Origin of the sequence: Vibrio sp. HI00D65, assembly GCF_001635455.1 — a bacterium.
Classification (GTDB): domain Bacteria; phylum Pseudomonadota; class Gammaproteobacteria; order Enterobacterales; family Vibrionaceae; genus Vibrio.
The window spans coordinates 115,343-230,685 of sequence record NZ_LWEH01000005.1 but is presented as its reverse complement, the minus strand read 5'-3'; the positions used below and the strand labels follow the sequence as shown (position 1 = coordinate 230,685).

Annotated in this window: 104 protein-coding genes, 4 tRNA genes and 6 pseudogenes (2 of these 114 running past the window's edge); 72 read left to right on the top strand and 42 right to left on the bottom strand. The window is 42.9% G+C overall.

All coding sequences use genetic code 11. The features are described 5' to 3' along the window. Window positions 1-273, bottom strand: partial view of a lipase family protein gene (locus A3712_RS02050; protein WP_063522067.1) — the beginning only. It extends 516 nt beyond the left edge of the window; only the first 273 of its 789 coding nucleotides appear in the window; it begins with the start codon at window positions 271-273; its stop codon lies beyond the left edge, outside the window. 414 nt (window positions 274-687) lie between these two features. Between A3712_RS02050 and A3712_RS02045 the strand changes: the two genes are divergently transcribed. The 9 genes from A3712_RS02045 (at window position 688) to cobA (ending at window position 8,978) form a co-directional block, all read left to right on the top strand. Continuing rightward, entirely contained in the window at window positions 688-2,400 is a 1,713-nt protein-coding gene (locus A3712_RS02045) for a citrate lyase ligase (RefSeq protein WP_231891753.1), read from the top strand. Window positions 2,401-2,714: 314 nt separating this feature from the next. Beyond that, a tRNA-Leu gene (locus A3712_RS02040) sits at window positions 2,715-2,801 on the top strand. 67 nt (window positions 2,802-2,868) lie between these two features. After that, window positions 2,869-2,942, top strand: a tRNA-Cys gene (locus tag A3712_RS02035). 201 nt (window positions 2,943-3,143) lie between these two features. Next, window positions 3,144-3,230: transfer RNA gene (locus A3712_RS02030), tRNA-Leu, on the top strand. A gap of 64 nt (window positions 3,231-3,294) precedes the next feature. Continuing rightward, window positions 3,295-3,368, top strand: a tRNA-Cys gene (locus A3712_RS02025). A 675-nt stretch (window positions 3,369-4,043) separates the two neighbouring features. Continuing rightward, window positions 4,044-6,602: a nitrite reductase large subunit NirB gene (gene nirB / locus A3712_RS02020; protein ID WP_063522065.1), complete on the top strand. Its 2,559-nt coding sequence runs from the start codon at window positions 4,044-4,046 to the stop codon at window positions 6,600-6,602. Between the two features lie 15 nt (window positions 6,603-6,617). Next, window positions 6,618-6,941, top strand: coding sequence for a nitrite reductase small subunit NirD (gene nirD / locus A3712_RS02015; RefSeq protein WP_063522064.1), 324 nt, complete (start codon window positions 6,618-6,620; stop codon window positions 6,939-6,941). A 122-nt stretch (window positions 6,942-7,063) separates the two neighbouring features. Then, on the top strand, window positions 7,064-7,879 hold the full coding sequence (locus A3712_RS02010) for a formate/nitrite transporter family protein (RefSeq protein ID WP_063522063.1): 816 nt from the start codon (window positions 7,064-7,066) through the stop codon (window positions 7,877-7,879). A 328-nt stretch (window positions 7,880-8,207) separates the two neighbouring features. After that, window positions 8,208-8,978: a uroporphyrinogen-III C-methyltransferase gene (cobA, locus tag A3712_RS02005; RefSeq protein ID WP_063522062.1), complete on the top strand. Its 771-nt coding sequence runs from the start codon at window positions 8,208-8,210 to the stop codon at window positions 8,976-8,978. A 30-nt stretch (window positions 8,979-9,008) separates the two neighbouring features. Here cobA and A3712_RS02000 read toward each other — a convergent pair whose 3' ends face one another. After that, window positions 9,009-9,548 (bottom strand): DUF4174 domain-containing protein, encoded by a 540-nt coding sequence (locus A3712_RS02000; RefSeq protein ID WP_063522061.1) that lies wholly within the window; start codon window positions 9,546-9,548, stop codon window positions 9,009-9,011. 249 nt (window positions 9,549-9,797) lie between these two features. Here A3712_RS02000 and A3712_RS01995 point away from each other — a divergent pair, with 249 nt between their 5' ends. The 3 genes from A3712_RS01995 to A3712_RS01985 all read left to right on the top strand — a co-directional run bounded on the left by A3712_RS01995 (window position 9,798) and on the right by A3712_RS01985 (window position 12,407). Then, window positions 9,798-10,271: a LabA-like NYN domain-containing protein gene (locus A3712_RS01995; RefSeq protein WP_008219741.1), complete on the top strand. Its 474-nt coding sequence runs from the start codon at window positions 9,798-9,800 to the stop codon at window positions 10,269-10,271. 79 nt (window positions 10,272-10,350) lie between these two features. Beyond that, window positions 10,351-11,016, top strand: coding sequence for a response regulator transcription factor (locus A3712_RS01990; RefSeq protein WP_063522060.1), 666 nt, complete (start codon window positions 10,351-10,353; stop codon window positions 11,014-11,016). Beyond that, window positions 11,013-12,407, top strand: coding sequence for a sensor histidine kinase (locus tag A3712_RS01985; protein ID WP_063522059.1), 1,395 nt, complete (start codon window positions 11,013-11,015; stop codon window positions 12,405-12,407). The genes A3712_RS01990 and A3712_RS01985 overlap by 4 nt, the downstream gene beginning before the upstream one ends. Window positions 12,408-12,565: 158 nt before the next feature. Here A3712_RS01985 and A3712_RS01980 read toward each other — a convergent pair whose 3' ends face one another. Next, window positions 12,566-13,870, bottom strand: a complete 1,305-nt coding sequence (locus tag A3712_RS01980; protein WP_063522058.1) for a dicarboxylate/amino acid:cation symporter — start codon at window positions 13,868-13,870, stop codon at window positions 12,566-12,568. A 560-nt stretch (window positions 13,871-14,430) separates the two neighbouring features. Between A3712_RS01980 and A3712_RS01975 the strand changes: the two genes are divergently transcribed. From A3712_RS01975 to A3712_RS01945, 7 genes are all read left to right on the top strand, one after another. Beyond that, a complete protein-coding gene (locus A3712_RS01975) occupies window positions 14,431-16,548 on the top strand; it encodes a TonB-dependent siderophore receptor (protein WP_063522057.1) in 2,118 nt (705 codons plus the stop codon). A gap of 178 nt (window positions 16,549-16,726) precedes the next feature. Continuing rightward, window positions 16,727-17,494, top strand: a complete 768-nt coding sequence (locus A3712_RS01970) for a DUF3450 domain-containing protein (RefSeq protein WP_063522056.1) — start codon at window positions 16,727-16,729, stop codon at window positions 17,492-17,494. After that, window positions 17,494-18,870: a MotA/TolQ/ExbB proton channel family protein gene (locus A3712_RS01965; RefSeq protein ID WP_063522055.1), complete on the top strand. Its 1,377-nt coding sequence runs from the start codon at window positions 17,494-17,496 to the stop codon at window positions 18,868-18,870. Before A3712_RS01970 ends, A3712_RS01965 begins: the two co-directional genes overlap by 1 nt. Beyond that, entirely contained in the window at window positions 18,870-19,430 is a 561-nt protein-coding gene (locus A3712_RS01960; RefSeq protein WP_063522054.1) for a MotA/TolQ/ExbB proton channel family protein, read from the top strand. Before A3712_RS01965 ends, A3712_RS01960 begins: the two co-directional genes overlap by 1 nt. Beyond that, window positions 19,427-19,831, top strand: a complete 405-nt coding sequence (locus tag A3712_RS01955) for an ExbD/TolR family protein (protein WP_004739212.1) — start codon at window positions 19,427-19,429, stop codon at window positions 19,829-19,831. Before A3712_RS01960 ends, A3712_RS01955 begins: the two co-directional genes overlap by 4 nt. A gap of 19 nt (window positions 19,832-19,850) precedes the next feature. Beyond that, complete coding sequence (locus A3712_RS01950) at window positions 19,851-20,471, top strand: energy transducer TonB (protein WP_063522053.1); 621 nt, start codon at window positions 19,851-19,853, stop codon at window positions 20,469-20,471. Further along, window positions 20,468-21,646, top strand: coding sequence for a tetratricopeptide repeat protein (locus tag A3712_RS01945; protein ID WP_063522052.1), 1,179 nt, complete (start codon window positions 20,468-20,470; stop codon window positions 21,644-21,646). Before A3712_RS01950 ends, A3712_RS01945 begins: the two co-directional genes overlap by 4 nt. 113 nt (window positions 21,647-21,759) lie before the next feature. Here A3712_RS01945 and A3712_RS01940 read toward each other — a convergent pair whose 3' ends face one another. Continuing rightward, the gene (locus tag A3712_RS01940) at window positions 21,760-22,080 is read right to left on the bottom strand and encodes a hypothetical protein (protein ID WP_063522051.1); all 321 of its coding nucleotides are present in this window, start codon (window positions 22,078-22,080) and stop codon (window positions 21,760-21,762) included. 318 nt (window positions 22,081-22,398) lie between these two features. Between A3712_RS01940 and A3712_RS01935 the strand changes: the two genes are divergently transcribed. From A3712_RS01935 to A3712_RS01895, 9 genes are all read left to right on the top strand, one after another. After that, window positions 22,399-23,028 carry a PepSY-associated TM helix domain-containing protein gene (locus A3712_RS01935; RefSeq protein WP_063522050.1) on the top strand — a complete coding sequence of 210 codons (630 nt, stop codon included), beginning with the start codon at window positions 22,399-22,401 and terminating at the stop codon, window positions 23,026-23,028. Between the two features lie 71 nt (window positions 23,029-23,099). Then, window positions 23,100-23,618 (top strand): DUF2271 domain-containing protein, encoded by a 519-nt coding sequence (locus A3712_RS01930; protein WP_063522049.1) that lies wholly within the window; start codon window positions 23,100-23,102, stop codon window positions 23,616-23,618. A 100-nt stretch (window positions 23,619-23,718) separates the two neighbouring features. Next, window positions 23,719-24,555 carry a DUF4198 domain-containing protein gene (locus A3712_RS01925; protein WP_063522048.1) on the top strand — a complete coding sequence of 279 codons (837 nt, stop codon included), beginning with the start codon at window positions 23,719-23,721 and terminating at the stop codon, window positions 24,553-24,555. Window positions 24,556-24,672: 117 nt separating this feature from the next. After that, a complete protein-coding gene (locus tag A3712_RS01920; RefSeq protein WP_063522047.1) occupies window positions 24,673-25,008 on the top strand; it encodes a hypothetical protein in 336 nt (111 codons plus the stop codon). Beyond that, window positions 25,005-25,565, top strand: a complete 561-nt coding sequence (locus A3712_RS01915) for a DUF6162 family protein (protein ID WP_063522046.1) — start codon at window positions 25,005-25,007, stop codon at window positions 25,563-25,565. The genes A3712_RS01920 and A3712_RS01915 overlap by 4 nt, the downstream gene beginning before the upstream one ends. Window positions 25,566-25,581: 16 nt before the next feature. Beyond that, the gene (locus tag A3712_RS01910) at window positions 25,582-26,517 is read left to right on the top strand and encodes a metal ABC transporter solute-binding protein, Zn/Mn family (RefSeq protein ID WP_063522045.1); all 936 of its coding nucleotides are present in this window, start codon (window positions 25,582-25,584) and stop codon (window positions 26,515-26,517) included. Continuing rightward, the gene (locus A3712_RS01905) at window positions 26,517-27,251 is read left to right on the top strand and encodes a metal ABC transporter ATP-binding protein (protein WP_063522044.1); all 735 of its coding nucleotides are present in this window, start codon (window positions 26,517-26,519) and stop codon (window positions 27,249-27,251) included. The genes A3712_RS01910 and A3712_RS01905 overlap by 1 nt, the downstream gene beginning before the upstream one ends. Continuing rightward, window positions 27,251-28,126: a metal ABC transporter permease gene (locus A3712_RS01900; protein WP_063522043.1), complete on the top strand. Its 876-nt coding sequence runs from the start codon at window positions 27,251-27,253 to the stop codon at window positions 28,124-28,126. Before A3712_RS01905 ends, A3712_RS01900 begins: the two co-directional genes overlap by 1 nt. Before the next feature lie 2 nt (window positions 28,127-28,128). Continuing rightward, window positions 28,129-29,052, top strand: a complete 924-nt coding sequence (locus A3712_RS01895) for a hypothetical protein (protein WP_063522042.1) — start codon at window positions 28,129-28,131, stop codon at window positions 29,050-29,052. 112 nt (window positions 29,053-29,164) lie between these two features. Here A3712_RS01895 and A3712_RS01890 read toward each other — a convergent pair whose 3' ends face one another. Continuing rightward, a complete protein-coding gene (locus tag A3712_RS01890) occupies window positions 29,165-29,368 on the bottom strand; it encodes a DUF2986 domain-containing protein (protein WP_063522041.1) in 204 nt (67 codons plus the stop codon). A gap of 132 nt (window positions 29,369-29,500) precedes the next feature. Here A3712_RS01890 and A3712_RS01885 point away from each other — a divergent pair. The 4 genes and pseudogenes from A3712_RS01885 to A3712_RS01875 all read left to right on the top strand — a co-directional run. After that, window positions 29,501-29,728, top strand: a pseudogene (locus A3712_RS01885) (GNAT family N-acetyltransferase); the annotation flags it as partial. After that, window positions 29,720-29,869 (top strand): annotated as a pseudogene (locus tag A3712_RS27655) (helix-turn-helix domain-containing protein); the annotation flags it as partial. The pseudogenes A3712_RS01885 and A3712_RS27655, both read left to right, overlap by 9 nt. Window positions 29,870-30,100: 231 nt before the next feature. Beyond that, the gene (locus A3712_RS28130) at window positions 30,101-30,445 is read left to right on the top strand and encodes a winged helix-turn-helix domain-containing protein (RefSeq protein WP_063522040.1); all 345 of its coding nucleotides are present in this window, start codon (window positions 30,101-30,103) and stop codon (window positions 30,443-30,445) included. Window positions 30,446-30,599: 154 nt separating this feature from the next. Then, window positions 30,600-30,941 carry a helix-turn-helix domain-containing protein gene (locus A3712_RS01875; RefSeq protein WP_063522039.1) on the top strand — a complete coding sequence of 114 codons (342 nt, stop codon included), beginning with the start codon at window positions 30,600-30,602 and terminating at the stop codon, window positions 30,939-30,941. A 101-nt stretch (window positions 30,942-31,042) separates the two neighbouring features. On the opposite strand, the pseudogene A3712_RS01870 reads toward A3712_RS01875, so the two are convergent. Next, window positions 31,043-32,194 (bottom strand): annotated as a pseudogene (locus A3712_RS01870) (MFS transporter). 262 nt (window positions 32,195-32,456) lie between these two features. Further along, window positions 32,457-33,488, bottom strand: coding sequence for an AraC family transcriptional regulator (locus tag A3712_RS01865; protein WP_063522038.1), 1,032 nt, complete (start codon window positions 33,486-33,488; stop codon window positions 32,457-32,459). Between the two features lie 368 nt (window positions 33,489-33,856). Between A3712_RS01865 and A3712_RS01860 the strand changes: the two genes are divergently transcribed. Together A3712_RS01860 and A3712_RS01855 are read left to right on the top strand one after the other, a co-directional pair. Further along, on the top strand, window positions 33,857-35,464 hold the full coding sequence (locus tag A3712_RS01860; RefSeq protein ID WP_063522037.1) for a long-chain-fatty-acid--CoA ligase: 1,608 nt from the start codon (window positions 33,857-33,859) through the stop codon (window positions 35,462-35,464). Further along, entirely contained in the window at window positions 35,457-37,133 is a 1,677-nt protein-coding gene (locus tag A3712_RS01855) for a GMC family oxidoreductase (RefSeq protein ID WP_063522036.1), read from the top strand. Before A3712_RS01860 ends, A3712_RS01855 begins: the two co-directional genes overlap by 8 nt. 115 nt (window positions 37,134-37,248) lie before the next feature. Here the strand turns inward: A3712_RS01855 and trxC are convergent, their stop codons facing one another. Beyond that, window positions 37,249-37,683: a thioredoxin TrxC gene (gene trxC / locus A3712_RS01850; protein WP_063522035.1), complete on the bottom strand. Its 435-nt coding sequence runs from the start codon at window positions 37,681-37,683 to the stop codon at window positions 37,249-37,251. A gap of 123 nt (window positions 37,684-37,806) precedes the next feature. Here trxC and A3712_RS01845 point away from each other — a divergent pair, with 123 nt between their 5' ends. The 3 genes and pseudogenes from A3712_RS01845 to A3712_RS01835 all read left to right on the top strand — a co-directional run bounded on the left by A3712_RS01845 (window position 37,807) and on the right by A3712_RS01835 (window position 40,708). Beyond that, complete coding sequence (locus A3712_RS01845; RefSeq protein ID WP_063522034.1) at window positions 37,807-38,904, top strand: ketoacyl-ACP synthase III; 1,098 nt, start codon at window positions 37,807-37,809, stop codon at window positions 38,902-38,904. Window positions 38,905-38,927: 23 nt separating this feature from the next. Continuing rightward, window positions 38,928-39,445: pseudogene (locus A3712_RS01840) on the top strand (GNAT family N-acetyltransferase). A gap of 30 nt (window positions 39,446-39,475) precedes the next feature. Then, on the top strand, window positions 39,476-40,708 hold the full coding sequence (locus A3712_RS01835) for a glycosyltransferase (protein WP_063522033.1): 1,233 nt from the start codon (window positions 39,476-39,478) through the stop codon (window positions 40,706-40,708). 72 nt (window positions 40,709-40,780) lie between these two features. On the opposite strand, the gene A3712_RS01830 is transcribed toward A3712_RS01835, so the two are convergent. Beyond that, entirely contained in the window at window positions 40,781-41,656 is an 876-nt protein-coding gene (locus A3712_RS01830; RefSeq protein WP_063522032.1) for an endonuclease/exonuclease/phosphatase family protein, read from the bottom strand. Window positions 41,657-41,959: 303 nt separating this feature from the next. Between A3712_RS01830 and nrdD the strand changes: the two genes are divergently transcribed. From nrdD to A3712_RS01805, 5 genes are all read left to right on the top strand, one after another. Beyond that, complete coding sequence (nrdD, locus tag A3712_RS01825) at window positions 41,960-44,080, top strand: anaerobic ribonucleoside-triphosphate reductase (protein WP_063522031.1); 2,121 nt, start codon at window positions 41,960-41,962, stop codon at window positions 44,078-44,080. 154 nt (window positions 44,081-44,234) lie between these two features. Further along, the gene (gene nrdG, locus A3712_RS01820) at window positions 44,235-44,705 is read left to right on the top strand and encodes an anaerobic ribonucleoside-triphosphate reductase-activating protein (RefSeq protein WP_063522030.1); all 471 of its coding nucleotides are present in this window, start codon (window positions 44,235-44,237) and stop codon (window positions 44,703-44,705) included. Window positions 44,706-45,085: 380 nt separating this feature from the next. Continuing rightward, window positions 45,086-46,270, top strand: coding sequence for an amino acid aminotransferase (locus A3712_RS01815; RefSeq protein WP_063522029.1), 1,185 nt, complete (start codon window positions 45,086-45,088; stop codon window positions 46,268-46,270). Between the two features lie 14 nt (window positions 46,271-46,284). Continuing rightward, the gene (locus A3712_RS01810; RefSeq protein ID WP_063522028.1) at window positions 46,285-46,971 is read left to right on the top strand and encodes a putative ATP-dependent zinc protease; all 687 of its coding nucleotides are present in this window, start codon (window positions 46,285-46,287) and stop codon (window positions 46,969-46,971) included. Window positions 46,972-47,243: 272 nt separating this feature from the next. Further along, window positions 47,244-48,851, top strand: a complete 1,608-nt coding sequence (locus A3712_RS01805; RefSeq protein WP_082856154.1) for an ABC-F family ATPase — start codon at window positions 47,244-47,246, stop codon at window positions 48,849-48,851. Window positions 48,852-49,101: 250 nt separating this feature from the next. Here A3712_RS01805 and A3712_RS01800 read toward each other — a convergent pair whose 3' ends face one another. Continuing rightward, window positions 49,102-49,626, bottom strand: coding sequence for a hypothetical protein (locus tag A3712_RS01800; RefSeq protein WP_063522026.1), 525 nt, complete (start codon window positions 49,624-49,626; stop codon window positions 49,102-49,104). A gap of 97 nt (window positions 49,627-49,723) precedes the next feature. After that, the gene (locus A3712_RS01795) at window positions 49,724-50,101 is read right to left on the bottom strand and encodes a YgiW/YdeI family stress tolerance OB fold protein (protein WP_063522025.1); all 378 of its coding nucleotides are present in this window, start codon (window positions 50,099-50,101) and stop codon (window positions 49,724-49,726) included. Between the two features lie 195 nt (window positions 50,102-50,296). Between A3712_RS01795 and A3712_RS01790 the strand changes: the two genes are divergently transcribed. Genes A3712_RS01790 through modC form a run of 4 tightly spaced genes read left to right on the top strand, consistent with a single transcriptional unit; the run spans window position 50,297 to window position 54,362 of the window. Continuing rightward, entirely contained in the window at window positions 50,297-51,796 is a 1,500-nt protein-coding gene (locus A3712_RS01790) for a cobyric acid synthase (RefSeq protein ID WP_063522024.1), read from the top strand. Window positions 51,797-51,801: 5 nt separating this feature from the next. Further along, a complete protein-coding gene (gene modA / locus A3712_RS01785; RefSeq protein WP_063522023.1) occupies window positions 51,802-52,560 on the top strand; it encodes a molybdate ABC transporter substrate-binding protein in 759 nt (252 codons plus the stop codon). Continuing rightward, on the top strand, window positions 52,561-53,259 hold the full coding sequence (modB, locus tag A3712_RS01780; RefSeq protein ID WP_063522022.1) for a molybdate ABC transporter permease subunit: 699 nt from the start codon (window positions 52,561-52,563) through the stop codon (window positions 53,257-53,259). Beyond that, window positions 53,256-54,362 (top strand): molybdenum ABC transporter ATP-binding protein ModC, encoded by a 1,107-nt coding sequence (modC, locus tag A3712_RS01775; protein WP_063522021.1) that lies wholly within the window; start codon window positions 53,256-53,258, stop codon window positions 54,360-54,362. Before modB ends, modC begins: the two co-directional genes overlap by 4 nt. A gap of 279 nt (window positions 54,363-54,641) precedes the next feature. On the opposite strand, the gene A3712_RS01770 is transcribed toward modC, so the two are convergent. Then, window positions 54,642-55,079, bottom strand: coding sequence for a DUF3069 domain-containing protein (locus A3712_RS01770; RefSeq protein ID WP_063522020.1), 438 nt, complete (start codon window positions 55,077-55,079; stop codon window positions 54,642-54,644). 151 nt (window positions 55,080-55,230) lie between these two features. Here A3712_RS01770 and A3712_RS01765 point away from each other — a divergent pair, with 151 nt between their 5' ends. Then, the gene (locus tag A3712_RS01765; protein WP_063522105.1) at window positions 55,231-56,181 is read left to right on the top strand and encodes a diguanylate cyclase; all 951 of its coding nucleotides are present in this window, start codon (window positions 55,231-55,233) and stop codon (window positions 56,179-56,181) included. 77 nt (window positions 56,182-56,258) lie between these two features. Continuing rightward, a pseudogene (locus A3712_RS01760) lies at window positions 56,259-57,272 on the top strand (Solitary outer membrane autotransporter beta-barrel domain). A gap of 92 nt (window positions 57,273-57,364) precedes the next feature. Here the strand turns inward: A3712_RS01760 and A3712_RS01755 are convergent. Next, entirely contained in the window at window positions 57,365-58,606 is a 1,242-nt protein-coding gene (locus A3712_RS01755) for a GGDEF domain-containing protein (protein ID WP_063522019.1), read from the bottom strand. Between the two features lie 392 nt (window positions 58,607-58,998). On the opposite strand from A3712_RS01755, the gene A3712_RS01750 reads away from it, so the two are divergent. The 9 genes from A3712_RS01750 to A3712_RS26430 all read left to right on the top strand — a co-directional run bounded on the left by A3712_RS01750 (window position 58,999) and on the right by A3712_RS26430 (window position 67,683). Further along, window positions 58,999-59,367, top strand: a complete 369-nt coding sequence (locus A3712_RS01750) for a late competence development ComFB family protein (RefSeq protein ID WP_063522018.1) — start codon at window positions 58,999-59,001, stop codon at window positions 59,365-59,367. 40 nt (window positions 59,368-59,407) lie between these two features. Then, a complete protein-coding gene (locus tag A3712_RS01745) occupies window positions 59,408-59,689 on the top strand; it encodes an HlyU family transcriptional regulator (RefSeq protein WP_004739144.1) in 282 nt (93 codons plus the stop codon). A 387-nt stretch (window positions 59,690-60,076) separates the two neighbouring features. Further along, window positions 60,077-61,624 (top strand): Re/Si-specific NAD(P)(+) transhydrogenase subunit alpha, encoded by a 1,548-nt coding sequence (locus tag A3712_RS01740; protein WP_063522017.1) that lies wholly within the window; start codon window positions 60,077-60,079, stop codon window positions 61,622-61,624. Between the two features lie 10 nt (window positions 61,625-61,634). Then, the gene (pntB, locus tag A3712_RS01735) at window positions 61,635-63,032 is read left to right on the top strand and encodes a Re/Si-specific NAD(P)(+) transhydrogenase subunit beta (RefSeq protein WP_063522016.1); all 1,398 of its coding nucleotides are present in this window, start codon (window positions 61,635-61,637) and stop codon (window positions 63,030-63,032) included. 282 nt (window positions 63,033-63,314) lie between these two features. Next, entirely contained in the window at window positions 63,315-64,787 is a 1,473-nt protein-coding gene (vxrA, locus tag A3712_RS01730) for a sensor histidine kinase VxrA (protein ID WP_063522104.1), read from the top strand. Next, complete coding sequence (gene vxrB, locus A3712_RS01725; protein WP_017632827.1) at window positions 64,762-65,421, top strand: response regulator transcription factor VxrB; 660 nt, start codon at window positions 64,762-64,764, stop codon at window positions 65,419-65,421. Before vxrA ends, vxrB begins: the two co-directional genes overlap by 26 nt. After that, complete coding sequence (locus A3712_RS01720) at window positions 65,421-66,308, top strand: DUF2861 family protein (protein WP_063522015.1); 888 nt, start codon at window positions 65,421-65,423, stop codon at window positions 66,306-66,308. Before vxrB ends, A3712_RS01720 begins: the two co-directional genes overlap by 1 nt. A 50-nt stretch (window positions 66,309-66,358) precedes the next feature. Next, on the top strand, window positions 66,359-67,489 hold the full coding sequence (locus A3712_RS01715) for a conjugal transfer protein TraF (RefSeq protein WP_063522014.1): 1,131 nt from the start codon (window positions 66,359-66,361) through the stop codon (window positions 67,487-67,489). A 41-nt stretch (window positions 67,490-67,530) separates the two neighbouring features. After that, a complete protein-coding gene (locus A3712_RS26430; protein WP_082856153.1) occupies window positions 67,531-67,683 on the top strand; it encodes a YoaH family protein in 153 nt (50 codons plus the stop codon). A 596-nt stretch (window positions 67,684-68,279) separates the two neighbouring features. Here the strand turns inward: A3712_RS26430 and A3712_RS01710 are convergent. Continuing rightward, window positions 68,280-68,797, bottom strand: a pseudogene (locus tag A3712_RS01710) (GGDEF domain-containing protein); the annotation flags it as partial. Between the two features lie 1,105 nt (window positions 68,798-69,902). Between A3712_RS01710 and A3712_RS01705 the strand changes: the two are divergent. After that, window positions 69,903-70,271 carry a phage protein gene (locus A3712_RS01705; RefSeq protein WP_063522013.1) on the top strand — a complete coding sequence of 123 codons (369 nt, stop codon included), beginning with the start codon at window positions 69,903-69,905 and terminating at the stop codon, window positions 70,269-70,271. Between the two features lie 232 nt (window positions 70,272-70,503). Here A3712_RS01705 and A3712_RS01700 read toward each other — a convergent pair whose 3' ends face one another. The 11 genes from A3712_RS01700 to A3712_RS01645 all read right to left on the bottom strand — a co-directional run bounded on the left by A3712_RS01700 (window position 70,504) and on the right by A3712_RS01645 (window position 79,830). Next, a complete protein-coding gene (locus A3712_RS01700; protein WP_063522012.1) occupies window positions 70,504-71,523 on the bottom strand; it encodes a hypothetical protein in 1,020 nt (339 codons plus the stop codon). 449 nt (window positions 71,524-71,972) lie between these two features. Further along, window positions 71,973-72,785: a hypothetical protein gene (locus A3712_RS01695; RefSeq protein WP_063522011.1), complete on the bottom strand. Its 813-nt coding sequence runs from the start codon at window positions 72,783-72,785 to the stop codon at window positions 71,973-71,975. Between the two features lie 22 nt (window positions 72,786-72,807). Next, window positions 72,808-73,677: a DUF2971 domain-containing protein gene (locus A3712_RS01690; protein ID WP_231891752.1), complete on the bottom strand. Its 870-nt coding sequence runs from the start codon at window positions 73,675-73,677 to the stop codon at window positions 72,808-72,810. 474 nt (window positions 73,678-74,151) lie between these two features. Next, window positions 74,152-75,561: a zonular occludens toxin domain-containing protein gene (locus A3712_RS01685; RefSeq protein ID WP_063522010.1), complete on the bottom strand. Its 1,410-nt coding sequence runs from the start codon at window positions 75,559-75,561 to the stop codon at window positions 74,152-74,154. Between the two features lies 1 nt (window position 75,562). After that, window positions 75,563-75,967, bottom strand: a complete 405-nt coding sequence (locus A3712_RS01680; protein ID WP_004739118.1) for a DUF2523 family protein — start codon at window positions 75,965-75,967, stop codon at window positions 75,563-75,565. A 2-nt stretch (window positions 75,968-75,969) separates the two neighbouring features. Continuing rightward, on the bottom strand, window positions 75,970-77,076 hold the full coding sequence (locus A3712_RS01675) for a hypothetical protein (protein ID WP_063522009.1): 1,107 nt from the start codon (window positions 77,074-77,076) through the stop codon (window positions 75,970-75,972). Between the two features lie 333 nt (window positions 77,077-77,409). Next, window positions 77,410-77,643, bottom strand: a complete 234-nt coding sequence (locus tag A3712_RS01670; RefSeq protein ID WP_063522008.1) for a hypothetical protein — start codon at window positions 77,641-77,643, stop codon at window positions 77,410-77,412. A 248-nt stretch (window positions 77,644-77,891) separates the two neighbouring features. Further along, a complete protein-coding gene (locus tag A3712_RS01660; RefSeq protein WP_004739113.1) occupies window positions 77,892-78,233 on the bottom strand; it encodes a DUF1293 family protein in 342 nt (113 codons plus the stop codon). After that, window positions 78,221-79,333 (bottom strand): replication initiation factor domain-containing protein, encoded by a 1,113-nt coding sequence (locus A3712_RS01655; RefSeq protein ID WP_063522006.1) that lies wholly within the window; start codon window positions 79,331-79,333, stop codon window positions 78,221-78,223. The genes A3712_RS01660 and A3712_RS01655 overlap by 13 nt, the downstream gene beginning before the upstream one ends. Then, window positions 79,323-79,523, bottom strand: coding sequence for a hypothetical protein (locus tag A3712_RS01650; protein WP_004739109.1), 201 nt, complete (start codon window positions 79,521-79,523; stop codon window positions 79,323-79,325). The genes A3712_RS01655 and A3712_RS01650 overlap by 11 nt, the downstream gene beginning before the upstream one ends. Before the next feature lie 10 nt (window positions 79,524-79,533). Next, window positions 79,534-79,830 carry a hypothetical protein gene (locus A3712_RS01645; protein WP_063522005.1) on the bottom strand — a complete coding sequence of 99 codons (297 nt, stop codon included), beginning with the start codon at window positions 79,828-79,830 and terminating at the stop codon, window positions 79,534-79,536. A 205-nt stretch (window positions 79,831-80,035) separates the two neighbouring features. Between A3712_RS01645 and A3712_RS01640 the strand changes: the two genes are divergently transcribed. Next, window positions 80,036-80,404, top strand: a complete 369-nt coding sequence (locus A3712_RS01640) for a DUF3693 domain-containing protein (protein WP_063522004.1) — start codon at window positions 80,036-80,038, stop codon at window positions 80,402-80,404. A gap of 170 nt (window positions 80,405-80,574) precedes the next feature. On the opposite strand, the gene yciH is transcribed toward A3712_RS01640, so the two are convergent. Together yciH and A3712_RS01630 are read right to left on the bottom strand one after the other, a co-directional pair. Continuing rightward, window positions 80,575-80,886, bottom strand: coding sequence for a stress response translation initiation inhibitor YciH (yciH, locus tag A3712_RS01635; RefSeq protein ID WP_004738001.1), 312 nt, complete (start codon window positions 80,884-80,886; stop codon window positions 80,575-80,577). A 3-nt stretch (window positions 80,887-80,889) separates the two neighbouring features. Then, window positions 80,890-81,258: a DUF3319 domain-containing protein gene (locus A3712_RS01630; protein WP_063522003.1), complete on the bottom strand. Its 369-nt coding sequence runs from the start codon at window positions 81,256-81,258 to the stop codon at window positions 80,890-80,892. A gap of 100 nt (window positions 81,259-81,358) precedes the next feature. Between A3712_RS01630 and A3712_RS01625 the strand changes: the two genes are divergently transcribed. Next, window positions 81,359-82,327 carry a tyrosine-type recombinase/integrase gene (locus tag A3712_RS01625; RefSeq protein WP_063522002.1) on the top strand — a complete coding sequence of 323 codons (969 nt, stop codon included), beginning with the start codon at window positions 81,359-81,361 and terminating at the stop codon, window positions 82,325-82,327. 110 nt (window positions 82,328-82,437) lie between these two features. Here the strand turns inward: A3712_RS01625 and A3712_RS01620 are convergent, their stop codons facing one another. Next, window positions 82,438-83,433, bottom strand: a complete 996-nt coding sequence (locus A3712_RS01620) for a D-alanine--D-alanine ligase (protein WP_063522001.1) — start codon at window positions 83,431-83,433, stop codon at window positions 82,438-82,440. Between the two features lie 179 nt (window positions 83,434-83,612). Then, window positions 83,613-84,176, bottom strand: a complete 564-nt coding sequence (locus tag A3712_RS01615) for an SPOR domain-containing protein (RefSeq protein WP_063522000.1) — start codon at window positions 84,174-84,176, stop codon at window positions 83,613-83,615. A 216-nt stretch (window positions 84,177-84,392) separates the two neighbouring features. On the opposite strand from A3712_RS01615, the gene A3712_RS01610 reads away from it, so the two are divergent. Then, window positions 84,393-87,077, top strand: coding sequence for a bifunctional acetate--CoA ligase family protein/GNAT family N-acetyltransferase (locus A3712_RS01610; RefSeq protein WP_063521999.1), 2,685 nt, complete (start codon window positions 84,393-84,395; stop codon window positions 87,075-87,077). Here the strand turns inward: A3712_RS01610 and A3712_RS01605 are convergent. Beyond that, the gene (locus A3712_RS01605; protein WP_063521998.1) at window positions 87,066-87,953 is read right to left on the bottom strand and encodes a LysR family transcriptional regulator; all 888 of its coding nucleotides are present in this window, start codon (window positions 87,951-87,953) and stop codon (window positions 87,066-87,068) included. The two genes, A3712_RS01610 and A3712_RS01605, sit on opposite strands and share 12 nt — an antisense overlap. A gap of 227 nt (window positions 87,954-88,180) precedes the next feature. Here A3712_RS01605 and A3712_RS01600 point away from each other — a divergent pair, with 227 nt between their 5' ends. Next, a complete protein-coding gene (locus A3712_RS01600; RefSeq protein WP_063521997.1) occupies window positions 88,181-90,319 on the top strand; it encodes a TonB-dependent hemoglobin/transferrin/lactoferrin family receptor in 2,139 nt (712 codons plus the stop codon). 339 nt (window positions 90,320-90,658) lie between these two features. On the opposite strand, the gene galE is transcribed toward A3712_RS01600, so the two are convergent. Continuing rightward, window positions 90,659-91,672 carry a UDP-glucose 4-epimerase GalE gene (gene galE / locus A3712_RS01595; RefSeq protein ID WP_063521996.1) on the bottom strand — a complete coding sequence of 338 codons (1,014 nt, stop codon included), beginning with the start codon at window positions 91,670-91,672 and terminating at the stop codon, window positions 90,659-90,661. Between the two features lie 564 nt (window positions 91,673-92,236). On the opposite strand from galE, the gene A3712_RS01590 reads away from it, so the two are divergent. The 3 genes from A3712_RS01590 to A3712_RS01580 all read left to right on the top strand — a co-directional run bounded on the left by A3712_RS01590 (window position 92,237) and on the right by A3712_RS01580 (window position 94,768). After that, window positions 92,237-92,980: a 5-oxoprolinase subunit PxpA gene (locus A3712_RS01590; RefSeq protein ID WP_063521995.1), complete on the top strand. Its 744-nt coding sequence runs from the start codon at window positions 92,237-92,239 to the stop codon at window positions 92,978-92,980. Window positions 92,981-93,078: 98 nt separating this feature from the next. After that, window positions 93,079-93,825, top strand: a complete 747-nt coding sequence (locus A3712_RS01585) for a 5-oxoprolinase subunit B family protein (RefSeq protein ID WP_063521994.1) — start codon at window positions 93,079-93,081, stop codon at window positions 93,823-93,825. Further along, the gene (locus tag A3712_RS01580; protein ID WP_063521993.1) at window positions 93,818-94,768 is read left to right on the top strand and encodes a biotin-dependent carboxyltransferase family protein; all 951 of its coding nucleotides are present in this window, start codon (window positions 93,818-93,820) and stop codon (window positions 94,766-94,768) included. Before A3712_RS01585 ends, A3712_RS01580 begins: the two co-directional genes overlap by 8 nt. An 80-nt stretch (window positions 94,769-94,848) precedes the next feature. Here the strand turns inward: A3712_RS01580 and A3712_RS01575 are convergent, their stop codons facing one another. The 3 genes from A3712_RS01575 to A3712_RS01565 all read right to left on the bottom strand — a co-directional run bounded on the left by A3712_RS01575 (window position 94,849) and on the right by A3712_RS01565 (window position 99,950). Continuing rightward, on the bottom strand, window positions 94,849-96,303 hold the full coding sequence (locus tag A3712_RS01575; protein ID WP_063521992.1) for an FAD-dependent oxidoreductase: 1,455 nt from the start codon (window positions 96,301-96,303) through the stop codon (window positions 94,849-94,851). Between the two features lie 532 nt (window positions 96,304-96,835). Then, window positions 96,836-99,274, bottom strand: coding sequence for an ABC transporter permease (locus A3712_RS01570; protein ID WP_063521991.1), 2,439 nt, complete (start codon window positions 99,272-99,274; stop codon window positions 96,836-96,838). A 1-nt stretch (window position 99,275) separates the two neighbouring features. Continuing rightward, entirely contained in the window at window positions 99,276-99,950 is a 675-nt protein-coding gene (locus tag A3712_RS01565) for an ABC transporter ATP-binding protein (RefSeq protein WP_004738017.1), read from the bottom strand. On the opposite strand from A3712_RS01565, the gene A3712_RS01560 reads away from it, so the two are divergent. The 5 genes from A3712_RS01560 to mrdA all read left to right on the top strand — a co-directional run bounded on the left by A3712_RS01560 (window position 99,949) and on the right by mrdA (window position 107,863). Continuing rightward, window positions 99,949-100,572 (top strand): arylesterase, encoded by a 624-nt coding sequence (locus A3712_RS01560; protein WP_063521990.1) that lies wholly within the window; start codon window positions 99,949-99,951, stop codon window positions 100,570-100,572. The two genes, A3712_RS01565 and A3712_RS01560, sit on opposite strands and share 2 nt — an antisense overlap. Window positions 100,573-100,653: 81 nt before the next feature. Next, the gene (gene fabV / locus A3712_RS01555; protein WP_063521989.1) at window positions 100,654-101,853 is read left to right on the top strand and encodes an enoyl-ACP reductase FabV; all 1,200 of its coding nucleotides are present in this window, start codon (window positions 100,654-100,656) and stop codon (window positions 101,851-101,853) included. 179 nt (window positions 101,854-102,032) lie between these two features. Beyond that, window positions 102,033-103,940, top strand: coding sequence for a bifunctional diguanylate cyclase/phosphodiesterase (locus A3712_RS01550; RefSeq protein WP_063521988.1), 1,908 nt, complete (start codon window positions 102,033-102,035; stop codon window positions 103,938-103,940). Window positions 103,941-104,060: 120 nt separating this feature from the next. Further along, window positions 104,061-105,716, top strand: coding sequence for an ABC-ATPase domain-containing protein (locus A3712_RS01545; RefSeq protein ID WP_063521987.1), 1,656 nt, complete (start codon window positions 104,061-104,063; stop codon window positions 105,714-105,716). 248 nt (window positions 105,717-105,964) lie between these two features. Further along, window positions 105,965-107,863 (top strand): penicillin-binding protein 2, encoded by a 1,899-nt coding sequence (gene mrdA, locus A3712_RS01540; RefSeq protein ID WP_063521986.1) that lies wholly within the window; start codon window positions 105,965-105,967, stop codon window positions 107,861-107,863. A 79-nt stretch (window positions 107,864-107,942) separates the two neighbouring features. Here mrdA and A3712_RS01535 read toward each other — a convergent pair whose 3' ends face one another. Continuing rightward, window positions 107,943-108,542, bottom strand: a complete 600-nt coding sequence (locus A3712_RS01535; protein WP_443083539.1) for a DNA-J related domain-containing protein — start codon at window positions 108,540-108,542, stop codon at window positions 107,943-107,945. A 199-nt stretch (window positions 108,543-108,741) separates the two neighbouring features. Then, window positions 108,742-109,581, bottom strand: a complete 840-nt coding sequence (locus A3712_RS01530; protein ID WP_004738026.1) for an isopenicillin N synthase family dioxygenase — start codon at window positions 109,579-109,581, stop codon at window positions 108,742-108,744. A 198-nt stretch (window positions 109,582-109,779) separates the two neighbouring features. Here A3712_RS01530 and A3712_RS01525 point away from each other — a divergent pair, with 198 nt between their 5' ends. Continuing rightward, on the top strand, window positions 109,780-110,385 hold the full coding sequence (locus A3712_RS01525) for a DUF2238 domain-containing protein (RefSeq protein WP_063522102.1): 606 nt from the start codon (window positions 109,780-109,782) through the stop codon (window positions 110,383-110,385). A gap of 93 nt (window positions 110,386-110,478) precedes the next feature. Here A3712_RS01525 and A3712_RS01520 read toward each other — a convergent pair whose 3' ends face one another. From A3712_RS01520 to A3712_RS01505, 5 genes are all read right to left on the bottom strand, one after another. After that, window positions 110,479-110,730 carry a hypothetical protein gene (locus tag A3712_RS01520; protein ID WP_063521984.1) on the bottom strand — a complete coding sequence of 84 codons (252 nt, stop codon included), beginning with the start codon at window positions 110,728-110,730 and terminating at the stop codon, window positions 110,479-110,481. Between the two features lie 233 nt (window positions 110,731-110,963). Continuing rightward, complete coding sequence (locus tag A3712_RS28600; protein ID WP_269451406.1) at window positions 110,964-111,098, bottom strand: hypothetical protein; 135 nt, start codon at window positions 111,096-111,098, stop codon at window positions 110,964-110,966. A 36-nt stretch (window positions 111,099-111,134) separates the two neighbouring features. Continuing rightward, complete coding sequence (locus A3712_RS01515; protein ID WP_063521983.1) at window positions 111,135-112,826, bottom strand: SgrR family transcriptional regulator; 1,692 nt, start codon at window positions 112,824-112,826, stop codon at window positions 111,135-111,137. Between the two features lie 162 nt (window positions 112,827-112,988). Then, entirely contained in the window at window positions 112,989-113,222 is a 234-nt protein-coding gene (locus tag A3712_RS01510) for a DUF3389 domain-containing protein (protein ID WP_063521982.1), read from the bottom strand. Between the two features lie 77 nt (window positions 113,223-113,299). Then, window positions 113,300-113,725 (bottom strand): hotdog fold thioesterase, encoded by a 426-nt coding sequence (locus A3712_RS01505; protein WP_063521981.1) that lies wholly within the window; start codon window positions 113,723-113,725, stop codon window positions 113,300-113,302. Between the two features lie 155 nt (window positions 113,726-113,880). Here A3712_RS01505 and A3712_RS01500 point away from each other — a divergent pair, with 155 nt between their 5' ends. Next, window positions 113,881-114,669, top strand: coding sequence for a M48 family metallopeptidase (locus tag A3712_RS01500; RefSeq protein ID WP_063521980.1), 789 nt, complete (start codon window positions 113,881-113,883; stop codon window positions 114,667-114,669). A gap of 129 nt (window positions 114,670-114,798) precedes the next feature. Here A3712_RS01500 and A3712_RS01495 read toward each other — a convergent pair whose 3' ends face one another. Beyond that, on the bottom strand, window positions 114,799-115,343 hold the 3' portion of the coding sequence (locus tag A3712_RS01495) for a site-2 protease family protein (RefSeq protein WP_063521979.1). The gene runs 538 nt beyond the window's last position; the window shows 545 of its 1,083 coding nt (coding positions 539-1,083); its start codon lies beyond the right edge, outside the window; its stop codon occupies window positions 114,799-114,801.

The window sequence follows — 115,343 nt, the reverse complement described above, 5'->3', positions numbered from 1 at the left end:
TCGATAGTTGAGTCCAATTCTTTTGCAGCTTCTCGTCCATAAAGCAAAGTTAAACAGCCAATCTGAAACACTGTGTGACCCTTTAATAACCACGACCACTTCATCTTTGTCTTTACTCCACAGCACGCGAATCATGGTTTTACCAAACTCACTTTTGATGACTCTCTGACCGTTTGGAGCAAACCCATAACGAGTTTGTTTGAACCCACGAGAGTAGGCGAGGTTACAGAGAACGGCATAGCGCTCATACTGGTATCGTTTTAGTGGTTTCACGGGCTCTCATCGTTTTAACTGTATCTTAACTAATATAGCCCTAGATTGTGAAACAGAGATGAAGGGGGTTAATAAAGGCTGGAATGGCGTTCGGTCCGTAGTAAAGCTATTCTAAATAACCCATGTGATATTAATTTGTAACATTGGGTAATAATTATTAATAACAACTTGTGGTTTGTTTACTAAGTAAGCTTTTTCATGCAATGAAGTTTGTAACTCAGATGAATACAATGGGTTACGTAACCTTACATTATAAGAAATTTAATATGATAGTATCTTCGAAATTTCGAAGATCTCAAGATAATGTAAAAGGTTCTATTCATGCTATCAAAAAGTCAATCGTATAAGTTAACGTTTTACGGGGTATTAAAAAGCTTATATAGATTACTTCCTGTACTACCTTCAAAAACTAAGATGTCTAAGAACCTTAGGCTTGCAGAGTTATATGTACAAAAAAAAGACTATAAAAATGCTATTAGAATGATAGAAGAGTTAGTCTACAAATTCGAAAAAAGCGAATACTGTTTCATGTTATTGAATTTATATCTAATGATTGGTGATTTAGAAAAATCTAAAGCGCTTGAAGTGTCATTAGATTCGACCAGTGAAAGTACTAACCTTGTAAAGAGCTTGGATATCTTAAACTCAAGTGTGAACGACTCTGATAAAGTGGCTTTTATCAAATCATACATTGCGAGCAAAGGAGCTTCTTCAGTACTTATTGATGTTAAAAGTGGAGGACAGCATTTAACTAAACTGTCTAAAGAGGAAAGGGATCTTGTTAAAAACACCAAGCTCTACCTAAAGCAGCGAAGAGATTGGAGTCGTAGGAATAGTCCACCGACTTACATCAAATCGCTCTATAACAAAGATGAGCAAAACAAAATTGATGAGTTGTTTAGTGATGTATTGCCTATTGTAAGAGCGACCAAAGTATCTTTATCTGATCATGATAGCTCAGTTATATCTGTACAAAATGGGTTTAGAGCGACCACAGGTCAACCAGAAGCGGCAGATCGCCGAGTGCTTTTCTTCGGAGCATCAACAACTTTCTCGTATGGTATGAGCGACAAAAATACGATTGTAAGTCAGGTTCAGAAAAATATTAATAAAGTAACCGATAATGTAAGAGTTGAAAATCATGGTGTACTAGGGATGAATTTGCTTCTAGCAATGAATAATTTGGTACAAACTGAGATCAAGGAGGGTGATGTAATTGTTTTTTTCAACTTTGATGAATTCAAAAATGTTGAAGATCCGTCTGTACTATCGATTGATCTTAACGATGTTGACCGAGGAAGTGACTTTTTCATTGATTTAAATGCCCGTCATTGTCATTACTCTCCTAAGGGGAATAAGGTAATGGCAGAGATCGTGACAAATAAGTTAATACCTGTGTTGAAAAGTGAACCTTTACCGTCTCAATTCGACTTAGATAATAGAATGTTGTGTGTTCTAGAAAAGTTCAAGTACTTCCTATTCAGACATACTGCGCAGGCGCTTGAATCTTGTGAAATGAAATCTTACTTAGAGTTATTGGATCAACACGCTACAGAAGATGAAGGTGTCATAGGTAGCGTAGCGGTTAATTGTAACCCTATTACTAAGGGGCATTTGCACTTAATCGAGCACGCGGCAAGAAGTGTCGATAAGTTGTTCATTTTCGTTATCGAAGAAGACAAATCTTTCTTTAAATTTGAAGACCGATTTAAGTTAGTCTTTGAGAGTACCAAGCATATTAGCAACGTAACCGTTATTCGAGGCGGAAAGTTTATTTGTACTGAATTGACTTATCCTGATTACTTCGATAAAGAAACTTCTGAAGCTAAAGCTGATGCATCAATGGAAGCCTGGTTTTTCTGCGAGTACATAGCTAAGAAGCTGAATATTAGCAAGATATTCCTTGGGAATGAGCCAAAATGTCAAATTACCCAACAATACAACGAAAAAATGCAAGAGCTGCTCCCTGCATACGATATTGAAGTTGAAATCATTGAGCGTATTTCAACAAACGGTGTTGTGATCAGTGCTTCTAAAGTAAGAGAGTTCCTAGCTAATAGAGATTTTACTAGTATTGAAGCAATAGTACCTAAACCAACCTACTTATTTTTAAAAGAAAATTACTAGGTAAGATTTATAGGCCTTTAATTTACTCGCTAAGCCAGTTTTCCGACTGGCTTTTTATTTGAACTTTCGGGTGATCCATTATTTTACCAGAGATTTAGATTTGTCTTCAGACGAATGCTCTTGGTTTTGTGTTTGCCATTTGCGCAATCTGTAGTAATTTCAACCTCCAAAGTTCGATAATTAATCACTTGAATTAAAAGATAAAAATTATTGTTGACGAAATTTTTCCATCCGTTAAAGTACACCTCGTTCTCACGGCTTAGGTCGCTGAGAGATGGCGTTCTATTTCAGTAATAGGCACACATAATTGTGTTGCCCTGGTGGTGGAATTGGTAGACACAAGGGATTTAAAATCCCTCGGCGTTCGCGCTGTGCCGGTTCAAGTCCGGCCTGGGGCACCATCTATCTTGTTTCTACTTCTTAAGTAGAGTGATAAACAAAGAGTTGTTCTCTTAAATCACTATTAAAGGCGCCTTGGCAGAGTGGCTATGCAGCGGATTGCAAATCCGTGGACCTCGGTTCGACTCCGGGAGGCGCCTCCATTCTTTCTCTTAGTTTGATAAGTTAAGATAGATTCGAATGAAATTGCGATACTAGCTCAGTTGGTAGAGCGCAACCTTGCCAAGGTTGAGGTCATCGGTTCGAACCCGATGTATCGCTCCAAATTTTGTAGTGTTGATTGATGTTGACATTAAGATGGTGTTTTACTTTTCAGTAATCGGCATCGCAATAAAGAATTGCGTGCCCTGGTGGTGGAATTGGTAGACACAAGGGATTTAAAATCCCTCGACGTTCGCGTTGTGCCGGTTCAAGTCCGGCCCGGGGCACCATCTATTTGGTTGTTACTTCTCTAGGTAGCATCCAAAAGAGTAGTTCTCTTAAAACACTATTGAAGGCGCCTTGGCAGAGTGGCTATGCAGCGGATTGCAAATCCGTGGACCTCGGTTCGACTCCGGGAGGCGCCTCCATAATTCAAGTCGAAAGGCCAGCAGAAATGCTGGCCTTTTTGCTATATGGCATTCTTATCTATTGACTTTTCTATATTCCGTTGCCTACCTTTTTATCAAAAGGGCACTTCAATCTAATAGTTCAGACTTTTGTATCTCGTACTACTGATTTGTCACTTTATGTAGGCGTATGTTGAGCGATTCGAGCAGGCGACATCGTCGTGTGCAAGAAAACACTGCTGAATATTATTTATTGGCTAAGTCAGTAAACGGTTCTGAGCAATGATTACGTGTGTAAGCTTTGATAGGGGATTTAAGTAGTGTAAGAGAAGTATTTCATCACTCAGGTTTTCATATTTATACACACTTGGTCATGAAGGCATCGTGTTTTAGTCGCTTATTATCGTAATCATGACCATAAATAAAAATGATTGTCATTTACTTGCGTGTTGCCAGTCTGTTGTGAAATATTACAACAATCTTAACGGTGTGTTTGGTTGCTTGCTTATTAAATTGCTCTAAACCTTATCTAATCTACAGTTGTTCGTTTGCTATGGCTTAAATTCAGCCACTTCTACCTCTTTTGTTCTACCCCTTTGGGGTAGTTCGATTTCGTAATTGATTTACATCATATTTTCATTTTCTTTCATAATTCATTATTCGCTCAGTTAAGAAATATAACCTTCAGGAATTCTTATGAGCAAGATGAAGCTAGTCGTGATCGGTAACGGGATGGTAGGCCATCGCTATATCGAAGATTTGGTTGAAAAGACAGACGTTGCTAACATTGACATCACAGTCTTCTGTGAAGAGCCTCGCGTAGCCTATGATCGTGTACACCTTTCTTCTTATTTTTCACACCATACTGCGGACGAACTTTCTTTAGTTAAAGAAGGCTTCTACGAGAAACACGGCATCAACATGCTGATCGGTGAGCGCGCTATTAACGTTAACCGTGAAAAGAAAACAGTTTACTCAAGCACAGGTCGTGAAATTCAATACGACAAGCTAATCCTTGCTACTGGTTCATACCCATTCGTTCCGCCAATCAAAGGTAACGAAGGTAAAGATTGTTTCGTTTACCGCACAATTGAAGATTTGAAAGCTATTGAAGCAACCGCTAAGAATTCTAAATCTGGTGTGGTTGTTGGTGGTGGTTTACTTGGTCTTGAAGCGGCGGGCGCACTAAAAGCTCTTGGCGTAACTACGCACGTTGTTGAGTTTGCTCCAAAGCTAATGGCTGAGCAGCTTGATCAAGCAGGTGGCAACCAACTTCGTCAAAAAATCAAACGTATGGGCGTAAACGTACATACAAGCAAAAACACGCTTCAGATTGCTCCTGAAGGCACTGAAGCTCGTAACGTGATGCGTTTTGCAGACGGTACTGAGTTAGAAACAGATTTCATTGTATTCTCTGCAGGTATCCGCCCTCAAGACAAACTTGCTCGTCAAATGGGTCTGGGTATCGCGCCTCGTGGTGGTATAGAGATTAACGATCACTGTCAAACAACAGATAAAGACATCTACGCGATCGGTGAGTGTGCGTCATGGAACCAAACGTTCTACGGCCTAGTTGCTCCTGGTTACAAGATGGCGACAGTTGCAGTTGACCACATTGTTGGTAACGAAAGCACGTTCGAAGGTGCTGATATGTCTGCGAAGCTTAAGCTTTTAGGTGTGAAAGTAGGTTCTATCGGTGACGCAAACGGTCGTACTCCTGGTTGTAAGAGCTACGTTTATCAAAACGAAGAGCAAGAAGTTTACAAGCGTCTAATTGTTTCTGAAGACAATAAGAAGCTGCTTGGTGCAGTAATGGTTGGAGACACGTCTGACTACGGTGATCTTCTACAGCTTATGCTGAATGAAATCGACCTTCCTGAACATCCAGATGCGTTGATTCTTCCTGCACACGCCGGTGCTGAAAAACCAACACTTGGCGCAGACTCTCTTCCTGAATCTGCAGTTATCTGTTCTTGTTTTGATGTAACGAAAGGCAAGATCGCTCAAGCGGTTGCTGAAGGTCACCACACAATCGGTGATATCAAAGCAGTAACGGGCGCGGGTACTGGCTGTGGTGGTTGTATTCCACTTGTAACTTCAGTACTTAATGCTGAACTTGCTAAAGCTGGTGTAGAAGTTAAGAACGATGTGTGTGAGCACTTTGCTTACTCTCGCCAAGAGCTTTTCCACCTAATTCGCATTGAAGAAATCAAAACATTCGATGAGCTACTAGAGAAGTACGGTAAAGGCTACGGCTGTGAAGTATGTAAACCTCTAGCAGGTTCTATCCTTGCTTCTTGCTGGGGTGAACACATCCTTAAGCCTGAACTAGTGAAACTGCACGATACCAACGATAACTTTCTAGGTAACATGCAAAAAGACGGTACTTACTCTGTTATCCCTCGTATGGCGGGTGGTGAAGTAACGCCTCAAGCGCTAAGCGTTCTGGCTGATGTTGCGGCTGAATACAACCTTTACACTAAGATCACTGGTGCACAACGTATTGGTCTGTTCGGTGCTCAAAAAGATGACTTACCAGCAATCTGGAAGAAGTTAATCGCAGCAGGCTACGAAACGGGTCAAGCCTACGCAAAAGCACTTCGTATGGCTAAGACATGTGTTGGTTCTACTTGGTGTCGTTACGGCGTCCAAGATTCAGTTGGTCTTGGCGTGATGATCGAGAACCGTTACAAAGGCATCCGTACTCCTCATAAGATGAAGTTTGGTGTGTCTGGTTGTACTCGTGAGTGTGCTGAAGCTCAAGGTAAAGATTTAGGTATTATCGCGACTGATGCAGGTTGGAACATGTACGTATGTGGTAACGGTGGTATGAAGCCTCGTCACGCAGACCTACTAGCAAGCGACCTAGACCAAGAAATGTTAATCAAGTACATCGACCGCTTCATGATGTTCTATATCCGAACTGCTGCTCCGCTGCAACGTACTTCGGTATGGATGGATAACCTAGATGGTGGTGTGGATTACCTACGTGAAGTTATCATCGATAACAAGCTTGGTATCAACGACCAACTTGAAGCTGACATTGCTGGCCTTGTAGACAACTTTGCTTGTGAGTGGACAGACACTATCAACGATGAAGCTCAACTTAAGCGCTTCGCTCACTTCATCAACGCGGATGACCGTGATGATAACGTTGTGTTTGTTGATGACGGCCGTGAACAACACCGTCCAGCGACATTCATAGAGAAACATCCTGAAGCGAAGGGCGATATCCTTCACGTTGAACTGGTTTAATTGGGAGACGACATCATGGCATTTACCAAAGTTTGTAAGATCGTAGACATTATCCCAGGTACAGGTGTTTGTGCATTGGTTGCTGGTGAGCAAGTGGCTATCTTCCGCCCAACAAAAGCTGAAGAAGTGCAAGCGATTAGCAATACAGACCCTTACTTTCAATCTAACGTGTTATCTCGTGGTTTGATTGTAGAGCACCAAGACGAGCTTTGGGTGGCGAGCCCACTTAAGAAGCAACGCTTTAACCTGATAACAGGTGTTTGCATGGAAGACGAGAACTTCAACGTGAAAGCGTACAAAGCTCGTGTTACTAAAGGCGCTGTAGAAATCTCTGCTTAATCTTTTGATGAGTAAGATTTGATAGTTCAAGGGTTTTAGTTATCGATATTGCCTTAACTCGGCAACTAGAACCTTTTCCTATCCAATTTTAACTTTTAAATTTAACTTTTAAGGACAACCTTATGTCTACTGATTTTAAACCGGCAGAATTCGTTCAAACAATGATCGATGTAGGTGAAGCTAAAACCAAGACAGGTACTCGCGATCTTCTGATCCGAAGCACTATGGCTGGTATTATTCTTTCTCTTGCGGTTGTAGTAGCTATCACGACTATCGTTCAAACGGGTATCGGTATTGTTGGCGCGCTCGTGTTCCCTGTTGGTTTCGTAATTCTTAGTGTAATGGGTTACGACTTAGTAACGGGTGTGTTTGGTTTTGCGCCTTTAGCGAAATTCGACAACCGTCCGGGTATCACTTGGGGTCGTATTCTACGCTGTTGGGGGCTTGTTGGTTTGGGTAACCTTATCGGTTCTCTGATTGTTGCTTTCCTAGTTGCGGTTTCACTAACAGGTAACTTCTCTCTAGAGCCAAACGCTGTTGCTCAGAAGTTCATTGCAGTTTCTACTAGCCGTAGCCTAGGTTTTGAAAACATGGGTATGGACGGATGGATCACGTGTTTTGTTCGCGGTATCTTCTGTAACCTAATGGTTTGTCTTGGCGTAATTGGCAACATGACAGCACGTACTGTATCTGGCCGTGTAGCGATGATGTGGTTCCCAATCTTCATCTTTTTCGCACTAGTATTTGAGCACACAGTAGTAAACATGTTCCTATTTCCACTGGGTATGATTCTTGGCGCTGATTTCGGTATTGCGACGTGGTTGAACTTCAACCTTGTCCCAACAATCCTAGGTAACATCGTTGGTGGTTTGTTCCTAGCATGTGTTCCACTATTCCTAACTCACGCTAGAACAGCTCCTTCTCTAGGCGCTAAGTAATTCGAATACTCTAGGTTAAAGAGTAATTGATAAAGTGTGTTAAGCCCCAAACTGTTGATTTGGAGCTTTTTGGATCTCAACACTCTTTACTTAGATAGCAGTGCACCTAAGTTGGGCTACATGTGTTCGAGAATGGTGCAAATATCAGTGTTTACCAACGTAATAGATTGTTTTGTTATATAAACTTCTATCTTGATTAGAATTAATCGTGAAGTTTTACGGCAACAACTGATAGTCTAAGAAGTAAGGATATTGCTGATTCATTGAATGATGGATCATCAAACAGAATTAAGCTTGAAATATAACAAGCTAACTTTCGGAGCAAAGTATGTCAGAAGTATCGCCATCGAATGTTAATAAAGAAAGCAATGGATTTGTATCACTGGTTGGTGCTGGGCCGGGTGACCCAGACTTGTTAACGTTAAAAGCAGCACGCGTCATCCAAAAAGCGGATATACTGGTTTACGATCGTTTAGTATCAAAAGATATCTTGGCGATGGCAAACCCAGAAGCAGAGATGTTGTATGTAGGTAAAAAGCTCGACCACCACTGTGTTCCACAAGACCAAATTAATCAATTACTGGTCACTAAAGCTCACGAAAACAAGCATGTAGTCCGCTTAAAAGGTGGGGATTCGTTTATCTTCGGCCGTGGTGGGGAAGAGTGTGAAGCGCTTGCAGAGAACAATGTTAAATTTGAAGTCATTCCTGGTATTACTGCCGCTTCGGGTGCTACGGCTTATGCGGGTATTCCACTGACGCATCGCGACCACGCTCAAAGTGTTCAGTTTATAACTGGTCACCTTAAAAAAGACGGCGAAGATATTGATTGGCAATCTCTGGCACAACACAATCACACTATCGTATTCTACATGGGATTAAAAGAAAGCCCGAATATTCAGAAGAACCTACTTGATAACGGCATGCGCGCAGATATGCCAGTGGCTATCATTGAAAATGGGACGCGCCGAGAGCAGAAGGTGTTTCGAGGTGGATTGACTGACCTAGCAAACCTCGCCAGCGTCGCGATGAGCCCCGCACTGATTGTGGTTGGAAGTGTGGCCCAACTCCATGACAAACTTGATTGGTTTTATAAGTAATTGATTCAAAATTAACTTTCGTCTTGTGAGTCAGATTCTGCAGCGGCTGCTTTGTCGCTGCATTTCTTGTTGACGCATTGGCATTTCATCAATAATGTCGGTGATGACGTTCCAATCCGTTTTACCATTCCAACGATGCTTTTCTTTGCCGTCTTTGCCAATTAATACTGCAGTGTGAGAGCCCTTTGGAATCTCATAAATGCTAGTCACTGCTTCTAAGTTAAACTCTTCCTCAAGCCAAGTGGGGACGGTGTATCCGCTCTCTGCTATCACCATTATGACAACATCTCTTTCGTTCAGCTGGCAGTTATTTATCAGCACTTCATTAAGAAACTCTTTTACCACCGAGTCTTCCTCTGGTGCGAAATAAATGACGCTGCGATGAGGCAGTGGCTGAGAATGGGAATAGGCTGGATAGGCAAACACCGAATGAGTGGAGAGGCTCGAAATCAACACGATGCTGAAAGTTATCAGCTTGATCAAAGTTAACAAACTATTGGAAGGAGCTAGAGCGGCCCTTGTGGTGTTGTCGAAGCTTATGTGAGATTTGTGTTTTTGTCGGTGTAGCATAGACAACCTCCCTTAAATAGCCTGTTAGCTTTACTTGTATCTCTAATCGCTAGCACTTGTATAGTGGATACCAAGGTCAAAAACGATTGTCCAGTTTGATAAACATCTGTTAAGCATAGTTAGGATTACGTTAAACATGCTTAGATTTACGTTAACCATAACCAACAGGTTCATTTTTATTGGATAAAGCGACTCGCATTTTAGGGTTGAATAGAATAGGGTATACCGAAAATCTAAAGGTATGAATTTATGGAAAACATAGCTATTTTGGTCGATGTTCAAAACGTTTACTACACAACACGAGACAAATACCGTTCTAATTTTGACTACAACCAATTTTGGTATGTAGCGACAGAAGGTCGAAATGTTGTTGCGGCTCATGCGTATGCGATTTCTAGTCAAGATCCTAAGCAGCGTCAATTCCATCATATTCTGCGTGGTGTGGGTTTTGATGTGAAATTGAAGCCATTTATTCAGCGTCGTGATGGCAGTGCGAAAGGTGACTGGGATGTTGGTATTGCCTTAGATGCCATCGAACTAGCAGAGAATGTGGATACAATCGTTTTAGTCTCTGGAGATGGGGACTTTGAGATCCTCGTGGAAAGAATTAAACAGCGCTTTGGCAAAAAAGTGGAAGTGTACGGTGTACCCGGGCTTACTGCTCAAAATCTTATCGATTCTGCGTCAAAGTTCGTTCCGATTGAAAAAGATTTCCTACTATAGAGTAAATCTCTCATTTACAATTGAAATTAACAATAACGATAATTAGAATGCAAACTATTATTATTTATTGGTTTGTATGATGTCGCGCGTTTTAGTTGTTGATGATGATATTCAGTTGTGTGAATTATTGGGTGAAGTTCTAGAGAATGAGGGGTATCACGTTGATACCGTTCATTGTGGTGAGGCTGCACTAGAGTTTATCCAATCCAATCTTGTTGATTTAGTGTTACTTGATGTGATGCTGCCTAACCTCAGCGGTATGCAAGTAGCAAGGCGAATCTGTCAGCGATTTGCTACGCCTATCTTGATGCTAACGGCACTCAATGACGATGCATCGATGCTTGATGGTTATCAAGCTGGAGCCGATCAATACATCGCTAAACCTTTCAATGTTCCTGAGCTACTGACTCGTATCAAGGTTATCTTACGTCGAGTTGGATTTGAGCGTCAGAGACAGTCTCTAGCTTCATCTAACCATGGTTTGTGTGAACGGATTTCTCGTTTACCGCTAACTGGTACAGAAAAAGATCTGCTTGATTATTTGATTAAGAATGACGGCATTGTTGTATCTAAGTCTGACTTACAAATACATGTCTTAAAGAAAGAGCTGTGTCCCTTTGATCGCAATCTAGACATGCACATCAGTAATATCCGTCGGAAGCTAGTACAGGCAGGGTTGTCTAAACAGCATATTAAAACGGTTCGTGGTAAAGGATATAGTTACCTAGTGTCGGTTGGAACATGAGTGCCAAACTAATACGTTGCCCCGACTTCATTGCCAAACGTAAAGATGGATTAACGTTCCAACTTTTCTCATATCTGACGATCATCCTTGTCAGTATCTTTATTTTTCAAGCTGTTGCCGAAAAGGCGTTGATGAAGGCACTACTTAAGGTGCCTGATTCTGTTAAGCAAGAAATGTTGGATCTCGCCTATCAAGCCGATGTGTTAATTGAACATGGGGATATGGATGAGCTGGCTGATTGGGCCAATGCTCAACAGTACTATTTGTTTGTTTTAGACAAAAATAATCATCCTCTGACACATCGGCACATGCACCCTCATTTTGAGTTCAAGTTACGTTTCTTGAGAACGTTAGATCATCAATTGGATGCCGTTGTTAATCGGCCAATTTTTGGTCTACCCCTAGAAAGCGGTAATAGCTTAGTTATCCAATTGCCACACCGATTCCATCCCGCAAATTCGTTTGGCTTGTATTCGTCATTGATGAAGGTATTCATCGCTTTCATGATCCTTTCTTTGTTCTCTTTAATCATGGCAAGAAGACTACAACAACCTTTGGATCGTCTAAGAGAAGCGAGTCGACGTTTGGCGCAGGGTGACTTCTCTGTACAAGTCGTATCTGAATTAAAATCAAACACACGAGAGTTTAATGAACTGGCTGTAGATTTTGATCATATGACGTTTGAGATTAAATCCTTGGCAGAAAAACAACGCCGCTTGATACGAGATGTCTCTCATGAGCTCAGAACCCCGTTAGCAAGGCAAAACCTCGCTCTGCATCTGTTACGTAATAAGGTGGATGAGAAGAGTACTGGGCTGCTTGACCGTATGGAAAGTGAAACTGAAGAGATGAACAAACTAGTGGGCGAAATCCTCGAGTTTAGTCGCTTAGAAACCTCTCGTTACGATTCCAAGCTCAGCTTGATGCAGCTTGAGCAATATTGTTCGATGCTTATCGCGCAAATGCAAAATGACTTAAAACCCAATCAAACGCTAGTGGGTGATTTAGATATTCCAACCTCGATGGTGAACATTGATGAACGATTGCTTTTAAGAATCATAGGCAATTTGGTTGGTAATGCGATTAAGTATGCGGGTGAGCATGCACATATTTCGGTCACGACGTATGAAAAGACTGTTGATCAGCGTTACAGTGTCATTTCTGTAGAAGATGATGGAGAAGGAATTCCTGATACCCAAATTGCAGGTATCTTTGATCCGTTTACTCGTATTGAAACCGCTAGAGACAAGCAGTCTGGTGGCTACGGCCTGGGCCTTGCCATCGTGAAAGAGGCAATGGTTGTTATGAATGGTCATGTGACGGCGGAGAATAGAGAAAATGGGGGACTCAGAGTGAATCTAATGTTCCCAATTTGTGAGCCCGTTAATTGACCTTGCCGTTCTGGTTATATTAAGGCTGGAGTATTGATATTAATGGTTGATACCCAAACCCCATAAAAAACGCCACAGCAAATACTGTGGCGTTTTTTGTGTTTCTAGCTAAAGCGTTAGCCATTATTTGCGCTTTAGCTTGAAGCTGGGCTGTTAGATTACGCTTCTTGGCGTGATAGCTTAACTTCTTCTTCTTTCTCACCTGCTGCAGGGTTGTTGAAGCGCGACTCATCAAGAGCGCCTTCAGACTTGGCAACGATGATAGATACGGCACTATCACCGGTGATGTTTACAGCGGTACGGATCATGTCTAGAAGACGGTCAACACCCATAATTAGAGCGATACCTTCTAGTGGTAGGCCAACTTGGTTCAATACCATCGCTAGCATAACCAGACCAACACCAGGGACACCTGCAGTACCTACAGAAGCCAAAGTCGCAGTTAGGATAACCATTAGGTAATCGCCCATAGTAAGGTCGATGTTGTATGCTTGTGCGATAAACGCAGTCGCAACACCTTGCATGATTGCAGTACCGTCCATGTTCACTGTCGCACCTAATGGAACAGTGAATGAAGCAACTTTGTTGTCTACACCCATGCGGTTCTTAGCGGTTTCCATTGTTACAGGAATCGTTGCGTTTGAAGAGGCTGTTGAGAACGCAAACATGATCGCATCTTCCATCTTACGCAGGAACGTAATAGGGTTAAGGCCAGTGAACCCTTTAAGCATTGCACTGTAAGTCACTAAACCGTGCAATAGGAGAGTGCCTGCAAGTACAAGGAAGTATTCTGCTAAGCTCCAAATTGCGTCCAAACCTAAACCAGAGAAAAGTCTTGCCATTAAGAAGAATACGCCAAAAGGAGCAAGGTTCATCAGCAGAGCAACAAGCTTCATGATCACTTCGTTTAGGTCTGCAAATACAGCAGCAATACGTTCGCCTGGTTTACCAGCAGCACTAATTGCGACACCGAATAGCACAGCAAATACGATCACTTGTAGTGTTTTGCCCTCAGCCATCGCCTGAATAGGGTTGGTTGGGAACATATTAATGATGACTTGGCCCAAAGAGGGGGCATCCGCTGACTTAAACGAGCTCGCAGCAGTCAGATCCGCACCAGCACCAGGTTGGAATAGGTTACCGATCGTCAATGCTAGAGTGATAGCAACGGCTGTAGTACCGATATAAAGTGCAAGCGTTTTGCCACCCATACGGCCGAGAGTTGATAAGTCTTTAAGGGAACTTGTACCACACACTAGCGACACGAAGACTAGAGGGACAACAAGCATTTTTAAACTTGCGACAAAAATTTGACCGCCTACTTCAAAGAGTCCGTTAACGATGTAGTTGTTAACAAATCCACTTTCTGCAAAAAGGGATTGAATGGCAAATCCCGTTAATATACCCACGACCATACCAAGAATTACTCGGCCAGTCAGAGACATAGGTTTTTTGGTATTCATTTAGAACACTCCTTATTATTTATAACTTTGATACCTTTTCAAAGTGAGCAGGAGATTAGCAGTCGGATAATCAAATCGAAAAACAAAAAATGAATTTGGAATTATAGATGTGATCAAAATCACTGATAAATGTGTAAATTAAACAAATTTAAATAAAATAATTCACTAATAATTAACATTTATCGAGGCTTTTATACATAAAAACGCGAAATCAAAGCTAATAATTAAGATAAGATAAAATTTTTATCGTTTTTTGATTGTTAGATTGAGTGAATAAATAACGCTGTTTCAAAATTTTTAACGGTGGTGGTGGGGACCCGAACAAAAACACTTCTAAGTATCTGTATTGAATCAGGTTCTGTTACATCTAATGAATAACGCTTACCAAGACCTCAACAAAACTTTACGAATGCAAAGAATGTAAATTCAATGCAAATGGTAATAGTTATCACTTATATTCTCTCGCGAAAAGATTCAGTGGTACCGGTAACGGTTCTGAGAGCACATTAAATAATTAATCCAAGTGCTCGTACAAAAAGAATAAAAGCGGAGTAAAGGACATGTTTTCAAAGAGCCCATTGGCTTTAGTGATCGGCGCAGTATTAGCTTCACCAGCAGTATTGGCAGAAACAGCAAAAACAGACGAGCACATGGTTGTTGAAGGTCGTGACTACGGTTACAAAGCCGACACGAATACAACAGCAATGCGCATGGAGGCGACTCAATTAGAGACTCCGGGGCAAGTTTCAGTAATCGATGAGCAAATTATCGATGAACAGCGTGCATCAACTCTTGGTGAAGTTCTAAAGAACGATGCATCTATTTCCGCAGGTTCAAAATCTACAAACCGTGAACGTTTCAATCTACGTGGTTTCGAACTAGATAGTGGTTCAAGCTACCTGCGTGACGGTGTTCAACATTGGTCTCATTATCGTCAACCTATCGAGCTTTTAGAGCGTGTAGAAGTGTTGAAAGGACCTGCTGGCCTCCTTTATGGTGAATCAACACCGGGTGGCTTAGTAAACATGGTTTCTAAAAAGCCAACTTACGAGACACAAGTGTCTGTTAGCCAAGATATTGGTTCAGATAACTACACTCGTACAGTCGCAGATGTGAGCGGCTCTTTAAACGAAGCTCAAACGTTGAGAGCGCGAGCTATCGTCTCTCAAGAAAATCAAGATTCATACCGCACGCGCTTTGATGGTATAGACGCAGAAACTGACCGTTTTGTTGGTGGCCTATTTGTCGATTACGATATTAATGATGACGTAATGCTATCTCTGCACTATGACCGTACTCAAGAGTTAGGTGATCTAGACAATGGCTCAGAGATTGACACTGCAACTGGTAAAGTAATTGATCCAAATACAGTAACTGATCAACGTTTTGCACAAACAGACAATGACGTAGCGAACTACGGTGCTGCTATTGCAGCTAATCTGAATGAAACATGGTCTGTTAAAACAGGTATTAGCCGTCAGTTCTACGAGCGTCAGCGTACTGAATCGAACAATACAGTATACAGCGATAAAAACGGCGGTTACGGCTACAAAGTATCAGATCGTCACGACGAGTGGACGTTTGACACGGCTTACGTAGATTTTACTGGTGATTTCGATGCTCTAGGTGTAAACCACCGACTACTTGTTGGTGTTAATGGCCTTCATTACGATTACGAGCGTTTATACGACTCTGGTTACACTTGTGTTAATGCAACTGAAGCAGAAGCAGAAGCTGCATGTGGTAATGGTTTTGATATGCCTTCTAACGTTAGCTACAAGAACGACAATGAAGTATCTCACTCTGAAAGCCAACACTACGGTCTATATGTTCAAGACTTAGTAACACTTAACGAACAGTGGCAAGTTCTTGGTGGCGTTCGTTTCGCATACGACAAAACGACGAGCAGTTCTAATCAAGAAGAGAGCTACAACAACATTCTTCCTAAGTTTGGTGTAATTTACTCTCCGGCTTCAAATGGTTCAATTTACGCAGTTTACTCTGAAAGTTTTGAACCTGTTGGTGAAATCACAGATCAAGACGACGTGAACTTTGGTCAGTCTCAAGATGCTAAGAAAGGTACACTTTACGAACTAGGCTCTAAGTGGGAACTGTTTGATGAGCGTTTGTTAGTATCAGGAGCATTGTTCCAGATCACTCAATCGAACATGCAAGTGACTGAAGATCTAGACCCAGCAAGTAATAACGGCAAAGAAACACGTACAACTCAAGTTGGTGAACAAGTTCACACTGGTGTTGAATTGGCCGCAACTGGCTACGTGACGGAAGCATTCTCTGTAAGTGCATCTACAATGTTTCTAGATGCTGAGTACCAGAATGACCCAGCTCTTGAAGGCAAAACACCTGCTGATGTACCAGAGTTTACTGCGAGCATTTGGTCTACTTACTCGTTCAATAACGGTACTGATGTAAACCTTGGTGTTTACCACGTAGGTGAGCGTTACACAGAGAGCTCTAACACCTTCAAAAAAGACGCATACACTCGTGTAGATATGGGCATTGCACATACTATCAAATATGACGAGAACTTAGATTTTGTTGCTCGCTTCAATGTAGAGAACTTATTTGATACAGATTACCTTGAAGGTGGTAGTACAAGCGGTGTAGTTGTGGGCGAAGGTCGTAACTACATGGCTACTTTACAGGTAAAATACTAATTTGTTAGCAGGGTACTGTTTGTAGCCTAAATATGAAGGGGGAGGTTTCGGCTTTCCCCTTTCGTGATTCTGCTATTTAATAAAAATATCCCTAGTAATGCGAGTGATTTTTAATGATAATGAGACTGCTTATCAATAAAATTCATTTGAACTTCTTCTATAGTAAATGACTACAATTATGAATCTTTTAAAAACTAGCCTAGCGCTTGCCATCAGTGTGGTAGCAACGTCTTCTATGGCCAATAGCTTGGATCAAGCTCAATCAATTCAGAACAAGACCAATAACGCATCGGCTTCGAGCCAAAAGGTTATTGATAAAAGCTCCCAAGCAACTCTAATGCTTCAAGCTGAAATTGAGCGTCTTCAAGAAGAAGTCAAAAATCTAGAAATCTATCATGATCACCTTGCTGCTCTGGTTGAAAGCCAAAATCAAGAAGCTGAGAGTATTGAAGGGCAGATCGAAGAGATTAAATACACGCGCCAAGGCGTTGTGCCTTTGATGTATCAAATGATCGATGGCCTGCAACAGCTGGTAGAAAAAGACGTACCGATTAAGAAAGAGCAGCGTCTAGAGAGAGTTGAAAAGCTTCAAGCAATGATGACTCGTGCAGACGTAAGTGATGCTGAGAAATACCGCCGTATTCTAGAGGCGTACCAAATTGAGATGGATTATGGCATTAAGCTTGGTGCATACCAAGGTCGCGTAGAACTGGCGAGCGATAAAACGATTGAAGCAGACGTACTGCACTTAGGACGTATCTCTTTAGTTGCTCGTAACTTAAATGGCAGTCAGTACTGGGCTTGGAATCAAACAGCAGCTCAATGGCAAGAAGTTGATTCTTCGATGAAGTCTGAGCTCGATAAAGCGTACGATATTGCTAGTCAACAAGCGGCTCCAAGCTTGATTACTTTACCTGTTTCTTTCACTGTTGCGGAGGTTAAGTAATGAACTTAAAGCCATTAGTAGCATTGCTTTGTATCACGTCTATTTCCTTTTCTGCTTTCTCTGCTTCTGATACAACGGCTCAGCTAATTAACAAAGCGAAATCAGAAAATCGCGCTCAAGCTTCTCATAATGTGGTTCGTGAAGCTGACTTTAAAAAGACTGAACAAGAACTGAAAGCGATCAAAGTGCAACTTGAAGCGAAACGTAAATCGGTTCAAAACGCAACAGACGTTCTTACTAAAACGTTTAGCGATAACGAGAATAAGCTGGCTCGCTTAGAAGAAAAGCTGCGCTTAGAAACAGGTAGCCTTGGTGAGCTATTTGGTGTTGTTCGTCAAAACGCGAAAGAACTGGGCGCAGAACTTAGCTCAACAGTAAACAGCGTTGATCGCGCTGAGCATACAACGAGCGTTGAACAAATTATCGATGCGAAATCACTACCATCAATGCGCCAGCTTTCTGGCTTGTGGATGAGTATGGTAGAGCAGATTCAAGCGAGCTCTGAGCTTAGCAAATTTCAAATTGCTTTCATTAATGGTGAGGGTAATACACAAAATGTTAATGCTTATCGTCTTGGCTCGATTGGTCTAGTGACGGATCAAGGTTACGTTAGCTGGAACACTGAGCGTGAAGACGCCATCGCATACCTTAAACAGCCAGAAAATGGTCCAACGCTAACATCACTTTCTGCACTGGCAAATGGTGAAGTAGCAAATGTAGTTGTCGATCCTTCACGTGGATTCATGTTGGAGCAGTTGGCGCTAACACCTAGCCTATCTGATCGCCTTCAAGCGGGTGGTGTAGTTGGTAAAGTGATTCTTGGCTTACTGGCTATTGGTTTAATTATCGCATTGGTGCGTGGCGTGTCTCTATCGATTGCTCGTCAGAAAATTCGTGCGCAGCTTAAAAACCCTGAGAAAGCGGGTGACAACCCTCTAGGTCGTGTTCTTGCCGTGTACAACAAAGAGCAAAACCAAACGGTTGAAGCGTTAGAGTTACGTTTACTAGAAGCGGTTGTTGATGAACAAACTCACTTAGAGAAAGGTCTATCAATGCTTAAGTTATTGGCAGCGCTAGCACCAATGTTAGGTCTTCTAGGTACAGTAACGGGTATGATCGAAACGTTCCAGGTGATCACACAGTTTGGTAATGGCGACCCGAAGGTAATGGCGGGCGGTATTTCGATGGCGCTTGTAACAACCGTACTTGGTCTTGTTGCTGCAATGCCTCTTCTACTGGCACACAACATTCTTAGCACTCAAGCAGAAAACATCCGCAACATCCTTGAGAAGCAAGGTATTGGTCTTGTTGCTGAACAGGCTGAAAAGCCAACTGAATCGAGCGCTGTTGTGTCACCAGTTGGGACTGCTGCGTAATGGATATTTTGTCGGGTTCTCTATTACCAGCGAGTTGGTTAACGAGTGACTGGCTGCTGTCTTTATCAAGCTTTATGGAGCAGGGCGGTTTCGTCTTGTGGTGGCTAGCGGCTGTTGTCCTAGTGTATTGGGTGCTTGTGGTAGAGCGCGTTTTATATCTCGCGTTCTACTTTCCTAAGCAACGCCAAGCTTGGATAGCAAAGTGGCATGAAAGAGAAGATCACTCTTCTTGGCATGCCAAGTCCATTCGTGAAGGTTGGTTAGGTCAGGCCAGTATCTTGCTTAACCAAAACTTGAATTTTATTAAGCTATTAGTGGCTATCTGTCCGATGTTGGGCTTGTTAGGTACCGTAACCGGTATGATTTCTGTTTTTGATGTCATGGCGACACAAGGCAGCAGTGATCCTAAATTGATGGCTTCAGGCATTTCCTTGGCAACACTGCCAACTATGGCGGGTATGGTAGCCGCCTTGGCGGGTATGTTCGTACACGCTAGATTAGCCAAAGTGTGCAATCGCTTAGAATTGAAATTAGAAAAATCTTTAAGGAGTCAACGATGAGACTCGGTCGACGTCATTCTAAAAACGAAGAGGCTCAAATAGACCTAACTTCGATGCTTGATATCGTATTTATCATGCTTATTTTCTTTATTGTGACCAGTTCATTTGTTCGTGAATCGGGGGTTGAGGTTAACCGCCCGCAAGCTTCTAACGTAGTAAGCCAAAAGGATGCGGGCATCTTTGTTGCGATTACTTCTGCCAACGACATCTTTATTGATAAACGTGTCGTTGATGTTGAACGCGTTCAAGCGACGCTAGAGCATTTATTACTAGAACAACCGGATGCTTCTTTGGTTATTCAAGCTGATGAACACGCATACAATGGTACTGTTGTAAAAGTGATGGATGCTGCTAAAGGTGCGGGTGTTAAAAACATTGCACTTGCTGCTGATAAGCGATGATCTTGGAGGACCTTTATAAATGATTCGCTTATTTCTTGCTTTACCGTTAGCGGGGGCACTGGGCTTAGCACTGTTTTCTTTCATGGCTTGGATGGTCGACAATGGTCACCAACGTTCACCAGATGAGAGTGAGACGTTAAGTTTCAACATGGTGATGGTGGAACAGGAACAAGAAGTCCAAAGAAGACAACGTTCTGTCCCTGAAAAACCAGAAATGCCAGAGCCGCCACCGGAAGCGCAGACGTCTCAGTCACAAGCTGAAGTAACGCCTCTGAACTCGATGTCTTCATTACCTTCATTGGATTTGAATACATCAATTGATGGCTTAGCGATTAATGCACCAACATTTTCTGACTTTGGAGCAAACCAACATGCGATGCCACTTTATCGAGTGGAACCTCGTTATCCTGCGAAAGCGCTGAAGCGCGGAGCTGAAGGGCATGTGACTATGTCTTTTACCATCGATGAAACGGGACGCCCGAGAGACATTCAAGTTACTGATGCAAATCCGCGTCGTATGTTTGAACGTGAAGCGATACGTGCGCTGAAAAAATTCAAGTATCAGCCTAAGGTTGTGGATGGGAAATCAACTCCTCAATTTGGACAAACATTTACCTTTGAATTCAAGTTGGATAAATGATGAAACAGGTATGGATATTAGTGGGCTTGTTGTTATTGCCCCTTACGGCACAGGCGCAAGAGCTGTCTCAATATACTGCTATTCGTGTTCAAAAAGCACATAACCTTGCTCAAGAGGAGAAGGTAAAGCAAGCGATTGATGTTCTCGCTAATTTAGAGCTATCAAAAGGCTACGACAAAGCTTATGTGGCTCGTATGTTGGGTGTTTACTATTGGCAAGACGGTAAAACGGATGCCGCTATTAAGCAGCTGACGTACGCGGTCGACACTAACTTGCTTGTGGATGAGCAAGCATGGGTGACTAAACGCATGCTTGCTGATCTTCTATTAAATGATCAGCAGTTCACAAATGCGCTACCACATTACTATGAGCTAGTAAAAACGGCGCCAGAGACAGAAAAGAAAGATGTGCTTTGGATGCGAATTGCACAAGCAGAATACCAAATCGAAAACTGGTCAAAAGTGCTGGTGGCCATTGGTAATCACGACAAGTTCAATTCTAAACCACAGCTATCGCCATTATCGCTAAAGCTGGGTGCACAGCTGCAGTTAAAGCAGTGGAAGCAATCCATTCCAACGTTGGAGAGTCTTATCGAACTCCAACCTGAGAAAGATAATTGGTGGCGTCAGCTTGTTGGTATTCAGCTACAGTTAGAGCGCAGCAGAGATGCTTTGAATACATTGGCGTTAGCAGATCTACATGGTGTTGAGTTGAAAGACTCGGACCGTCGACTTCTTGCTCAGTTGTACGCAAAACGAGGCATTCCAGAGCGCGCAGCTCAAGAGATCGCTAAGCTAGATGATGCGAACAGTGATGTTAAGCTTTTGGCTGAGCAAGCTACATACTGGCAGCTAGCTAAAGAGTGGGACAACGCGATTGATGTTTGGACACTAGCATCTAAAAAGGACAGTCAATACCATTGGAATGTGGCTCAACTGCTTGTTCAACAAGGATACTACGACAGAGCACTAGTTGTTCTAGATAAAGTGAAAGACAAAAACAAACAAGCCGATGTTGCGTTAGCGAAAGTACGTTCATGGTACAAGCTCAAAAATCTGGATAACGCACTAGCTCAAGCGAAACGCGCTGATAACATCGAACCTTCTTCTGAAGCAAAAGGTTGGATTAAGTTTTTGACTCAACTAAGAACTGTCAGCGACAACGGAAATGCCTGATAGCTTATAACTAAAGAGGAACTAACAAAGGTGTCATTTGATTGTTCAAATGACGCCTTTTTTGTTTTGCAGGCTACGTGATAAGCAATAGAGCTAAAGAGTAGATGGAGGCATTATGGGCTGCACATCGTCCCGCTTGGTGAGCCACTTTCAATTACTCCACTCGCATTAACCACCCAGTTAATGGTGCAGTCTCGAAGTGGGTTTTTAAACGCATGCAAGGTGTAACCATTGTCTAGTGCATTTTGGGTCTCAACCCAAGCATAGTTTCGGGACTCCCAGAAACTGATAGGACGTGAACGTTCTGTTAGATATCGTTCCTGTACATCAGTTATGTTTGAGCCAATGTATTGCTGGATGTGTTCTTCCGTACTGGATATCTGACTTGAACATGCTGCAGTTAGCGCAGCTAAGGCCAATATGATAATACGCATTACTTAATTCCTTTTAGCTTGATCGCTCCATTCAAGAGCTTCCTAAACTTTTATCCTTTAAAGCCACAGCAGCCATCAAAAAATACATCACTCACTAGGTTGAAATATAAGAGCGAGGTTTCAGTATTTGAACAGACTGCGTGATCAATGCTGCTGTGTACACGTTAGCAAGAATATGCATTCAGTTCGATTATATCGTGTGTAATGGTGTGTAAATTTCCCAGCGTGTATCGGAAAACGTAAACAATGTAAATTGAATGCCAATACGAATGATTATCAACTAAATTGTCGCCATAAAATTTATAGGTAATGGTTTGTATGTCGTTAAAAAGTAGGGCAGTTCAGTCATGGGCTCGTCGACTTCATGTTTATATTTCTATGGCGCTCCTGTTTGTTGTTCTTTTTTTCTCAGTGACAGGTGTCACCCTGAATCGACCTGAGCTATTTGAATCAAGCCAGCCAAATGTCCAACGCTCTACGCTGACACTTCCTACTAGCTTGTTCACCATTCAAGACGGTCGATTGAAAGCCGATCAAACGGCTTTCGAAACGTTTCTGTTTGAAGAAGCGAACTTGTCTGGTGTTCCATCAGGTTTGGACATTTACGCAGAGATCGAAGACGGTGAGCTGCTCCTTGGCGAAGTGTCTATGGACTTTAAAGGCCCTGGCTATAACGCTTCCGTTTTCGTTGACGTGACGTCTGAAATTGTCGAAGTCGAAACCACTAATTACGGTGTCATCGCACTGCTGAATGACCTCCATAAAGGGCGTAACAGTGGTGAAGTTTGGAAGTGGTTTATCGATATCACAGCGCTATTGATGATCTTCTTTGTACTTACTGGCGTCTGCTTACTGTTACCTAAGAAAAAGACACTCAACACCTCCATCAAATGGACGGTGTTTGGGTCTGCGATCTCATTGGTTATCTATTTTGTCGCCGTGCCTTAGTTTTTGATTCGATTGATGATTCTTATTGAAGAGTGAACTGAGGGTTAAACGGATTTAAAAGGTTGTTAAACATGAAAAAAATGAACTGGAGTAAAGCGCTGCTTGCTTTATCTCTTTTCCCAAGCCTTGGTATGGCACAAGCGATCCCTGAAACGGCAAAGCTGGATGTGAGTTTTGAACTTCCAAAAATTGATACCTCAATGTATGCACGCCCTTATGTGGCGGTGTGGGTAGAGAACAGCGAAAGAAAGCCTGTCAAAACGGTCGAGCTTTGGGTTGGTAAAGACGAGTGGCTTAAAGATCTACGTAGTTGGTGGAGAAAAGTTGGCCGTTACGATCGTGAATTGGTTGATGCGGTGACGTCTGCGACACGTCCTGCGGGTCAATACCGTTTTGTTTGGGATGGTAAGAGCGACAGTGGTGAAACGCTTGAACAAGGTGAGTACACGGTTCATATCGAAGTGGTGCGTGAACATGGTGGTCGTAACTACCTTCGCCAAAAAGTTTCCCTTACAGATTCAAACGCATCTTACGAATTAAAAGCAACAGAAGAGACGGGTGAAATCACCTTGAACTACATCGCTAAATAGTAAGTGCGAATAGTAAAACTTAGCTGGACAGAATAGACAGTGGTCATCGTAGGCTCAGATAGAGCGACACGGCTAACTATTATAAATAATGGAATTGAACATGATGAAACAGACAAAAATTAAGGCGCTTGCACTAGCGGGTGTTATGGCATTTGGCTTAGCAGCGACGACAACAGCACAAGCTCACCCACGTTGGATCCTGCCATCTCACTTCACTGTATCTAAAGAAGGTGGTGATTGGCTAACGTTCGACGTAACTGCGTCTCACGGTACGTTTGTGTTTGATAAACCTGCTGGTAGCGAAAATGCTCATGTCATCATGCCAGATGGCCGCAGTGAGCGCCCTAACTTTGTGATTCGTGGTAAGCGTCGTTCAATCTTCGACTTCTACTTCGAAGAAGAAGGTACGCACAAAGTGGCTATCAACAACTATCCGTCATACTACACACAGTACAAAGCGGGTCGTCGTGACACCGTGAAGTGGGTTAAAGCAAACAAAGCTGAGCGCGATTCAGTGCTACCAGAAAAAGCACGTGACGTTGTAACACAAATCAGCTTCACACGTGCTGAAAGCTACATCACAGTAGGTAAGCCATCAGATTCAGTCTTCAAAATTGAAGGCAAGCTACTTGAAATGAAGCCTATTACACACCCTTCAGACATCATCGAAGACGAACCAGTAACATTCCAGTTCTTCTACAACGGTGAAGTTCAGAAAGGTGTTACAGCGGAAATCACTCGTGAAGGTACACTTTACCGCAACCACCAAGAACAGATTGACGTGGTGAGCGATGAGAATGGTGAAATCACGTTTACTCCAGACGTCGCGGGTCGTTACGTAATGAAGGCGAACTACAAAGGTGAGTTGATTGACAACCCACTGGCGGACAAAGCGAGTGTCAACGTTCACCTAACGTTCGAAGCTTTACTTCAATAATCGATGACATTGGGGGCTAGTCTCCCGCTTAAACAACTTAAAAAATTAAGGGCTCATTTGAGCCCTTTAACGCTCAGTTTATGGCTGAGAATTTGCACTGTGGCTAGGGTACAAACCATGACAATAAAAACAAAACTGAACGCTTTAATAACGCCTTGCTTAGCATTGGGACTTGGTTTCGCGGCATTACCTGCACAAGCACACTTCCCATTGATGAATTGCTGGTTTGAAGGAAAAACCGTTGCTTGTGAGGCGGGTTACTCTGATGGCAGCAAGGCGATTGATTATGCGGTTGAGATGTACGATTACGAAGACAACTTGATTGCAAAAGAGATAACTGATAAGCGCTCTATCGTTGAGTTCCCACATCCAGACACCGAGTTTTACCTGGTGTTCGATTCTGGCCACGAATTTCCTGTTGAAGTTGATGTCGTAGAGATCAGCGAAAAATGATGATTCAAAGCGTACGTGCCGATACTGGTGGTAGAGAGGGTAAATGGGTTGGATTGATCATTGTATTCATCCTTTGCTTTGCAACCGTCGCGATCCCATTTCATCAGGCGGAATCTCACGTGAAAGCCGCACTTGAGCATCAAGTTCTAGTAACGGATGTTGAACAAGAAAACTTGGCGATGCTATCAGAGCTGCGTTTGGCTCATGAAGAAATTCGTGACTTGCGTATGGACTTAGATGGCGAATGGCCAAGTGTTATGTCACTTAAAGATGGATGGGTTGCGCCATTCGTAGAAGACCAGAGTTGGAAGCGCAAAGGTTCTCATGCTTGGCTACTGGACGAGCGTGGTTATTATTTTTCCACACCAAATGAACTTGGCTTTGCGGATTCTTTTATTCTGAACGCGAACAGCGTTTCTCCTGAAATTTGGATTTTCTTTGGTGGCGTAGCAAAACAGCCTAGTGCTTTTGACGAGCACACACTTGAATCTAAAGGCTGGAAAATGGTTGTGAATGAATCAGAAGTTGAACAGCATCATGCAAGCGATGCTCACTAAAAATAAGAGATTTACTATGCGAATTATGACCCTGTTCATGTCGTTTTTAGCGGTGTTCATGGCACCTTATGCATTAGCAAAAGAATGCACGGTCGACAGTAACAAGCTGACGATTGGTATCACACTTCAACCTTACTACAGCTATGTGAAAGCCGTAGTCGGCGATAAAGTGAACATTCTTCCTTTGGTTGACGCTGGTTTTAACCCACATAACTACCTACCACAACCGAACGACCTGAAACGATTGAGCCAGATGGACGCAATCGTAGTAAACGGTATCGGTCACGATGACTTTGCGCTTAAAGTCATTGCAGCAGCGCAACGTGATGATTTGGTTGTGATCGAGGCAAACAAAGAAGTGCCTTTACTTCCGGCTCTTGGGCAATCTGTTGGTCAGGGGGCTGTTAACCCGCATACCTTCGTTGGGCTTTCGACAACCATTCAGAAGGTTTACACCATTGCCAGTGAAGTTTCTAAACTTGACCCAGATAACGCTGCGTTTTATCGCAAGAATGCGCGTAAGTACGCAAAGCAATTTCGTTTCATGAAACGTGATGCGATGTTGTCATTAGGTGAGTTAGATACATCAGGCATGAAGGTTGCGACTACACACAATGCTTACGGTTACATTCTTCAAGAGTTTGGTGTTGATGTCGCGGCGGTAATCGAGCCAGCACACGGTGTTGAGCCAAGTGCTAGCCAACTTCAAGAGACGATCGAGAAGATTCGCGCATCGGGCATTGATGTTCTCTTCTACGAGTTGAACATGCCAAACCGTTTTGTTGACACGATTGAAGCGGAAACAGGCGTTCAGCTTTACCGTTTCTCACACATGACACACGGCGAATATGAAGTCGACAAAGTCGAAGTTGAGATGAAGAAGAACCTAGAAACCTTAATCGAAGCAATGAAGTTTGCGGCAGAGAACCAATCTAAAAGCGGGAATGCATAATGCTAGGTCCATCAATCTCAATTAATAAACTGGGTCTGCAGTACGATAACAATGTGATTCTTGATGATATCTCGCTAGAACTCAAAGCGGGCGAGTGTCATGTGATCATGGGGCCAAATGGCGGTGGCAAGACTTCTTTGCTGCGATCTGTACTTGGACTGACGCCTTTCTCTGGAGCGATCAACATTCATTGGCCAGAAAAGCCAAGTATTGGTTACGTGCCTCAAAAAGCGACATTCGAGTCGAGCTTACCTTTGACGGTCATGGACTTTGTTCTGCTTAATCAGACGCGAATCCCTCTGTTTTGGCGTCGTAAATCAAAGCAGTTAGATCTTGCTCTCGCGCAGTTAGATCGCGTTGGTATGGCCACTCGTAGCGGCCGCCGCATGGGACAGTTGTCCGGTGGTGAACAGCAACGCGTGCTGTTTGCTCAAGCGTTATTGGATAACCCAAGCTTACTGGTATTAGATGAACCTACGACGGGCATGGACGAGCAGGGCGTTCGCTATTTAGAATCGCTGATTCGTGAATGTGTTGATGAAGGCCGAACGATTCTAGCGGTGCACCACGATGTTACTGCGGTACGTCGACTTGACGCGAACGTGCATGTCGTTAACCGATTCTTAGTGGATAGTGGCCCACATGAGCAAGTACTGCATCCAACGAAGATCGAAAGCTTATTTCAGCACTACACTAGTGGCTCTGTAATGACAGAATCGAAGGAGGTTGCGTAATGGATTGGTTACGACAACTTGCCATTAGTGGTGTGGAAGCAGGTTTATTATCTGAAAGCTTTATGTATGCCTTCATGGTAAATGCTTTGGTTGCAGCCTTATTGCTTGGCCCTCTGTTAGGCGGTCTTGGTACTTTAGTGATTGCTAAGCGTCTAGCTTTCTTTTCTGAAGCTGTCGGACACGCGGCTTTAACCGGTATCGCAATCGGTGTTCTGCTTGGCGAGCCGCCAGAAAATCCGATTATCGGGCTGTTTAGCTTCTGTATGATCTTTGCTCTGCTTTTGCACTTTGTAAGAAACCGAACCAACGTGCCATACGATACCTTGGTTGGTGTGTTCCTTGCGCTGGCATTGGCTGTGGGTGCAGCGTTACTCATGTACGTGGCACGTAAGATCAATATTCACATGCTTGAGAACGTATTGTTTGGTTCGATCCTTACGGTAACAGATCAAGACTTAGCGATTCTCGCAGGCAGTTGCGCGATCATCATTTTGCTTTTGATACCGACATTCAACCGTATCTTGCTTACCTGTATCAGTCCTGATATTGCGAAGGTTCGAGGTTACAACACCAGTTTCTACGACTACCTGTTTGTCATGATGATCACGTTAGTCACGATTGCTGCCGTGAAAATCGTAGGTGCAGTTCTAGTGGGTGCGTTATTGCTGATTCCAGGTGCGACAGCTCGACTATTAACCAAGCGCATGGGTAGCTTTGTGTTGTTATCAGCATTGCTAGCGACCCTTGCGTGTTTGGTTGGCACGGTATTACCAATGGAACTGAAATTGCCAGTACCGTCGGGTGCTTCAATCATCATTGTTTCTGCAACGTTTTTCCTTGCAGCAACGCTATACCGAATTGTAAGAAAGGCGTAACCATGACTTCTTTGATGAATCGTATCTCGAGCTCAGTAACAGCAACTGCTCAAGTCGGTGTGCTTGGCAGTGTGTTAATAGCTGGCTCGTTGGTGTCAATTAAAGCGAATGCAGAAGATATTCTAACGAGTACACCTGTAACCTATGCACTAGCGACAGAGCTAACTAAAGGCACAGACATCACGACTGAGTATCTGCCACCAAAGCGCTATGGTATTGATCGTCTGCCGAATTGGTTTGGTACCAAGGGGGCAAGCAAAGTTCTTAAGTCTGGCGAAAAGGCGACCGTTGCTCTAACATTGTCATCGATCTGGCAAGCCGACCCGACATTTGTATACGCAAGACAAGGCAATATCCGTTTGGTTGAGGTGGATGCGGCTCAAGCGATTACGCCGCGATCACAAGGTGTTGCAGCAATTACGTTATCGAATGGTGAAGTGTCTAAGTATGCTTGGTTAAATCCAACCAACTTAACGCGCATGGCTGCGATTGTGGCTGATGACTTTAAATTATTGTGGCCAGAGCAGGCTGAGGCTATTGATAGTAATCTGCAGCGCGTAATGTTGGATGTTCGTGAACTGATTAACAAGCAACAAGCTGTATTGCTTGATAACGAAGTAGACTCAGTACTCTTGCTTTCAGAAAGCTTGGAGGATTTTGCGTCTGGTAGCCAACTGTATGTTGAAGACCGCATGTTTAAAGCAGAGCTTGTATGGACAGAACAGGACAAAGCGAAACTTAAAGCGATGTTTTCGGAAGATGATGCACTATGGCTTGTGACAGCGAAAAAGCCGAGCAACTTGATTAAGTCTCTAGTGCCTAATGAGCGTATTTTAGTAGTGGACTCAGTCGATCGTTGGGGTAGAGCAGGAATCAGTGCACAGGCACCATTCTCTCGTTGGGAAGTAAAGCTATTCAAAGGTTAATCAACGAGATTAAATACATCAGGATCAAAAAAGCAGCCTAAATAGAGGCTGCTTTTTTTGTACTTACCTTTTAGCAAAAAGTCAGGTAAGAATTCACAGTGAGAACTTAGTCTTACTCTGCAGCTTTAGTTTCTTCAGCTTCAACAATTGCTTCGACAGCACCTTCCGTTTGCGCTGCTTGAGCCTGTTCTTCTGCTTCCATTTTTGCGCGTTCAGCTTTAGAAATGTAGCGAGGCTTATTACTTGTATGCAGTTTAGAATTCGCTTTTTTCTGCTTCTTTTTTAGAATTTGATTAATTTTTTTCTTACGGTTCATTACTGCATAGCCTTGTATTTAGTTTAGGCGGTTGAGGATAATCATTTTAGCTCTAGAACTCAATATTTACATGGTATTCAGCAAGGAAATGTCGTCATGTAGGCAGTCGAAATCGCTCGTTTCAGATTAAGAATGATTACAACTGAGGATGCTGAATTCATCCTAAGGTTATATAGCTCAGAAGACTTCTTGCGTTATATCGCAGATAAAGAGATAACCAACACGGCAAAAGCTGAAGAGTATATCGAGAACAACATCCTTAAGATGCATCAATAGAAGGGTGTCTGTTTGTTGATGGTAGAACTGAAAGCAACCTCAACGCCAATTGGAGTTTGCGGATCAATTACGAGGACCAGTTTGCTAAAGTAACAAGATTGGTCAGTATCTATGATTGCTAATCGTCTCGTTGATAAAGACCCCTATAATTTGTCTCACCGTTTTAAGAAACATTTTGGCTTATCACCTAGTCAATACCGTAAGAATTATCGGCTCACAAGCTAACTATATGATCTGAAATATAAAGTAAAATGTAGGGTAGTATGAAGAGCCCATTTAGCTCTGAACCCGCTTTTAAATATGATATGAAATAGTGTTTATTTGTCTTGTCTGATAACCAAGAAATGCAGTAGATATACTGTGTTTTTCAAGGTTGGTGTTATGTAGTTTTCCCTCACTTTTATGACCATACCTAGTTCAATCGATATGGTTGAACCACAAAATAAGAGGTAAGTAATGCTACATGATGTAACAGATATGCCGGATTTTACTACTGAACAAAAAATCGTTGTGAACAGTAGGGAAGTGAATACTAAAACCAAACTGGTTAGAAAGGAAGATAATGGTTCAATTGTAGGCACCTTGTCTGAGCCTCATCGTAAGGTACTTTTTTATCTCTATCAGAACAAAGGCGCAGTTGTTAGCAAGAATATTCTTAAGCGTGTTGGGTGGCCTGGGAAATCGGTAACATCCGCGTCAGTACTGGTTGCAATCTATGAGATTTGCAGAATTGTAGACTGTAAATGCCTGTGCACCATACCCAATGAAGGCTATTTGTTGGAGCTCAGACCTTGCTGTTAATATACTATTAATATTCTAATAATAAATTTTTAATCTCTTTACCGTGCACGCATCTTTCATTATCTTCGAATTCAAGCGTCCATTTATAAGTGACGTTATTAAACACATCTCTTAATAAAGTTGTATCGTTAGTTGCTCTGTTAGGTAATATTATATGAATACGAACTACTCCCCTGTCATTGACGGTATACGTGAAGAACAAAACGAGGTCTTGGAAGTAAATGGTGAGGTTATTGAGCTAAATACCGAGCTCATACGCAATTTGGAAAATGGTTATATTGTAGGAACGATGCCATTGGCTTATAGAAAGATGATTCTTGCTATGAATCGTCATCGTGGACAACTATTCAGTGTGCCACAGTTAAAAAAAATCGGTTTGGAAGGTGAGAAGGTCACCAACTCTTCAGTGATTGTCGCTATTTCAGAGATACGTTCTATTCTTGGTAATGGCTTGATCCTAACGATCACTGGCGAAGGCTATGTGTTCCAACCCTAGTGTAACCCTCTAAATATCGTGCACAAAAAGGGCGCTTCATTTGGACGTATTGTCTTTAGTGAAGAGCCCCTAAGTGTATCGCTCAAAAGTAAGGTAACGACTTATTCGCCCGCAATTTGTAGATGAGAGCGTTTAAGGCTTGCAAACAACATGTAAATCGTCGTCGCTAGTAACGATGCAAACAGATAAGTGAACAACCCTGCTTGTGAATCCATGAAGCTATCTGCCACGATCGGACCTGCAACAGAGCCAATGCTGTAGCAAAGCAGCATGATTTGAGTTACTGATACCAAGTAGTTTGGATCTAAGTTCCGACTGCCCAAGTTAATAGCAATTGGGTATAGCGCGAACGTTGCCATACCTAGCACGAATAGGCTCATACCTAACACGTAGAAATCATGCTAAATGGTTAACACGCCAATGCTTGCTACGCCAAGTAGGCAAAACAGAGCCATTAGTAACACCTGACCTACATGGTGAGATAACCAAGTCACCATCGGCTGTACAGCCATACCACCCATGATCACTAACGTCATCAAACCACCAATGTCTTCATGCGCAATGTTACGTTGAGCAAGCTCTACAGGCATTAAACCGTAAATTGCACCCAGTGTAAGACCTGATACGATGCAGCCGATTAACGCACTGTGACTCAATTTGCTGATCTGTTTTAGAGATAAAGACTGAGCATCATGGATCTGTGGTGGTGTCGCTTGTCCGTACATAAGCACAATGATCGCGCCGAATAGCAGAGTGAACATGGCAATAAAAGGTACACCGCCAGTAATACCTAGATAACCAATACCTAACTGACCAACTGCAGAACCGCCGTACAGTGAACACATGTAAATCGCTAAGCGCTTTGCACGTTGTGATTCGTCACCGCTCATTAACCATGATTCAACAATGACGAAAATACCCGCAACGGACACACCTGCAACAAAGCGCGCAATTAGCCACACTGCTTGGTGTGGGATTAATGGCAACACAAGGGTCGTTACGATAAACACGCTCAGTGCCATTACAAACGCGTCTTTGTGGCCGATACGTGCAATCGCACGCTCAATCAATAAAGTACCCGCTAAAAGGCCTGCATAAAAGGCACTCGCCAACCAACTCGATAGATTACTGTCTAGGCCGTATTCAGATAGCATTAATGGCAATGAGCTCATTAGGTAGCCTGAAGCGATCGCGTAGAAAGACAGTGCAATAACTGGAACGGTTATGCGAGTTGTTGGTTGGATGTTGTCCAATGCAGGAGCCTCCGAAAGTGTGAGAAACAATGAATTTTCCGCGACTATGGGGGTGAAACTGAATTGGGTAAAACGAATAAAAATGTTCGTTAAGATAAAAGAAATTTGTCGACTGATGAAACTAAAATACCGTTGCAACATTTGGTGATTTTACGAGATTTTATGTGGTCAAAAAGCCTTTAAACCCTTGTTCATTGGCTTTTTAATTGAGAGGTTGAAAACAAATTTATTTGTAGCGTTGAAATTAAATTTTAAGTGCAGTTTATGATAAGAGTGCGTCTTTTCGGTATTGACGTGGTGAGCTGCCACTCCATTTACGAAATGCGTGACGGAAGTTGGCACTGTCAGAAAAACCGACACGCTCAGAAATGTCTTCAATGCTCATTTTTGTCGACGATAGATAGTGTCGAGAAAGATGGAAACGAACGTGATCGAGTATTTTCTGGTAGCTCGTACCGGCCGCTTTAAGATGGCGACGCAAAGTGCGAGAAGACATGCCCAACTCTGAGGAGATCGACTCTATTGATGGGTAACATCCAGGTCTCTCAAGAAGCATTTGAGATACTTTCTCTTTCAGGCTGGTGGAGGCACTTACTTTTGCCAACATGTCATCACACGACTTGAGACACATTTGTAATGTGATGGTATTCGCTGTAGGCAGAGGAGAGTGCAAGCTGGTCGCATCAAATTGCCATTCAAGGCGGTCACTATTAAATTCAACAGGGCAACGGAAAACCTCTGTATAAAGCTCACCGTACTTTGGCTTCGGATAAGGGAAGCGGATCACTTGCGATGGAAAGGGCTGTTGCAGCACTTCTTCACATAGACTTAGGATCGCCGCAAACCAATACTCACAACAAAATGGCAGTACAGAGTCTAAGTCGACCAGTTGTTCTGCGCGAAAGTACCCAACGTTATCCTCTACAGACATCGTCTTTCTCAGTACGGGGCCGGCAAGTTGTAAATATTTGAATCCGATCAGTAAAGCATCTAATAGCGTTTCGCTACTGAACACTGCATAGCCCAACACACCAAAGTCGCTAAATCGTGCCTGCTGACCAATTCGTAAACCTAATCCGCCTTGATCCGTGTTCGCTAGTGCGTTACTGAATACCGCCAACTTTTGCGCCAAAGTAATGTGAGTATCTGGCGTATTGAGCTGAATATCATCAATATTGCTGCCTCCCAGTAACGTTTCGATACTGAGAGCCGGTGACGTGTAACGATGCAGTAGTTGAAGGTCAAGAATACCGAATGCTTGCATATCAGGTTCATAGACTGCGGTGTATTCCATAGAATTCCTCTTGTTGAAGTTTGTCATCTTAACCGAACTCTTAACATTTTTGCCTCTCGTCTGTTCTCACTTCCCTAAGTTAATTCAAAACTTTTATTCGTGAGTTCGAAGTTTTACTTGGCTTATTAGAGCTGTGTCCGAATATCACCGGTTTTTGTCTTTTTGAAACCTGTTCGGGATGTTATCAAAATGTTGTAATTTCACAAGTTGCATATTGGTTCGTTTCCAACATCTTGCTCAATAATCACTTTTATTTACGTGACGCTCCAATATGCGACTACCGTAGCAACAAAGTCAAAACTCATTAACACGATTAAACGTCTAAGGCGAATGTGACCGCTAGGTCCTGCCAAACAAGGAGATCATGGATGCACAATCTTGCTGTTAATTTAGAACGAAGTGCTTTACTTTTTCCAACCAAAGCCGCCCTACGTATGGGGGCGGATGAAGTCAGCTTTGCTCAGTTGGAACAACTTGCAGGGAAGGTCGCTGCAAATCTAAAGCGACTTGGATTAAATAAAGGGGATAAGGTTGCACTGTCTTGTCCTAATGTGACTTATTTCCCCATCGCATATTATGGCATTCTGAAAGCAGGCTGCGTTGTCGTCCCTTTAAACGTGTTGTTTAAGGCGAGAGAAATTGCTTATCACTTGAATGACTCTGACGCGAAGGCCTACCTTTGTTTTGAGGGGACTGATGATCTTCCTATTGGGCGTTACGGGCTACAAGGCTTTGAACAAGCAAACAACTGTGAGCATTTTGTCTCTATGCCAATCCCGTCAGGTAGAGACACTTGTTCTGAAGAACCCCCTGAAAAGAAGGAAGTCATAACCGATTGGTTGAGACAGCCTTCAGAAACCTTTGAATCTATAGCCTGCCATGGAGATGATACTGCGGTCATTCTGTATACCTCAGGTACTACTGGCCAGCCAAAAGGGGCTGAGTTGTCTCACACCAACATGCAAACCAACGCAATGTCCTCGCAGTATCTGATGAGATTGGAATACAGCGATACAACAATGGCAACACTTCCTCTGTTTCATAGTTTTGGTCAAACCGTAATGATGAACGCAAGTGTGTTGACGGGTTCAACTATGGTCTTGATTCCACGCTTCGAACCATCATTAGTGATTGAAGAGATCATTAGCCATAAAGTAACCGTGTTTGCTGGCGTTCCTACCATGTATATCGCACTGATTAGAGCGGGAGAAGAATCTCCTGATGCTTCTGAAAAAACAAGCAAACGTTCTGAACAGGTTAAGCATAGTTTGAGATTAGGCGTGTCTGGAGGAGCGTCTATGCCACTTGAGGTGATTCGTCAGTTTGAGTCGTGCTTTGAACTGCCAGTATTGGAAGGTTACGGGCTATCTGAAACAGCGCCGGTCGCGACCTTTAATCACATTGATGGCGATCGACTGCCAGGTAGTGTCGGCCAACCACTGTGTGGACATCTTATCAAGATTGCTGATGTAAAAGGCAACTCGGTCGCAATGGGAGAGTTGGGCGAAGTGTGTATTAAGAGCCCAAGTGTCATGAAAGGCTATTATCAACGACCTGAAGCAACGTCAGAAGCGATCAGAGATGGCTGGTTTTTAACGGGTGATATCGGGCGTGTTGATGAGCACGGGAACTTGTTTATTGTTGACCGTGTTAAAGACATGATTATCCGTGGCGGCTATAACGTGTACCCGAGAGAGATCGAAGAAGTGTTGATGTTTCACCCGGATGTCGAGATGGTGGCTGTGGTTGGCGAACATCATGAGCAGTTGGGGGAAGAGATTCATGCCCATGTGGTGCTACATGAGCATACACAATGTGACAGCAAAGCGTTAATGGCATGGTGTCGAGAGCAACTGGCCGATTACAAATACCCTCGTAAAGTATTCATTCGTAGCGCGTTACCCATGACGGCAACAGGAAAAATCTTAAAGCGAGAGCTACATCCTTTAGAAGTTGCAGAGGCAATCAATGGATAACTATGATTTTATTATTGTAGGCGGTGGTTCTGCTGGGTGTGTGATGGCTTCTCGATTGTCAGAAGCCCCAAGTACTACTGTTTGTTTGCTCGAGGCTGGTTGCAAAGACACGAGCCCCTTTATTCATACTCCAGTTGGCGTTGTGGCGATGATGCCGACCAAACTCAATAACTGGGCTTTTGAGACGGTTGAACAGCCGGGCTTAAATGGTCGTAAAGGTTATCAGCCAAGAGGGAAGACGCTTGGTGGGTCGAGTTCTATTAACGCCATGATGTACGCGCGAGGTCATCGTTATGACTATGACACTTGGGAAAGTTTAGGTAATGCAGGATGGGGCTACGAGTCATGCCTACCTTACTTTAAGAAAGCGGAAAACAACGAAGTACACAAAGATGAGTACCATGGTCAAGGAGGTCCCTTGAATGTGGCGAACCTTAGGTCACCGAGCCCAATGTTGGAACGCTACTTGTCCGCGTGCGAATCGATCGGTGTGCCTCGCAATGAAGACATCAACGGTGCTACTCAGTTTGGTGCGATGCCGACTCAGGTTACTCAGCTGAACGGTGAGCGATGCAGTGCAGCCAAGGCCTATTTGACGCCAAACCTATCTCGTCCCAACCTAACTGTCGTAACTAAAGCGACGACTCATAAAGTCTTGTTTGAAGGTAACAAAGCGGTTGGAGTTGAATACGGTTCTAACGATAAGCTTTACCAGATTCGATGTAACAAGGAAGTCATTCTATCTGCAGGCGCTTTCGGATCCCCTCAACTGTTGTTGCTGTCGGGCGTGGGCGCTAAAGATGAGTTGGCGGAGCATAGCATCGATCAAGTACATGATCTGCCAGGAGTGGGTAAGAACCTACGAGATCATATTGATTTGGTGCACTCTTATAAGTGCTGCGAAAAGCAAGAAACCTTCGGTATTTCGTTGCAAATGGCCGCTGAATTGACCAAAGCATTACCTCTGTGGCACAAAGAGCGCCGTGGAAAAATGAGCAGCAACTTTGCAGAAGGCATTGGTTTTCTTTGTTCTGATGATCATATCGCAGTGCCGGATTTGGAGTTTGTATTTGTCGTTGCTGTAGTGGATGATCATGCGAGAAAAATCCACACTAGTCATGGCTTTACATCACATGTCACCTTGCTGAGGCCAAAAAGCCATGGCGCCGTAACACTCAATAGCTCTGATCCTTACGACCCACCAAAGATCGACCCAGCGTTTTTCAGTCACCCTGATGACATGGAAATCATGATTAAAGGGTGGAAGAAGCAATATCAGATGCTAGAAAGCGAAGCGTTCGATGATATTCGTGGTGATGCTTTTTATCCGGTCGATGCCAATGACGACAAGGCGATTGAACAAGATATCCGCAATCGTTCAGATACTCAGTACCACCCTGTAGGAACCTGTAAAATGGGCACCGCAGATGATGTTCTGGCAGTAGTGGACACAGATTTAAAAGTTCATGGGCTAGAGAGTTTACGAGTCATTGATGCTTCGATTATGCCGACACTTGTCGGTGCGAATACCAACGCGCCAACCATCATGATCGCAGAGAAAATTGCTGACCAGATCAAAGAGCAATATGGTTTGAATGAACAAAGCGACGTGAATCAGAAGAGTGATTTGAATAAACATGAAGCAGGCGAAAAAGTAAACACGAATTGAGTGTTTAACAGACAATCAAGATAAATTGTTGGCTTAATCTAGGTTATGAAGCCTTATTCGTTAGGGGGCTCATAACCTATTTTTTTTGCAAGTTAATGAATGAATTTAGGTAAACTTATTTAGCCAAAGCTTGATTAAGCCATTGATCAAATTGACCTTTCGGCAAAGCACCGTTGATCGTATCAACACGTTGACCGTTCTTAAACACCATTACCGTTGGGAGGCTTCTGATTTGATACATAGCCGCCAGTTGCTGTTGAGCTTCGGTATCGATCTTAACAAATCGAACATCGCCAGCACGCTCTTTCGCGACATCGCTAAATACAGGTGCGAATCCTACACATGGATTGCACCATGTCGCCCAAAAATCGACAATGACAGGCTGTGAACTGTTTAAAATAGCTTGGAAATTCAGTGACGTACCTTCGATTGGTGCGCCGTCTAGAAGTGCATTTTTGCACTTACCACAAGTAGGGCTTTCTGAAATTCTTTCTGAAGGAACTCGGTTTACGCCACCGCAAGCAGGGCAACGAGTGTTGAATGTAGACATAACTTTCTCTTTTTTATTGCATTTCCGTGGCTAACGCGATTTACGAATCACGTACGGAACGCTTATACTGTTTAAAACATGAATAAGATACTCAAATAAAAACAAACAATAAACAGGTAAATGATGACAAAATTTTACGCCGAAATTACGGGCTGGGGAAAGTGTCTGCCACCAGCTGTGCTGTCCAATGATGATTTAAGCACATTCATTGATACGTCTGACGAGTGGATTCGTACTCGAACTGGTATCGAAAACCGTCGTATCAGTCATGTAAATACCTCTGAGCTAGCGACCGTTGCTGCTCAGCACGCAATGGCGTGTGCTGGCCTAACGGCTGAAGACATCGATCTAGTTATCGTTGCGACGTGTAGCCCAGATTCTCTTATTCCAAATACTGCATCGAAAGTTCAACAGAACTTAGGTATCAAGAGCGCTGCGGCTTTTGACCTTAATGCAGCGTGTACAGGCTTCATCTACGGTGTTGAAACAGCAACTCGATTGATTCAAGCGGGCAACTACCGCAACGCTATCGTTGTGGGTGCAGAGCGTCTTTCATTCTTCATCGACTGGACCAAGCGAGATACTGCGGTTCTATTCGGTGATGGTGCGGGTGCAGTCGTACTTTCTCGCACTGGAGAGCAAGTTGGTCTCCAAGAAGCGCAAATCGGCTGTGATGCTGAAGGCCGAGACATTCTAGCGGTGCCTAAGTTCGGTACTTCTATGGACCGTTTTGCGGCTGATAATGGTTACTGGGACTTCGATTTCGTAGGTAAAGAGATCTTCAAGCGTGCAGTTAAAGGCATGGGGGCGGCTGCGCATACCGTATTGAGCCGCACAGGTATCTCAACAGACAACATTGATGTTGTAATTCCACATCAGGCGAACATCCGAATTATTCAAACGCTTTGCGATATGGCTGGTATTGAGCGCGAGAAAGCCTTTGTGAATATTCAAAACTACGGCAACACGTCGGCAGCGACCGTGCCAATTGCTCTATGTGAATCACTAGAGCAAGGTTTTGTTAAGCCTAATTCAAATATCTTGGTTGCAGCATTTGGTGCTGGTTTAACTTGGGGCGCAGGCCATATTAAATGGGGTGCCCGTGTAGAGCCGTTAGGTCAATCAGATGCCAAACTGCCAGAAGTAAAACAATCAGCATTAGAGCTATTAGAGAAGGCCATTTTACACTGTAAAACACGCCCTAACTCAGAAAGTGATTAGCAGTTATGGTGCAAGTTCGTCTAATGGATAAAGCTGACCTTGGTTGGCCGCTTTAGTTCACCAAGCTACTTTTGTTCGAAAACAAAACTCGAAGGATTGGTTACAATGTAACACAAATGCTGCGCCACGTTTTCGTATCTTTGTTGCAGAAAGTGAAGGTGAGATTGTTGGTAACATTATATGGGTTCAAAAGAGGGGTTTTTGACCTGAAGCTGTTTTAGAGTTGGAGCAACTTGCTGTGTTACCGAGTGCGTAAGGGCAAGGGTTTGGTAAAAAGCTGATTCTAGATTCTTTGCCGCTAGTGAAGCAGAAACTTGCAGAGCAAGGCTCGACACTAAAACATGTATTAGTGACCACCAGGGCGGACAACTTTGCACAAAAGCTGTCTCAATCTACATTGGGTGCAGAAGTCGAAACTACGATTTCAAATCTATACTCTGTGGATGAAGTGCTTATGATAGCTCGCAATGTCGGTGAGCGAATCGCTGAGTTTTTAGAACTTATTATAATTATCAGTAAATGTTCAATAAGGGGCTTCTAGAGTCCCTTTTGTTATTTCTTAGGAAGTGTTTTGAAGAAAGTTTTAGCAATTGGCTACGTTTGGCCAGAACCGAATTCATCGGCGGCTGGCAGCCATATGATGTCACTTTTACGCCTGTTTAAGCGACAAGGCTGGTCTGTTGAATTCGCAACGCCTGCTCAAGAGACCGATCATATGATCGATCTCTCTGAAGAGGGTATCACGAGCCAATCTATTGAACTGAATTGCGATAGCTTTAATCAGTACATCGAACAGCTACAACCTGATGTTGTCATGTTTGACCGTTTTATGATGGAGGAACAATTTGGTTGGCGTGTTGAGAGGGTATGTCCTAATGCCTTTAAGCTATTGGATACTGAAGATTTACAGTTTCTACGTAATGCTCGACATGAAGCTGTTAAAAAAGAGACAGATCTGACGAAAGAGCACCTTTACAGTGAGCTGGCCAAGCGTGAAATAGCCGCGATTCTGCGCTGTGATCTTTCGTTAATCATTTCAAGCTATGAGATGGAGCTGCTCCAATTTGAGTTCAATATCGATCCAAAGCTTCTACATCATCTACCTTTCATGGTTGATCTTAATACTTTGCCTGAACGCACGAAAAGCTATGAAGAACGTAAGCATTTCATGACGATAGGTAACTTTAGGCATGCACCTAACTGGGATGCAGTGCTTCAGTTACAGAAGATTTGGCCGAAGATTCGTAAGCAGTTGCCTGATACTGAGCTTCATATATACGGTTCATACCCGCCGCCAAAGGCAACCGCTTTGCATAATCCAAAAACCGGTTTCCACATCAAAGGTTGGGCTAAAGATGCCCAAGAAGTGATGGAAGAGGCACGTGTATGTGTTGCGCCATTACGTTTTGGTGCGGGCATTAAAGGTAAATTGCTTGACGCGATGAAGCTGCAAACCCCGAATGTGACGAGTCAGATTGGCAGTGAAGGCATGCTACCGCAAGGTGAACTGCAATGGCCGGGTGCGATGGCTGATGATATCGATGAGTTTGTGACTGCAGCAGTTGAGCTTTATCGCGATAAAGAAAAGTGGCTTGAAGCCCAAAGCCAGTGTCACTCTATTCTTGAAGCTCATTACGAGCAAGATAAGTTAGGCAATCAATTGATCGAACGATTAACTGCGTTAGTTTCTGAGCTTGATTCGCACCGATTGGATAATTTCTTCGGTTCAATGCTCAAGCACCACACCATGGCAAGTACCAAATACATGTCACAGTGGATAGCTGAAAAAAACAAGACTAAGTAGCTGATACAGCTCAAATGAAATCAAAAGCCCTTAGGTTAACGCCTAAGGGCTTTTTGTTTGTTGGGAGCATAATTACTTGATTGTCGTTGTAACTGGACAGTGATCGCTGAGTTTGTAGTCCAGAACATCTTGTGTTTTGAATACTTGTTGTTTCGCAGGATCTGCATTCAATGATTTACTCAACACAATATGATCAATAATAGAGCGGAACTGATGCGTGCGATGGTTGTTGCGGTTAGAGCGTACTTTGCAGTCTGCGCGTGTCTTTCGTGTCGCTAACTGCGCATCAGTATATTGTGTTAACTCTTCCCACATCCAATCTCGTGAGTAAGCGAGGTTATGGTTAAAGTCGCCAAGAATAGCGTAGTCTTCGTTATTGCGCTCTCTTTGCTTTATCCACTTGTTCAATTGCTGAGCTTGCTCTTTTAAACGTGAGCAATCGCGGTTGGACTTATAAGCACCGCTGCATCCTGCCTTTAAATGAACAGATAGCATGTGAATGGGTTTAGTCTCTGTCTCTATAACGATATAGCTGGCAAACCTAAGTTTACTGTTGGACGTAGTTTCAAGCGGAAAGTCGGCGTAGTCGGTGAAGGTTACTCCTTTACGAACCGCAAACCCAGTATATTGGTTCATTTCTTTAAATTGGTGGTTGCTGTTCTTAGGTAGAGACCGGTCAGACATTAAGATCTGATATTGATCACCAGCCACACGCTGCATGGCATTTACGTCATCGACTTCTTGAAACGCAACCACATCGGCGTTTAAGGATTGAAAATACGTTCCGATTCTATCGAAGTCGGCTTGCTCTCGTTTATCAGAAAACTTATTCACAGCCTCGTTGGTTGATAACCATTCGATATTCCAACTGGATATGGTTAGAGGTTCAGCGATTGCTTGGTTACCGATTAGGCAGCCTAACATTAACCACTTTTGTAGTCGTTTCATCCCAAATATCCCTAAATTTGTCGACCAATATTGATGAGCCGTTATCCTACAACACTTACCAAAAATTCAACTCTTTTTAGCAGTTTTTTTATTGTTACATTGTTTCTTTTCGAGTTGAGAACTAGCGTAATAATATTGAATTGATCTTAGTCAGCGTTCTCTTTTTATTGATCCAAATCAATACTCAAGTTTGGTGGTTCTCGTTAAATACGCCACAATATCTAGTGTTAGTTTAACGGTAAATCGCTCTATATAGTGTGTTTGTGGATAAGTCGGTGAATACCTCAAGAGTAAGGAGAAGTGGTGAAATCAATCGTAATCAAGCGTGATGGCTCAAGAGCTCCATTCAGTAGAGATCGCATCCAGGCTGCAGTGGAAGCAGCATCAGACAAAACCGATAAGGAAATTGCTATTTATGCATTGAATGTGGCATTAGCAGTTGAGTTGAAGCTCGAAGACTACGATGAAGTTCATATCTCTGAAATTCAAACCATGGTCGAGAACGAGCTAATGCAGGGACCATATAAGTCTCTAGCACGCGCATATATTGAATATCGTCATGATCGCGATATTGCACGTGAAAAGCAAAGTGCGTTAACTCGTGAAATCGAAGGTTTGATCGAAGAAAGCAATGTTGATCTAATCAACGAAAACGCGAACAAAGATGGCAAAGTAATCCCAACTCAGCGTGACCTGCTAGCGGGTATCGTGGCTAAACACTATGCAAAAACTCACATTTTGCCACGTGACATCGTACATGCTCACGAGTATGGTGACATTCACTACCACGATCTCGATTACGCGCCGTTCTTCCCAATGTTTAACTGTATGCTTATCGACTTGAAAGGCATGTTAACGCATGGCTTCAAGATGGGTAACGCGGAAATCGATACGCCTAAGTCTATCTCTACCGCAACGGCAGTAACTGCGCAGATCATCGCACAAGTGGCGAGCCATATTTACGGCGGCACAACGATCAACCGCATCGACGAGGTTTTAGAGCCTTACGTGATGGCAAGTTACGAGAAACATTTATCGTTAGCGAAAGAGTGGGACATTCACTGCCCAGAAGCGTTTGCTATCTCTCGCACTGAGAAAGAGTGTTACGACGCATTCCAATCTCTAGAATACGAAGTAAACACACTACACACCGCTAATGGTCAAACGCCATTCGTTACGTTTGGTTTTGGCTTAGGTGAAAGCTGGGGCTCGAAACTGATCCAGCAATCTATCTTGAAGAATCGCATTGCAGGTTTAGGTAAGAACCGTAAAACAGCCGTGTTCCCTAAACTGGTCTTTGCTATCAAAGATGGTTTGAACCACCAGCAACAAGATCCAAACTACGATATCAAGCAACTGGCACTCGAGTGTGCGTCTAAACGTATGTACCCAGACATTCTTAACTACGACAAGGTAGTAGAAGTGACAGGGTCATTCAAAACACCTATGGGCTGCCGTAGCTTCTTGAATACATACGAAGAAAACGGCGAGCTTATCCATGAAGGCCGTAACAACTTAGGTGTTGTGAGCTTGAACTTGCCACGTATTGCGATCAACGCAAAACAAGATATGGCTAGGTTCTACGAGTTGCTTGATGAAAAACTGAAGCTTGCTCGTCGCGCATTAGAAACTCGTATTTCTCGTCTAGAAAATGTGAAGGCACGTGTTGCTCCAATCCTATATATGGAAGGTGCATGTGGTGTTCGCTTGAAAGCTGATGATTCGATTGCAGATATCTTCAAGAACGGCCGTGCTTCTGTTTCTCTTGGTTACATTGGTATCCATGAAGCGATGACTGCACTTTACGGCACTGAAGTTCATTTGTACGATGATGGCGAAATGCGTGCTAAAGCGCTTGAGCTAGTGGAGTACATGAAGCGTGAAGTGGAATCTTGGACGAAAGAGACAGGTTACGCGTTCAGCCTTTACGGCACACCAAGTGAAAACCTATGTAGCCGTTTCTGCAGCATCGATACCAAAGAGTTTGGTGTGATTGATGGCGTAACAGACCGTGGTTACTACACAAACAGCTTTCACTTAGATGTACAAAAGAAAGTGAACCCATACGATAAGATTGATTTCGAGATGCCTTATCCTGAAATTTCTAGCGGTGGTTTCATTTGTTACGGTGAATTCCCTAACATGCAGAAAAACATCGAAGCGCTAGAAAACGTATGGGATTACAGCTACACACGTGTTCCTTACTACGGTACCAACACGCCGATTGATGAGTGTTACGAGTGTGGTTACAACGGAGAGTTCGATTGTACGAGTAAGGGCTTTACCTGTCCTAAGTGTGGCAACCATGACTCAACTAAAGTATCAGTAACACGCCGTGTTTGCGGTTACCTTGGTAGCCCAGATGCTCGACCATTTAACTTCGGTAAGCAAGAAGAAGTTAAACGTCGCGTGAAGCACCTTTAGTGAGCTTTAAGAGTGTAAGCTAGCTTACTTAGAAGATCTACGTTTCACGATACAAGATTGGTATCGGCTCAATGTCGATACCAATTCATTGGTTTCACTACTCGTTACTCTTTAAGTAACCCATTAAGCCATCACGAGTTTTCAATACTGCCTTATGAATTATCATCAATATCATCCAATCGACGTTGTAAATGGTCCAGGCACACGCTGTACTTTGTTTGTGTCGGGTTGTGTACACCAGTGCCGTGGGTGTTATAACCAGTCGACGCAAAGGTTGGACTCTGGGCATTTGTTCACTCAAGAGCTACAAGACCACATTGTTACCGATCTTAATGATCCGCGAATCAAGCGCAGTGGTTTATCACTTTCTGGTGGTGATCCTCTACATCCTGCGAATGTTTCTGAAGTATTAAAGTTGGTTAAGCGCGTAAAAGCAGAATGTGAAGGCAAAGATATCTGGATGTGGACAGGCTATGAACTTGGCGAATTGGATGAAAATCAGAAGCAAGTGCTGGAATACGTTGATACCCTAATTGATGGTCGTTTTGAGCAAGATAAAGCGGATCCAATGCTGGATTGGCGTGGTAGTTCAAACCAAATTATCCATCGATTCACTGATGTCTGAGGTTGTCCTTCGTAGGCTTGGAAAACGAAGAAGGGCATCATGGTTAACGTAATGCAACCAATCAGCCCTTGGGTGTGAGTTCTTTTCGTTTATTCTAGTAGGTCAAATCAGTATTTAAGCGGTTAGTTGATCAGGTTCTTCTATGAGGTCGTTGATCCATTTTTTAGAGTGGATTCGTTGGCTAGTTAATGCGAACTTCATTAGGTTACTCCAGCAAGACAGTCATTATTGTTTGATTTTTGCACGAATCCCCTCTGTAAAATGACCAATCTCTGATTACTTCTGTGAACTAAGCGCTTCTCTTAAAAAATGTTTCTGATTTGACTATGATAATGTTAACGTGAAGTTCATTACTTGAATTTCAAAGGGTTGTGACTTTCATGTTTTCACATCTACCAAAACCAACTTTAGATCCAATTCTATCTCTTTCTGTTGCTTACCGCGGCGATACTCGTACTGACAAAGTCGATTTAGGCATTGGCGTTTATAAAAACGACCAAGGCGAAACTCCTATCATGAAAGCCGTTTCGATGGCTCAAGATATCGTTGTTGAAACACAGAAAACTAAAGCTTACGTTGGCCTAGCGGGCTGTGAAGAGTTTAACCAAAGCATGGTTGATCTGCTGCTTAAAGGGACTTCTTCAATGGATCGCGTAGCTGCGATTCAAACACCAGGTGCAAGTGGTGCACTTCGAATGTTGGGTGACTTAATGAAAGTTTCTCAACCAGACACCACTGTTTGGATTTCAAACCCAAGCTATGTGAACCACAAACCTGTGATGGAAGCGGCAGGTTTAAAGGTTCGATACTACAATTACTTCAGTCCTGAAACGAAGCAAGTTGATACTGCAAGAATGTTAGATGACCTATCGAAAGCGGGTCCGTCAGACGTGGTACTACTGCATGGTTGCTGTCATAACCCAACGGGTGCCGATATTGACTTTGAAGCGTGGCAGGAAGTCACGAAATTGTCGCAGAAGAATGGTTTCTTACCGTTCGTTGATATTGCCTACCAAGGCTTTGGTGACGGCCTCGAAGAAGATGCAAAAGGTCTTCAACACATGGCGAACAATGTGGAAGAGATGTTAATTACTACTTCTTGCTCTAAGAACTTCGGTTTGTACCGTGAAAGAACGGGCGCTGCGATTGTGATTGGTAAGAATAGCGAACACGTTGGCAACGCAAAAGGTAAGCTACTGACACTTGCTCGCTCAACTTACACCATGCCGCCAGATCACGGTGCGGCGTTGGTAAAAATAATTCTTCAGAATCAAGAGCTAACAACGATTTGGAAGCAAGAGTTGAGTGAAATGCAGCAACGTTTGTTGAATCTACGCCAAAGTTTATGTGATGAATTGCGAAATACTTATAACACGTCACAATTTGATTTCATTGAAAGTCATAAAGGTATGTTTACTGTACTAGGCTTTAAAGAAACTCAAATGAATCAATTACGTGAAGAATATGGCATCTACGGTGTTGGTGATGGACGCATCAATATTGCAGGTCTTTCTGAATCACATATTCCTTACGTAGCGAAAGCGATAGCCAACGTATCAAAATAATAGAAGGTGACTGAATGTATAATTGGAAAGCGTTTATAACCCTAATGTTAAGTGGCGGATTGTTTGCTTGTACAACCACGACTCAGGTACCGGTTGAACCAGAGCAAAAGCCTCAGATCGAACAACCAGTTGTTGACGATTCGTCTAAGACAGACGCAACTGAAGGCGACAAAGTAACGGAACCTACCGAGAAGCCTGAAGAAGTAAAACCAACTGAGCCAGAAGCGAAGCCGAAGGCTGAAGAAAAACCGGCAGCAAAACCAACGAAAACCAGTGACGGTAAACTGATACTTGGTGAAGAAGAATGGGTATTTATTCCTGGCTTGAAAGAGGCGTTTAAAGCGCGTGTTGATACCGGTGCTACCACTTCTTCAATCAGTGCGGTTGATATCGTTGATTTTGAGCGGGATGGAAAAGATTGGGTTAAATTCAAGATCGAGCATGATGGAATCACAACAGAAGAGATCAGCCTACCTGTAGAGCGTTGGGTGAAGATCAAACAATCTAGCGCTGAAGGCACACAACGCCGTGCTGTGGTTGTGGTTTCTATCCAAATTGGTGACCTAAAAGACAAAACTGAATTTACACTTGCTGATCGAACCCATCTTTCTTTCCCACTTCTTTTGGGAAGGAGTTTCTTTAGAGATATTGCGGTTGTCGATGTAAGCCAGAAGTACGTTCAGAAGAAAGTGACTAAATAGTTTCATAACCTTCTAAAAGGTTAACTCTGTAATAATCGAATCCCTGCTAATTGAATTAGCGGGGATTTTTCGTTTTTCGACCGTAATTCGGGTAAATACCGATAATTTGCCTCTGTACGTCATCCGTTCATTGTTTAGCCTCGACAATGTGATCCTGATCTCTATATAATCCGCGCTTCATTTTCGTTTACCCAATACTTTCGTAGTCCTTATTTAGGTTTATCCAAAAACTTAATAATTATCTATCCAGTATACGCTTAGGAATTACTTCTTTGATATCTACCGCGAACATCACAATGCAATTTGGCGCAGAGCCTTTGTTTGAAAACATCTCTGCTAAATTTGGTAATGGCAATCGTTATGGTTTGATTGGCGCCAATGGTTGCGGCAAATCGACATTCATGAAAATCCTAAGTGGTGCGCTAGCGCCGAGCTCAGGCAACGTTTCCATTACTCCTGGGGAAAAACTGGGCGTATTGAGCCAAGATCAGTTTGCTTTTGAACAGTACAGCGTAATTGACGTAGTGATCATGGGGGATAGAAAGTTATGGGAAGTGAAACAAGAGCGTGACCGCATTTACTCTTTGCCTGAAATGAGCGAAGAAGATGGAATGAAAGTGGCAGAGCTTGAAAGCGAATTCGCAGAAATGGATGGCTACACAGCAGAAAGCCGTGCTGGCGATATTCTGATCCAAGCGGGTATCGAAGAAGAGCTTCACTTTGGCTTGATGCAGCAAGTTGCTCCGGGTTGGAAACTGCGTGTGCTTTTGGCTCAAGCGCTGTTTGCGAATCCAGATATTCTGTTACTTGATGAGCCAACGAACAACTTGGACATTCACACTATCAACTGGCTTGCTGAAGAGCTAAACCAGCGCAAATGTACAATGATCATCATTTCGCACGATAGGCACTTCCTTAACTCAGTATGTACGCACATGGCGGACATCGACTACGGTGAACTGCGTATCTATCCAGGTAACTATGAGTACTTCCTAGAAGCATCGGGTTTGCGTCGTGAGCAACTTTTGGCTTCCAACGCGAAGAAGACAGCCGAAATCAATGATCTGCAAGACTTCGTGAACCGTTTTGGTGCCAACGCATCGAAAGCGAAGCAAGCTAGTTCTCGTGCTAAGAAGATGGAAAAGATCACTCTTGATGAAGTAAAGTCTTCGAGCCGTATGAGCCCGTCGATTAACTTCGGCGAAGGTAAGAAACTGCACCGCCAAGCGCTTGAATTTCAAGAGCTAGGCCACGGTTTCGGAGGTGAAACGTTATTTGCTGGTGGTAACTTATTACTTGAAGCGGGTACGCGCCTTGCGGTTATTGGTGAGAACGGTGTGGGTAAAACCACCTTGCTACGTTGTTTAGTCGGTGAACTTGAGCAAAACCAAGGCATCGTAAAATGGTCAGAAAACGCATCTGTTGGCTACTGCCCGCAAGATAGCAGTGCAGACTTTGATAACGACCTGAGCATTTTCGATTGGATCTCACAGTGGCGTACAGCGAAGCACGATGACTTAATGGTGCGTGGTATTCTAGGCCGTCTATTGTTCACTGCAGACGATGCAAACAAGAAAGCACGTAACTGTTCTGGTGGCGAGAAAAACCGCCTGTTATTTGGCAAGCTAATGATGCAAGACATTAACGTTCTTGTGATGGACGAACCAACGAACCACATGGATATGGAAGCGATCCAAGCGCTCAACGATGCGCTTAAGGTTTACCCGGGTACGCTTATCTTCGTGAGTCACGACCGCGAGTTTGTATCTTCACTTGCGACATACATTATTGATGTGAAAGACCAGCAGCTATTGAGTTTCCAAGGTACCTATGAAGAGTACTTGGATCATCAGAAAAAGATGTTGATGGTTAATCTGTAATCGTCTCAAGCGTGATTGATTGAGGTGCTAGACTGACATTAATGGTCCATCACTAGATACAAAAAGCCCCGAGCACGGTTGTGTTCGGGGCTTTTTTAGAAGGACAAAATTCAAAGATGTTCTCAGTATTTGAATAGCTGAACTTGAGCGTTCAATTGCTGAGCGATTCCACGGAACTCTTCAGAAAGCCGACTTTTAGAAGTCGGCTTTCAAATTGGTTTAGATGCTCTGCTCGGCACTTTTTAAAAGTTTAGAAACCGAATCGAGCTGACATTAACAGCTGATGGCCGTAAGTACCGTTATTACGCATGTCCAAACCTACAGAAAGTTGATCTGTTGAATGGAAACGAGCGCCAACACCTACGATTGAATGAGTGTCGTCATTGTCAATCAGTTGACCAAGGCGCGCGTTGACTTCAACGTTTGCTATTAACCAAGCTCTTAAACCTAGGTTAATTTCGGTTTTGATATGGTTGTCGTCATTGCGTTCAATGTTGTGCAGAAGCATTTGCCCGGTCACATCGGCGAATTGGCTAATAGGTCCATTAAAACCCATACCCACAGCTGCATCCCAATCACTTTCAAATTCTGAATCGATACGTGCAGCAAAGTGTGAGTTCTGAGTAAACATGGTTGTTACTTCACCACCGAAGGTACTAGGGCTGGTACCCATGCGCAGCTCGAATGTGTTGTAGTTAAAGTTGTTTGCAGACGCAGAGAAAGAACACAGTGCAGCTAGTCCTAAAAGGACAGTCTTTTTAGTGCAACCCAGCATGGTGACTCCATATAAATTGTATTTGCGGCAGTATAATACAAAAATTATGCAATATGCAGGCCAATTTATTTGAAGTCGATCGTTTCATCTGTATCGCTTATAGGACTTGGATGTGGTCAACCTCGATTTCAGGTGTTTTGCCGCCTTCATACTCGCCGAAGATACGTACTTTTGTATCTGCTGTTAGTGGCTGTGCTAGGCGGATATCGTCATCCAGTTCGATTTGAATCTCGCTCCGGCCATCAGAGAAGATGAAGGTATCGTTCTTAAGCTGACGAACAATCTTGCCGTCTACAATTGCGTCTTGCTCAGAAAACATGCTTGCGTCTGCAAGTAGTGTCGCGACAGAAACGGTTTCAATAGGTCCTGTGTAAGCAATAGAGCTCTCGTGCTTGCTGTCTTTGTGGTTACCAGCCATTGCGAAAGTTGGAGCAAGGATAATAGTCGTTGCAATAGCTAATACAGTTTTTTTCATGGTGAATCCCTTATGTTTTTTGTTAGTTGAAGCGTTTTTTTTCGATGAGGCTATTAAACAACACTCGGTTTGAATCTAGAGTGAGTAACACATTCATTTTCCATTCATTTTATTGAGCATCTAGTCGCCAATGACGTTAAGATGGTGAAAGAGAAGTATTGTCTGCGGGCTGAGAAATTAAGGATTTAAGTACGAATGCGAGCACCATTAAACGCCCTTATGGTTCAGGGAACCACATCAGATGCCGGAAAAAGTGTATTGGTGGCAGGTTTATGCCGTGTTTTGACCAGGAAGGGAATTAAGGTGGCACCATTCAAGCCACAGAATATGGCTTTGAATAGTGCAGTGACTAAAGACGGTGGGGAAATTGGCCGCGCTCAAGCCGTTCAGGCTCAAGCGTGTAATATCGAACCTTCGGTTCACATGAACCCTGTATTGCTTAAACCCAACTCAGACACCGGTGCTCAAGTTATTCTGCAAGGCAGAGCATTAAGTAATATGGAGGCTACGGGCTACCATGATTACAAGAAAGTGGCGATGAATACAGTTATTGATTCATTTGATCGACTTTTAGAAGAATACGATAGCGTGATGATTGAAGGTGCCGGAAGCCCTGCAGAAATTAACCTTCGTGAGAATGACATCGCGAACATGGGGTTTGCTGAAAAGGCAGACATCCCAGTGATCATTGTGGCTGATATCGACCGCGGAGGCGTATTTGCACACCTGTATGGCACATTAGCTCTGTTATCTGAATCTGAACAAGCTCGTGTGAAAGGATTTGTGATCAACCGTTTTAGAGGCGATATCGCTCTGCTTCAGTCCGGCCTTGATTGGCTTGAAGAGAAAACAGGCAAGCCTGTGATTGGTGTGTTGCCATATTTGCATGGTTTCAATTTAGAAGCTGAAGATGCCATTACCTCAGCCCAAGAGTCCGATGGAGAGGCCAAGCTTAAGGTCGTGGTACCTGTCCTTACACGGATCAGCAACCACACTGACTTTGACGCGTTAAGGTTAAATCCTTCTATTGATCTTCGCTATGTGGGTAAAGGCGAGCGCTTAAGCAACGCTGATTTGATTATTTTGCCTGGCACTAAGTCTGTAAGAGCCGATTTAGACTACTTGAAGCAACAAGGCTGGTATAAAGATATTCAACGTCACCTGCGTTTAGGTGGCAAAGTGATGGGGATATGTGGTGGTTATCAGATGCTTGGTAATCTTATCCACGACCCTGATGGTGTGGAAGGCCAACCGGGCAGCAGTGAAGGGTTAGGGTACCTTGATGTTGAAACCACGTTAACGCAGCAGAAAACGTTAACGAACGTGTTTGGCACGTTAAACTTAAATGGAAAGTCGGCACCAGTTAAAGGGTATGAGATTCACGTAGGTAGGACTGATGTCAATGAAATGGCATTACCTGTTCAGTTAGAATCTGGCAGCTTTGATGGCGCGATAAACTCAGATAACTCAATATTTGGCACTTACTTGCACGGTGTATTGGATAACAGTGATGCGTTGTCACTGATTTGTGAGTGGGCCGATGCCAACGAAGTAGCAGCGATTGACCACGAACAACTGAAAGAGTTGGGTGTTAATAGAATTGCGGACGCCATCGAAGAGCACTTAAATCTTGACTTGCTTTGGCCTGAGCTGAAACAAACTGGTCAAGAAATTAAAAGAACAACAGAAAAGTGAGAGCAATGAAAAAACTAGTCACTCTTTTAGCGGTAGCGGTAACCACCTCATTGAGTTCTGCTCATGCTTTGGCTGCCGAGAAACTACGTGTTTATGCGGCATCGTCTATGACCAATGCGGTTAATCTGTTAGTTGAAGAGTTTGAGAAAAACCATTCTGTTGATGTTATTCCTGTCTATGCCAGCACATCTTCATTGGTACGACAGATCGAAAGAGGTGCTCCAGCTGATATATTTATCTCGGCAAATGAAAAGTGGATGACTCATCTTGTCGATCGAGACTATGTTTCTAGTGACAATGTCACAAATCTATGTGACAACGAGCTTGTGTTAATCTCTCCAAAGGAAGACGCAATTTCAATCGATATTTCAAAAGGTGAGCAGTGGTCTAAACTTCTTTATAATGAAAGGCTTGCGGTTGGCAACACCATGTCGGTTCCTGCTGGTATCTATGCGAAAGAAGCGTTAGAAAACCTGGCTGTTTGGGATGACGTCAAGACACGATTAGCACCAAGCAATAACGTTCGTATGGCATTGGCTTTAGTAGAACGCAGTGAAGCTAAGCTCGGTATTGTTTACAAAACGGATGCGCTGTTGTCTAAAGAAGTGAATCTTGTATCGACATTCCCGTCAGAGCTGCATACACCAATACGTTACCCTGTAGCGAAAATAAGTGAACAAGCGGTCGCACAAGACTTCTATACTTTCCTTACTAGTGAAAAAGCTAAGGACATTTTGAATAGTTTTGGTTTTGAAGTGCGTTAAATGATGTATCTATCGGAATACGAATACCAAGCTTTAATGCTTAGCTTGAGAGTGGCTGGATTTGCCATCTTGTGGCTTATCCCTATCGGGATTGGCTTAGCGTGGCTGCTAGCTAAAAAGCAGTTTGTGGGCAAAAGTATTGTTGAAAGCATCGTTCATCTGCCTTTAGTGCTTCCTCCCGTGGTTATTGGCTATTTGCTACTTGTGATGATGGGTAGACAAGGTCTGATAGGAGCATGGCTTAACGATGTGTTTGGTATTGTATTCAGCTTTAGTTGGAAAGGCGCGGCTCTGGCATGTGTCGTCGTCGCTTTACCATTGATGGTGCGCTCAATCCGTTTAAGCTTAGAGACGGTTGATAGTAAGCTTGAGGAGGCGGCAGCTACATTGGGTGCTTCTCCTGTCAGAGTTTTCTTTACTATCACCTTGCCTTTGATGATCCCTGGGATCATTACCGGAACCATGCTTTCATTTGCGCGAAGCCTTGGCGAGTTCGGTGCGACCATCAGCTTCGTTTCCAATATCCCTGGTGAAACTCAAACCATTCCTCTAGCGATGTACACTTTCATCGAAACTCCAGGCGCTGAAATGGAAGCTGCGCGTTTGTGTGCTATTTCCATTGTGATTGCGTTGGGATCATTGATGCTATCTGAGTGGTTAAACAGAAAGTCGGCACAACGCCTAGGAGGTAACGCATGAGCGCGTTAGTCCTGAAATACCAGCAACAGCTTGGTGAGACATTCTTTGATATCGACTTAGAACTTCCAAATAGCGGCATCACGGCAATTTTTGGTCGCTCTGGCGCGGGTAAGACGTCTCTGATTAACGCCATTAGTGGTCTTAAAAAACCGGATAAAGGTTTGATCAGTGTCTCTGGCACAACCCTATTTGATAGCGAGCAAGGTATTAATTTACCGACGCACAGACGTAATGTTGGCTATGTATTTCAAGAATCACGACTGTTCCCTCATATGAAGGTATCGGCGAATCTTAAATACGGTGTTAAAGGTACAGATAAAGCGCACTTTGACCAAATCGTGTCGCTGCTCTCATTAAGCTCGTTGCTCGATCGTTATCCGGCGCGTTTGTCGGGCGGGGAGAAGCAACGTGTTGCGATTGGTCGAGCACTCTTGTCTAAACCAAGTATTTTGTTGATGGATGAGCCGTTGGCATCTCTTGATTTACCTCGCAAGCGTGAGGTGATGCCGTTTCTGGAAAACCTCTCTGAAACAGTTCAAATTCCCATTATTTATGTGACTCATAGTCTTAATGAGATTCTACGCTTGGCTAACCATTTAGTGATTATCGATCAAGGTAGGGTCGTATCATTTGGTGTGACAGAACAGGTATGGGCGTCACGTGCGATGCAGCCTTGGCAATCTTTCTCTGAACAAAGCTCATTGTTTGAAGGGAAGCTGGTGGAACATAGTGATGATTATGCTTTATCTCGGTTAACGCTGGGAAAATCCACGTCTTTGTGGGTTCAAAAGGTGTCGAGTGATATTGGAGCTGCTGTTAGGCTCCAGGTTAGGGCAAATGATGTCTCAATTACGCTAGAACAACCTCAAGGTACATCAATACGTAATATCCTCCCCGTAACGATTAAAAGCGTAGAGACTCACCAACAAGGCACGAACAAGCAAAGTGTCTCGGTAGAGTTAGAGTTGGAATCTGGGTGTTATCTATGGGCAACCATTACTTTGTGGGCGTTGGATGAGCTGAATTTAAAAGTAGGCCAAAATGTATTCGCTCAAATTAAGGGTGTGAGTGTGGCTCAGAGAGACATTGCGGTTACTCACTAATTGACTGTGAAATTTTTAATTCAAGGTACTGTAAAACTCGATTTTGATTCCATGAATGGAAACATGCGTCATTTTTATACGGTATAAACCTCGGTTTTAATCCACACTGTATGAGTGAAAATACGAAGTAGTAGCTCGTCATGATGTATTGACGGTAAGACAGATAAGTAAATATGAGAAAAAGCAGTGGGTATAGAAAAGCCGCTTGTTCAAATCAACAAGCGGCTTGTTCATAACTATCACTGTTTGCCTTCAACCTAATACAGGTCGATAAATCGCTTACTTAGTGAAAACTTCTTTAAAATCACGCTTCAAGATAGCATCACGACGAGCTTTCTTGATTTGTTTAACCATGTCTTTCACACAGTTATGTAGAACTTGGTCTAGTAGTTGAGCGCGGTACTCTTCTTTTTCCTCGTCAGTCATGTCTTCAGGAAGTTTAAGAGTAGGGAACTCTTCCATCACGTTCACGCCAGCGAAAGCTTGGCTAACAGTGATTAGAGCGTGGAATTGCTCGAAGTTGTCCAAAACGTTTTGCGCGCTTGCTGGAAGGCTGTCCCAAGCTTCGCGTACTGATTCTTCAGACACTTCATGAATAGAAGTAACCATAAAGTGCATCTCTTTTGGAACTTCATCAAATTCGATAACTTGACGAAGCTCTGGAGAGATTGTGGTTAAATCGATTTCTTGTTGTTCTGTGTTTGTAGCGTCTGACATAGTATTTCTCTTTAAAAAGAAACAATGCTAAAAAGTTCTGTAAAAAAGTCAATATAATATGGAGATTAGGGCATGATTTAAGCCAAAAATGAGCTACTTTGAATATTGAACAATCGATAAAGGTGGTGCGATGATAGAAAAGGGATCTTCGATGCGCATATTGCTAGTTGACGATGTTCAGCTAGACAGAATGCAACTTGCCATTCGACTTAAGCAACTAGGTCACATTGTTGAAGCTGTCGGTAGCGGTAAAGAAGCCCTGAGCGTTTATTCTGGTTTTGATCCGGAGCTTGTATTACTTGACATAAGTATGCCTGAAATGGATGGGTTTGAAGTCGCTAACGAGATCCGCGAACAATTCCCTGAATGGGTACCTATTATATTTCTAAGTGGTCATGAAGAGCCAGAAATGATCGCTAAAGCCATTGATGCTGGGGGCGATGATTATTTAATCAAACCAGTAAACAAGGTAGTGCTTAACTCGAAGCTGATAGCCATGCAGCGTATAGCGCACATGAGGCGAGAATTAAAGCAAAGTACTGCAAAGCTCGAAGAACTTAATATACTTCTGCAACAACAAGCCAACGAAGATGGCCTCACTAAGTTATATAACCGTCGATATATGGATACTAAGCTTGAAGAGAGCATAGCGTGGCATGGAAGACGTAATATATCCATGACTGTCATACTTCTCGATGTAGACTTCTTCAAGCCATACAATGATAATTACGGCCATATTCAAGGGGATAAGTGTCTTCAGGGCCTTGCCAATACTTTGAAGGTGCTATTTGTAAGGGCTGGAGAGTATGTAGGTCGTTACGGCGGTGAAGAGTTCGTGCTTATCCTCAGTGACACTGACAGCGATGCTGCTGAACAGCAGGCAATTCGAATTAAAAAAGCGCTTTATGACATGAATTATGCACATAAATACTCGAGCATCTCTGATAGAGTGACAGCGTCACAAGGGGTTTTGTCATTTGTGCCTAGTGGTGAGGAATCGTTGGCATCTATCTACGAAAAGGTCGATCAAGCGCTCTATCAAGCTAAGCAAAGCGGAAGAAATACCTACATACTACGTAATATTTTAGAGCACTCACGATAGCTGATGAGCTCTTTTGGTAATTTGAATTTATACTTTCAGTAGTACTGAGTTAGGAAGTAGTTTAAGTGATTAAAGACATGCCACGATCAAAGTCATTTTTTATGGCTAATTCATGTTGGACACTGGTTGGCCCTGCTCTCTGTTTATCCGATCCCAGTATTGCTTCTGCAAATGAGGTATCTGATCTCATTCAGAAGGAGATAAAACGAAATTTTGCAGCCAGCGTGCTTCTTAACGACACCGACGTATTCACTTTTGGTATTAATAACGTTGATCCCAACGAAGTATTTCGTTTAGACAATGAGGACATCGGTTCGAGTGACTCGGTAAGCCGAAGACAAAATATGGCTTCTCTCAGTCTCCCTTATACTTTCAAATTACCTGCCACTATTGAAGATAACCATCAAGAGGTGACGCTTCGCTTGTCTGCGTTGCGCACAGAGAATGAAGTTGATTATTCATCTACATCTGTGACCTATTTTCAAAAGGAGACAGTCATCTCTGGGTATGTTGAATTCTCGAATGTCATCCAGCTTGATGGTTATTGGAGTTTTCATCCAGGGATTGGTAACCACATATCATATTATCGTAATGACTATGAATATCGCGGTAACGTACCTGGGCCCATCATAGTAGATCAACTTGAAGGGGTATACCTCAACACTGATGCTTGGGCTTATATCGTTGAGCCTAAGATAAAATTGATTTACGAAGATAAGAATAGCTGGGTTAAATACAAACTCAGTACCAGCTGGCATTACTTTAATGGTGTGGGTTGGGGAGAAGTCAATGGTGGCGATATTGGTCACCCAGAAGGTTGGTATATTGCTAATGAAGCAAAGATTTTTTATGACTTAGTACGTTGGGACAAGAACATTACTTCCATGTACTCAAGTATAAAGAGAATTGATATTGGTGGAGATACCGTCGTACCTATGTGAACGACCTCCTATTATGAGGGCAGTGTAGGTTGGTTGTTGAACCCCAACCTGCTTAATGACTGGGTTGATAATGTAGGCATCGGTTTTACGATCAACTACGGGAGTAGCTTAAAGGGTGGTAGCCTAGTTTTGTTCTTCAACCAAGATTAAGGCTAGTTGCTTCATCTTTAAAAACGAATAGCATTAAGCACCAAATAACCGATTAAATAAAGCCAAGTATGCATAGAGCTTGGCTTTGTTTTTTAGCTATGAATACAGAGTTTGTTGCGGCCTGTCTTTTTTGCTTTGTACAATGCTTGATCGGCAAGCTTCAATACTTTTTCAGGGTGTTTTGTGGTTGTGCTGTCTGCCAATCCTATACTCACCGATACGTTAACAACTTCAGCCGATTGTCCGTTCTTCCCACGCTTTTTAATTCCTTCATCATGGTTATCCGGTCGTTCCATGGCATTACGGATCGTCATATCGTAGTTGTGTACTTCAGAGACAAGTGTTTGTAGGTGCTCTTCAACTTGCTCGGTATGCTTACCTTTGAAAATGATTGTGAACTCTTCACCACCGTAACGATAAGCGCGAGCGCCGCCAGTGGCCTCTTTCAAAATACCGGCTACAAGCTTCAACACATCATCACCAATGTCATGGCCATAGGTATCGTTGAATTTTTTAAAGTGGTCAATATCGACCATTGCCACTGAATACTTGCGCCCTAAATGCTTCATATCAACCTCTAGCGCGTGTCGACCGGGGATATTTGTTAATTGGTCGTTGAATGCCATATCGTGGCTAGCAGACATCACATAGAAAATGATTAAGGTGCCAGATAATGAAAACATGGTACTTGATATGTACTGAACGTCGAAAAAGATGAAGGTGCTGGAAGCCAACAAAATCGCACTATAGACAACAACGTCGATAGAGCGATTGTAAACCAACACCAAAATAGCTGTTGAGCCAACTAGGCAAAGGCTGTACAAAACCAACACAAAAGGTAGTTTGGAAAAGTCCCTAACGGTAAACAGTAGCCCTTCACTCCATGATTCAAAACCTCCGGCATGGAAGTGAGAAACGATCAGCTTCGCCCATATCATAAATAGGACTAAAACGAGCGCGTATAAGAACATCGACTTGGAATTTACACCGGTATCGGGGAAGGCATACACAAGCAGGCAAGTAACTGGGACTAAGGCGGCTAATAGAGAGAGCTCTAATAATGTGGTTCCTGTGCTCAAGGGGGGTTGTAGGCGGACTTGTATAACAAGATAGGCAACAAGCATAGTGACAGAAACCATCGCCATGCGCCCTTGTCTAAACGTGTGGCACAGCAATACGGCTACACTCAATAGAATGTATGGCAGGTTGCTAGCAAACCCTAAGTTTGAATCCGTCACCAGTATGACGTTGTTCATGCCTGTAAGTAATATTGCTAGGAGAAATAAGGGGAAGCAAAATCGAAACATGCTCGACGTTACAAAAGATGATGCCATTTACGTGGTGAGCCTAACCATAATGATGATGTTGTTAATTAATACTGTACGTAGGATACGGTTAAATAAGTGATTGCCAAGCATTTTGCTTAATTGAGCGCGAAAACATGGTCATAAGTCGCTTTTGATGCAACATATGTTTATATGTGCTTGAGTTGCTATTAATCGTAGAACGAACTACATAGTATATATGAGAAATTAATTATTCGTTATAGATACTTAACAAAACTGAGCTTGTTAATCGATATCCATTATATTGGGTTATAAAACGGTGTAATATTTACGTTAAAAATGAACGTGAAAGTGTTTTCTATGGTTAAAAACACTTATCTCAATGTCGCTCAATAGAATTGTGTTTGAACGTTACATTGGACTATGAACGGAGGTGTAGTATGCAAATTAGTGTGGATGTACATAACTATATGGAAACGCTGGTGGGGCAAGTTTTAGCCACTGAAGAGTATGTGTCTAGTTATACTAGCGAGCAACTGGCTGATCTCGCATGTTTAGCACTAGGGCAGCTAAAACCCATCTATATTCGGTTCGATATTGATTTTCTTTCCGCGTTACCTGAAGACAAACTGGTTCTGTTTAAAAGAAATAGTGAGATCGCGGTCAAAAATGCAGAAGGTATGATTATTGACGATAGAAGACGCGATCGTAACGACAATATGCCGATCATATTTAGTCAACACAATTTTGATGAAGACGTAGAATTGCAATGGTATGAAAAGCCATTGTTGGATCGTAAACAGTCGTGATAGGTTAGTCGTAGTAACGTCATTGAAGGAGTAAAAAAACGTGGGATTCTTTTCTAGATTATTTGGTGGCAAAGAAAAAACCGAGCAAAAAGTAGAGATTGAGCCAGTCGAATATAAGGGTTTTAATATCTATCAAGATGCCATTGCTGAATCTGGTCAATACCGTGTTGCTGGACGCATTGAGAAAGAAATTGACGGTGAACTTAAAACGCATCGTTTTATTCGTTCAGACGTTGTTTCAAACAAAGAAGACGCCAACGAATTGATGCTTAAGAAATCGCAAATGTTCATAGACCAAATGGGCGACAGCATATTTAGCTAACCAATTAGGGTTAGAATTGATGCTAGTCATAATTTAGAGAGCTTTCAGTGTATATGCTGAAAGCTCTTTTTAGTTTTAGGGACAAAGAATAGCTAGTCAGTTGTTATTAAAAGGATTATTAGCAAGTGGTTTGACCTCTTTATTCGAGGCGTGCATCATTTAACTCAAATAACTGCTCAAAATCCATCCAAATCGTTATAAGTAATAACTTTTTCTGTTCTTTGAACAAAACGCTTGAAGTATTAGTTGTCGTTAGATACAAACGAATAAGTCATGTGCCAATAGCGAAAGAGTAGTTATGCAAATTGGTGTATCCAATGGCTGCGATCTCTTTAACTGGTCTTTGGTAAGAATAATAATCACAAATTGATACACAAGGAGTCTAATTTGTTGATAGGTGTACCAAGAGAAACGCTCGCAGGTGAAACGCGAGTCGCTGCATCGCCGAAATCGGTCGAACAGCTTCTAAAATTAGGATTTGAAGTTTGTGTTGAATCACAAGCAGGTGCGCTAGCAAGTTTTGAGGATTCAGCTTATGAAGAAGCTGGTGCAAAAGTTGTAAGCGCAGATGAAGCTTGGAAATCCGATATTGTCTTTAAAGTTAACGCTCCAATCGTTGACGATACTCAAAATGAAATAGACCGACTTAAAGATGGCGCCACTCTGGTCAGCTTTATTTGGCCTGCTCAAAAACCTGAATTAATGGAACATCTGTCGAGCCGTAACATCAATGTAATGGCGATGGATTCTGTACCTCGTATTTCGAGAGCTCAAGCACTCGATGCGTTAAGTTCTATGGCAAACATCGCAGGTTACCGTGCAGTGGTTGAAGCTGCGCATGAATTTGGTCGATTCTTTACTGGTCAAATTACAGCGGCAGGTAAAGTTCCACCAGCGAAAGTACTGGTTGCTGGTGCCGGCGTTGCAGGTTTGGCGGCAATTGGTGCTGCAGGTAGCCTTGGTGCAATTGTTCGTTCATTTGATGTTCGTCCTGAAGTAAAAGAGCAAGTTGAGTCGATGGGTGCTGAATTCTTGGAAGTGGATTTCCAGGAAGATACGGGTGCTGGTGATGGCTATGCAAAAGAGATGTCTGACGCGTTCAACAAGAAAGCGGAAGAGCTTTATGCAGCTCAGGCAAAAGACGTTGATATCATTATTACTACAGCGCTGATTCCAGGTCGCCCTGCGCCTAAGCTTATCACTAAAGCGATGGTTGATAGCATGAAGCCAGGAAGCGTGATTGTCGACCTTGCTGCCGCGAACGGTGGTAACTGTGAGTACACTGTAGCGGATCAAGTGATCATAACGGCAAATGGTGTAAAGGTTGTCGGTTACACTGACATGGTTGGTCGTCTACCAACTCAATCTTCGCAACTGTACGCGACTAACCTAGTGAACTTACTGAAACTGCTTTGCAAAGAGAAAGACGGTAAAATCAATATCGACTTTGATGACGTTGTACTTCGGGGTGTAACAGTCGTTAAAGAGGGTGAAGTCACTTGGCCTGCGCCACCAATTCAAGTTTCAGCTCAACCGCAGCAGGCTAAGCCAAAAGCAGCGCAACCTGAGCCAAAAGTTGAAGAACCAACGTCTCCAGTCAAAAAAGCCGCAGGGATGGCCGTTGCGGTTGGTGCTTTCGCTTGGATTGCGTCGGTAGCGCCTGCTGCGTTCTTATCTCACTTTACCGTTTTCGTTCTTGCTTGTGTGGTGGGTTATTACGTAGTTTGGAATGTAAGCCATTCTCTGCACACGCCTTTGATGTCTGTTACTAATGCGATTTCAGGGATCATTGTGGTAGGTGCTCTATTGCAGATTGGACAAGGCAACGGTGTCGTTACTTTCCTCTCTTTTATTGCCGTGTTAATTGCAAGTATCAATATCTTTGGTGGCTTTACCGTGACCAAACGTATGCTTGAAATGTTCCGTAAAGACTAAGGAGTAATAGATGTCTGAAGGATTAGTACAAGCAGCTTATATTGTTGCTGCAGTATTCTTTATTATGAGCTTGGCTGGACTATCGAAACAGGAATCTGCACGTGCAGGTAACTATTACGGTATCACTGGTATGGTTATCGCATTGATCGCGACGATCTTCGGCCCTCACTCAGCTGGTATTGTTTGGATCATCATTGCAATGGTGATCGGTGGTGGTATTGGTATCCACTACGCACGAAAAGTTGAAATGACGGAAATGCCTGAGCTGGTGGCAATTCTGCACAGCTTCGTTGGTATGGCTGCGGTATTGGTGGGCTACAACAGCTACATCGATCCACCGGCGGCAGTGTCTATCAACCCTGCGGCTATTCATGCAGAGCACGTTATTCATTTAGTGGAAGTGTTCCTTGGCGTGTTTATCGGTGCAGTAACCTTTACGGGTTCGATTGTTGCGTTTGGTAAGCTTCGTGGCGTGATTTCTTCATCAGCATTGAACATTCCTCATAAGCATAAATGGAACTTAGCGGCTATCGTGGTTTCTACACTGCTTATGGTCATGTTTGTCAAAGCAGATGGCAGCATGTTCGCACTGATGGTGATGACACTTATCGCGTTCGCATTCGGTTACCACTTAGTGGCATCAATCGGCGGTGCAGATATGCCAGTGGTTGTTTCAATGCTTAACTCTTACTCTGGTTGGGCGGCGGCAGCGGCAGGTTTCATGCTTGCAAATGACCTGCTTATCGTAACGGGTGCATTGGTTGGTTCGTCGGGTGCGATTCTGTCTTACATCATGTGTAAAGCAATGAACCGCTCGTTCATTAGTGTTATCGCTGGTGGCTTTGGTCAGGAAGTACAAGTGTCTGAAGGCGATGAAGATCAAGGTGAACACCGTGAAACTTCAGCAGAAGACGTAGCTGACATGCTTAAGAACTCTAAGTCAGTAATCATCACTCCTGGATACGGCATGGCAGTAGCTCAAGCTCAGTACCCAGTACACGAAATCACTGAAAAGCTGCGTGCGCAGGGCGTAAATGTTCGATTTGGTATACATCCTGTAGCGGGTAGGTTACCGGGTCACATGAACGTACTGCTTGCTGAAGCAAAAGTACCTTACGATATTGTTCTTGAGATGGACGAAATCAACGATGACTTTGACGAGACAGATACTGTATTGGTTATTGGTGCAAATGACACCGTAAACCCTGCAGCTCTAGAAGATCCAAATAGCCCGATTGCTGGCATGCCAGTACTGGAAGTTTGGAACGCTCAAAATGTTATCGTGTTCAAGCGTTCTATGAATACGGGCTACGCAGGCGTACAAAACCCATTGTTCTTCAAAGAAAATACACAGATGCTGTTTGGCGATGCTAAGCAAAGCTGTCTTGGTATTTTAGAGCACCTCTAATGGTCGCTTGTAAAACCTGACTAAACGAAGGAGCTCAATTGAGTTCCTTTTTTTGTGTCCACTGAGTGAGGGGAAATACTTAGAATGTAGATAGGATATGAGCAGACTAATTTTCCCCATCGAGATGACGAAATGGTTTTGCTACGATGCGTTAAACCAGCATATTCGCTCGCTTTGAGCGTATTAAAGTCAATTTAATGACAGTCAGCCGTCATTCTCGCTGCTTTTCATGCGGTTAAAATTTATCTTTGAAAGCGAATGGTATATATTTGTTTGTTCTATTTGAATTTGTGCTGGTTTGTGATCATCAAAAGAACATTTACTCTTCTTATCGCTACGTTATCAGTATCAGTAAACGCGTTTGCTGATTCTTTGCCTGAGCGTATCGATAACTTCACCAAACTATTTGATCATGAAACGGCAATCGAATCTTATGACATTCGATTGCTTCAGGCTGATTATCCAACTCGCCTAATCACGCCTTCTTCAATGCTGCCGCAAACCGCAGAGTACCCACTTAAAGATATTCAGCGCCTATACCAGTTATCAAAAACTTGTAGCGGTAAGTTGCCGTTAAGCCCATTGATCACTGAACCTTTAGTGTTTACGCGAGCGATGTGTAAGGGCACTAAATTGTCGGATCGTTGGTTTAGTCGTAGTGGTTTGATTCACCCTGGTGGAGGCTCTTATGCGGCGCGTTATGTTGAGAAGTACCCAGAAAAGTTCGACTCTTTGAAACGTTACATGCATATTCAAGAGCGCCCGAATACTGAAAATGATGAGTTACTGTCTCGCTTGAAACAAATGGACAACGAAGCTATTACTGCGCTATTGGCTGGTGCTAGCATGTTTGTCGAGCTCGACGAGATGTGGATTAAACGTGGTGACAGATACTATCTGTACACAGAATCTGATTGGCATGAAAACGCCACAGTAGCAGGGTTGTCTTTCAGTTTATCGTCAGAAGGTAAGAGTTGTTTCGTCCAACGTGGTAACGTGTGTTGGGAAATAGAAGATCACTCTGAACTGCTTCAGATCGCAATGTTCATCTTGGTGATCGCTAACATCATGCTTGTGCTAGGTTGGGCGATATACCGTTGGAACAGTAAGAAACAGGAATTAAAGAGTCGCATGTTGGTTCTTCAGATTTTAACCCATGAACTGAGAACACCGATTGCGAGCTTATCATTGACCGTTGAAGGGTTTAGACGGGAGTTCGAACACTTACCTGAATCGGTATATGATGAATTCCGTCGACTGTGTGAAGACACGCGTCGTTTAAGACAGTTAGCAGAGGCAAGTAAAGACTACTTGCAGTCGGACAATCAACCACTTGCAACAGAGTGGGTGCCAAGCGTACAAGAGTGGTTAGAGTACAAAGTTGAAGAAGATTTCGCTCCTGGAATCGAACTACTCATCAACCAAGATATTGCTGCAAAAGTGAACGTATATTGGTTAGGAACCTGTATCGATAACCTGATCAGGAACGCGGTTAAATACGGTGTCGCACCAGTGATACTAGAACTGAATACTTCTGACAAGAAGCTGACATTCAAAGTTATAGATAATGGAGACTTGTCCCGCAAAGACTGGGGGCAACTAAGAAAGCCATTCGTTAGTAAGAGTGGACTAGGTTTAGGTCTGACGATAGTAGAATCTATGGTCGGAAAAATGGGCGGTCACATGACGCTAATCGGCCCCCCGACAACATTTATTTTGGAGATACCTTGTGAAACAGACATTGCTTCTCGTTGAAGATGATAAGAATTTAGCTGATGGCCTATTAGTTAGCCTAGAGCAAGCTGGGTATGAATGTTTACATGCTGAACTGATCTCTGAAGTTGAAGGCTATTGGGAACAAGCGGACCTAGTTATCCTAGACCGTCAACTTCCTGATGGTGACTCAGTAGATTCACTTCCAGGCTGGAAAAAGAAGAAAGATATCCCTGTAATCTTGCTGACAGCATTGGTTACAGTAAAAGACAAAGTAGCTGGCCTAGATTCAGGAGCTAACGATTACTTAACGAAGCCATTCGCAGAAGCTGAGCTGTTTGCTCGTATTCGTGCGCAGCTTCGCCTGCCAGATGCTGAAGAGCAGGACGCATCAAAAGTTATCGCTCAAAACCTTGTTATCGACAAGGCAACGCGTGAAGTGTTTTTCAATGAGCAAGAAGTGACGCTAACACGTACGGAATTTGATCTGTTGTTGTTCTTGGCAAGTAACCTAGGCCGTGTATTTACACGTGACGAATTACTTGATCACGTATGGGGATACAACCACTTCCCAACAACTCGTACCGTAGATACGCATGTTCTGCAATTAAGACAGAAGCTACCGGGTCTAGAGATCGAAACGCTACGTGGCGTTGGCTATAAGATGAAAGCGTAATGAAAAAAGCCTTACTTCCACTATTAATGCTATCGAGTGTCGTAAACATCGCACACGCAGCAGATTGGTTTAAAAGCAGCGATGCTCTTACTCAAGTACATAAACATTTGTTGGATAATGATTTACCACAGATGTTTGATTCTTTAGTGGAAGTTTGGCAAAGCAATTCATCTCAATCTCGAGAAAATCACCTCAATGAATTGTTTGACCAAGCGTTGGACAAAGATTGTGGTAAAACCCTCACAAAAAAAACTTTGCCTGACTGGATAAGTTCAGTTGTCGTCAAAAGGCACATTATTCAAAGCCCTGGCCGAGACACATTCCGAGTTTCAATTGATGTCGAATCTGAGCAAAGCATTCAAGATATCACCTTCGAAAAATGGGTAGACAAGGTTGTCTCTTCCGATAGTGAATTCATGAAAGAAAGTGAAGTGGTCAACAATGCCTCTGTCAGTTTGTACCGCAAGCGTTATAACCTAGCGTCACAGTTGGATTCTGGTTTATATCGCCTGAATGTGAAAGGCGATGGTGGTAACTCTTGGAGCACTTGGATTGTTTTGGGTGAAGTCTCGATGCGCCAGCAGGTACGCTGGGCATCTAAAGATACATGGCGAATTGATAAGAAAGACTTACTTAACCCATATTGTCCGTTACCTAAGTTAGAAGTCGGTTTATACGACTATATTGACGAGCAGTATGAACAAGTGTGGGGTAAGAGCTATGAGTCCGATTATCCGATGAGCTTGTCTAGCGAAGATTTGCCCAATGACCGATATGTTCTAGTTGTTTCTATGGTTCATTCACGTTGGCAAGGTGATATAGCGATAGAACAAGCACAAACTATTAGTAAAACTTATGATATTTCTAGCGAAGAAGAGTTAAAGTAATTTAAAATTGTGTCGTTAACTTTATAAGGGATCTAACAAAGATAAACGGCATGATAAAAACTACTAAACTACTCGCAGCGTCCATTGCTTTCGCCAGTCTTCCTATCTCCGCAGCAAACTACGCTATTGAAGCGCGTGGTGATGCGATGGGTGGTGTTGGTGTTGTTTCTGCAAACTTCCTAACTGCTCCATTCTATAACCCTGCATTGGTCGCTATTTACCGTCGTAACGATGACATGGGTATGATTACCCCAAGTTTTGGTGGTAAATACAACGATCCTAACGATATGAAATCGAACATCGATGCTGTACTCGATGCATCAGGCAGAGATATTGCAGATGGGTTGAAAAAACTTGATGGTAATCAAGCAAATTTTGACTTAGGTGGTGTCGTAGCTTTCGCATTACCAAATCAATTTGTCGCTGCAAATATATTTGGTAAAGCATATACGGAAAGTTTTGTAACACCAGAAGTGTATACCGCAGGAAATGACGCGGAAAATTTACAGCGTTCGGCAGTAGAAGCAGTTTCAATTGGAGTCGCTGAAGTTGGTATATCCTTAGCAAAATATCAAACTTTTATGGGGCAGCACTTATCATTTGGCATCTCACCAAAATTACAGCGCATCTACACGTACAACTATGTTGCGTCGCTAAACGACTATGACTTATCAGATGTACGAGAAAATGACGATGGCGACACGACGTTTAACGTTGATGCAGGCGCACTGTGGTTTTATGGCCCATTTAGAGTTGGTTTTGCAGCGACTAACTTGATCTCTCGAGACATCGAAACAAAAGACTCAACAAAAGATATCGCTCCCGGATACTCAGTTGGCGGCAAGTATGCGTATAAATTAGAGCCAGTTTATACCGTTGGCGCTGGCATTGTGTCTGACTACTTCTCGTTAAGTGTTGATTACGATTTAAATGAGACTGAAAAGTTTACTTCGTTTGAAGACAACGAGCAGATGATTCGTGTCGGTACTGAAGTTGATCTGTTGCGTCAAATGCAGCTGAGGGCAGGGTACTACAAGAACCTAGCGTACTCTAATTCAGAAGGAACCATCACAGCCGGTATTGGCTTGTCGCCACTTAATTTGTTCCAGCTAGATCTAAGTGCTAACTACACAAACGAAAACGCAATGGGTGCATCTATCAATTTCCTTGCTAGTTACTAATAGTCCTTATATAGTTCTGCTCCTAAATAAAGGAGCAGAACATGCTAAACGACTTACCAACCCTTTCTCACGAAGAACAACAAAAAGCTGTTGAACGAATCCAAGAAATGATGAGCCAAGGTATTAGCACAGCACAAGCTATCAAAATCGTTGCTGAGCAAATTCGTGAAGAAATGAGTAACAAAGAAGAGTAGGGCGTCAGCCCTTCTTTTTTACCACCTTAATGCACTATAACTGAAATGCTTGCAAGCCAATATATTGTCCCGCCATTCACAACCGTGATACCGTTCTAAAATACACAGCTCTATATTCTACTAATCTTCCTATATTCAATGACTTAACTCAGAATGATCTACTGTTTGGGGTGACTTCGCTCTTTTTTGTAATTAAATTACAGCGCAAGGTGAAAGTTAAACATTCGGGTTTTTGGGTGTCAGTATTTGTGTCGCTAGTCGTAAGTTATTTTATATCCGAGAATTTTTAACGATCGTGACGCCGTGACTTCAATCATTAGCGAATTGGTTGAGCTCAATTTCAGTGAGTATGGTTTTGTGGTTTCAGTTGGGGAATGTTCGTGGCGAGCAGCGATACTAAGATACTCAACGACAGATCTGCGTATCTAATGCTGCTTAGACTAGGGGGCGCATACTTAAGCGAAGCAGAAAGCATTAGCTGAGGGTACGGTCTGTATTGAGGTGGATAGTGGTTTACTTAAGTGTGTAGCTTTGGCTTGAAGGAATTTAATTCATGGTCGCTCGAATGAGATACTAGATTAGGAGACTTGTCTTCGGACGTTGAAGTAGTCTAAGTCGATGTGGCTCGCACCTGGTAGCGAAAAGTCTAAGCGATTGAGCTTGTTCGACATTGCATCGCCTGTAACACTGTAGTCCTGGTTGCAGTTACGAATGTAAAAACGAAACCTTGGGCTATCTTGTCCTTCGTAATCCATGTTAATGGTTACCGAATCATACGTGTAGAGATCTAAACCTTTGCCTTTTTAGATAGCACGGATTCAACTTCACGGAATGGCTTGCTGTAGATACGCTTAAAGTCACACTGTAACTCTACACCATCTTTTAATCTGTGTAATGAGCCAACTGTTACACCATTATGGATGCGGTCTGTGTTAACCAGCGTAAGGTATTTGTCTGGTTCTATGACGTAGCTCTTGTTCATAATATTATCAAAAGAGAGTAGCGACACTAGGGTGAATGCTAGGCAAAAAATCGAGAGAAATATGTTGTGTTTACGCAATGCTTTGTCGCTCATGATGTTAATCCATACACGTGATTCGAACCTAATACGCAGTGCCCTAGAGTTGGCGCAATCGGAGAATTAGAGTATGAGCATTGTTGGAATTGCGATACTTAAAACTGTTCTAGAATTGACGTTTATACAGGAAACTGCGCTATTAGACCAAGATCAAGTTTAAAATTGAACGCAGGGCATTGATTTTGAATGTAATTTACTCAGTGAGTACTGTTTTTACGGGGATTGAAACTTAACTGTATATATGTACAGTTAATTTTAAGTGGATTTGTTTATTGTCTTTATAGCCAATCTAAGGCCTTTATGAGTTCGCTAAGTAGCGGGCCGCAAAGCAAACTGTTTCTTAATTTGAATTTGATATCATTACGTTGTCACTTTGTGGGGTGTATATCTGCAGTGAGTAAATCGAGTTGAACGTGGGGAAATAACCTTAAACAAACACCTGAATTGTTTGAGGCAAACTTACACTAGTGATAAACAAGATATGGTAATAGCTAACTGTAAGGACTTAAAATTTCGGTAGTTCTAATTCAAAGCTAGTACCAAGCGCAGGTTGCTACAGAGCGAGATTAAATGTGGGGATTACAGTGTATTCGGAATATCAACAGTAAAGCTAGAAACAATCAATCTCAAGTGTCATAGAGCCACAACGCATAAATCCAAGCATCTAGATTTTCTTTGTAGTTAACATGATCGCGTGTGTGAAATCTGAAAAACAGAATTACTGACAAAGTCTACACAAAGGACTCGTAGTCATCGTTTGTAAGCTGTTAGGAGCTGAACGTTTAAAATATTCAGTGTTTAGAATCAGTTGAGAATTTATTTTTCGTAGTTAAACAACGTAATAGTCTGGCGGGCGACTGTAACGAGCTATAGGTGATTTATGACAGACGCTGGGTTTAGAGCATCAAAGTTTTTAACTGGTGTAATGAAAATGGCGTGAGTATATTGAACTAACGTGTAGCAAGATCCAAAAATTGCTTAAACGAAGAAGTTTAGTGGTTCTGTAGGTAAAATCTGCCAGGGATAAGACTCGTAAAGCTCTCAGATTTTAATGTGTATAACTTCGCATTATGTCTGCTTATGTTCAATCGAGCATATCTCCTTGAATCAGTGCAACCTCTTGTATTTAGAGGTTTTATCATTGAAGTATCGCGAAATGAGTAAGAATTACATTTTTCGAGAGTTAGAGTGCCAAATGACCAAGGAAGAGGTTGCTGAACTGTGTTTTAAAACTGTGAGAACAGTCACAGGTTGGGATGAGGGGAAACCAATACCTCCCGAGTGTAAAAGGCTTATGAGAATGGCGAAAGGTCGAGAATTAAGCATTAGTGAAGATTGGGAGCAGTTCAAAATGTTATACGACAGGATGGAGCTGCCAACAGGCCAAGTAGTAAGGCCACAACAAATATTAGCAGGGATTGCACTATTGGGGATTCAATCTGAGTTAGAGATTAAGACTTCAACACACTTACTTGGCCTTGCTAGAGCGATAGCTAATATCAAGAAATAGGATTAGAAAAGTATGGTTTTATCAATGCTTATTCAAAGTCTAAAGCACACAAGTAAACAAGATGGCTAATTGCTGATACGATTACTTTGACTGGCGCGAAGCTCCATCCTGTTTAACATGAATTAGTCAGTCCTCCTTTTTGGTCATATCAAGGAGAAAGAAGCCGAACCTTTATCGAGAGGGTTCGGCTTTTTGCTATCGTAGCGAATAAAGTAGGCTTTCGCGAGCTTACTTAGATAAACGAGTAAGTGCTTGGGTGCATAGGCTGCTGTTCAATCGATATTGTTAAGTGATGTCGTTCTGAAACATGGTCGTAATCTTCGATACTTTCTACTATTGCTGTCAGAGGTTGACCACCAAAGCATTTTGGAACCAACGTTCGATCATAAAACAACTCAATAGCGTCCACAAAGTCATCATAAGAACCTCCAGGGACATAGCATGCGTTTGTAAGAACCGCTACTTGTTCATCTTTATCATTAAAGACTATCAGTGCACCTGTACGTTGACCCGCAATACCTTTCGCCACGAAAACTCGATGTCCAACAGATATATCGGATAAGTTATTTGCAAAACCGGCATCGGATTCCCAAAAACCACTCAGTAAAAGCTTGTTATTTTCGTGAAAGTTGTCATTAAGAGCCTCAAGCGCAGCTATAGCTCTATCTTCTTCATCTATTTCAAACTCACTCACTAATTCCGCAGGCAAAGCTTTCTTTAGTTCAGATATCTTAGCTTCGTTTTCAGTCGATATATTGTCGTTGGATACCTTTTGGTGAGCTTCTTCGTCCGCAGAACGCAAGTTCTTTAATTTGTTTAGTTCTCTAGTGATTTCAATTTCATCACCAATGATGTCACTCCAATCGGCAATTGATGACGCTACAGTATCTTTCATAGCATCTAAACCACCGTTAACGGCAATGATTTTTGCTCTGGTTATAGGATTTTCGTCGCGCTCTAGGTAAGTGACATATTTCTGAGTACGGTTAATTGTCCGTTCAATCTCTTTTATACGGCGAAATGCGCCAATAGCGAATTTTTTCTGAGACGCCGCAAACTGAGCCTCACCAAAGTATAATGACAAAAACCAAGCAAAAAATAGTGAGAAGAAGAATTGTAAGAGATTAAAAAGTGTCGCTTCGGTCTTTGTTGTAGAATCCACGGAGATAATCTGAACAACCGAAATGGCAACGATTGCGCCAAGAGTTAGGACAAAAATCAAACCTTTTTGCCACGCAGAAAATTTTAGCATGCAGCGAAACCTTATATTAAAACTAGTGAAAACCGCTTGTTTATTTAAGGACAGTATTATACATCAATAGTTTACGCAGTTGCATAAACGTTGATAGTTAGGTCGAATTTACCCCCGTGATACAACACGGGGGTTGCTGCGCACAGCTTCGCGCTCGCTGTTCAGCTCTCACGACTCACGCGAAGCTGTGAACAGAAAAACAGCAAAAGTATAAAAAGCCCCACTGATAGCTTGAGGCTTGAAAGGGAAGTGATGTTGATTATTATGCAATTCACTCACTAGAGTATTAAGACGAATTAGAAGGAGAAGACGAATTCTGATGTACAGCGCCACATTAAGGGGTGAGCAGCGCTACCACCCAATCCTAAAGTAATTTGCTATCAACACTAAAATTGAAGTAGAGGAAAAATGCTAAGCGTTGGGAATCACTCTTAAGTGCTTTGTTTTGTTTAAAATAAACGACTGAGTATACTAGGAGAGTTGCGTACGCTTATTTCATTTAAGAAGATAGATGTTACTTCTTTGTGGAATCGTTGATTTTCTTTAAATGCTGATTGCTCAGATTCCATTTTAACAACCTCGTATTCAATAACAGGTATTGCAATCGAATCCATATGGTTCTTATATGACGTCTTTGCTTCATCTGTTGATAAGTCTAGCCTAGTAAGGTCTCTCATCAGTTGCATTAATATTTTAGGATCCATCTCTTTTATTTCTTGTGGAACCGCAGCCTTTTTAGCTTTATGCCCATCATTAAGAATTTGAAAGTGAGCTTCAGATAACTTTTTATATTCGTTGTAAGTGCCTGTTACTAAAGCTAGTTCCTCGTATTTTTGATAAACCTCTCCTCGGCACTTCGATACTTGTTCACTCAATTGTTGTAACTCTGTCTTGGCTTTTGATTGCGCCTTCATTACGGATATAGGAACAATCTGATAATCTCGACTATTCGCTATTTCAGGGTTAGCAAGCATGTGATTAAATTCATCAAACACAAGCTGATAAATACCTGCTAATTCTCCATGCTTTAGAAATAGCTGATTTTGTAATGGTGTACATGTAGTTGCGGTATCGCGAAGTGGACGGTAATATTCTTTTACCAAACTTTTATCCGTAGTTAGATCGCTCTTGTAAGCTTCGGTGATCCCGGCAAAAATCAACGAGCCAAAACACAGAAGCAATAGGTTTTGGAGGAAAGTGTAATCTCGTATCTTTGGAACTGTACTGCAGGTCTTATCGTTTCCGTTCTTACCTTCTGACATAGCACCACCCTTAAATTATTTGTTAGCCATCGAACTCAACACGCTCAATTTTACCTTTAACCGACTGAATTTTATACATTTTACATTGTGGATAGTGAGCCGCAATTAAACTAACTAGATCTGTAAGATCTTCATCGGCAATTCGAGCTGAGAAAGTCACCGATACCAACTCTTCTTTATAAAACTCAAAGTCACTGTATTTTTTATCCTCCCCAGGACGGCGTGTCATCACTCGCCACTCTTTTTCATATTCCCATTTTGCAGTTTTGGTGTAATAAATTGCATCAGCAGTTTTGGCAAGCAACTCTTGACGCTCATCGTACAGTAAGAAGTCCAAAGCAGAGCCCAGATTAGGCGTACTGTCTGTATAAGTTACCTTTTTTGCCATTTGAAAAGGTGTGTCTAGCTTTTCAATATGTTTAAACTCAAACATACAGCCAGTATGATTGTCTCCATAATGAGCCCACATAACTTCGTTATTTTCATCTTCAGATAAGCAGATTATACGTAAGGCACCGTTGTTATAACGTTCAGTTTCCTCGCGTAGGTTCTCTTCCAAACTCGACAAATTCACCTCAAGTGAAGAAAGTTCCCGATACAGTGTATCTTTACCGACTCCCTGACTTTTAGTCATTTGCATAAGAGAAACTAAGCCCTTAGAGTCCGGTGAAAGCGATTTATTCAATTGCAACCCTTCATATGCAACGTTCATAAGAGTTTTTAGATACTCATCCTTAGATGCGTCAATCGAAGGTTTAAAAGCAGGCATCCTTTGCAGTTCATTTATGTCGTTAAATGAACTTGGGCAGGACCAACGAAGCTTTTGAAATTCAAGCACCAATTTTGCTGTATTAGCACTCATATACTTATATAAACGACTAGGGACTTCCAATTTTCCTCCTAGATGGCTGACAGCTATATCAGACAGAATAATTCTGTACTGAAATATAGATTTATTCTGTCTAGTATCTTAATGACGTAAACGGTACATCTTTTTTACCTTAACTAACAATTATTTATGTTCTACAGTTCCGTACATAGATCACTAAATGCAGATTTTTTCTGTATAGCATGAATTGACCGGCAAAATATGTTCCGGTCTTCTGCAAGAGTAAGTGTTAGACGATTTGGGGCAGAACCGAAAGACTCACTTCGTTCAAACTTTGGCGCAGCGTATCACCGAGTAAAACTATAACCACCCAATTACACTTAGCAAAGCCTGCCAAAGTTTAAGAACGCCTAGCAAGATGAAGGGAGTTCGATTTCCTCTCCAACATTGCTACGCTTCGCTACTTATCGCTCAACAACCTAAATCAACCCCTTAGCATTATCGTGTTCGCTTATCCCTGCGGGGCTAGTGCGTCATTTAAAATATCGTCAACTCTTCGGAAATATCGACCTGTTCAACCTGAGCCACTTCCATTGATTCATTACTGTAATTGTCATGAACAATCTTTGAACGGCACAAAGCGTAATCTTTCACACCGTTATAACTAATCACCACCATGCAATCATCGATAACAACGATATCGAAACCAAGTTTTTCAAGAGTGAGTGAATTAAAGTAATGCTCTTGGCCATCAACCCCAACAGCCTCAAGAGTAACTAAGTGCTCATCGAAAATCTTACCGTGTTTGGTCACTAACGAAGATACGTAAAGTTCACTTACTGGTATAGGAAAATCGAAGTTTAGAGAATGACCAGAACGAACCGGAACACCCATCTGATGCAGAACATTATGAGAAGATACTTGAACAAGACTGTTAGAAACTTTTTGATTAGGACTGACAACTTGCTTGGTATCCAAGCCAACTTCTTGATGAGATAAACCAGCGGCATGAGTAGCGGTTTCAGTTTCTTTTGTATTTTGTACTTGATTGATATCAGATTTAGGATCATTCCCAACAACCTCAGTTAATCCGTTAAAGAAGGTAGATAGGCCAACAGCCAAAGCGATTCCAGCCATAATCAATTTAGGCTCCTTCCAAAGCGGTCTAGACACGCCTGATTTAGTCGCTAAGCCCGTTGCCGTTGATTGGTAGAGTAGGTGAACTTCTACGGGTATCTTTTCCACAGCCACCGCGTCATCTTTTGTTGGCTTAACCGTTGTCGAACGTGGGTCATGATTAAACAAGCGCGTCTTACGTTTAGACCATGGGAGAATCCCATCACGAGACTTATGAGCAATAGCAGCCTCAGAAACAGATTTAACCTCGTCACCCAGTGATTTGATGTTTGGCGTACAAAGAACAATATCCCAGTTGTATTTACGGTGACGCTGAAAGGATTCTCTAAAGTCGGCAGGCATAACAACATTACCGCTTTCATCAACAATACGCTCACCAATATCATCAACGTATACGTCATCAGGTTTGAACTTGGCACGAACACGGTGATAGTAATCAACGTAATCCTCCGGCAAATCACTAGAGAAGTGCTCAACACCAAGATACAAGTTTTTGTCAGCGTTAAACCCCTGAGTCTTATTGAAAATATCTTGAACCTCATCAATGAGGATAAACGCACCAAGAGGGCACCAGTTGAACCAGTGCTGCCACAACTTTTTCCCCTTGGTGGTTTGAGAGCTAACACGAAAGATACGAGCACTTAATGGGAAACGTTCGCCTAATGAGCTTTCGATTTCCTCTAAACTTCTCATTCCCTCAACATTAGTAACAACCGTTCGACCCTGACGGAGAGCTGGCAGCAGTTCAAACCAAATGGCATAACTCGATTTGTACGAGCCTGCCGGACCATGTCTAATAATCGAAGCCATATCACCACCCCATGAAGTTAAGAACGAAGCGAACCGCGTAAGCTTCACAAATGATCGTTATTCCCTTGAGATAACCCATTGCTTGAAAGGTACTGCGAGTTTCTGCAGGAAGCTTGGAAACCGCATCAGTAATCAGGGAATCTAAACCAATATTAACGATGAGCGATTGAGCCACACCATAAGCAAATTCTAAGGTTTGCATCATTAGGTAAAACTTGATGTAAACGGAAAACTCAATCACATAGGCAAAGGCCTGTTCAATAAAAGTAGGGGTATGTTCAACGACTTCATAAATGTCATTGTAAAGACCAACGAACCAGTCAAACGAATCTTGATTTGGATTAGGAACGGTTTCAGCAAACGCGGTACCCGAAAAAAGAACAAGACAAAATAAAATCCATTTCATAATTATCTCCTTGCCACCACACCAAACGCGATGATGCCGCAAATTAAAAGAATGATTGTCGAGAACTCCGCAGAAGAGCGCGCCAGAAAGTTCTGTTCCATCTTGATGGATTGACCATAGTGATTAGCCTCAACAACAACACCTTTCACCTCACCACTTAAGCCGTAATTAGGTGTAGAAACTAGCGACTTAAAGCTGTTTATCTTTTGATTAATCAACCCTTTTACGTCATCCGTTTTCTGATTAATGTCAGCAATGTCCTGAGCACTTAGAATGTCTTCAAATGGGTTTGTGAACTCCGGCTCACCAAAATTCAAACCAACACCATCACCAGACCCATCATCACCACCAGAACCACCACCGCCAGAACCGATACCACTTTGAAGTTCACCAAGTATAAACTTCTGATAATTAATATTTTCTTTACTGTTTTGATTGTTAGCTTGAATCAAGTTATCAATACCAACGTCAATGTTTTCTAAGTATTGGTTAGAGACATCAATTTTTTGGACGATAGCCGAATCACCGTCACCCAAATCTGGATTGACTGGATCCGGTGTTGGATTTGGATTTGGTTTAGGTGTTGGCGTTGGTTCGGGAGTTGAATCAGGTGTGCCCGGTAAATTATCAGGAGGAAGCGGGGCCGTTGGGTCGGTTGGTGGTTGAGGGTTTGGGTTTGTTGGGTATTCATAACCAGGGGGATGTGGTTGACCATCTCCCTCGATGCATGACGCGCCAGTGTATACAGCATCATAGCCACATGATTCATCGGCACTTCCTGCACCTGTGCAAACTTGAATAACATCAATAGTCGCTTCAATGACACAGCCACTAAAACACACGGTGTAACCTTGAAACCCAGATTTTCCATAAAGTTTTTTAGCAAATGTACCAGATTCGGGGCAACTGCTAGGTGAAGGGTTATCATATATACATGACTTACCATCACTTGAATATTCGGTGTATTGAGGATTATCAGCAGGTGGGCAGGTGTAGTGGTAACCATGACTTGAACCTGCACTAACAGTCTCAAGAGCCTTAAAACCATCCTTAGATGAATACTCAGACATAAGGTTAGAACGCCACGCATCAAACTCAGAATAACTCATAAAAGTTCTACGTAGATTCTCAGTCGGAATATCATGACTACTATGATAAACGATTCGAACATGTGCCTCATATCGTTTGCTGTAGTGAGTTTTATCGGCAGGAACACTATTTGATGCTGATAAAGAAAAGCTCAGGAAAATTGATAAAAATAAAACCCATTTCATGGAGTCACCTCAATAATTAAAACAGAAATGGCAAAATCTATGAATAAAAAAGGGGCTATTGATTAGCCCCTTTATCATTAGTGTCTTATTAACTCGTTTGAACTCCAGAAACAAAACCTTGAGTAAAACAAAGCGCAATAGAAACAGCTAATATTAATTCTTGCATGATTAACGCTTAATAAGCATGGAAGCAACAAGACCCACACCGAAACAAACCGCCGCGACAGAAAGAATACCGCCAGTCGTCAAAGTGGTTAGAGCTGTACCCGCTGCAATTGCTTCAGTAACCGCAGTTGTGTTGGCAGATGCTTCAGCAAGTGCAGAGCCAGAGGCAGTAAGCGCAGCCGCAGAAGCAACGAAAACACCTGATTTATTTTTAACGGTTTCGATAATACGAGACATAACAATTTCCTTATTAAAGTTTACCAAGCCACCGAGACACACGCCCCGTAAAATGACCTGTTATAAATGACACAAAAAGTGCCGTGATGATGATAGTAAAAAGTTCAGTATCAAAAGGCTGCTCCTGAACCGCGACCAAGTCATGAGGCTCTAAAAAAACGACCCCCTGACATAAGTCTGGTGATGTACTGTCAATGACCCCGTTGTAAACGCACTTCATTGCTTAGAACACCAATACATAAATAAACCTATTTAGCTTTCAGAGAGTTATCGAAATGCTTTTTGATTTCCTCATCGACAGGAATAAGCTTATTAACCAAGATATCAAGCGGGTCATTTGGGTTAGAGCCAAGACTTAACTCATAGTCACGGTTAGGAACAAAGGCACGTGATTGGATAAGTTGACGGGCATAGTCCACATCAATTTTCAGCGCTTGCTTGTTGTAGGGGATATCAGTTGAAAAACCGATGCCCGTTTGTTGGAACTTCTCGTTGTCGACTTCTTCAACGGCACGAAGCACAGACAGTTCTGCGAACTCCATATTAGACTTAGGGAAACGCTTGATTGAGATACCAGTTATTGTAGGCATATTCTTGACTCCAAAATTTCGATTTTCTGTTTCGTGTATTCGTCAGGAATCCCCAACGAGGTATTAAAATTAGCGCGCCTATGGTGCGTAGGAATGAGCATCCCAAACGCTTCACCTAAATCACCCTCAGTCATAGAAACGACCTCAGCAAGAGCCTTACCACATTGACGACGAACCCAAGCGATACGCGCCATGAATTCGAGTCCGGCTTTCTTCTTGTTCAGTTCAATTCTCATTGGTTCAGCAGGGTCGATACTGGCGGCGAAATCACACAGGCCAGCAAAGGCCGAAGCAGGCGAGGCGAGTAATGCTAAATCACACTTCTTCAATTCAACTTCATTGCGATACCAAATCACTTCAGGGTCAGCGATATTTTGCTCGAACTTCTTGTTGTAGATACGCCAATAAACTGAAGACGTACGAGAGCCAACCAAAACCGCTTCTTCTGATAATTCACCAGACTGTGAAACGCGCTTATGAGGAACCATTGTCGGGCCACGGCCACGAGAAGCAGTGCGAAATGCTCCCTCATAAAAACATTTCTCAGCATACTGACAGTCAAAAATTCCGGTGTAGTCATCAACACACAAATCAAGGCGGGCGAGGCGAGTGATACCCAACAGAGACAGCCACCAATGCACCTTCTTGTGTGTCGTGAACTCAAACAGCTTCGCGCAGCCTGTACCATTGATTTGCACATAAACGGTGTCATTGTTGCCACCAACACCGACCAAACCACATTCAACTGTTCCGGTAGAGTCATAAATCACCATCGAATCTTCATAGCCATGCAAGCCACGACTGCGCATAGGAGACAGGCGGAAATTGAACACTTTTGCCATGAACTCGTTGAACCTGTCAGACAAAACCTTACGACACTTGTTACGGTGTAACTCAATGGATTTTTCGATTGCTTCCGGTGAATCAAGACGGCCTTTAACAGTCTGCTTCTTGAACTCAGGAAACTGCATATTGATAAAGTCTTGTTCGTTGGAGCTATCCAAATGCCTCAGTGAGCCGTAAGAAAACGAAAAGGCTAGGTGATCGACTTGAACCGGACGAATCTCATCATGGAACTTATGTGGTTTTTTAGATGGCACTGAACACACCCTTAACCAAAAGTTCTTGGTAGTTTTCATCCGTGATTTCAACAACCTGAAAAGACACCATTCCATAGTGCGACTCCATGAACTGGAAGAAATCGCGCGGAGTCTTAAAGAAGTTATGACCCCAAGGAAAATAGGCGTTGATGCCGTGATTAGGTTCGTTGTCGAAGTAGATAGAATCCATGATTAAATTCTTATGCCTCAACAATCGGCGCTTTGACATTAAGAAAGGCACACAGCGCATTGAGCTCATCACATTCAAACTGAAACTCGCAGTCACCTACAGAAAGAAACCAACCTAAACGCTGTTTGAAAGTCGCTGTCGTGATGCAGAAGCCGAATTGATTGAATGGAATAGAATCTTCTTCAAAAATGTCTTCGGACGTTGTAACCAAATACAAGTTAAACGCAGGGAAATGAGACACGCAGAAATGACGCAGCTGTAACGTTTTCACGTTAACATTTTGAAGTTGAGTATTTAGTAACGACATAACAACCACCTGACTGACTATTGAGAGTTAGAGTGACCGTCTAAGCCGAGCGATAAGCGTCAAGGGCAAAAAGCCCAGACCTAGACAGTCGATTCTGTTAACCAAATTTGGTTAGCGAGAGAAATCATATACACCAGATTTGGTTAGTGCAATACACCAAAATTGGTTAGCAATGAGCTATGATTAGCAAAACGGAGGATTTGTTATGTATCAAAATGAACTGATTGAAGCGTACAAAAAGGCGCAAAACTACGTACAAGACAAGCAAATTGCTATGGATATGAACATTCCACAGCAGAGAATCAGTGATTTTAGGAAAGGTCGACGTTATCTAACTGATATACAGGCAGTTTTTTTAGCTGAGAATGCAAAGTTAGACCCACAAGTAGCATTGCTTGGTTGCCACGCTGACCGCAGCGACAATCCACAGATAAAGCAGCTATGGGAACACATGGCAAAAAAGTTTAACAGGTATGGATTATCAAGCATTTCAATGGCTTGCGGAGGTTTGGTGTTATGGATGATGCCTACTCAAGATGCATTAGCCAACTGCGTATTATGTACGTTATGTTAAATTGAGATTGTAATTTATAAGGCAGGACGCTTTGTGTGATGCCCTACCTTTATATTGTTTCGGTATTCTTTAAATTATACTGTGTATTTAACCATATAAGGTATTTACCATAAAATACCTAATATCCAGTGATAATAATCTTCGATTTTACCCCTGGTATTAGTTAGAGATTAACCGCCAGCAAACTTAACTTTGTAGCCTTTCTTTTCAAGATGCGCTTTGATCTTATCGCGCGCATCGCCTTGAATTTCGATGTTGCCATCTTTTACTGAGCCGCCACAGCCGCAAACTTTCTTAAGCTCTGCAGCCATTAGTTTTAATGGTGCATCATCTAGATCTAAGCCAGTTACGACAGAAACACCTTTGCCTTTACGGCCTTTAGTTTCTTTTTGGATTCGAACGATACCATCGCCTTTTGGACGTTGGATTTTCTCTTCTTCAGGTTTAATACGACCTGTTTCTGTTGAATATACTAGGCTCATAATTTAATTCTTTTGTTGCTCAGCTTTTTGTTTAGCGATTAAGTAAGCTTCGATATGACGCTGTATTGCTGTTTTCCCGCCTTTGATAAGACGTCCGTTAAACATGCAATACCATGCGTTCGGCTCACCAGTGTCATTTTTGATCTGGTAACCATTGAAATTTTCAGTTTGGCCACCAGACCCTCTAGTCTTACTTAACGCTGTGAACTCTTTTGGGTCAATAATAGATGAAGTATCAATCCACCAATCGATACTCTTTTTTACGGCAGCTAAGTTACCTTGAATAACGTGTTTTTTTAATTTAGTACGCCAAATTGTGTTTGTGGGATCGGTCGATTGCAGATGGATCCCACGGTAAATTGAATTAGCCATATCTATTGATCATCTTTTTGTTTTCACTGCATTAATCATAAGTATACTAGTAACGATAGCAAGTATAATATGGCAAAAACGCCTGTCGAGGTACGGTAATTTGAGAAAAAATGTCCCTATTTTAACCGACTCTGAGATAATTAACTCGTTTGTTGAAAGATTAAACAGAGAAGCTTCGGTTGATGTTATCGACGAGCTAACAGGTTACCAATATTCTCGTAATTCACTGTTGGGTATCTACAGTGATTGGAAGTGCTACCATGCTTTTTGCGCCAAGCTCCGCATCAACACACTCCCTGCGTCAATTACTGCCATTCGTCGTTTTTTAGAAACAGAGTCCAATAACAGAAAGTTTGCATCATTAAAGCGTTACACTGCAACGCTTAGCTTGTTGCATACAGTATTTAGCTTCCCCAACCCTATTAAGCATAGGCAAGTTCGCTTCACCCTGCTCCACTTACAAGCTAAAATGGCTGGTGACGCTAAACAAACAAACGCGATGACATCTTCACACCTTAACCAATTAAACGCCTTGCTTGCACATGAAAAAGCAACACTAAAAGAGATCCGTGATATTGCAATCTATAACGTGATGTTCGAGTGTGTTTTAAAGCGCTCAGAGCTTAAGTCCTTATCTTCGAGCGATGTTGAGTGTGTCGATGGTGTTTATCAAATCTCAATCAAGGACTCGCTTTACAAGCTTTCACCCGTTTCAAGCTATTCACTTAAACGTTGGCTAAGTTTTACAGGGCTGGAAGATGGATTAACTCTGTTTCGGGCAATTGATAAGCATGAAAACATTGGTCTTCAACCACTAGATGATTCTTCAATCTATAGAATACTAAGGCGTGCTAGTGAGCTACTCGGTTTAGCAGAAAATCATCACTTTTCTGGAAACTCGATTCGAGTTGGGGCGGCGCAAGAGCTTTCTAAACAAGGGCTTAAGATCAGAGAAATTCAGGTCTTTGGGCGTTGGCTTAGCCCTGCAATGCCTGCCCAGTATGTTGGTGACTCGAATACAGCTGAAAGTGAAAAAATGAAGTTTAAGGCATTAACGCCATGGCAATAAGCCATTACAACTAGTCAATAGACTGAAAAGTCGGGAGTAAAAAGGCGGCTTGGAAGTAAAAAAGCCGCTTCTTATTGTGAATTGGTTATATGAAATCTCAGAACATACTCTTAAGAAAGGCTGGTTCTTACACAGTTTTCTAGGAACTGAGCGAACTTATGTCCGTTGTGTTCAACCATTTTTGGGAACATCGAAATTGGTGTCATGCCTGGGAAGGTATTAACTTCGTTTAGATAGATCTCGTTATCTTGCGTTAAGAAGAAGTCGATGCGAGACAAGTGACGAAGCTTCATTTGTGTAAACACTTTGCGAGCGCTGTCCGCAATCATTTGATGTTGTTGATCAGTAAGGTTGCTTGCTTCAACCTCTGTGATTGAGTGGCTGTCTGCACTATATTTTTCTTCGTAAGAGTAGAATGCGCCGTTCGGTGCAATCACCTCGCCAGGCTTGCTGATGTGCAGCTCTCCGTCGATTTCATAAGCTGCAACTTCCAATTCTCTTGGCACCACTGACTTCTCAACAAGCACTTGATCTGAATATGTAAACGCTTTGTTGATTGCTTCGCACAGGTCCTCAATTTGGTTAACTTGATAACAGCCAACAGAAGAGCCTTGGCGTGCTGCTTTCACGAAGACTTTGCCCCACTTTTCAAAAGCTTGAGTTGCTTGTGAATGAGCGTCATCTGTATTGTCAGATAGGAATAGGTATGGCGTGTTTGGAATACCCAACGTGTCATACCAAAGCTTAGAAGTGATCTTGTTGAAGCTGTTATTGCTTGCTTCAGAACCACAGCCTAGGTATGGGATTTTTGCCATTTCAAACAATGATTGGATATCACCGGTTTCGCCCGGGAAACCATGGATACAAGGTACGATGAAATCAACTTTTGACTCTAGGTTGTCGCCACGTAGCGTTTGGTTATTGATATCAAGATAAACCAATTCACCCGAATCTAGACACCAGCCTTCGTTCTTAATCTCAACTCTCACTACGTTAAAGTCTTCAACGCTCTTAAGCTGATCAAAAAGGTAATTGGCTGAGACTAAAGACACTTCGTGCTCTGAAGATCCACCGCCGCATAGTAGAAGAATATTTGTGGTGTTCATGAGTAAATTCGATCCTTGAAACTAGGAATACTGACTTTAATGATAAACAAAAGTCGAAATAGGTACAGTGTTTTGATTGTTAAAATTGCGTCCGAAAGGTCGAGCGATTAACAATTAGACAAAACGGTTCGTCATAAATCAAAAAAAGGAGCATTTGCTCCTTTTTTATGATTTAAAACTTAGTTTAACTTGTTAAGCGTTGGGTATTCAGAGTTCTTGATGTCATCAATACTCTTCACGAATGGCTTCAAGTTTTTAAGTGAACTAGGTAGTGTTGAGATTGCCTTTTTCGCTTCTAAACGTGTTGCGTAGTCACCGTAAAGTACCGTGAACCACTTAGTGCCATTAACCATCTTGTAGTTTTCCCAAACAGGTTGAGAAGTCGTTGGTAGCATTTTCACGAAAGAGTCGACTTTACTTTGGTTGCCAACCGCAACAACTTGAACTGTGTAACCAAAACGCTGGTTCATGTCTTGTTGCTTCTTAGTTGGACCTTTCACTGCCGCAACTGGCTTAGCCAGAGTTGTTTGAGTGACTTTCTGCTCAACAGGTTCTGTTCTGATCACGTTAACAACATTCTCTTCAACAACGCCTGATTGCTGTGATTGAGACACAACTGGAGCTTCAACTTTGGCAGTTTTGTACTCTTCTTGATAACTATCTGAAGTCACATCCGTGATGTAGTTTTCAGATACACATGCAGCCAAGAGCAGTGGCAAAGTCGCAATTGCAATTTTTTTCATGGAAAGCTCTATATCCTTAATAATAATTACTATAAATCATGCCGATACGTCGGTTTAGAATCAAGTTAACTTTGAGATTATACACCATTAGTTGGTGACCTATTTCACAAACTTAATGCAGTGTTTGCTTATTCATCTGAATTCGGTGAATTTGCCATCAACCTGTCATCAAAAAGTAAGTTACGATGAACTTACGTGCATTGCTAGGATATGTCTATGAATCATCTTGATCCCCTACTTAAACCCCGTTCGATTGCCGTTGTTGGTGCCTCTCAGAGCGAAAACCGAGCAGGCTACATTGTTATGAATAATCTGTTGCATGGGGATTTTAAGGGGGCGGTAATGCCAGTTACGCCCAAATACGATTCTGTGGCGGGCGTACTTTCCTACAAAAACATTTTGTCGCTACCGATCGTTCCTGATCTTGCGATTCTATGTACCAATGCGAACCGTAATATGGCGCTCTTTGAGGAGCTAGCGAAGAAAGGCATTGCGTCTGTCATTGTTCTATCTTCAGACATGCAACAACCGAGTGATAACGGAGAAACGTATGACTCAAGATGCCTAGCGATTGCAAAAAAGCACAATATAAGAATGCTTGGTTCAAACAGTTTAGGGGTGATCATCCCTTGGCTTAATCTAAATGCATCATTCTCTCCTGTCACCGCTCTACCCGGAAAGATTGCCTTTGTTTCTCAATCTGCAGCGGTGTGCACAACTATACTCGATTGGGCTAATGATAAAGAGATCGGCTTCTCTGCATTTATCTCAATCGGTAATGTCACGGATATCGAGTTTTCTGAACTGTTGGATTACCTAAGTACCGACTCCCACACAGAAGCGATATTGCTATATGTAGATAGCATTAAAGACGCAAGGCGCTTCATTTCGGCTGCCCGTGCAGCTTCACGTAACCGGAGAATACTGGTACTAAAAGGTGGCCGAACTGCCAAAGGCCGAGCAGCAGCAATGGCACATACTGGTGGTGCAGATACGCTCGATATTATTTACGACTCGGCCATTCGTCGTAGTGGTATGTTACGAGTTAAAAACTTGCATGAATTATTTGCTGCGGTAGAAACCTTAACTCACTCAGTCCCATTACGCGGAGAGCGACTGGCGATTGTCACGAATGGTGGTGGTCCTGCGATTATGGCTGTTGATACGTTATACGAACGTGGAGGTAAACTCGCTGAATTATCGGAAGAGACGCTCGAAAAACTTAATAAGGTGTTACCTTCAAGCTGGTCACATAGCAATCCAATCGATATTGTTGGTGATGCGGGTGATCAGCGTTATATCGATACTATCAACACACTGCTCGATGGTGATGAAGCGGATGCCATTTTGATCATGCATAGTCCTTCAGCCATCGCACATTCTGCTCAAACCGCAGAGCGCATCATCGACGCGATTAAAAAGCATCCTCGCCACAAGCGATTCAATATTCTCACCAATTGGTCCGGTGAACTGACGGCAAGGCCTGCTAGAAAGTTGTTTACAGAGGCTGGTATTCCAACCTATCGAACGCCAGAAAGCTCAGTAGTCGCATTCATGCACTTGGTCGAGTACAGGCGTAACCAACGTCAGCTTATGGAGACGCCAACCACGGCTGAGAAAGTTCATATTGAAGACTTAGCGGACGCGAGAAATTGGATAGAATGTCAACTACTGGATAAAGACACAGTTAGCCTTGATACCCATCAAAACAGTCAGTTTTTCAAACACTTCAATTTAGATGTGTTACCCACTTGGATCGCATCTGACCCAAGTGAAGCAGTACATATTGCGGAAACGATTGGCTACCCTGTCGCAGTCAAACTCCGCTCACCAGATATTGCACACAAGTCTGACGTTCAAGGTGTGATGCTCAATTTAAGAAACAGTAGTGAGGTTGCGAATGCGGCACAAGCGATTTTGGATCGCTCTCAGTTTTCATTCCCAACAGCGCATATTCACGGTTTACTGGTTCAAGGCATGGCGAAACTGGCTGGCGGACAAGAGCTTCGCGTTAAGGTGACAACTGACGAAACATTCGGCCCTATTATTCTACTCGGTCAAGGCGGCTCCGAATGGGATGAGTCGATTGACGCGGCAGCTGCTTTCCCTCCGCTTAACATGACGCTGGCTCGTTACTTGATTATTCGAGCGATAAAGAGTGGCAAGATTCGCCTACAAAAGCTACCTAACCCTATCGACATAGAAGGCTTGTCTGAGTTGCTGGTTCGTATTTCTCAAATGGTGGTTGACTGCCCTGAAATACATGATCTGGATATACACCCAGTGCTTGCGAATGGCGATAAGTTCACGATATTGGATGCCGATATCATATTGAAAGCCTACGAAGGGGATCCGCAAGAAAGACTCGCGATTCGCCCTTACCCTGTAGAGCTTGAGGAACTTATCCAGTTAAAAGATGGAACAGAAGTACTGCTACGCCCGATTCTTCCTGAAGATGAACCACTTCATGCCGACTTCATTAATCGAGTCTCTAAAGAGGATCTCTACAAACGCTTCTTTAGTGATGTGGGTGAATTCAATCATGAAGCGTTAGCTAATTTCACTCAGATTGATTTCGATAGAGAGATTGCTTTTGTTGTGGTGCGTGAAGAACAAGATGTACCTGCAATCATTGGCGTGTCTCGGGCTCTGATCAACCCAGAGAATACGGATGCCGAATTTGCGATATTGATTCGCTCTGATCTTAAAGGCGTAGGTTTAGGTCGAATTCTGATGACTAAGGTTATTGATTACTGCCGTGCCAAACAGACTAAACAGATGTCGGGAATGACAATGCCAACCAACAGAGGAATGCTGACACTAGCCAAAAAACTTGGTTTCAAGCTAGATATCTGTTTTGAAGATGGCACAGCAGATATGGTGCTTCCACTATTTGAGTGACCATGTTTTTTTAAGGTGTTGGATGCACCATGATTTGGCGTCACCCATTTTATTGCGTCGCCAAGCCATAACGATGTCAATTGGCTGGGGCTCAGTCCCTACGATTTGCTTTAAAACACCAGATTCAATTAATGGACTAGCAACGCTACAAGGTAACGTGCCAATACCTAACCCGCTGGTTAATGCTTCGACTTTTGCGGGAAAGCTCGTCACCGTTAAACGTGGCTGCTTCTCTAATATATTGATGCTTAATGCTGGTTGATCGCGTGCGGTATCTGCGATTGCAATCACCCTGTAACTTTTCCTGGCCTTTTGATCAAAGTCACCAGAGCGCTTATGAACATAATGATTGGCTGCTGCCACCCAAATCATTTCCATTTTACCAATTACGTCACTTTTTAGGTCGTTAGGAATGGTGTCGACTTTCGGACAAACGAGAAGGTCGGCGCGGCCATCCGACAGTGACTCCCAACACCCCGCTAAGATCTCCTCTTGTAAACGTACCCGTGTTTTACTGATTTTTCCTAGATCATCAACCAGTGGGAAGAAATTAGCAATTGGGATAATGCCATCAAAGGCAATGGTTAAATCCAGTTCCCAACCATTGGCTAGAATGCTCGCCTCGTTTACCAATCTCTCTGTGGCACCAAGAATTACTCTGCCTTGCTCAAGTATTAATAGCCCTGCTTCCGTGAAGTTTGCACGGTGGCCGGATCGGTCAAAAATCATGATATCTAAATCTTGTTCCAGCTTTTGAATTTGGTAGCTGAGTGACGATGGCGCGCGGTTTAGTTCATTCGCTGCAGCTGCGAAACTCTCACGACGATCAATGGCATCTAGTATATGTAGTGCTTCAAGTGTTATTGGGCTATGCATCAGTATCCAACCTTTTTGGTGTGATCTTTGTCACATAAATGAAAGTATTCATTAGCTAAATGTAACAATTAAAGCTTTTAAAATACAATGGGTTATACGGTAATAATGGAGTTTTAACTGATAAAATTACCCATAAAAAGAAATGTAAATAGTAGTAATTATCATTTAGATCCAATATTGTCTTTTGGAAAATCAAGACAATACTATGGAATTAAGGTAACTATCAGATGTACAAGCAATCCCTGCTCTCTGCTTCAATCGTTTTAGCGCTTTCATCAACCTCAGCCTTAGCTGAAGATTATGCCCTATTTGACGAGGTTGTTGTATCGGCAACTCGTACTGAACAAAGCAAAGCTGATGTTTCAAGCTCTATTGAATCAGTATCTTCGGAAGATATTGATAATCAAATGTCTAACGACATAAAGCAAGCCCTTCAGTACACACCTGGCGTAGAAGCTCAAGGTAGTGGCCGTTTTGGTATTTCAGGTTTTAATATTCGTGGTGTTGAAGGTGACCGCGTTAAATTAATGGTAGATGGTGTGCAACAACCGACTCCATATAACCCTGGTGCATCTGAACAGCGTAAATATTCAAACGCGATAGAAGTAGACACATTGAGTGTTATTGAAGTGAATAAAGGGCCCGCTTCTACGCTTTATGGCTCTGATGCGATTGGTGGTGCGGTACTGCTGAGAACAAAGAACCCAGAGGATATGCTTAGAACTGACGGCGATGAAAACCGTTTCGGTATCAAATCTAGCTACACTTCTGCTGATGAACAGTTTAAGAACACCCTTTCTTGGGCCATGCGTAAAGATAAGCTAGAAACTATTGTAATGGCGACATACGCTCAAGGTCATGAAACAGAAACTCACTCGTCGGGCTCTAATGTTGAAGGTCCAGATCGCGGTGCTGCTAACCCTGCAGAAACGGAACTAAGTAACTTCTTAGCAAAAGCATTTTACAATGTATCTGATTCCAATAAGATTGGCCTAACGGTAGAACATTATCAGCGTCAATATGATGAAGATGAGCTGAACTACAATGGCTACCAACTAATGCCAGGTTTTGTTTATACGGATAACTACAATGAAGACACCAATAAACGTTTCCGTGCGACCCTAGAGCAACAACTTAAACTAAACTCTTCAATTGCAGACTCATTGGATTGGTCTCTAAATTACCAAGATTCTAGTACTCTGAATAAAAACTACGACACGACAGGTTCTAATGGACGTCGTCTACGTGAGCGTGATGCATCTGATGTAAATATGCAGGTCGATACACAGCTGTCTAAGTTGGTGAACATTAGTGGTGCTGACCATGAGTTTACGTATGGTTTTACTTACCTACAAAATGATTTCGAATTAGACAACACTGATTATAAGTTTGACAGAGGCACTGTTACTCCAGGTAGTACAGGTATTCCTGACGCAAAAATCACGCAATGGGGTGTTTTCCTTCAAGACCAAGCGTTCTTCATGGATGACAAGCTCATCGTAACGGGCGGTCTACGTTATGACTCGTTTGTTGCTGACCCATCAACTGATGAAGGCTACACAACGGAATACGACAAGAATAAAGATGACGCATTCACTGCCAAATTAGGTTCGGTTTACCACATCAACGATAGCTTGTCTGTTTTTGGTCAGATTGGCCAAGGCTTCAAAGCTCCTTCTGTTTATGACCTTTACTACTTCTATAACCAAGGTGCTATCGTAGAGGCAAACCCTGATCTTAAAGCAGAAAGAAGCCTTTCTTATGAGCTAGGATTGCGTGGTAATAACCAATATGCCCGTTTCGAATTGAGCACGTTCTACACCGATTACACTGATTTCATCAACGAAACGAAAACAGGTGAGCAAGGTGGTAAAGATGTGTTCACGAAAGAAAACTTAGACGAAGTAACGATTTATGGTGCTGAGTTCTCGTCAACTATTAATCTTGACACTCTGTTTGACGCACCTTACGGCACTTACACTCGCTTAGCTGTTGCTTATGCAGATGGTGAAGACAAGAAGACTGGTAAGTCAATTGATTCAGTTGCACCACTAACAAGTACAATCGGATTTGGTGTTGAACGTGATAATTTCGGTTCTGCGTTAAATGTAAAAATGGTTGCGTCGAAGGATGATTGGAACGCTGACGACAACGTCGATGTATCTGGATACACAGTTGTAGACTTGACGGCTTATTACCGTCCTATGACAGATTTAACTCTGAGAGCTGGTCTATTTAACGCTCTAGATAAGAAGTACTGGTTGTACAGTGATATGTCTGGTAGCGCACACGATTCTCAGTTCAACACAGATATCAAATCTCAGCCTGGTCGTAACTGGGGCTTATCTGCAAACTACGAATTCTAATTCGATACAAGCCTGAACTACAGAAACTAAAAAGCCAGCTATAAGCTGGCTTTGTCAATTTCACTAAAAATTGTATCAAAAAGGAATAAAGTGAAATTACTTCTCTGCCATTTCTTTCTTAACCATTACTGCTGCAGCAACGATGAAAGTGATGATCAGGCCTAGTTCCATGATTAACTCCAAAGAAAATTAACATTAAACATATAATTCACGAGCATAGTAACACAATGAATACAGAATGATACTTTTTAACCACTAATTTACTTTTTATTCGATTTAGATCAAAAAAGATGCCCTAGAGCATCTTTTTATAAGTTAACCATTTATGAAACAACTAGATTAGCCTGGGAAACCATTCGGGTTTGTTGACTGCCAGCGCCACGTATCTTCGGTCATTTCTGCCAGTGTACGTGTTGCGTTCCAACCAAGTTCTCTCTGGGCTTTAGCTGGATCTGCCCAGCATTCTGCGATGTCACCAGCGCGTCGCTCAACAAGTTTATAAGGGATTTCCTTACCACTTGCTTGTTCAAACGCCTTAACCATGTCTAAAACACTATAACCGTTGCCTGTACCAAGGTTGTAGATGTGTAGACCATCTTTTCGCCCTACTTTCTCAAGTGCTGCGATGTGGCCGTCAGACAGATCCATTACGTGGATGTAATCACGAACACCGGTACCATCTTTGGTTGGATAGTCGCTACCAAATACAGACAAGAACTCACGTCGGCCAACGGCAACTTGAGAAACAAACGGCATCAAGTTGTTTGGAATGCCTTGTGGATCTTCACCTAGTTCGCCACTTGGGTGTGAACCTACTGGGTTAAAGTAACGAAGTAACGTGATGCTCCAATCTGGATTCGCTTTTTGGAAATCCGTCAGACACTCTTCAACCATAAGTTTACTACGACCATAAGGGTTAGTCGCACTTGTCGGGAAGTCTTCAGTAATAGGCACAGTTGCAGGATCACCGTACACGGTTGCTGATGAACTGAATACTAACGATTTAACATTCGCTTCGCGCATAGCATCCACAAGCACTAAAGTGCCGTTAACATTGTTATCGTAGTATTCAAGAGGCTTCTCTACAGACTCACCTACCGCTTTCAAGCCAGCAAAGTGGATAACTGCTTCGATGTCGTGCTGTTTCATTGTTTCCGCTAACAGAGCTTTATTGCGAATGTCACCTTCAACTAACACTGGGCGAACACCAGATACCTTCTCGATACGCTCTAAAACGCTTGGTTTACTGTTGTATAAGTTATCAAAAAGAACAGGCGTCATGCCTGCGTTAATCATCTGGATACTTGTGTGGCTACCGATGTAACCCATGCCACCTGTAACTAAAACATTCATTTTAGTGTACCTTTTATTATGGTTTTTAATAATAATATTTATGATACAGTGATTTAGTGAAATTTCACAGCCTACTCTGTAACCATGCATCATTCAATAATACGATCTGCCTTTTCCGTTGAATTTTACTTGATAGATCACATCACCTTTTGTTTCGAATCATCGAATAAATGAATTCTCAGACTCGTGTCAATATGAGTGAATGCTATTTGCGTTCTGCACTTGTGTCTCAGTTCTCTAAATATCCAGTGTACTAAATTACCAATAATCAACCTATTTAATGGTAAGACAAAGTCGCAACAACTACCCACTCTGGTTTGGTATAGTTCTTACTTGAATTTGCTGAATGACAACTCAGTAATATCTGGAGTCTGAACCTTGGTATAAGAAAGTGCTAAAGCACACTATTTAATCTTAATTAACTGCAATACCATACTTTAAGCGAACATAATCCAACATTTTGATATTAATTTTTTGGTATCGAAAATTTGAAATAGATCACGGTTTATTTATGGCTTTTATAAGACCTTCATTAATAGCTTTAACGTAAAGGATTAGCACCACGTGACAACGAAGATTTTGCTTAATTGCGACATGGGAGAAAGTTTCGGCAACTGGAAGATGGGCGATGATGAATCGGTTATGGAATGGATTGATATGGCAAATATCGCCTGTGGTTTTCATGCGTCTGATCCCCACGTGATGTCAAAGACTATCAAACTGGCCCAGTACTATCATACTCAAATTGGTGCTCATCCTGGTTATCAGGACCTCGTTGGGTTTGGTCGCAGATCAATTCCTCACAGTATGGACGAAATCAGTGAACTCGTTTGCTATCAAATCGGTGCATTACAAGCCCTGTGCCGTTATCACCATACAAGTGTCGGCTATGTAAAACCTCACGGTGCGCTTTATAACGATATGATGGTAAATACAGATGTTTTTAATGCCATAGCGCAAGCAGTAGCGGAATTTAATATCCCTCTTATGATCCTCTCTTCCTCTGACAACCAACAATACTTAGACATCGCTGATGATCACGACTTGCCCCTTTTGTTCGAAGCATTCGCTGATCGAGCATATTTAAACAGTGGTCAACTTGCGCCTCGTTCGCAAAAAGGCTCGGTGTATGTGAACCAAGACGATATCTACAACCAAGTGATGCAGATCGTTAACTACGGTTCAGTCACGACCATTGAAGGTGAAAGGCTACCTATCGAAGCTGACACCATCTGTGTTCATGGCGACAATCCGCAATCCATCGCGCTCATTAGAAAAATCCGACAAGATCTCAACGCGTTTAATTAATAGCGGCGCAATGAATGCCCTCTGTTCCTTGCACAAGAACAGAGGAAACACTCACGACACATGAACATGGAAGTTGGAATAAAACGTATGGAAAGCAAATGACGAAAAACGAGATAAAACTTAATGTCGAGCCTGTTGCTGAGTGCAGTGTGCTTGTTACGCTACGGCCACTAGCCGCAGGTTCTAGCGGGAGTTATGCACAATACATGGCGCACTTTTCAGATGCTATTCGCCAGAGCTTGGCCACAGTATTGATGAACGTTACACCGGCGTACAACACAATATTGGTTGATTATTTACCTTATCGAATTTCTGAAGAACACTTTATTCCTCAACTCAATTTGATACTGACAGAGGCAATGGCAAGATTTTCAAGTGAGAGTAACATTCGCAACATTATTGAATTACCAGCATATTACTCAAATGAAACAGCCCTTGATTTGGATAAATATCAGGCTAAAGGCTTGTCACTGGAAGATATCATTCACTATCACACTTCTCAGACTTACAGTGTCAGCGCTATTGGTTTTGTCCCTGGTTTTGCTTTTATGTCAGACGTGGTTGAGCCATTAGTACTGTCTCGTCACTCTACTCCACGGCTCAATGTCCCGAAGGGAAGTATCGCAATTGCAGATTCAAAGACTGCGGTTTATCCGTCAGATTCTCCTGGAGGATGGAATATCATCGGTAATTGCCCTATTTCGTTGTTTGATCACGCTCAGTTGACTCAGGCTAACCAAATGCATGACCAGCTCTCTCTTCTGAATGTGGGTGACTCTGTGCGCTTTAAAGCAATATCAAGACAAGAGTTTGTCGAGCTTGGAGGAGGTGTAGGCCATGATTAATTCAGTCAATAAAGCGAGTCTAACCATCGTGAAATCGGGGCCTTTAAGTTTAATTCAAGACTTTGGACGCTTTGGCGTTTCTCACCTTGGTTTAACACAAGGTGGACCCGTAGACGATTACTCCTATAGTTGGGCAAATCACTTATTAGCAAACCCCGTTAATCAAGCGGCGCTAGAAATCACTCTTGGTCAGTGTTCTCTGCAAGTCAATGATGATTGTGAGATGGCGATTTGTGGTGGTGACCTACAGGCAACCTTGGATGGGAAACCTTTACTCAACTGGAGCACATTTCAAGCGTTTAAAGGGCAAATGCTTTCGTTTGGTTTACCGAAGAATGGACTCAGAGCTTACCTTGCGATTAAGGGTGGCTTCGTTGTTCCAGGAGTCCTCAATAGCAGTGCAACAATAACGCGTGAAAAAGTAGGTGGATTAACTCAAGATGGTGAGCCTTGCCAAGTTGGAGACCAATTAATTTTCACTAAGCAAGCTCTCACCAAGCACTTTAAACCTATTAGTGTCACGTTCCGTTATACACCTGATTACAATTTGCCGGTTAACTTAAGGGTTATTGAGAGCTACCAGAGTGAGCTATTCTTAGACTCAGCCAAGGAGACGTTTTACAACTCACCCTATATCGTGGACCAAAACTCGAACCGTATGGGTTATCGTCTTAGTGGTGAATCGGTTCACTCTCCAGATATATCACTGTTATCCGAAGGCATTGCGCTAGGTGCTATACAGGTACCACAAGATGGGCAACCTATTGTTCTACTTAATGATAGGCAGACTATTGGTGGTTATCCAAAGATCGGGTGTGTCGCAAGAATTGACTTGCCACGTTTAGCGCAAGCAAAGCCTGGGCATCAAATATCATTTAGCAAGGGAGAACGATTGAGGTTACAAGACGTTTGGTGCCAGTGGGCGCGGTTCTTCGGTTATTGATAATGAGCTTCGAACCACCGTTAAGAGTGGTTATTGCCAAAGGAAAAAATCGGCTTACCTAAGTAAGCTGATTTTTCGTTTTAGTGATGGTCTTGGCCAGAAACTTTCGCCAGCGCATTTGGGTATCCACGTTCTTGGGTTAACCCTATTGCTTTGTTTTCAATATCGTTTAACCTAAGTGACATTGTCACTGAATGTGTCTCTTCAATCGAGTCAGACTCGGGAATATTGAACCAGTGTTGAGCCACCTTGTGCGCTGCTTCTAATGTTGAAGAGGCTTTTACTACTTCAAGCCTTGCATAGCGTTCACCACAGAAAGAGACATCTGAGGCTCTTAGACTTGGGTCTGTGCCTGGAATTTGTTGAGCGCCGAAAAGAGGTTTTCCGCCAACTTGAGCAGAACTAAAGCTCGGAATGAACTGCGACATATGGGTAATTGCCGCACGTGTTCTGAGTTCGAGCTGTTCTTCACTCCAACCAGATACAATCTTCTTGAGCAGTTTTGATGGTAACTGCGGTTGAGAAGAATCTGTCGAAGATGAAACTAACCCGCCTTCAAACAGCGTGATCCCTTCCGTCATACCGTGAAGCTGGAATACACCGTCTGCATATGGTGTTAATTGAGCCATACCTTGCGGGGTGCCTCTTGGTCCATGAAAGATAACCTCTGGCCACTCTTCCTCACATTCTTGAGAATATGGCCACTCTGTGACGTAAGCGGCTTTAAATTCAACAAGTCGCTGCTGCCTAGATCCAACAAAGTCATCCACGATGCCTGTTTCAAAGCCACTGGCGTTAATCAAGTAGTCTGTGGTTAGTTTACGGCTTTGGTTATCAACGTCGGTATAAGTCAAAGACCAACCTTGCCCCGTTGATTGAACCGATTGTAAACGGCTGTTAGTCAGCAAGGTGCAGTTAGCTTGTTGTTCCAAAGAGAGCTGAGCGGTCGCAGAAAGTCGGAATACACTCCAACCGTACTCTTGAACCATAGCAACAGGATATTTAAGCGTATCTAGGTCGGTATGCTTCGCAAAAGGAATGCACCACTCGTCAAGTGATGTCGGTTTCAGTGGCTGTGTTTTCTGAGAAAGCGCGATGAGTTCTTCTTTGTTGTAGAGCTTATAGTATTCCTCGGGGTCACCAAGCACTTGGTTGCTTTTATCTTGTTTAACAAGCTCAGCATAAGCGTCTTTGATTATTTTGAGGCGAGGAAGCAAGTCCATTGGGTCACCACCATCACTGTGTGGTACAGCAATGACAGTAGGACGAATATTGATCGTGTGAGGAAACAGACGAACAGTATCAATAGACTGAGTAAGTAACTGAAGACACTGCTCCACAGAAATATCTCGATACAAATTGCCGCCAGCGTGTAGGTGGCAAATCGGTGGACCATTAACCAAACTCGGCCCTTTTTCTAAGATTGTGACCTTAAAACCCAACTCACTGAAGTGAATAGCGCTTGTTGTTCCGGCTATACCACCACCAACAATGGCAATAGAAGCTTGATTTGTATCCGTTTTGTTGTGGTTCATCGTGTTCTATAGAATAAGATTAACTGACGCTATTCTACTTTTGTTCGAGGACGAATTAAAACACATTTTTATCAAGGTCTTAGCCTTCTTGATATCCGAATCTATGTAAAAAACTTAAATAATCTCTTGACTCAATAACTATGAATTCTAGTTTCGAGGTTATTCTAACAGTCAAATTTGTCCTAAGTGACGCCACATAAAGGCTGTCTCAGTACTTGTAAAACAAAGATGTTAACTTATCCCTAAAGTTATCCACCGTTTTTGTGGATAACTGTTGACAACGTCCTCGCTAAGTTGCGCAAACCCTTTGTTTACAGGGACTAACCTCTGTTTATTAAATCGACATAAATACACGTTAGGCTTCATTATATTCTAATAAATGTCGATTTTAAGGCACTCAATCCCTGATTTATGCCTATTGCTGGTTAAATAAAAAGCAGCCTAACTGTGGCTTCTATCCCTAGTTGGTACCTTGGTATAAAAATTCACAATCAGACCGCTTCAACAAACTATCTGAGGTTTTCTATCTCAACTATCCAAAATCCTTATTTACAGGTGCCAATAGACGCTTGATTAAGCTGTTAACTACAGCTGCTAGGGTTGTGAAAGTGAGTACAGGTAAAGCAACCCACAACATTGGATGCAGTGACGGTTCTAACTCAAATCCAAAATTCATCACACCGGCAACACTCATTTCTGAACCGAGTGCTGCTATTGAGCCCGCAACCAATGCCATTAATCCATATTCACACCATATGGTGTTGAGAATACGTTTCTTGCTTGCCCCTAACGTACGATACAAACGTATCTCTTGTTGTCTTTGAGATAAGCTAAGACGTAACAGCGTGAAAATAAGCAACAGTCCAGCGACAACACCAAGCGCGGCCAGCACGGTAATAGACCAAACAATCTGTTTGAGTAGCTCTTGGATCTTGCTGCCCATCACCCTGATATCCATCAAACTCACGGTTGGATGGTTCCGAGAGAGTTCATTGAGCATGGAATTGTGTTGATCTTCTAGCCTAAAACTAACCAGCCAAGTAGAAGGTATTGAACTCAGTACGTCAGGGGCGAAAATGAAGTAAAAGTTTGGTTTCATTTCACGCCATTCTACTTTTCGAATACTATTGACTTTAGCTGCTACATTTTGACTGTTGATGGTAAAAACAAGCTCGTCGCCAATGTTCAAACCTAACTGGTCTGCAACAGCAGATTCAACTGACACACCTTGTTCTTGCGTCCAGCTGCCTTCAAGTATTTCATTATATTCTGGTAGCGATTCGCCCCAAGTGAAGTTGATTTCACGGCTTAGGGCATCTGTACCTTCTGAAGTGTCAGTGTATTCAGAGGCTTCGACACCATTGATCGTCGTCAGTCGTCCACGAATGATTGGGAATGCTTGAGTGCGTTCAACTTGGTTTTCATCGATGGTTGCAAGGTAACTGTCTTTCTCATAACTGGCTATGTTAAGCGCAAATGCATTCGGCGCATCCTCGGGCAAGGTTTGTTGCCAATCTGACAACAGATCACTTCTTACCAACCAGATGATAGATAACAGCATCAATGATAGTGCCAGAGAGCCAAATTGAATGCCCGTCGCAAGCGGTGTGCGATTGATGCGGCTAATAGCCAAACGCATGGAGGTCGATGTTGGCAACTTACTAAACAGTCGCAACACAACAGTGCTCACCACAGCGAGGATCAAAAACAAGCCAACGATTCCTGCAAGAACAATCCACACCAACAGATTGTCACCATACATCAATATCATTGGGATGATAGGCACTAACAACAGCGCGAACTTCTTATAGCTATTTTGTGCTTTGTGATTTGATTGAATAACACTTATCGCCGATGTATTGACTAATCCAAGCAATGGAATGCCAAGCGCTGGTATACCAATTAGAATACTCGATACGATGGCAAGAATGGCAGGTTCGATACCATAGCTAGGAAGCGGTGAAGGCAATAAGTCACCAAGCGGAATACGGAGAAGAAACTCGAGTCCGATCCCGATCGCGATACCAAGAACGGCGCCAATAACGACCAGTAGTGAGACTTGTACTGATAGCCACTTAATGATCCACTGTTTACTTGCGCCTAAGCTTTTTAACATAGCGATGGTCTTTCGACGGCTCGCTACATAATGTTGGCACGTCAATACAAGGGTAGTCGCTGCCATAATCACGACAATCGCGACCGTTAGTGATAAGTATTGAGTGGTTCTTTCAAACATATCATTAGTGCGGCTTGCTGAATCTTGTGTACGCCAACGATCACTCGGAGTTAATTCGATACTGTCTTGAGCTGCTTTTAGTTTTGCATCATCACCGTTTAAGAACAGTCTGAAACTTACACGGCTTCCCGGTTGAATAGCTCCTGTCGCGTCAATGTCATCATTATGTATCAGTACCGCAGGCATCTGTTGGAATGGGTTAAAGCTAAGCCCCGGTTCTTGAGAGATTCGCCCGGTAATGGTTAGGTCAGCATCCCCAATAGTGACACTGTCACCTATTTCAACTTCCAACTGTGTGAAAATACGTTCGTCCAGCCAAAGTTCACCGGGCTCAACGTGATTGCTCGATGCATTGTCTGCACCTTCTAGTACCATCTCCCCGCGTAATGGATAGTTACTCTCTACCGCTTTAACTGTCACTAACTGCATCGCGTTGTCGCTAAATGCCATGGTTGAGAAACGGGTTAACTGAGAGCTTTCTAGTTGCTTTAATTGAGTGATGTCTAGTAATGGTTGTGGAATTGGGTTTGCTGAGATGAACACGCTGTCAGCAGTGAGTGCATCTTTCCCCTGTTTTACGATGACCTGCTCCATGCGCTCAGCCAATGCTGATAGCGCGAAAACACAGGCAATGATCAGTGTTAAAGCGATCGATACCGGCCATAGTTGACCATGTCGAATCTCTTCAATACTCCATGAAAACAGGCGTTTGTTCAGTCCGTTTGATGAATTCAATTTAGACTTCCTCTATCTGTCCGACATGCATCTTAAGCGTTCGTTGACAGCGTTGTGCTAACTTAGGATCGTGTGTCACCAACACCAGTGTGGTGCCGTGAGAGGAGTTCAGCTCGAACAGTAGTTCGACGATTTTTGCTGCGGTTTGTTGGTCTAAGTTCCCCGTTGGTTCATCAGCAAATAGAATCTTTGGCTTAATCATAAATGCACGAGCTAATGCCACACGTTGTTGCTCGCCGCCCGATAGTTGAGATGGCAAGTGATCAAGCCTGTCCTTGAGGCCAACCGATTCGAGCAAAGCTGTTGCACGTTCTATATCTTCATCTTCGCCTTTCAGCAGACACGGAAGGGTTACGTTTTGTAGTGCAGACAAACTAGGAATCAAAAGAAAGCTCTGAAAAACAAACCCTACCGATTCACTTCGGATTTTCGCTCTCGCTTCATCATCAAGCTGTGATAACGGTTGCCCTAGCAGATGAATTTCGCCTTTTGTTGGAACATCAAGCCCCGCAAGTAATGTCATCAAGGTCGATTTGCCTGCTCCCGACGTGCCGACAATCGCGACTGTTTCACCTTCACGAATATCAATATCGACATGCTCTAGGATTGTTAAATGTTCTTGATTAGTAGACACTGTCTTGGAAACAGCTTCTGCTTTAATGATGGATGTATGCATGACTCGACTAATTTCCTTTTTGTTCTTTGTATTATTTTCTAGCGCTTCACTGGCTCAAGACTCAGCGCCAAGCCAAGAGTCTAAGTTACTTATACTTGGCGACAGCTTAAGTGCTGGTTACAACATGGATATCAAACAGAGTTGGCCAAGTTTGTTACCAGATGCTTTAGCGAAACACGACAAAGCGGTGATCGTGGTCAACGGCAGCATTTCTGGTGATACAACGGGTAACGGTTTAGCTCGTTTGCCAAAGCTGCTTGAAGACCATGCTCCAGATACTGTTCTCATCGAACTGGGTGCGAACGACGGTCTTCGAGGCTTCCCACCTAAGCTGATGTCTTCAAACTTGGATCAAATCATCAAACAAGTTAAGGATGCTGGTGCTAAACCAATCATGATGCAAATTAAAATTCCGCCTAATTACGGCAAGCGTTATAACCAGCAGTTTGAATACGTATTTGCAGCTTTGGCTGATCAACAAAATGTGCCGCTGTTGCCGTTTTTCCTAGAGCACATCATTCTAAAACCTGAGTGGATGATGAACGATGGGCTACACCCAAAACCGGAAGCTCAGCCTTGGATTGCTGAATTTGTCGCCGAAGAATTATATCAGTATCTTTAAGTTTTAATGGTCTAGCTCAATAAATTTTACACAGCTTTACGTTAGCCTGAGTGCATATCACCGTTAACTGTAAGGTTATTTATGCTGATCGAACCTGTTATCACGGGTGTGGTAGCCAAAAGCGCTCACCCTCTTGGCTGTCAAGAAGCCGTTAAGCAACAAATAAAATTCGTTAAGAGTGCGCGGCAAATCAAAGATGGCCCTAAGCGAGTTTTAATCATCGGCGCTTCTTCAGGCTTCGGCCTTGCGGCTCGCATAGCCCTAACCTTTGGCGGTGCACAAGCCGACACCATTGGCGTTTCATTTGAACGTGGTCCCAAAGAGAAATCCCTTGGAAGTGCCGGCTGGTACAACAACATCTACTTCAAAAAAGAAGCGGAACGCGAACAGCGCACAGCTATTAATATCGTAGGTGATGCCTTCTCTAAAGAAACACGCGCTCAAGTTGTTGAAGCGATAGAAACTTACTTCGAAGGTGAAGTTGATCTGGTTATTTATAGCTTGGCTGCTGGTCTTCGCCCTAAACCTGATTCCGATGAGTTTTGGCGTTCAGCTATCAAACCTATTGACGAAAGCGTTACCGGCGCGACCATCTCGCTTGAACATGATAGTTGGGTTACCAATACCCTCCAAGCCGCAACTGCAGAGGAAGCAGAAAGTACTCTCAAAGTTATGGGTGGCGAAGATTGGGAAACCTGGATAGATGAACTCATCAATGCCGAATCTATCGCTACCGGTTGTAAAACTATTGCCTTTTCTTACGTTGGTCCTGAAGTGACACACCCAATTTATCTCGATGGTACACTAGGTCGTGCAAAAATCGACCTTCATCAAACCAGTCATGCGCTTAACCTTGAATTAGCCAATTTTGGCGGCAATGCTTATGCGACGGTATGTAAGGCATTGGTGACCAAAGCGAGTGTATTTATCCCAGGCTTAAGCCCCTACCTGCTTGCGTTGTACAAAGTGATGAAAGAAAAACAGACGCATGAAGGCTGTATCGAACAAATGCAGCGCCTGTTTAGCACTAAGCTGTATGGTCAATCTAAAGTTCCGCTTGATGGTGAGCGGTTGATACGAATGGACGACTGGGAACTAGACCCAGAGACGCAGGCTCATGTGACAGAGTTGCTTAATAATATGGATGAAAACAACTTCCAAACCCTAGGTGATTACCAAGGATTTAAAGATGAATTCTTGCAGCTAAACGGTTTTGCACAACCATCAGTCGACTACACTAAGAAGTTGAATAGTGCAGACTTTATAAAATTAAAACCTTAGTCGAAATTTTTCTCATTACTGAGACCCATATTCATATTTGAAAACCTCTGCAAAATTGCCGAGGTTTTTATGTGCAACATTTCTTATACTTTATTAAAGTAAGATTCACAGTTTTATTTGGTTCATCATAATTAACACAGGATGTGTTGATGCATTCAGCATAATTGACTCGGAGTCATATGAAGAAAATAAAAACACTCGATTTAGATATCCCAGACGATATGGAGCACGGTTGGCAAAAGATTGTCGATCTCTTAGCTCAAATTGCTCACGTGCCAGCTGCGCTTATTATGCGAGTTCACTCCAATTACATTGAAGTCTTTTCCACCAGTCATAGCGAGAACAACCCTTACAATAAAGGTGACTCAGAAGAGTTGGGTAATGGCCTTTATTGTGAAACAGTAATGGAATCGCAACGGCGCCTACTCGTACCCTATGCGCTCAAAGATCCATCATGGGAAAATAACCCCGACATTGATCTTGGCTTGGTCTCTTATTGTGGTATTCCCCTCCTTTGGCCAAATGGCGAAATCTTCGGAACCATTTGCATCTTGGACTCGAAGGAAAATCACTATACGCCCACTTATATCAAACTACTTGAGAGCTTTCGTACCTCAATAGAATCTCAGCTTAAAACCCTCTTCCAGCATGCAAAGTTAGCTCAGATGAATCGCGACCTAAAAAATCGCGTGTATACACGGACTAAAGATCTCGCCAGTCTGAATTATTCTTTGAATCAAGAAATTGATAAGCGCAAAGCGGCTGAACATAAAATCAATTTTCAAAAGAACCACGATCTCGGGACCGGCTTCTTGAATCGCAATGCGTTTGAGTCGCGTCTTAATCACAAACTGTCATCACAACGTAGACTCACTGATTGTTCATTCGCCGTCATTCATATCGGTTTTACGAATGGCAGGCGTATACAAGCCAGGTACGGCTATAACGCTTTAGACAAAGTCTTAGTAGAGTACCGAAAACGTATAGACAGCATTTCTGACATCGACGTGTTAACAGCACGCCCTACTTCTGTTGACTTGGTGTTGGCGTTCAGCGTCAAGGATTTGCACCATCGTCTCGAAGAGCTCTGTCAAACACTAGTAAAGGTTGGTCACTCCGAATTTGACATTGAGAAGGATAAAGTTCACCTACACGCATTTATCGGCATTGCGACCACTAATAGCGAAGATGATGCTGAGAGCATTCTCCAGAAGTCCTCTGAAGCTATGCTCGCATGCAAAGATTCCGGACAAAAGTTTGCGTATTACTCTCAGTCTCATACGGATGAACAAAGCCATATCAATAAGATCGAAGGTTATTTGCTACAAGCGGTTCGTAACGATGACTTGATGCTCTATTTCCAACCTAAAGTGTGCCCGTTAACTCACCGCTGGGTGGGTGCCGAAGCTCTACTTCGTTGGCGACACCCTGTTTTAGGCGACATTTCTAACGAAACATTGATTCACATGGCCGAGCAGAACGGCTTGATTTTTGAAGTCGGTAGTTTTGTGCTGCGTAATGCGATTGAAAAAGCCAAAGAATGGTCTGAATACGTTGAAGACTTTAAGATGGCGGTTAATGTCTCTGCGGTGCAGCTCAAGAACGCGCACTTTGCTGAGCAAGTCGTCCATTTACTGGAAACCTATCACCTTGAACCTCATTTCTTAGAGCTCGAAGTGACAGAAAGCGGACTCATTGCAGATGAAGTGGTGGCAAAGAACACACTTGAAACATTGCATGACATAGGCGTGACATTGTCACTGGATGACTTTGGAACCGGCTACGCATCATTCAGTTACCTTAAGAAGTTCCCATTTGATGCAATCAAGATTGATAAGAGTTTCATCGACCAGATGCTCGACTCGACTGAGGACTCTGAGATTGTCCGTTCAATCGTCCAGATCGCAAAAAAGTTGGATCTGAAAGTGATGATTGAAGGAATTGAATCAGAAGTTCAGGAGCAGTTTATTATTGATGAGGGCTGTGATGTTGGCCAGGGTTACCTTTATGGCAGACCGATGCCAAGCCAAGAATTTGAACACAGCTTAGTCAATCAAAACTATTTAGGGACAACTCGTTACGCTTAAAGCAGAAAAGCGCAGTTAGTTTTGGTTTTAGGTTCAGTTTCTCTTTACTCTATAGATGGTGATTTTTATAATCGCCGCCTTTCTGTTTTTATCTTCCCCTTTATATAGGCATTCCTCGTTATGGATCAGTTGACTGCAAAGCTTAAAAAGCTCGAAAAACAAAACTACCGTGCATATCAACAAATTAAAGGTCAATACGACTTTGCTGATTTCGAATTACACATCGACCACATTCAAGGAGACCCATACGCGTCAGCCTCTCGTTTTCGAGCAACGCGCGCGTGGTCGTTAACTGGGTTAGATTGGCTGAAAGAAAAGTCTTATGAATACCAAGTTGCGGCTCGTGATTTTATCGCACGTAGCTTTGCTGAGTTCGCAAAACAAGAAGCGACCGTTTCTATTGCATTAACGGGTCAAACGGTACTCGATAATACTGCCGTCGTGTTTACAGAAAATGGTATCGAAATTCGTTTCCGCATTAACCTACCTGCTGATGGTCGTAGCATTCTTGCGAAGAAAGCGAACAACATCATCACCTTCTACCTGCCGAAGTTTATCCGCCGTGCAACGCTAGAGCGAGAACTGAACATCGATGCAATGATCAAGCACTGTGAAACGATCGAAGACCAAGAAGCGCTGCGTGCACAGCTAGATGATCATAACCTAGCGGCATTTGTGGCAAATGGCAGTGTATTACCACGTATCGCAGGTAACTGTGACCTTCCAATGAAAGATGCGGTTCCTTTCACTGCTCCAGAATCACTGAGCGTTACGTTAAACACGCCAAATCAAGGCGACGTAACAGGCTTGGGCATTCCTAAAGGGATTACATTGATCGTTGGTGGTGGTTTCCACGGTAAATCGACATTATTGAATGCGGTTGAGCGTTCTATCTACAACCATATTCCTGGTGATGGCCGTGAAGGTATCGTGACTGCCATTGATACCATGAAGATTCGCGCCGAAGATGGCCGGTGTGTGCACAGCTTAAACCTGTCAAACTACATCAATCATCTTCCAATGAAGAAAGATACGTCTGATTTCAGTACGCAAGACGCTTCGGGCTCTACTTCTCAAGCGGCTTGGCTACAAGAGTCGATTGAAGCAGGTGTTCAAACCTTATTGATTGATGAAGATACATCAGCGACCAACTTCATGATCCGTGATGAGCGTATGCAGGCATTGGTTTCAAAAGGTGACGAACCGATTACTCCTCTTGTCGACCGTATTGGCCAGCTGCGTGATGAAATGAAAATCTCTACTATCGTCGTTATGGGGGGCTCTGGTGATTATCTTGACGTAGCAGACACTGTGATCCAAATGCACGACTACCAAGCGGTAGATGTTACAGAGAAAGCTAAAGACGTAATTGCCCAGCACCCGACTCAGCGCATTAACGAGTGTGAAACACCATTAGAGATGTTTGTTCCTCGTTCATTGAACCGTGCATCACTGATGAACATCCTTACTGATGGTAAGTTCCGAGTAAGTGCTAAAGGCAAAGAGTCCCTGCGTTTTGGTAAAGAGTTTGCCGACCTGTCTGCGCTAGAGCAACTTGAATCAACGTCTGAAGTCAACGCGATTGGTTGGGCTTGGTTCCAGTTCGCACAAATGCCGGGCTGGTCGAATAATCCTGCAAAAGAGTTTAATGCGATTCTTGGTAATGATTGGCACCAAAATATGCCTAACTATGGTGACTTAGCGAAACCAAGAACATTGGATGTTATGGCGGCTATTAACCGTATGCGTAAATCTCAGTTCAAGCCTTCGAACTAAGTTCTAATTAATATCAAATAACGGCCCCCAAAGATGGGGGCCGATTTTATTCCCACTCATCCAAGCACGCATACTAGCGAACCACAAATGTTGAGTAACGAGCTGGTTATGTACCAAGCACATCGTTCCCCATAATTTATATAACTCTGGTTATCTTTGAGAAGCTCATAAAAAATGACATTGTCTTTACGAAGCTATGGTAAAGTCCGCCTAAACCAGTGTAACTAAATGTAACAGGCTAAGATTTGATGTACCACAAACGCGTAAAAATGCGCGATCATAAAAATGAAGTAAACCTGTTTAGAAACCGTGTTATTGTCGCATTCATAGGTATTCTGCTTTTCACTCTCGTCTTAGTCGGTAACCTATACCGACTCCAAGTTCAAAACTTTGATAGCTACCAGACCCGCGCTGACGGGAACCGAATTAAAGTGCTCCCTATCGCCCCTACGCGAGGGCTAATCTACGACAGAAATGGTGTGTTGTTGGCTGAAAACAAACTGGTGTTTTCACTCACCATGATCCCTGAGCAAACAAAAGATGTAGACGAGATGCTGATCAAGCTCAACGAGTACATCCCGTTGAGTGAGGAGCAAGTTATGCGTTTTAAAAAGCGCTATCGCAACACCCGCCGTTTTAAGTCCGTTGCGATATTGGAGAATCTGACGGAAAAAGAGATCGCAAAATTCTCTGTTCACCAATACTTGTTTCCCGGACTGACAATCGATACTAGCTTAAAGCGCTTCTACCCTAATGGTGAAGTACTGACTCATGTATTAGGCTATGTTGCACACATCAATGACAACGACCTAAGAAAACTAGAAGAACAAGGCAAAGAAGCGAATTATCAAGCAACCACTATCATCGGTAAGCTTGGTGTTGAGCGATACTACGAAGAGATACTTCATGGTCAAAAAGGTTATCAAGAGGTTGAGGTTAATAGCCGAGGCCGTATCGTCAGAACCATAAAATATGTTCCACCTGTTGCAGGGAAAGACATAGTGCTCAACATTGATCTCGAACTGCAAAAGTACGCGTTTGAGCAGCTTGACCATCGTACTGGTAGCGCGGTAATCCTCGACCCGAAAGACAACAGTGTTTTGGCAATGGCATCAAGCCCGAGTTACGACCCTAACCTTTTCGTTGATGGCATTTCTAGTAAGAATTACCAAACATTACTCAATGACCCCGCCCACCCATTGGTAAACAGAGCAACGCTAGGTGTTTATCCGCCTGCTTCTACTGTTAAGCCGTTCATGGCTGTTGCGGGCTTGAATGAGCATGTAATTTCAGAAAATACAATTCGCAATGACCACGGTGTTTGGCGTATCCCAGGCTCTAAGTCTAACTCCAAAGCGTGGCGAGACTGGAAACGTTGGGGCCATGGTCCTGTTGACGTAACACAGGCAATCGAAGAGTCGGTGGATTCATTTTTCTATCAAGTGGCGTTTGACCTAGGTATCGATCGGATCAGTACATGGATGAACCGTTTTGGCTTTGGCAAGCCATCTGGCATCGACATATACGAAGAAAGTAACGCCAATATGCCGACTCGAGATTGGAAGATGATGCGCTACCGAACGCCTTGGTATCAAGGTGACACGGTACCGATCGGTATTGGACAAGGGTACTGGACATCGACCCCGCTGCAACTTGCGAAAGCTACCTCTGTGTTAGTCAATCACGGTAAGGTCATGCCTCCCCATATACTGCGAGCAACATTGGATCATGGTGAAGACTTTGAGACCCAACAGCTAGTAGAACTAAAGCAAATGCCATCTATTGATGAAGTGCCAGACAAAATCTGGGATGTGTCGATTAATGCGATGCGACTAGTGAACCATGGCAGCCGCGGTAGTGGTAGAAGAGCGTTTAAAGGAACCAAGTACACAAGTGGTGGTAAGTCGGGTACATCGCAAGTATTTGGCTTGGCAAAAGATCAGGTGTACAACTCCAAAGAGCTCGAAAGGCATCTACTCGACCACGCGCTCTACACTGCCTTTGCGCCTTATGAACATCCGGATTACGTTGCCACTGTTGTTATTGAACATGGTAATGGTGGTTCTAAGGTTGCTGCACCTTACATCCGCAAAGTGCTTGATTATGCATTTGAACACAAAAGCGGTGTGAGTAAAGACCACTCATAACTGACAAAATGTACAAAGCTCCACTTGTCTAAAGTGGGGCTTTGTTGTTCATAAACCACAACACATCCAGCGGGACAATTTAGCTTCGCAAAACGTGCCACGCTTCGCACAATCTTTGAAACTGAACCGTGTTACCTTTATCTCTATCTGGGTGCCAGCGAAGCGCTAGCCGTCTCCACTGTTTACGTATTTCTTCTGGTGAAGCGTCGAACGGTAATTCAAACAGGCTCAATGCTCGGCTTCGATCCATATCTGTTTCGACACCACCGACATACTTTTTATATCGAGTCCAAAACTCATTCAATAGCCTTTTAACTTCACCCTCTTCGGCCTCGTAGTTCGACCAGTCAATATAGTACTCACGCAACGGGTCTTGGTGGTCAATAACGTGTGTGCTTCCATAATATCGGCCGCACATTAGTTCTATGTCCATCGCCTGAACTTGAAGCCAATTATCTGGATAGAGTGTCTCTTGCAGTTGGTAGAGCGCATTCATGATTAAGAAGTTTTTCTTGAATAACTCCTTCTCTGGAATTTGGTCTAACACTGGAACGAAACCGAGTTCATTAAGATGCGCAGCCAAGGTATGCACCTTCCACCCACTTGGCTTTTGTTTGAGGACTTCCATTATTGGCCAGAGCAACGGGTTTTCCATATGAGCATGAAAATGGCGGCTCATGTCCTGGTGGCTCGATGATTCTGGGTTGTCTAACATAATTGGTTGGGCCCGTTACCATATGCATTTGTGTGTATTATTAATTGAAAGCGATCTATCGCGGTTTGTCGAGTTTCAAACTAAATAAATTTCAATCAGTTATATGTTCAAACAACAAAAAGGCCAGCGTGATGCTGGCCTTTAGAGTATAAAGTCTGACTAATTAGATAACGCCTAGTTCTCTTAAGCGCTCCATTAGGTACTCATTTGCTGTGTACTTTTCAGATAGAACCACTTCTGGTTTAGGGTGCAAGAAAAGAGGCAGTGAGATGCGTGATTTTTCTTGGCGTGCACCAGTTGGGTTAATTACACGGTGAGTCGTTGATGGGAAGTAGCCACCAGATGCTTCTTGAAGCATATCACCGATGTTGATGATCATGTTGCCGAAATCACACGGCACATCAAGCCACTCGTTGTTTTGAGATTTAACTTGTAGGCCTGGCTCGTTCGCTGCAGGTAGCACAGTAAGAAGATTAATGTCTTCGTGTGCTGCAGCACGGATAGCGCCTGGTTCTTCATCACCTTGCATCGGTGGATAGTGAAGTACGCGAAGCAGAGTTTGTTCACTGCCATTGATCATTTCTGATAGAGCAATAGAGAACTTTTCTTGTACTTCTTGAGGTGCGTGAGCTTCAACCCAACCTAATAGCTCTTGAGCAAAAGCATTAGCGCGTTGGTAGTAATCTAGAATCTGCTCTTTAAGCTGCTCAGGAATTTGACCCCAAGGGTATACGTGGAAGTACTCTTTAATGTCTTTTACCGTATGGCCTTTTGCAACTTCAGACACTGAAGGTGGAAAATATCCATCTTGTGTTTCAACATTGAAGTGGAAGTTCTCTTTCTCCTCAGAGATAAAGAATTGATACCAGTTCTCGTAAATTGACTCAACAAGCTCTTTAGGGATGGGGTGGTTTTTCAGTACGCCAAATCCAGTTTCACGTAAAGAGCGAACAAATTGTTCTGCTGCGTCGTCAGCAAGATAATCGACAGTTTCCAGTTTCATGACTTCTTTCTTGTTATGTAGTGATACGAGGATTTTATGGTTCGCTTTGTTGTAAATCAAATTTTAGTGAAACTCTCGCAACCGTTCGTCTAGATACTGTGCGATAACGCAACTTTTCAACAATTTTGTTAATTAAAACTCAATTGAACGATGTTCATTATTGTGCAACTATACATAAAACTTATATGGGATCTGATGATGATAATTACGCCACTTGCTCAAAATAGACCTCTACTCTCGCTCACGGCGTTGTATCTCGTTGTTTTTTTATTCTCAGCGTTTGTGCCGTCTTCAAGAGCGGTTTGGATAGCAGAAATCGTACCCGCCTTACTGATTCTTGTCGGGATTTGGTGGTTATCGACAAAATTAACGTTTACAAAAACCGCTTATGTTTTGATGTTCATTTGGTTGGCACTGCACACAATTGGCGCGAAGTACACTTTTGCGGAAGTACCGTTCGAGTGGTTTAATCAGTTAATTGGCTCTGAGCGCAACAATTTTGATAGAGTCGCACACTTCTCTATCGGACTTTATGCCTACCCACTCGCTGAGTATCTTATTCGGAATAAGCTGGCTCAGCCCGTAATTGCGTGCTTCTTTGCACTGTTTGCCATCATGAGTGTTGCGGCAGGCTATGAAATTATTGAATGGTGGTATGCTGAAATCGCAGGTGGTGATGAAGGTATCGCTTTCCTTGGGTCACAAGGTGATATCTGGGATGCGCAAAAAGACATGCTATGTGATACGACCGGAGCTATCGTCTCACTGCTGCTTCTCAAGCTTCAAGGACGTACCAAGTTGTAGCCAAACACTTCGTTAACTCAGTTTATCCAAGATTCACTTTCAGATGCCACACGTGTTATACGATGTGGCATTTTTTGTGTTTTAGCTTCAAGGCTATTTCATAGTGACCTTACCACCCACGAACTTAAATGCGGGAGTGCCGCGTACTAACGTATCTCGAGCAAACTCAATTCCACATTCAGGGCAAATGCACGGCTCTGTAGTAAAGTCTTCAACAATCCTTTCCTTAAAACATTTTGCGAGCGCTCCCTTACCGCCTTTTCGATATTTGAATAACTGTGTTTTGCATTTAGCGCAAAATATTTGAACGGTTTTCGTCGGTTGTTTCTTGTTAGGTTTCGCCATAAAGGTAACGTGCTGATTCTAATTGTTTAAGTTTAGCCGCTACAAGCACTAAGCTTATACCGCCTAATATGATGGTTGATGAAATCACAAATTGCAGGGTGACAGGCTCCGAGAGCAACAGTACGCCGCCGAGTGTCGCGATAACCGGAACCGAGATTTGAGCTTGGAAAACAGCGCTGTGGGAGTAGCTTCAGTTGCATTGTTCCTATTCTGGGACGCTATACCTTGCAAAATCAATAGAGTAGACGCGCCAGATAAATGGGGAAACTCAAAGTATCGATGGTTTGATCCATCAATTCCCATCGACAAAGCACAGAATTTGCCGCAAAGGCCACCAGCGTAATTAATGTCAATAAGACGGTTTGCATTACTATTCCCTTGCCCTTCCTGGCGCTATCCGTGTATTAATCAACGTCAGGTTTAACCCAAACTTGGCTAAAATCGAACCAACCAAGCGCATTACACTTCGCGTTTTGTAAGGTACCGCACTGATCTTTGTTTACCCCTAACCAACAGTGGAACATAGGTATCAATTGGTTGCTTTGTACCAGTTGTTTACCAAGCTGCCTTGCCGGGAATTGTTCAAATTCACCTGAGCGCCAACGATCAATCATATGACACCATTGATCAAAGTCTTCTCCCGGGCTCGATTCATCAAGAAAACTGTAATCCATAAGCCAGCATGCCAACGCATCGTCCCTGTTATTTGCAATTCCCATAGGGTTAATCCAAATATCCACAGTATCCGCATGAGGAGGAGCGGTTTCGTAACCGAAAAGATCCACATCGACGTTATATTCCTTGAGTACCGTTTCAATGGCCTTGGCAAGCGTAGGAAACATAGGGTGTTGGCATTGATATGCTAATTTAATCGAAGGCTTAGTATCGGCTGGTGGACATACTGGGACTTTTAACTTGATATCGTACCAACCCGGCTTGATGCCGTAAGCATGTAATACCCCCATATCAATAACTGTCTCTTTCGGAATATGCAGGAATAGATCAGCAGCGTTTAGAACATTTGACAAAAACTCAGCCCATTTAGGGTCTTTTGCTATGCCTTTCTTTCTATTGAGCAATAGGTAGGTACATCCAGGGTCAAGTCCTACCTCATCACTATCACCGCGGTCAGCAATGACAGGTTTTGAAAGGCTCGGGTAAACCATTGATGAATAGGCTTCGTCTACAACCCAAACTTCCACACGATCGATCAGAGGTCTAAACCCAAAGTATCCATTGAAAGCGGTTAACACGAGTTGTTTTTCGTCATTCTTCTCAATGCGATATGGTCCAGTACCAATCGGACGAATATCATAGTCCTCCCCTCGCAAAATCATCGGCAACGTTACTTTTGCGACAGATTCTGTGAGCGCAAGTGGGAAGTATTTATCTGGCCGCGTTAGGAAAACATCAACCACGCAATTGGCTGGAGATGACACGTCTTTGATATGAGAGAACATGTTGAGCGGCTCAAGGGCTAGTAGTGTATCAACAACATGATTTGTCATAAGCGGTTCGCCGTTATGGAAACGAACCCCTGGCCTTAAGAAAAACCGCCATTGATAGTCACTGATTTTTTGCCAAGAGTGTGCAAGGTCAGGTTGTAACTGATCATTTTCATCCAAGCGGGTTAAGCCACTGAATACTTGGCAGGCGATATGTTGCTCTGAACGACGCATCGACTTAGTCGGGTTAAGCATGGAGAGCGGACGATAATAAGGCAAACGGATAACCTGTTCGCCCTCTTGGTACTGAACGCCCAAGTAGTTTTGGATGACTTGAGTTAGCTTCGCGGCATTTTGATCAAGAACAGACAATGCCTGTCCAATCTTACCTTCTTCTAAGTAGCGTCTTGCCAAGTTTTCGCTAACGTCACAACGATTCTGCTTGAAGATGAGTTGGGATAACTTACCTCGACCAGCTGCAGGTAGCCACTCTACCCACCCCTCTTCTTCGAGTTTGTTGAGTACCATTCTAGCATTTCGACGGGTACAACAGAGCACATCTGTTATGTCATCAAGCTGAACATCAGAGTCTTTACCATCGAAGTATTCAAATAGGGTTTCGAATTGAACGCGAAGTCTAGGGCTACTCATAAAGAGGAAAACTTAATCAAGTGATATTGAATTCAGTTTCCTCATTTTATAAGAGAAAATCAATCTAACTGATAATGTTTTTACACAGAATTATCGAATTTAGGCAGGCCTACTCAAACATAGAGAAGTGACAAGCACCAAAAGTACTCAGACGCTCTAGAGTTACATGACATCACAGCCTATTTCGTTAGCAATATCTCGAAGTTGGTGCTCGTCATCGAGTTTTATTGACCACTTACACTCAGAGCCATTTGCGGAGATGACATTTGCCCCTTTTCCGATCAGTTGAATGGCATCAACCTGTGCTTGTAGCGTGACTCTATGCTCACCATCTAAACGCACAACAAGCTCATGTGCTGTTGCAATGACTTTTCCACTTTTAAAGGTTATGACCATGGATTTCTCAAACTAGGATTATGGTTGGATAATGGCGTTAAAACCGGAGACCACAATGGGCCTAACAGTCTGACGAGTTATCGCTTGTGTTTTTTTACCGCAATGGTGAGACGACTTGTGCAAACTAAGCGTTGACGCTCGTCAGTGATGTTTATCTGCCATACTTGTGTCGATACGCCAAGGTGAATAGGCTCGGCGGTACCGATTACATGCCCTTCACGCATCGACCTTACATGATTCGCGTTGATATCGAGTCCGACACAGTAGTAGCCTTCTGGCACACAGAAATTTGCTGCTAATGAGCCTAGCGTTTCTGCAAGAACAACGGAAGCGCCACCATGAAGCATACCAAGTGGTTGGTGAGTGAAGTTACAAACGGGCATCGTTGCCACTAATGAATTGTCGTTTACCTCGGTATAAACAATGTTGAGGTGCTCAATTAAGGTATTCTTTGAGGTTGCGTTGAAGGTATCTAGGTCAACAGGCTTTTTCCAAATGGTCATGCAGGTTCCTTAATTATTGATATCGTTATCGCTTGAGCAGATTTCGCTATTGGTGTCTGTTCGAGTCTTACATCTAACAAGTTATCTTATAGCTATTAGCCATTATGCAAGTTGATGTTAACATGCATAAAAACCGAATACACAGAGGATATTGTATGATGTCATGGATGAAGTTTGCCTCGCTTCTCACACTCGCAGGCTTAACCGCGTGCAGCGCTTCCCCAACGGGAAGAAATCAATTGCTGCTCTTTTCAGACAAAGATATGTCTCAGCTTGGTGCACAATCTTTCGAACAGATGAAGAAAGAGCAACCTCTCAGTAAAGATGCAAAGACCAACGCTTATGTACAATGTGTAGCAAATAGGATTACTCAACATATCCCTAAGCAAGATTTCAGCGAATGGGAAGTGGTTGTTTTTGATAGTGACCAAGTCAACGCGTTTGCCTTACCTGGCGGTAAAATCGGTGTGTATACTGGGCTACTTAACGTAGCTGTAAATCAAGATCAACTAGCGACCGTTATAGGGCACGAAGTCGCACACGTTTTAGCTGATCACAGTAACGAACGTTTGTCCCAATCACAGATCGCCAATACAGGTTTATCGATTACGAGTGTTGCTTTGGGTTCATCTGAATACAAGCAATATCAAGGTGTAACCATGGCTGCGTTAGGTTTAGGTGTTCAGTATGGCGTGATTTTACCCTATGGTCGTACACAAGAGTCTGAGGCCGACATAGTTGGTTTAGAGTACATGGCACAAGCCGGTTTCGACCCAGGGCAGAGTGTCGACTTATGGCAAAACATGGTGAAAGCATCTGGCGGTAGCCAACCACCAGAATTACTATCGACACACCCTTCCCACAGTACTCGAATCAAAGATCTACAGTCCAAGATCACGACGTTGCCAAAATCAAAAGCCTCGAGGCCAAACTGCAAAGCCTAGTATCAATGCGAAGAGTACTCCCCATAGCAGAGCTCGACTTACACCTGATAAAAAAACGCCCTATCCAAATGGTTAGGGCGTTTTTCGTTTCGTCAGCTTCTGCGCTGACATTTACTGTATAACAAGGTACTAAGTACCAAGGATCTGTAACGGTAGGCTTAATAGCTGGTCTCCCGTAGATGCGAAATACCAAATAACGCCGATCAAACTAGACACTAGACCTACATACCAAAGGAAAGAAACTACTTGGCCATATCTATCTAGTGGTAATAAATGGCTATGGTGGCGCCCTCTCCATTCAAACAGGATTTCAACACTACCCATAATCAATAAGAAACCAAACAGAGTTAGATTTAGCTGATAACTAAGAACAACTCCAGCAACCGCGGCTGCGACACACAGAACGATACCGAGCACGCTGTTCATTGAAAAGCTAATACTTTTTAGAACATGACCGCCATCGAGAGGCAAAATTGGCAGCAAGTTGAATAAGTTGAGTAAGGCATTAAATACCGCAAGGCCAGCAAAGAACATTTCGCCTGTCACCCAATACAAAACGGTAAACACAAGCGACAATATCAGCCCAAACAAAGGCCCCATGATTGAGATAACGACATCTTGCCATCGTGTATTAATCTTTTCATCAGAGAGAGCTAAACCACCGAGGAAGGGGA

Bases quoted from the DNA above. Each gene is read 5' to 3' on its own strand.
- A3712_RS01715 (WP_063522014.1), top strand. From the start codon at position 66,359: ATGATAAAAACTACTAAACTACTCGCAGCGTCCATTGCTTTCGCCAGT.
- A3712_RS02045 (WP_231891753.1), top strand. From the start codon at position 688: ATGTCTAAGAACCTTAGGCTTGCAGAGTTATATGTACAAAAAAAAGAC.
- A3712_RS01700 (WP_063522012.1), bottom strand. From the start codon at position 71,523: ATGCTAAAATTTTCTGCGTGGCAAAAAGGTTTGATTTTTGTCCTAACT.
- A3712_RS01955 (WP_004739212.1), top strand. From the start codon at position 19,427: ATGAGACTCGGTCGACGTCATTCTAAAAACGAAGAGGCTCAAATAGAC.
- A3712_RS01790 (WP_063522024.1), top strand. From the start codon at position 50,297: ATGCGAGCACCATTAAACGCCCTTATGGTTCAGGGAACCACATCAGAT.
- A3712_RS01965 (WP_063522055.1), top strand. From the start codon at position 17,494: ATGAACTTAAAGCCATTAGTAGCATTGCTTTGTATCACGTCTATTTCC.
- A3712_RS01645 (WP_063522005.1), bottom strand. From the start codon at position 79,830: ATGTCGTTACTAAATACTCAACTTCAAAATGTTAACGTGAAAACGTTA.
- A3712_RS01535 (WP_443083539.1), bottom strand. From the start codon at position 108,542: ATGAGCCGCCATTTTCATGCTCATATGGAAAACCCGTTGCTCTGGCCA.
- A3712_RS01565 (WP_004738017.1), bottom strand. From the start codon at position 99,950: ATGCATACATCCATCATTAAAGCAGAAGCTGTTTCCAAGACAGTGTCT.
- pntB (WP_063522016.1), top strand. From the start codon at position 61,635: ATGTCTGAAGGATTAGTACAAGCAGCTTATATTGTTGCTGCAGTATTC.
- A3712_RS01795 (WP_063522025.1), bottom strand. From the start codon at position 50,101: ATGAAAAAAACTGTATTAGCTATTGCAACGACTATTATCCTTGCTCCA.
- nrdG (WP_063522030.1), top strand. From the start codon at position 44,235: ATGAATTATCATCAATATCATCCAATCGACGTTGTAAATGGTCCAGGC.
- A3712_RS01650 (WP_004739109.1), bottom strand. From the start codon at position 79,523: ATGGATTCTATCTACTTCGACAACGAACCTAATCACGGCATCAACGCC.
- A3712_RS01970 (WP_063522056.1), top strand. From the start codon at position 16,727: ATGAATCTTTTAAAAACTAGCCTAGCGCTTGCCATCAGTGTGGTAGCA.
- A3712_RS01815 (WP_063522029.1), top strand. From the start codon at position 45,086: ATGTTTTCACATCTACCAAAACCAACTTTAGATCCAATTCTATCTCTT.
- A3712_RS01505 (WP_063521981.1), bottom strand. From the start codon at position 113,725: ATGACCATTTGGAAAAAGCCTGTTGACCTAGATACCTTCAACGCAACC.
- yciH (WP_004738001.1), bottom strand. From the start codon at position 80,886: ATGAGCCTAGTATATTCAACAGAAACAGGTCGTATTAAACCTGAAGAA.
- modB (WP_063522022.1), top strand. From the start codon at position 52,561: ATGATGTATCTATCGGAATACGAATACCAAGCTTTAATGCTTAGCTTG.
- A3712_RS01610 (WP_063521999.1), top strand. From the start codon at position 84,393: ATGAATCATCTTGATCCCCTACTTAAACCCCGTTCGATTGCCGTTGTT.
- A3712_RS01580 (WP_063521993.1), top strand. From the start codon at position 93,818: ATGATTAATTCAGTCAATAAAGCGAGTCTAACCATCGTGAAATCGGGG.
- A3712_RS01905 (WP_063522044.1), top strand. From the start codon at position 26,517: ATGCTAGGTCCATCAATCTCAATTAATAAACTGGGTCTGCAGTACGAT.
- A3712_RS01920 (WP_063522047.1), top strand. From the start codon at position 24,673: ATGACAATAAAAACAAAACTGAACGCTTTAATAACGCCTTGCTTAGCA.
- A3712_RS01545 (WP_063521987.1), top strand. From the start codon at position 104,061: ATGGATCAGTTGACTGCAAAGCTTAAAAAGCTCGAAAAACAAAACTAC.
- A3712_RS01950 (WP_063522053.1), top strand. From the start codon at position 19,851: ATGATTCGCTTATTTCTTGCTTTACCGTTAGCGGGGGCACTGGGCTTA.
- A3712_RS28600 (WP_269451406.1), bottom strand. From the start codon at position 111,098: ATGCAAACCGTCTTATTGACATTAATTACGCTGGTGGCCTTTGCGGCA.
- A3712_RS01680 (WP_004739118.1), bottom strand. From the start codon at position 75,967: ATGAAATGGATTTTATTTTGTCTTGTTCTTTTTTCGGGTACCGCGTTT.
- A3712_RS01975 (WP_063522057.1), top strand. From the start codon at position 14,431: ATGTTTTCAAAGAGCCCATTGGCTTTAGTGATCGGCGCAGTATTAGCT.
- A3712_RS01930 (WP_063522049.1), top strand. From the start codon at position 23,100: ATGAAAAAAATGAACTGGAGTAAAGCGCTGCTTGCTTTATCTCTTTTC.
- A3712_RS01990 (WP_063522060.1), top strand. From the start codon at position 10,351: ATGTCGCGCGTTTTAGTTGTTGATGATGATATTCAGTTGTGTGAATTA.
- A3712_RS01630 (WP_063522003.1), bottom strand. From the start codon at position 81,258: ATGGCTAATTCAATTTACCGTGGGATCCATCTGCAATCGACCGATCCC.
- A3712_RS01525 (WP_063522102.1), top strand. From the start codon at position 109,780: ATGATAATTACGCCACTTGCTCAAAATAGACCTCTACTCTCGCTCACG.
- A3712_RS01720 (WP_063522015.1), top strand. From the start codon at position 65,421: ATGAAAAAAGCCTTACTTCCACTATTAATGCTATCGAGTGTCGTAAAC.
- A3712_RS01520 (WP_063521984.1), bottom strand. From the start codon at position 110,730: ATGGCGAAACCTAACAAGAAACAACCGACGAAAACCGTTCAAATATTT.
- mrdA (WP_063521986.1), top strand. From the start codon at position 105,965: ATGTACCACAAACGCGTAAAAATGCGCGATCATAAAAATGAAGTAAAC.
- galE (WP_063521996.1), bottom strand. From the start codon at position 91,672: ATGAATGTTTTAGTTACAGGTGGCATGGGTTACATCGGTAGCCACACA.
- A3712_RS01875 (WP_063522039.1), top strand. From the start codon at position 30,600: ATGAATACGAACTACTCCCCTGTCATTGACGGTATACGTGAAGAACAA.
- A3712_RS01575 (WP_063521992.1), bottom strand. From the start codon at position 96,303: ATGAACCACAACAAAACGGATACAAATCAAGCTTCTATTGCCATTGTT.
- A3712_RS01750 (WP_063522018.1), top strand. From the start codon at position 58,999: ATGCAAATTAGTGTGGATGTACATAACTATATGGAAACGCTGGTGGGG.
- A3712_RS01670 (WP_063522008.1), bottom strand. From the start codon at position 77,643: ATGTCTCGTATTATCGAAACCGTTAAAAATAAATCAGGTGTTTTCGTT.
- A3712_RS01615 (WP_063522000.1), bottom strand. From the start codon at position 84,176: ATGAAAAAAATTGCAATTGCGACTTTGCCACTGCTCTTGGCTGCATGT.
- A3712_RS01685 (WP_063522010.1), bottom strand. From the start codon at position 75,561: ATGGCTTCGATTATTAGACATGGTCCGGCAGGCTCGTACAAATCGAGT.
- A3712_RS01640 (WP_063522004.1), top strand. From the start codon at position 80,036: ATGTATCAAAATGAACTGATTGAAGCGTACAAAAAGGCGCAAAACTAC.
- A3712_RS01695 (WP_063522011.1), bottom strand. From the start codon at position 72,785: ATGTCAGAAGGTAAGAACGGAAACGATAAGACCTGCAGTACAGTTCCA.
- modA (WP_063522023.1), top strand. From the start codon at position 51,802: ATGAAAAAACTAGTCACTCTTTTAGCGGTAGCGGTAACCACCTCATTG.
- A3712_RS01985 (WP_063522059.1), top strand. From the start codon at position 11,013: ATGAGTGCCAAACTAATACGTTGCCCCGACTTCATTGCCAAACGTAAA.
- A3712_RS28130 (WP_063522040.1), top strand. From the start codon at position 30,101: ATGCTACATGATGTAACAGATATGCCGGATTTTACTACTGAACAAAAA.
- A3712_RS01500 (WP_063521980.1), top strand. From the start codon at position 113,881: ATGATGTCATGGATGAAGTTTGCCTCGCTTCTCACACTCGCAGGCTTA.
- A3712_RS01900 (WP_063522043.1), top strand. From the start codon at position 27,251: ATGGATTGGTTACGACAACTTGCCATTAGTGGTGTGGAAGCAGGTTTA.
- A3712_RS01530 (WP_004738026.1), bottom strand. From the start codon at position 109,581: ATGAAACTGGAAACTGTCGATTATCTTGCTGACGACGCAGCAGAACAA.
- A3712_RS01980 (WP_063522058.1), bottom strand. From the start codon at position 13,870: ATGAATACCAAAAAACCTATGTCTCTGACTGGCCGAGTAATTCTTGGT.
- A3712_RS02010 (WP_063522063.1), top strand. From the start codon at position 7,064: ATGTCTACTGATTTTAAACCGGCAGAATTCGTTCAAACAATGATCGAT.
- A3712_RS01620 (WP_063522001.1), bottom strand. From the start codon at position 83,433: ATGAACACCACAAATATTCTTCTACTATGCGGCGGTGGATCTTCAGAG.
- A3712_RS01810 (WP_063522028.1), top strand. From the start codon at position 46,285: ATGTATAATTGGAAAGCGTTTATAACCCTAATGTTAAGTGGCGGATTG.
- A3712_RS01510 (WP_063521982.1), bottom strand. From the start codon at position 113,222: ATGGTCATAACCTTTAAAAGTGGAAAAGTCATTGCAACAGCACATGAG.
- A3712_RS01910 (WP_063522045.1), top strand. From the start codon at position 25,582: ATGCGAATTATGACCCTGTTCATGTCGTTTTTAGCGGTGTTCATGGCA.
- A3712_RS01995 (WP_008219741.1), top strand. From the start codon at position 9,798: ATGGAAAACATAGCTATTTTGGTCGATGTTCAAAACGTTTACTACACA.
- A3712_RS01915 (WP_063522046.1), top strand. From the start codon at position 25,005: ATGATGATTCAAAGCGTACGTGCCGATACTGGTGGTAGAGAGGGTAAA.
- A3712_RS01890 (WP_063522041.1), bottom strand. From the start codon at position 29,368: ATGAACCGTAAGAAAAAAATTAATCAAATTCTAAAAAAGAAGCAGAAA.
- A3712_RS01945 (WP_063522052.1), top strand. From the start codon at position 20,468: ATGATGAAACAGGTATGGATATTAGTGGGCTTGTTGTTATTGCCCCTT.
- A3712_RS01935 (WP_063522050.1), top strand. From the start codon at position 22,399: ATGTCGTTAAAAAGTAGGGCAGTTCAGTCATGGGCTCGTCGACTTCAT.
- A3712_RS01660 (WP_004739113.1), bottom strand. From the start codon at position 78,233: ATGCCTACAATAACTGGTATCTCAATCAAGCGTTTCCCTAAGTCTAAT.
- A3712_RS01860 (WP_063522037.1), top strand. From the start codon at position 33,857: ATGCACAATCTTGCTGTTAATTTAGAACGAAGTGCTTTACTTTTTCCA.
- A3712_RS01550 (WP_063521988.1), top strand. From the start codon at position 102,033: ATGAAGAAAATAAAAACACTCGATTTAGATATCCCAGACGATATGGAG.
- A3712_RS01865 (WP_063522038.1), bottom strand. From the start codon at position 33,488: ATGGAATACACCGCAGTCTATGAACCTGATATGCAAGCATTCGGTATT.
- A3712_RS01600 (WP_063521997.1), top strand. From the start codon at position 88,181: ATGTACAAGCAATCCCTGCTCTCTGCTTCAATCGTTTTAGCGCTTTCA.
- nirD (WP_063522064.1), top strand. From the start codon at position 6,618: ATGGCATTTACCAAAGTTTGTAAGATCGTAGACATTATCCCAGGTACA.
- A3712_RS01755 (WP_063522019.1), bottom strand. From the start codon at position 58,606: ATGGCATCATCTTTTGTAACGTCGAGCATGTTTCGATTTTGCTTCCCC.
- A3712_RS01830 (WP_063522032.1), bottom strand. From the start codon at position 41,656: ATGAAACGACTACAAAAGTGGTTAATGTTAGGCTGCCTAATCGGTAAC.
- A3712_RS26430 (WP_082856153.1), top strand. From the start codon at position 67,531: ATGCTAAACGACTTACCAACCCTTTCTCACGAAGAACAACAAAAAGCT.
- nirB (WP_063522065.1), top strand. From the start codon at position 4,044: ATGAGCAAGATGAAGCTAGTCGTGATCGGTAACGGGATGGTAGGCCAT.
- A3712_RS01515 (WP_063521983.1), bottom strand. From the start codon at position 112,826: ATGAGTAGCCCTAGACTTCGCGTTCAATTCGAAACCCTATTTGAATAC.
- cobA (WP_063522062.1), top strand. From the start codon at position 8,208: ATGTCAGAAGTATCGCCATCGAATGTTAATAAAGAAAGCAATGGATTT.
- A3712_RS01585 (WP_063521994.1), top strand. From the start codon at position 93,079: ATGACGAAAAACGAGATAAAACTTAATGTCGAGCCTGTTGCTGAGTGC.
- A3712_RS01800 (WP_063522026.1), bottom strand. From the start codon at position 49,626: ATGCTGGGTTGCACTAAAAAGACTGTCCTTTTAGGACTAGCTGCACTG.
- A3712_RS02000 (WP_063522061.1), bottom strand. From the start codon at position 9,548: ATGCTACACCGACAAAAACACAAATCTCACATAAGCTTCGACAACACC.
- trxC (WP_063522035.1), bottom strand. From the start codon at position 37,683: ATGTCTACATTCAACACTCGTTGCCCTGCTTGCGGTGGCGTAAACCGA.
- A3712_RS01675 (WP_063522009.1), bottom strand. From the start codon at position 77,076: ATGAGTTATTCTGAGTTTGATGCGTGGCGTTCTAACCTTATGTCTGAG.
- A3712_RS01925 (WP_063522048.1), top strand. From the start codon at position 23,719: ATGATGAAACAGACAAAAATTAAGGCGCTTGCACTAGCGGGTGTTATG.
- A3712_RS01560 (WP_063521990.1), top strand. From the start codon at position 99,949: ATGACTCGACTAATTTCCTTTTTGTTCTTTGTATTATTTTCTAGCGCT.
- modC (WP_063522021.1), top strand. From the start codon at position 53,256: ATGAGCGCGTTAGTCCTGAAATACCAGCAACAGCTTGGTGAGACATTC.
- A3712_RS01960 (WP_063522054.1), top strand. From the start codon at position 18,870: ATGGATATTTTGTCGGGTTCTCTATTACCAGCGAGTTGGTTAACGAGT.
- A3712_RS01770 (WP_063522020.1), bottom strand. From the start codon at position 55,079: ATGTCAGACGCTACAAACACAGAACAACAAGAAATCGATTTAACCACA.
- A3712_RS01765 (WP_063522105.1), top strand. From the start codon at position 55,231: ATGCGCATATTGCTAGTTGACGATGTTCAGCTAGACAGAATGCAACTT.
- A3712_RS01605 (WP_063521998.1), bottom strand. From the start codon at position 87,953: ATGCATAGCCCAATAACACTTGAAGCACTACATATACTAGATGCCATT.
- A3712_RS01855 (WP_063522036.1), top strand. From the start codon at position 35,457: ATGGATAACTATGATTTTATTATTGTAGGCGGTGGTTCTGCTGGGTGT.
- A3712_RS01895 (WP_063522042.1), top strand. From the start codon at position 28,129: ATGACTTCTTTGATGAATCGTATCTCGAGCTCAGTAACAGCAACTGCT.
- A3712_RS01845 (WP_063522034.1), top strand. From the start codon at position 37,807: ATGACAAAATTTTACGCCGAAATTACGGGCTGGGGAAAGTGTCTGCCA.
- fabV (WP_063521989.1), top strand. From the start codon at position 100,654: ATGCTGATCGAACCTGTTATCACGGGTGTGGTAGCCAAAAGCGCTCAC.
- A3712_RS01940 (WP_063522051.1), bottom strand. From the start codon at position 22,080: ATGCGTATTATCATATTGGCCTTAGCTGCGCTAACTGCAGCATGTTCA.